General features: G+C 72.2%; 84 protein-coding genes and 3 pseudogenes (2 of these 87 cut by a window edge). 51 read left to right on the top strand and 36 right to left on the bottom strand.

The features are described 5' to 3' along the window. Positions 1 to 275, bottom strand: the start of a protein-coding gene (locus tag AC07AW_RS14300; RefSeq protein WP_478815732.1) for a class I adenylate-forming enzyme family protein. Its footprint begins 1,384 nt before the window's first position; 275 of the gene's 1,659 nt are visible here — the first part of the coding sequence; its start codon is at positions 273 to 275; its stop codon lies off the left edge, out of view. Beyond that, entirely contained in the window at positions 272 to 2,038 is a 1,767-nt protein-coding gene (locus tag AC07AW_RS14295; protein ID WP_478815731.1) for a CoA transferase, read from the bottom strand. Before AC07AW_RS14295 ends, AC07AW_RS14300 begins: the two co-directional genes overlap by 4 nt. 142 nt (positions 2,039 to 2,180) lie before the next feature. On the opposite strand from AC07AW_RS14295, the gene AC07AW_RS14290 reads away from it, so the two are divergent. Further along, a complete protein-coding gene (locus tag AC07AW_RS14290) occupies positions 2,181 to 3,362 on the top strand; it encodes an acyl-CoA dehydrogenase family protein (RefSeq protein WP_478815730.1) in 1,182 nt (393 codons plus the stop codon). On the opposite strand, the gene AC07AW_RS14285 is transcribed toward AC07AW_RS14290, so the two are convergent. Further along, positions 3,349 to 4,437 carry a sugar ABC transporter permease gene (locus AC07AW_RS14285; RefSeq protein ID WP_478815729.1) on the bottom strand — a complete coding sequence of 363 codons (1,089 nt, stop codon included), beginning with the start codon at positions 4,435 to 4,437 and terminating at the stop codon, positions 3,349 to 3,351. The genes AC07AW_RS14290 and AC07AW_RS14285 overlap by 14 nt on opposite strands. Further along, positions 4,434 to 5,564 (bottom strand): MFS transporter, encoded by a 1,131-nt coding sequence (locus AC07AW_RS14280; RefSeq protein ID WP_478816242.1) that lies wholly within the window; start codon positions 5,562 to 5,564, stop codon positions 4,434 to 4,436. The genes AC07AW_RS14285 and AC07AW_RS14280 overlap by 4 nt, the downstream gene beginning before the upstream one ends. Positions 5,565 to 5,880: 316 nt before the next feature. On the opposite strand from AC07AW_RS14280, the gene AC07AW_RS14275 reads away from it, so the two are divergent. The 5 genes from AC07AW_RS14275 (at position 5,881) to AC07AW_RS14255 (ending at position 11,060) form a co-directional block, all read left to right on the top strand. Beyond that, on the top strand, positions 5,881 to 6,573 hold the full coding sequence (locus AC07AW_RS14275) for a hypothetical protein (protein ID WP_478815728.1): 693 nt from the start codon (positions 5,881 to 5,883) through the stop codon (positions 6,571 to 6,573). A 148-nt stretch (positions 6,574 to 6,721) separates the two neighbouring features. Beyond that, positions 6,722 to 7,411: a sigma-70 family RNA polymerase sigma factor gene (locus AC07AW_RS14270; protein WP_478815727.1), complete on the top strand. Its 690-nt coding sequence runs from the start codon at positions 6,722 to 6,724 to the stop codon at positions 7,409 to 7,411. Positions 7,412 to 7,977: 566 nt separating this feature from the next. After that, positions 7,978 to 9,018: a permease gene (locus tag AC07AW_RS14265; RefSeq protein WP_478815726.1), complete on the top strand. Its 1,041-nt coding sequence runs from the start codon at positions 7,978 to 7,980 to the stop codon at positions 9,016 to 9,018. Continuing rightward, entirely contained in the window at positions 9,015 to 9,785 is a 771-nt protein-coding gene (locus tag AC07AW_RS14260) for a TIGR03943 family putative permease subunit (RefSeq protein WP_478815725.1), read from the top strand. Before AC07AW_RS14265 ends, AC07AW_RS14260 begins: the two co-directional genes overlap by 4 nt. 180 nt (positions 9,786 to 9,965) lie before the next feature. Next, positions 9,966 to 11,060 (top strand): magnesium and cobalt transport protein CorA, encoded by a 1,095-nt coding sequence (locus tag AC07AW_RS14255; RefSeq protein WP_478815724.1) that lies wholly within the window; start codon positions 9,966 to 9,968, stop codon positions 11,058 to 11,060. A gap of 195 nt (positions 11,061 to 11,255) precedes the next feature. On the opposite strand, the gene AC07AW_RS14250 is transcribed toward AC07AW_RS14255, so the two are convergent. The 4 genes from AC07AW_RS14250 to AC07AW_RS14235 form a co-directional block, all read right to left on the bottom strand. Continuing rightward, positions 11,256 to 12,236: a LacI family DNA-binding transcriptional regulator gene (locus AC07AW_RS14250; RefSeq protein WP_478816241.1), complete on the bottom strand. Its 981-nt coding sequence runs from the start codon at positions 12,234 to 12,236 to the stop codon at positions 11,256 to 11,258. Positions 12,237 to 12,476: 240 nt separating this feature from the next. Then, positions 12,477 to 13,460 carry an acetylxylan esterase gene (locus AC07AW_RS14245; RefSeq protein ID WP_478815723.1) on the bottom strand — a complete coding sequence of 328 codons (984 nt, stop codon included), beginning with the start codon at positions 13,458 to 13,460 and terminating at the stop codon, positions 12,477 to 12,479. 397 nt (positions 13,461 to 13,857) lie between these two features. Further along, positions 13,858 to 14,379, bottom strand: coding sequence for a universal stress protein (locus AC07AW_RS14240; RefSeq protein ID WP_478815722.1), 522 nt, complete (start codon positions 14,377 to 14,379; stop codon positions 13,858 to 13,860). Between the two features lie 3 nt (positions 14,380 to 14,382). Then, positions 14,383 to 15,681: an SLC13 family permease gene (locus AC07AW_RS14235; RefSeq protein WP_478816240.1), complete on the bottom strand. Its 1,299-nt coding sequence runs from the start codon at positions 15,679 to 15,681 to the stop codon at positions 14,383 to 14,385. Positions 15,682 to 15,890: 209 nt separating this feature from the next. Between AC07AW_RS14235 and AC07AW_RS14230 the strand changes: the two genes are divergently transcribed. The 3 genes from AC07AW_RS14230 (at position 15,891) to AC07AW_RS14220 (ending at position 21,840) form a co-directional block, all read left to right on the top strand. Then, positions 15,891 to 17,636: a cellulase family glycosylhydrolase gene (locus AC07AW_RS14230; protein ID WP_478815721.1), complete on the top strand. Its 1,746-nt coding sequence runs from the start codon at positions 15,891 to 15,893 to the stop codon at positions 17,634 to 17,636. Positions 17,637 to 17,887: 251 nt separating this feature from the next. Beyond that, positions 17,888 to 19,642, top strand: a complete 1,755-nt coding sequence (locus AC07AW_RS14225; RefSeq protein WP_478815720.1) for a cellulase family glycosylhydrolase — start codon at positions 17,888 to 17,890, stop codon at positions 19,640 to 19,642. A 71-nt stretch (positions 19,643 to 19,713) separates the two neighbouring features. Further along, positions 19,714 to 21,840 carry a beta-galactosidase gene (locus tag AC07AW_RS14220; protein ID WP_478815719.1) on the top strand — a complete coding sequence of 709 codons (2,127 nt, stop codon included), beginning with the start codon at positions 19,714 to 19,716 and terminating at the stop codon, positions 21,838 to 21,840. A gap of 83 nt (positions 21,841 to 21,923) precedes the next feature. Here the strand turns inward: AC07AW_RS14220 and yicI are convergent, their stop codons facing one another. Beyond that, a complete protein-coding gene (gene yicI / locus AC07AW_RS14215) occupies positions 21,924 to 24,206 on the bottom strand; it encodes an alpha-xylosidase (protein WP_478815718.1) in 2,283 nt (760 codons plus the stop codon). A gap of 224 nt (positions 24,207 to 24,430) precedes the next feature. Further along, positions 24,431 to 27,283, bottom strand: coding sequence for a glycoside hydrolase family 3 C-terminal domain-containing protein (locus AC07AW_RS14210; RefSeq protein ID WP_478816239.1), 2,853 nt, complete (start codon positions 27,281 to 27,283; stop codon positions 24,431 to 24,433). A gap of 249 nt (positions 27,284 to 27,532) precedes the next feature. On the opposite strand from AC07AW_RS14210, the gene AC07AW_RS14205 reads away from it, so the two are divergent. Genes AC07AW_RS14205 through AC07AW_RS14175 form a run of 7 tightly spaced genes read left to right on the top strand, consistent with a single transcriptional unit; the run spans position 27,533 to position 37,900 of the window. After that, positions 27,533 to 29,212: an ABC transporter substrate-binding protein gene (locus AC07AW_RS14205; RefSeq protein ID WP_478815717.1), complete on the top strand. Its 1,680-nt coding sequence runs from the start codon at positions 27,533 to 27,535 to the stop codon at positions 29,210 to 29,212. Beyond that, positions 29,209 to 30,156 carry an ABC transporter permease gene (locus AC07AW_RS14200; protein WP_478815716.1) on the top strand — a complete coding sequence of 316 codons (948 nt, stop codon included), beginning with the start codon at positions 29,209 to 29,211 and terminating at the stop codon, positions 30,154 to 30,156. Before AC07AW_RS14205 ends, AC07AW_RS14200 begins: the two co-directional genes overlap by 4 nt. After that, complete coding sequence (locus AC07AW_RS14195; RefSeq protein WP_478815715.1) at positions 30,153 to 31,124, top strand: carbohydrate ABC transporter permease; 972 nt, start codon at positions 30,153 to 30,155, stop codon at positions 31,122 to 31,124. The genes AC07AW_RS14200 and AC07AW_RS14195 overlap by 4 nt, the downstream gene beginning before the upstream one ends. After that, entirely contained in the window at positions 31,121 to 32,215 is a 1,095-nt protein-coding gene (locus AC07AW_RS14190; RefSeq protein ID WP_478815714.1) for a LacI family DNA-binding transcriptional regulator, read from the top strand. Before AC07AW_RS14195 ends, AC07AW_RS14190 begins: the two co-directional genes overlap by 4 nt. Before the next feature lie 26 nt (positions 32,216 to 32,241). Further along, complete coding sequence (locus tag AC07AW_RS14185) at positions 32,242 to 34,227, top strand: beta-galactosidase (protein ID WP_478815713.1); 1,986 nt, start codon at positions 32,242 to 32,244, stop codon at positions 34,225 to 34,227. A 45-nt stretch (positions 34,228 to 34,272) separates the two neighbouring features. Continuing rightward, positions 34,273 to 36,384, top strand: a complete 2,112-nt coding sequence (locus AC07AW_RS14180; protein ID WP_478816238.1) for an alpha-galactosidase — start codon at positions 34,273 to 34,275, stop codon at positions 36,382 to 36,384. A gap of 22 nt (positions 36,385 to 36,406) precedes the next feature. After that, the gene (locus AC07AW_RS14175; protein ID WP_478815712.1) at positions 36,407 to 37,900 is read left to right on the top strand and encodes a glycoside hydrolase family 43 protein; all 1,494 of its coding nucleotides are present in this window, start codon (positions 36,407 to 36,409) and stop codon (positions 37,898 to 37,900) included. 45 nt (positions 37,901 to 37,945) lie between these two features. Here the strand turns inward: AC07AW_RS14175 and AC07AW_RS14170 are convergent, their stop codons facing one another. Next, positions 37,946 to 38,929 carry a LacI family DNA-binding transcriptional regulator gene (locus tag AC07AW_RS14170; protein WP_478816237.1) on the bottom strand — a complete coding sequence of 328 codons (984 nt, stop codon included), beginning with the start codon at positions 38,927 to 38,929 and terminating at the stop codon, positions 37,946 to 37,948. Positions 38,930 to 39,204: 275 nt separating this feature from the next. Between AC07AW_RS14170 and AC07AW_RS14165 the strand changes: the two genes are divergently transcribed. Next, complete coding sequence (locus AC07AW_RS14165; protein WP_478815711.1) at positions 39,205 to 41,646, top strand: glycoside hydrolase family 9 protein; 2,442 nt, start codon at positions 39,205 to 39,207, stop codon at positions 41,644 to 41,646. A gap of 61 nt (positions 41,647 to 41,707) precedes the next feature. Here AC07AW_RS14165 and AC07AW_RS14160 read toward each other — a convergent pair whose 3' ends face one another. Further along, on the bottom strand, positions 41,708 to 41,986 hold the full coding sequence (locus AC07AW_RS14160; RefSeq protein WP_478816236.1) for a hypothetical protein: 279 nt from the start codon (positions 41,984 to 41,986) through the stop codon (positions 41,708 to 41,710). A 56-nt stretch (positions 41,987 to 42,042) separates the two neighbouring features. Further along, positions 42,043 to 42,858: a phytanoyl-CoA dioxygenase family protein gene (locus AC07AW_RS14155; RefSeq protein WP_478815710.1), complete on the bottom strand. Its 816-nt coding sequence runs from the start codon at positions 42,856 to 42,858 to the stop codon at positions 42,043 to 42,045. 143 nt (positions 42,859 to 43,001) lie between these two features. Between AC07AW_RS14155 and AC07AW_RS14150 the strand changes: the two genes are divergently transcribed. Then, the gene (locus AC07AW_RS14150; RefSeq protein WP_478815709.1) at positions 43,002 to 43,802 is read left to right on the top strand and encodes a helix-turn-helix domain-containing protein; all 801 of its coding nucleotides are present in this window, start codon (positions 43,002 to 43,004) and stop codon (positions 43,800 to 43,802) included. 175 nt (positions 43,803 to 43,977) lie between these two features. Continuing rightward, the gene (locus AC07AW_RS14145) at positions 43,978 to 44,376 is read left to right on the top strand and encodes a TOBE domain-containing protein (protein ID WP_478815708.1); all 399 of its coding nucleotides are present in this window, start codon (positions 43,978 to 43,980) and stop codon (positions 44,374 to 44,376) included. Positions 44,377 to 44,396: 20 nt separating this feature from the next. Here AC07AW_RS14145 and AC07AW_RS14140 read toward each other — a convergent pair whose 3' ends face one another. Then, positions 44,397 to 45,932 carry a PucR family transcriptional regulator gene (locus AC07AW_RS14140; protein ID WP_478815707.1) on the bottom strand — a complete coding sequence of 512 codons (1,536 nt, stop codon included), beginning with the start codon at positions 45,930 to 45,932 and terminating at the stop codon, positions 44,397 to 44,399. A gap of 516 nt (positions 45,933 to 46,448) precedes the next feature. Between AC07AW_RS14140 and AC07AW_RS14135 the strand changes: the two genes are divergently transcribed. From AC07AW_RS14135 to AC07AW_RS14125, 3 genes are all read left to right on the top strand, one after another. Beyond that, positions 46,449 to 47,525 carry a hypothetical protein gene (locus AC07AW_RS14135; RefSeq protein WP_478815706.1) on the top strand — a complete coding sequence of 359 codons (1,077 nt, stop codon included), beginning with the start codon at positions 46,449 to 46,451 and terminating at the stop codon, positions 47,523 to 47,525. Between the two features lie 57 nt (positions 47,526 to 47,582). Next, positions 47,583 to 48,674 (top strand): hypothetical protein, encoded by a 1,092-nt coding sequence (locus tag AC07AW_RS14130; protein ID WP_478815705.1) that lies wholly within the window; start codon positions 47,583 to 47,585, stop codon positions 48,672 to 48,674. A 156-nt stretch (positions 48,675 to 48,830) separates the two neighbouring features. After that, entirely contained in the window at positions 48,831 to 49,829 is a 999-nt protein-coding gene (locus AC07AW_RS14125; protein ID WP_478815704.1) for a 1-aminocyclopropane-1-carboxylate deaminase/D-cysteine desulfhydrase, read from the top strand. A gap of 96 nt (positions 49,830 to 49,925) precedes the next feature. On the opposite strand, the gene AC07AW_RS14120 is transcribed toward AC07AW_RS14125, so the two are convergent. Together AC07AW_RS14120 and AC07AW_RS14115 are read right to left on the bottom strand one after the other, a co-directional pair. Then, positions 49,926 to 50,807, bottom strand: a complete 882-nt coding sequence (locus AC07AW_RS14120; RefSeq protein WP_478815703.1) for a diacylglycerol/lipid kinase family protein — start codon at positions 50,805 to 50,807, stop codon at positions 49,926 to 49,928. Between the two features lie 88 nt (positions 50,808 to 50,895). Then, positions 50,896 to 52,491, bottom strand: coding sequence for an FAD-binding oxidoreductase (locus AC07AW_RS14115; RefSeq protein WP_478815702.1), 1,596 nt, complete (start codon positions 52,489 to 52,491; stop codon positions 50,896 to 50,898). A gap of 74 nt (positions 52,492 to 52,565) precedes the next feature. Here AC07AW_RS14115 and AC07AW_RS14110 point away from each other — a divergent pair, with 74 nt between their 5' ends. Continuing rightward, positions 52,566 to 53,165 carry a TetR/AcrR family transcriptional regulator gene (locus AC07AW_RS14110; RefSeq protein WP_478815701.1) on the top strand — a complete coding sequence of 200 codons (600 nt, stop codon included), beginning with the start codon at positions 52,566 to 52,568 and terminating at the stop codon, positions 53,163 to 53,165. Beyond that, complete coding sequence (locus AC07AW_RS14105; protein ID WP_478815700.1) at positions 53,162 to 54,730, top strand: glycerol-3-phosphate dehydrogenase/oxidase; 1,569 nt, start codon at positions 53,162 to 53,164, stop codon at positions 54,728 to 54,730. Before AC07AW_RS14110 ends, AC07AW_RS14105 begins: the two co-directional genes overlap by 4 nt. An 85-nt stretch (positions 54,731 to 54,815) precedes the next feature. On the opposite strand, the gene AC07AW_RS14100 is transcribed toward AC07AW_RS14105, so the two are convergent. Next, entirely contained in the window at positions 54,816 to 56,765 is a 1,950-nt protein-coding gene (locus tag AC07AW_RS14100; protein WP_478815699.1) for an alkyl/aryl-sulfatase, read from the bottom strand. 187 nt (positions 56,766 to 56,952) lie between these two features. After that, positions 56,953 to 57,588 carry a TetR/AcrR family transcriptional regulator gene (locus AC07AW_RS14095; RefSeq protein WP_478815698.1) on the bottom strand — a complete coding sequence of 212 codons (636 nt, stop codon included), beginning with the start codon at positions 57,586 to 57,588 and terminating at the stop codon, positions 56,953 to 56,955. A gap of 149 nt (positions 57,589 to 57,737) precedes the next feature. On the opposite strand from AC07AW_RS14095, the gene AC07AW_RS14090 reads away from it, so the two are divergent. The 6 genes from AC07AW_RS14090 to AC07AW_RS14065 all read left to right on the top strand — a co-directional run bounded on the left by AC07AW_RS14090 (position 57,738) and on the right by AC07AW_RS14065 (position 67,327). Continuing rightward, a complete protein-coding gene (locus AC07AW_RS14090) occupies positions 57,738 to 58,853 on the top strand; it encodes an AI-2E family transporter (protein ID WP_478815697.1) in 1,116 nt (371 codons plus the stop codon). A 304-nt stretch (positions 58,854 to 59,157) separates the two neighbouring features. Then, positions 59,158 to 60,600, top strand: coding sequence for a hypothetical protein (locus AC07AW_RS14085; RefSeq protein ID WP_478815696.1), 1,443 nt, complete (start codon positions 59,158 to 59,160; stop codon positions 60,598 to 60,600). Positions 60,601 to 60,639: 39 nt separating this feature from the next. Then, a complete protein-coding gene (locus tag AC07AW_RS14080) occupies positions 60,640 to 62,406 on the top strand; it encodes an FHA domain-containing protein (protein ID WP_478815695.1) in 1,767 nt (588 codons plus the stop codon). Continuing rightward, entirely contained in the window at positions 62,403 to 64,022 is a 1,620-nt protein-coding gene (locus tag AC07AW_RS14075) for a serine/threonine-protein kinase (protein ID WP_478815694.1), read from the top strand. The genes AC07AW_RS14080 and AC07AW_RS14075 overlap by 4 nt, the downstream gene beginning before the upstream one ends. Before the next feature lie 38 nt (positions 64,023 to 64,060). Further along, entirely contained in the window at positions 64,061 to 65,494 is a 1,434-nt protein-coding gene (locus tag AC07AW_RS14070; RefSeq protein WP_478815693.1) for a hypothetical protein, read from the top strand. A 108-nt stretch (positions 65,495 to 65,602) separates the two neighbouring features. Next, positions 65,603 to 67,327 (top strand): alpha/beta hydrolase, encoded by a 1,725-nt coding sequence (locus tag AC07AW_RS14065; RefSeq protein ID WP_478815692.1) that lies wholly within the window; start codon positions 65,603 to 65,605, stop codon positions 67,325 to 67,327. Positions 67,328 to 67,369: 42 nt separating this feature from the next. Here AC07AW_RS14065 and AC07AW_RS14060 read toward each other — a convergent pair whose 3' ends face one another. Then, entirely contained in the window at positions 67,370 to 68,041 is a 672-nt protein-coding gene (locus AC07AW_RS14060) for a lysostaphin resistance A-like protein (RefSeq protein WP_478815691.1), read from the bottom strand. Between the two features lie 86 nt (positions 68,042 to 68,127). Beyond that, a complete protein-coding gene (locus AC07AW_RS14055; RefSeq protein WP_478815690.1) occupies positions 68,128 to 68,319 on the bottom strand; it encodes a CsbD family protein in 192 nt (63 codons plus the stop codon). Positions 68,320 to 68,507: 188 nt separating this feature from the next. On the opposite strand from AC07AW_RS14055, the gene AC07AW_RS14050 reads away from it, so the two are divergent. Continuing rightward, entirely contained in the window at positions 68,508 to 69,140 is a 633-nt protein-coding gene (locus AC07AW_RS14050; RefSeq protein WP_478815689.1) for an HdeD family acid-resistance protein, read from the top strand. A gap of 109 nt (positions 69,141 to 69,249) precedes the next feature. After that, positions 69,250 to 69,675, top strand: a complete 426-nt coding sequence (locus AC07AW_RS14045) for a DUF7144 family membrane protein (protein WP_478815688.1) — start codon at positions 69,250 to 69,252, stop codon at positions 69,673 to 69,675. Between the two features lie 6 nt (positions 69,676 to 69,681). Here the strand turns inward: AC07AW_RS14045 and AC07AW_RS14040 are convergent, their stop codons facing one another. The 8 genes from AC07AW_RS14040 to AC07AW_RS14005 all read right to left on the bottom strand — a co-directional run bounded on the left by AC07AW_RS14040 (position 69,682) and on the right by AC07AW_RS14005 (position 81,849). After that, on the bottom strand, positions 69,682 to 70,341 hold the full coding sequence (locus tag AC07AW_RS14040) for an HAD family hydrolase (RefSeq protein WP_478815687.1): 660 nt from the start codon (positions 70,339 to 70,341) through the stop codon (positions 69,682 to 69,684). A 62-nt stretch (positions 70,342 to 70,403) separates the two neighbouring features. Then, a complete protein-coding gene (locus AC07AW_RS14035) occupies positions 70,404 to 73,448 on the bottom strand; it encodes an alpha-mannosidase (RefSeq protein WP_478815686.1) in 3,045 nt (1,014 codons plus the stop codon). A 19-nt stretch (positions 73,449 to 73,467) separates the two neighbouring features. Next, complete coding sequence (locus tag AC07AW_RS14030; protein WP_478815685.1) at positions 73,468 to 75,219, bottom strand: beta-galactosidase; 1,752 nt, start codon at positions 75,217 to 75,219, stop codon at positions 73,468 to 73,470. A 43-nt stretch (positions 75,220 to 75,262) separates the two neighbouring features. Next, positions 75,263 to 77,203 carry a glycoside hydrolase family 5 protein gene (locus tag AC07AW_RS14025; RefSeq protein ID WP_478815684.1) on the bottom strand — a complete coding sequence of 647 codons (1,941 nt, stop codon included), beginning with the start codon at positions 77,201 to 77,203 and terminating at the stop codon, positions 75,263 to 75,265. A gap of 170 nt (positions 77,204 to 77,373) precedes the next feature. Further along, entirely contained in the window at positions 77,374 to 78,219 is an 846-nt protein-coding gene (locus AC07AW_RS14020) for a carbohydrate ABC transporter permease (protein WP_478815683.1), read from the bottom strand. A gap of 7 nt (positions 78,220 to 78,226) precedes the next feature. Next, positions 78,227 to 79,243, bottom strand: coding sequence for a carbohydrate ABC transporter permease (locus tag AC07AW_RS14015; protein WP_478815682.1), 1,017 nt, complete (start codon positions 79,241 to 79,243; stop codon positions 78,227 to 78,229). A gap of 5 nt (positions 79,244 to 79,248) precedes the next feature. Continuing rightward, positions 79,249 to 80,532, bottom strand: a complete 1,284-nt coding sequence (locus AC07AW_RS14010; protein WP_478815681.1) for an ABC transporter substrate-binding protein — start codon at positions 80,530 to 80,532, stop codon at positions 79,249 to 79,251. Positions 80,533 to 80,658: 126 nt separating this feature from the next. After that, positions 80,659 to 81,849 (bottom strand): ROK family protein, encoded by a 1,191-nt coding sequence (locus AC07AW_RS14005; RefSeq protein ID WP_478815680.1) that lies wholly within the window; start codon positions 81,847 to 81,849, stop codon positions 80,659 to 80,661. A 180-nt stretch (positions 81,850 to 82,029) separates the two neighbouring features. Here AC07AW_RS14005 and AC07AW_RS14000 point away from each other — a divergent pair, with 180 nt between their 5' ends. From AC07AW_RS14000 to AC07AW_RS13990, 3 genes are all read left to right on the top strand, one after another. After that, on the top strand, positions 82,030 to 84,258 hold the full coding sequence (locus AC07AW_RS14000; RefSeq protein WP_478815679.1) for an alpha-galactosidase: 2,229 nt from the start codon (positions 82,030 to 82,032) through the stop codon (positions 84,256 to 84,258). Between the two features lie 68 nt (positions 84,259 to 84,326). Continuing rightward, positions 84,327 to 85,193: an alkaline phosphatase family protein gene (locus AC07AW_RS13995; protein ID WP_478815678.1), complete on the top strand. Its 867-nt coding sequence runs from the start codon at positions 84,327 to 84,329 to the stop codon at positions 85,191 to 85,193. 18 nt (positions 85,194 to 85,211) lie between these two features. Beyond that, positions 85,212 to 87,044, top strand: coding sequence for a glycoside hydrolase family 36 protein (locus AC07AW_RS13990; RefSeq protein ID WP_478815677.1), 1,833 nt, complete (start codon positions 85,212 to 85,214; stop codon positions 87,042 to 87,044). A 239-nt stretch (positions 87,045 to 87,283) separates the two neighbouring features. On the opposite strand, the gene AC07AW_RS13985 is transcribed toward AC07AW_RS13990, so the two are convergent. Beyond that, positions 87,284 to 87,847, bottom strand: coding sequence for a GNAT family N-acetyltransferase (locus tag AC07AW_RS13985; protein WP_478815676.1), 564 nt, complete (start codon positions 87,845 to 87,847; stop codon positions 87,284 to 87,286). Positions 87,848 to 87,849: 2 nt separating this feature from the next. Between AC07AW_RS13985 and AC07AW_RS13980 the strand changes: the two are divergent. Next, positions 87,850 to 88,023 (top strand): annotated as a pseudogene (locus AC07AW_RS13980) (transposase); the annotation flags it as partial. Positions 88,024 to 88,291: 268 nt separating this feature from the next. Next, positions 88,292 to 88,537, top strand: a pseudogene (locus AC07AW_RS13975) (transposase); the annotation flags it as partial. A 189-nt stretch (positions 88,538 to 88,726) separates the two neighbouring features. Here the strand turns inward: AC07AW_RS13975 and AC07AW_RS13970 are convergent. Continuing rightward, positions 88,727 to 89,032 carry a hypothetical protein gene (locus AC07AW_RS13970; protein ID WP_478816274.1) on the bottom strand — a complete coding sequence of 102 codons (306 nt, stop codon included), beginning with the start codon at positions 89,030 to 89,032 and terminating at the stop codon, positions 88,727 to 88,729. Between the two features lie 289 nt (positions 89,033 to 89,321). Between AC07AW_RS13970 and AC07AW_RS13965 the strand changes: the two genes are divergently transcribed. The 4 genes from AC07AW_RS13965 to AC07AW_RS13950 all read left to right on the top strand — a co-directional run bounded on the left by AC07AW_RS13965 (position 89,322) and on the right by AC07AW_RS13950 (position 93,316). Beyond that, positions 89,322 to 90,155, top strand: coding sequence for a hypothetical protein (locus tag AC07AW_RS13965; protein ID WP_478815675.1), 834 nt, complete (start codon positions 89,322 to 89,324; stop codon positions 90,153 to 90,155). A 903-nt stretch (positions 90,156 to 91,058) separates the two neighbouring features. After that, positions 91,059 to 91,415, top strand: a complete 357-nt coding sequence (locus tag AC07AW_RS13960) for a SpoIIAA family protein (RefSeq protein ID WP_478815674.1) — start codon at positions 91,059 to 91,061, stop codon at positions 91,413 to 91,415. Positions 91,416 to 91,851: 436 nt separating this feature from the next. Continuing rightward, positions 91,852 to 92,652: an SDR family oxidoreductase gene (locus AC07AW_RS13955; RefSeq protein WP_478815673.1), complete on the top strand. Its 801-nt coding sequence runs from the start codon at positions 91,852 to 91,854 to the stop codon at positions 92,650 to 92,652. Positions 92,653 to 92,776: 124 nt separating this feature from the next. After that, positions 92,777 to 93,316 carry an SMI1/KNR4 family protein gene (locus AC07AW_RS13950; protein ID WP_478815672.1) on the top strand — a complete coding sequence of 180 codons (540 nt, stop codon included), beginning with the start codon at positions 92,777 to 92,779 and terminating at the stop codon, positions 93,314 to 93,316. Between the two features lie 53 nt (positions 93,317 to 93,369). On the opposite strand, the gene AC07AW_RS13945 is transcribed toward AC07AW_RS13950, so the two are convergent. After that, positions 93,370 to 94,656, bottom strand: a complete 1,287-nt coding sequence (locus tag AC07AW_RS13945; RefSeq protein WP_478815671.1) for a PucR family transcriptional regulator — start codon at positions 94,654 to 94,656, stop codon at positions 93,370 to 93,372. A 646-nt stretch (positions 94,657 to 95,302) separates the two neighbouring features. Here AC07AW_RS13945 and AC07AW_RS13940 point away from each other — a divergent pair. Genes AC07AW_RS13940 through AC07AW_RS13930 form a run of 3 tightly spaced genes read left to right on the top strand, consistent with a single transcriptional unit; the run spans position 95,303 to position 99,987 of the window. Then, positions 95,303 to 96,772, top strand: a complete 1,470-nt coding sequence (locus tag AC07AW_RS13940; RefSeq protein WP_478815670.1) for a class I adenylate-forming enzyme family protein — start codon at positions 95,303 to 95,305, stop codon at positions 96,770 to 96,772. A 3-nt stretch (positions 96,773 to 96,775) separates the two neighbouring features. Next, positions 96,776 to 98,581, top strand: coding sequence for a DUF3556 domain-containing protein (locus AC07AW_RS13935; protein ID WP_478815669.1), 1,806 nt, complete (start codon positions 96,776 to 96,778; stop codon positions 98,579 to 98,581). After that, positions 98,578 to 99,987 carry a phytoene desaturase family protein gene (locus AC07AW_RS13930; protein WP_478815668.1) on the top strand — a complete coding sequence of 470 codons (1,410 nt, stop codon included), beginning with the start codon at positions 98,578 to 98,580 and terminating at the stop codon, positions 99,985 to 99,987. Before AC07AW_RS13935 ends, AC07AW_RS13930 begins: the two co-directional genes overlap by 4 nt. Before the next feature lie 28 nt (positions 99,988 to 100,015). Here the strand turns inward: AC07AW_RS13930 and AC07AW_RS13925 are convergent, their stop codons facing one another. The 4 genes from AC07AW_RS13925 to AC07AW_RS13910 all read right to left on the bottom strand — a co-directional run bounded on the left by AC07AW_RS13925 (position 100,016) and on the right by AC07AW_RS13910 (position 106,413). Next, positions 100,016 to 101,569 carry a HAMP domain-containing sensor histidine kinase gene (locus AC07AW_RS13925; RefSeq protein ID WP_478815667.1) on the bottom strand — a complete coding sequence of 518 codons (1,554 nt, stop codon included), beginning with the start codon at positions 101,567 to 101,569 and terminating at the stop codon, positions 100,016 to 100,018. Beyond that, the gene (locus tag AC07AW_RS13920; protein ID WP_478815666.1) at positions 101,566 to 102,312 is read right to left on the bottom strand and encodes a response regulator transcription factor; all 747 of its coding nucleotides are present in this window, start codon (positions 102,310 to 102,312) and stop codon (positions 101,566 to 101,568) included. Before AC07AW_RS13920 ends, AC07AW_RS13925 begins: the two co-directional genes overlap by 4 nt. Before the next feature lie 141 nt (positions 102,313 to 102,453). Further along, complete coding sequence (locus tag AC07AW_RS13915; RefSeq protein WP_478815665.1) at positions 102,454 to 103,974, bottom strand: streptophobe family protein; 1,521 nt, start codon at positions 103,972 to 103,974, stop codon at positions 102,454 to 102,456. 207 nt (positions 103,975 to 104,181) lie between these two features. Further along, on the bottom strand, positions 104,182 to 106,413 hold the full coding sequence (locus tag AC07AW_RS13910; protein ID WP_478815664.1) for an MMPL family transporter: 2,232 nt from the start codon (positions 106,411 to 106,413) through the stop codon (positions 104,182 to 104,184). Positions 106,414 to 106,888: 475 nt separating this feature from the next. Here AC07AW_RS13910 and AC07AW_RS13905 point away from each other — a divergent pair, with 475 nt between their 5' ends. The 5 genes and pseudogenes from AC07AW_RS13905 to AC07AW_RS13885 all read left to right on the top strand — a co-directional run bounded on the left by AC07AW_RS13905 (position 106,889) and on the right by AC07AW_RS13885 (position 112,555). Next, positions 106,889 to 107,500, top strand: coding sequence for a PadR family transcriptional regulator (locus AC07AW_RS13905; RefSeq protein ID WP_478815663.1), 612 nt, complete (start codon positions 106,889 to 106,891; stop codon positions 107,498 to 107,500). Beyond that, entirely contained in the window at positions 107,497 to 109,263 is a 1,767-nt protein-coding gene (locus AC07AW_RS13900) for a sulfatase (protein ID WP_478815662.1), read from the top strand. The genes AC07AW_RS13905 and AC07AW_RS13900 overlap by 4 nt, the downstream gene beginning before the upstream one ends. Before the next feature lie 120 nt (positions 109,264 to 109,383). Beyond that, a complete protein-coding gene (locus AC07AW_RS13895; RefSeq protein WP_478815661.1) occupies positions 109,384 to 110,724 on the top strand; it encodes an MFS transporter in 1,341 nt (446 codons plus the stop codon). Then, a pseudogene (locus tag AC07AW_RS13890) lies at positions 110,721 to 111,680 on the top strand (formylglycine-generating enzyme family protein); the annotation flags it as partial. The gene AC07AW_RS13895 and the pseudogene AC07AW_RS13890, both read left to right, overlap by 4 nt. Before the next feature lie 137 nt (positions 111,681 to 111,817). After that, on the top strand, positions 111,818 to 112,555 hold the full coding sequence (locus AC07AW_RS13885) for an alpha/beta hydrolase (RefSeq protein WP_478815660.1): 738 nt from the start codon (positions 111,818 to 111,820) through the stop codon (positions 112,553 to 112,555). Here AC07AW_RS13885 and AC07AW_RS13880 read toward each other — a convergent pair. Continuing rightward, positions 112,539 to 113,819 carry a TetR/AcrR family transcriptional regulator gene (locus AC07AW_RS13880; RefSeq protein WP_478815659.1) on the bottom strand — a complete coding sequence of 427 codons (1,281 nt, stop codon included), beginning with the start codon at positions 113,817 to 113,819 and terminating at the stop codon, positions 112,539 to 112,541. The two genes, AC07AW_RS13885 and AC07AW_RS13880, sit on opposite strands and share 17 nt — an antisense overlap. A 158-nt stretch (positions 113,820 to 113,977) precedes the next feature. On the opposite strand from AC07AW_RS13880, the gene AC07AW_RS13875 reads away from it, so the two are divergent. Then, complete coding sequence (locus AC07AW_RS13875; RefSeq protein WP_478815658.1) at positions 113,978 to 115,237, top strand: MFS transporter; 1,260 nt, start codon at positions 113,978 to 113,980, stop codon at positions 115,235 to 115,237. Positions 115,238 to 115,299: 62 nt separating this feature from the next. After that, positions 115,300 to 115,343, top strand: the beginning of a protein-coding gene (locus tag AC07AW_RS13870; RefSeq protein ID WP_478815657.1) for a glycoside hydrolase family 2 TIM barrel-domain containing protein. The gene runs 3,022 nt beyond the window's last position; the window shows 44 of its 3,066 coding nt (coding positions 1-44); its start codon is at positions 115,300 to 115,302; the stop codon falls past the right edge of the window.

Raw genomic sequence — 115,343 nt, 5'->3', positions numbered from 1 at the left:
GCGATGACGGCGTTGCGGTGGTTGGGCAGTTGGACGGCCACGACGTCCCCGGCGCGGATGCCGATCCCCCGCAGTCCTTCGGCGAGACAGCGGACCTTGCGGTCGAGTGCCGTGTAGCAGAGGGTGCCCTTGGCGTCGATGACGGCCGTGCGGTGCAGATCAGCGATCTGCCGGGCTCTGAACAGGCTGTAGAGGTCCAGGTCGGGACAGGTGCCGTCCACCGCCCACGAGCGGCGCAGCCGGGCGGGGAGGAGGTCGGTCAGGGCGACGGTCACGCGAAGCTCCAGGGGTCGGGAACGGCGGGGGCGCGGTGCGCGTCCCGGCTGATCGAGCCGGACAGGCGCGGGTCGTGGTGGAGGGCGGACAGGTCGGTGGTGACGGCGGTGGCCGTCAGACCGTGGAACCGCAGCTGATCCAGGGCGTCCTCGGTGCACATGCCCCGCACGTCGTACGCGGCGGCCGCGGCCGCGCAGGCGTCGCTGGGAGCGATCCAGCCGTCGGCGGTCCGCAGGGGGTGCCGGAATCCGGCGGGCGGGCGCGGGTCGAGCCCCTGACGGACCCGGTGGAGAGCGGGGGCGAGCAGGGTGTCGGCCGCGCCGAGGAGGGAGGAGTCGACCCGCACGCCGTGGCCGGTGCGCTCGCGCAGGAGCAGCCCGGCGAGGACCGCCTCGGTGCCGTGCAGGCCGCCGAGGAGGTCGAGGAGCGTCATCAGGGACGGTACGGGCGGTTCGCCGGCGGGGTGGACGGCCTCGCCGACGCCCGTGCGGGCCTGCACCATGAAGTCCGTGCCCATGGGGGCGTCGGCGATCCGGTCGGCCCAGCCGCCGGTGTACGCGTAGACGAGGGAGGGGTTCACGGCGGCCAGGTGCTCGGCGTCGAGTTCCAGCTCGCCGGCCTTCCCCGGGGCCCAGTTGTGCAGGAAGACGTCGGCGGCGGCGGCGAGTTCGCGCAGCCGGTGCCGGTCGGCCGGCGACTTGATGTCGATCTCGACGGCCTCCTTGCCCCGGTTGAGGGCGAGCCAGCGGGCCGAGACCCCGTCGCAGGCGGGCGGCATGCCGCGCAGCGGGTCGCCGCCCGGCGGCTCGACCCGGATCACCCGCGCCCCGAGCAGTCCCAACAGGTGGGCCGCGAGCGGTGCTTGGATGCGGCGGCCCGCTTCGAGGACGGTCAGACCGGCCAGCGGTCGGTCCTGGGCCGGAGGCGTGGCGGTGGCCCCGCCTCGCTGCCCCAGCGCTTCGAGAGTCCACGGGTCGGCGCCGTCGCCCTCACCCGCCCGCTCGGCGAGTGTGCGCAGGCGGCACACCTCCGCGCCGGACAGGCCTGCCGCCTGCCGGATCCGTTCCCAGGTGTGGAGCCGAGTCACCTCGTGCAGGACGACGGGGAAGGGCGCGCAGGCAGTGGCGTAGCGGAACTGGAAGGGCCGCCAGCCCGTCCGTATCGCGTCGGCGGGGGCGCCCAGGGCGCGCCAGAACGCCGCCCACGCCCCCGGGTCGAGCGTCTCCAGCTCGAACAGGACACTTTCGGCGGAGCTGAACGGCGGGCCACCTGGGGCGAGTTCGACGGCCTCGGGCTCGTCGGCCCCGGCGGCCGCGAGGTACTGGGACACGGTGAGGAGGCCGGCGCGGTCGGCGGTCGTGGTGACGCGTGCCGCCGCGCCGCCGCGGGCCTGGCCGATGAGTCCGGCGAGAAGTCCCTGGACGGTGAGCACGCCGGTGGCGGTGGCCAGGTAGTCGACACCGAGGCCGCGCGGCGCTCCGTGGCGGCGGCCGTGCACGGCCATCACGCCGGTGGCGGCCTGGGCGGTGGCCTCGTCCTCGATGCCGGAGCCGGGCGCACCCCAGTCGGTGCGCGCGGAGACGGACTCGAACCCGTCGCCCTCCAGCGTGATCTCCCTGGAGTCCTCCTCGCGGATGCGCGCCCCGAGCCGCCGCAGGTGGTCGGCGACGACCCCGGTCAGGGCCTCGGGCCCGGCGATGTCGCACCGCAGTGCGTCGAGCGGGCGGCGGACCGCGGTGTGCGTGGTCGCTGGTGACGCCATGCCTCTCCTCTCCTGGCGCGGCGGTGGCCGGCGCACGGGACTGTCACGGTGACGGGAACCGACCGGGCTGTGCGCCCGACCACCTCCACGGGCAGGCAGTCGGACGCGTGTTCTGTCGAGTTCCCGAGTCGGAGGAGAAACAGTGACGGATCATGACGTAACGGATGTCGGTCTCCTGCGTAAGCGGGTGTCCGCGTTCGTCCGTGACCACGTCTTTCCGTGCGAGTCCCGCCTCGACAGCGGAGGCCCCCTCACCAGGAAGCTCCGGGAGGGACTGCGGGAGGAGGCTCGCGCGGCCGGGCTGTGGGCGCTGCCGCTGCCCGGCGAACTGGGCGGCGGAGGACTTCCGTTGTCGGTGTACGGGCCGATCGCCGAGGCCGAGGGCGCCAGCGACCACGGTCCGGCGGCGCTCGGTTCGGCCTCGCTGCTGGACGTGACCATGCTGTCGCGGCACGGAACCGCGCGGATCCGTGCCGCGTACCCCCGCGGGCTGGTCGCCGGTGACCTGCGCACGTGCTACGCGATGACGGAGCCGGACACACCCGGCACCGAGCCCCTGCTCACCGCCACCCGGGCGGAACGGCGCACCGGCGGAGGCTGGAGGGTCTCGGGGCGCAAGTGGTTCGTGTCGAACGCCGGGGAAGCGGACCTGGTGACCGTACTGGCCCGCACGAGCGGCACGGCCGGGGACCGCGACGGGCTGTCCCTGCTCCTCGTGCCCACCGGCTCCCCCGGTTTCCGGGTGGTCCGTGAGCTGCCCGTCCTGGGCGCGACCGGGCAGTACGAGATCGAGTTCGACGGCGTCGAGGTCGACGAGGACCATCTCGTCGGCGAGGCCGGACGCGCGCTCACGGTCGCGGGCGAGCGACTCCAACTGGGCCGCACCCTGCGGGCGTTGCGCTGGCTGGGCCAGGCCCAACGGGCCTTCGACCTGATGTGCGAGCGCGCCGTGGAGCGGCGGGGCGCACGAGGACCGCTCGCGGACCGGCAGCTCGTCCAGCAGCACGTCTTCGAGTCGCTGCTCGCGCTGCGGACCACACGGCCGCTCGTGTACGAGGCGATGGCCCTGGTCGCCGAGGGGCGCGACGCCCACGTGGAGGTGGGCCTCGCGAAGACGGCGGCGGCGCGCACGCTCCAGGAGGTCGCGGACCGTGCCGTCCAGGTCTTCGGCGCCGCCGGGCTGGGCCCGGACACCCCCCTTCCCTCGCTGTTCCGCACGGGCCGGACGGCCCGGATCCTCGACGGGCCCGACGAGCAGCACGTCACCTCCGTCGCCCGGCGCGTCCTCGGAAGCCGGCACGGCTCTGCCGTCACACCTGCCTGAGGTCGACGCGGCCGAGGAGCGCGGCAAGGCCGAGGGCCAGGAAGAAGTCGCCCCACACGAGTTCATGACGCACCGCCGTGCCGCTGTGCGCGTCGTAACAGCCGTCGAGGAGCATGCCGGGCGGGCGGGAGCCGCGCGGGCGGGTGAGGTGGGCCTGCGTGAGCCGGTGCAGGACGGCCTCCGCGCGGGCCGCGCACGCGGAAGCCCACGCGGCGCCGGGGACACGTGCGAGCTTGAGCAGGGCGACCGCCGCGATGGCGGCGGCGGAGGTGTCCAGAGGACCGTCGGGGTGTCCGATGCCGGCGGGCGGCACGAGCGGTCCGGTGAGGAACTCCCCGCGGTCGAGGAGCCGTTCGGCGGCATCGGTCAGCCGGTCCGCTTGTTGGGATGCGGTCCTCGCGCGCAGGACGGCGTCCGCGACGGCCAGGAGGAGCCACGCTTCACCCCGGGTCCAGCCGGGTGCCGGGTCCGGTTCGGCCACCCAGCCGCTCGCCTCGTCCCAGCGCCACGCCGGGCGGGGCCGCTGATCGCCCTCGCGCGGCAGGAACAGGTCGAGGCAGCGGTGCAGATGCGCGTCGGCCGTCGTCCGCCCCTTCGGGCCGGCGGCACCGAGGAGCGGCACGAGTCCGGGGACGCCGTCCGCGCGGGCCCGCAGCCGGGGGCCGCCGAGCGCCGCACCCCACGGGATCAGGCCGAGCGCGGGATCCCAGGCGGCGAGGGTGGCCTTCGCCGCACGTGCGCGCAGGGCGTCGGCCGTCGCGTCGCCGGTGGCCAGGGCGGTGCCGTACCAGAGGATGAGCCCGCGGGTCGCGGTGTCCGCCTCGGCCCAGGGCCCCAGCCGGGCGGTGGTGCCCGCAGCCACCGCGCGGTCCGCCTCGCCGCCGGTGTGCCGGGCGCGCAGCCAGAGAAGCCCGGCCCAGAAGCCGCCGGTCCACGACCCGCGTCCCGTCGTCGTCCAGCGGCCGTCCTCCGGCTCGGCGTACAGCGGGAATCGGGCGCCGACCTGCTCGACGGTCGCCCCCACGCGCTGCAACACGAGATCGAGGGCGTCCTCGGCCCAGCCCGGAGCGCTCACGCCGGAGCGCCCGTTCTCGTACGACGGTCCCGCAGCGCCCAGACGACGGCGACCACCCCGGCCACGGCGAACTGGCAGGCGACCAGGCTCCAGCCCTGGCCGTACCGGCCGCGCTCCGCGAGCAGTCCGAACAGCGGCGGCCCCAAGGCGAATCCGGCGAAGAAACCGGCCGCGACCAGCGCCGAGTCCTGCCCGGCCCGGCCGGGCGCGGAGCGTTGCATCACAAGGACCATCGAGACGGCGTTCCCGGACACCGCGAACACGCCCACCGCCACGGCCGCCACCCAGACGAGGGGCTCGACCCGGACAGCCACGGCCAGGAGCACGGCCGCGCCGACAGCACCGCCGGCCAGCATGCCCGGGAGCCACGGGGCCCGGCCGGGCGTGGCGGCCCGGCTCCAGCCGACACGGCCGACGATCCCGGCGACACCGAGGACGGCGACGAGCGCACCGGCCACCGTCGGGCCCATGCCGAGGCGTTGGGCGCCGAACAGCGCGAGGTAGGTGTTGACGGAGGCGATACCGGCCCCCAGGAAGAGCGAGAAGGCGCCGAGCCAGGGCACGGGGCTCGCGTGACCGGCCGGCGGAAGGGAGGTCCCGCCGCCCTTCGGGGGCGCGTCGGCCGGCAGCGCCCGCCACGCCCACAGGGCCGCGAGGAGCGACGCCCCGGCCGCCACCCACACCGCGCCCCGCCAGCCGAGGAGGCCGGCCGCCGTCGCGAGGGGCAGCCCTGCCGCGAACGCGCCCAACTGGACCCCGGACTGCTTGGCGCCAGTGACCGCACCGCGCTTCGGCACCGGAACGGAGGCCAGGATCGCCTTGTTCGTCGCGGGGTTGGCCAGGGCCTGCGGAAGGCCACCCAGCGCGACGGCCACGAGGAGCCATGCGGGACCGGGGGCCGCGCCGATCAGACCGAGCGCCACCGCCGAGACCCCGAGGAGAGCCACCAGCGCCCGGCGGGGTCCGACCCGGTCCACGATCCGCCCGCCGACGGGCGAGAGGACCGCCGCGGTGCCGAACCCGACGGTGGTGGTCAGACCGAGGACCGTCTCCGACACGCCGAGCCCGTCGACGAGGCGCGGACCGAGGGCACCGATCAGGAAGAGCTGCAGCATCGAGAAGGCCATGGCGGTCGTGAGCAGCGCGGTCAGCCCGCGCACCGTGCCCCGGCCGGCCGCTCGGACCGGTGCGGTCGCCGTACTTGGGGTCCCCACCTGGTGCCCCTCCCTTCGTGACCCGCGGGCCGTTCGTCGCCGACATGGAGAAGTCGTCGCGACCGTGCCTGGAGTTCCCGAGGCGCTCTTGTGGGACGCGCCACACTCGCGTAGTCATGACCCGACAGGTCGAGGGGGGCGGCCTCATCCGAGCCGTACCCGCCCTCACGCCTCCGGAGAGGGATGCAAGGATGGGCGCGCCATGACACCAGGCCGATGTTCGCGAGGGATGCGGGCCGCGATATTCGCGGCCGTCTGTGTGCTGCTCGCGGCCGTCGGCCACATCCTCATGTCGGGGCGGGCCGTGCCTGGTTCGGCACTGTCGCTCGCCTTCGCGGGCACGGTCGCCGTCGCGTGGTTCCTCGCGGGCCGCGAGCGCGGCCTGCTCGCCGTCACGGCGGCCACGGTGGCCGTACAGAGCCTGCTGCACACGGTGTTCTCCTGGTCCCAGCCGACCGCCTCCGTGCCCGCGCCCACCGCTCACCCCGCGATGGACCACGCGCACATGGGGCACATGGCATCCACCATGGCATCCATGGGAGATGCGGCCACGGCGCACGCCGCCATGGGGCACGACGTCGTCTCGCGGACCGGCGCGGTGATGGCCGGAGCGCCTGACGTCGCGCATGACATGACGGACATGACCCCGTCCTTCGGCATGCTGTCGGCGCACCTCCTGGCCGCGCTCCTGAGCGGGCTGTGGATGGCGTACGGCGAGCGAGCCGTGTTCCGGCTTCTGCGGGCCCTGCCTCTGGGACTCTTCCGGCCCTTGCGCCTGCTGCTCGCAGCCGTCGTTCCCGTACTGCCGCAGGGGCCCCGCGTCCGGCCGCATCGCGCCGGTGACGAGCACGCTCCGCGGCAGCTGCTCCTCGCCCATTCCGTCATCTCCCGGGGTCCCCCACAGGCACTCGCTGTCCTCTGACAGCCGGCTCCCCGAGCCCGACGGTCCGCTGCACACGCACGCCGTCGCTCGGGCATCGGCCATGCCTTCCGGTTGGCCGTACGACCCCTCACCGGCGCCGCCCGTTCGCGCGCCGCCGGATCCCCTTGCCTCGTAAGGACTTGTGGCGATGACTCCTGCCCACAGCGCCCTCCACCAGGGACCGACGAGATCGTCGCGCCCCGCTCACACACCCGACGCCGCCACCGACGCGACCACGACGTCGCTGGCGCTGGCCGCCCGGGACGGCGACCCCGCAAAGGCCGATCTCTTCGTACGCGCCCTGCACCGTGACGTCTGGCGTTACGTGGCCTACCTCAGCGCCGACCGCCAGGCGGCCGACGATCTCACCCAGGAGGTCTTCCTCCGTGCCCTCGCCGCCCTGCCCCGCTTCCAGGGGCGTTCCTCCGCCCGTACGTGGCTGCTTTCGATAGCGCGCCGAACCGTGGTCGACAGCCTGCGGCACGCCGCCGCCCGTCCGCGTCTCTCCGACCGCGACGACTGGCAGACGGAGGCCGAACACACCCAGCCCCAGGGCCTGCCCGGCTTCGAGGACGGCATCGCCCTGGCCGAACTCCTGGCCTCCCTCCCCACCGAGCGGAAGGACGCCTTCGTCCTCACCCAACTCCTGGGCCTGCCCTACGCCGAGGCAGCGGAGACCATCGGCTGCCCGGTCGGCACGGTCCGTTCGCGCGTCGCGCGGGCCCGCATCTCGCTGATCGCCCTGCTCCGAGGCGAGGAGGAGTCCCGGCCCGGGCCGGCCGTGGACCAGGACGCGGCGGCACACAGAAGGTTCACACGGGCGCCTGCGCTCGCCTGACCTTCGCTTCACCAAGCCGACGAAGGCGGGCCCGCCACGAAACGCGGGCCCGCCTCCTGACCCACCCCCCAGAAGCGGGAACTGGAACGGCCGTCGATCCGACTCCTCCGGGAACGGCCCGATCGAAGCGGCGCCGTACGTATTCCGGAGAGGCGGCCCATGGACAGTCCGCGAGAGCCCTCCTCGCGTGTGGGCGCGGTGCTGCGAAGGATCGCGGGATTCCTTCTGCTCCTCGCGCTGGTCTTCGCGGGGTCCTACGCACTCGGGGTGGCTGTGGGGCCGATCGGACCCGGCGCACGGTCGCCCGCGACGAGCGGAGGCGACAGCGGCGAGCGGGGAGGCACGCAGGGCGGTGAGCACCACCACCAGGGGGCGCACCCGTGACGGCACGGAGCAGGAGTGCGCCCGCCCGGGGCGGCGGGACGCAGAAGCCGCTGTTCGAGGCAGACCCGCCCGCGTTCGGACGGATGTACGAGAGGCGCACTCCCGGGAAGCGCGTGATCACCCGGTTATCGTGAGGCCCTCCCGCAGCCCCCGGAGCGGCCGTGAACGATCAAGACGGACTCGTGAAACGCCTGGCAACCGCCCCCTCCCCGACCTCCCCGCCCTCTCCGACCTCCGCGGCCGGCCGCTCACCCGACGGCCGTTCGCCGGCCTCCCTGCTCCTCACCGGCGCCCTCGCACTTCTCCTTGTCGTCTGGCTGGCCCGGACGACCGAGGCGGGCCAGTGGCTCTCCCATCCCGGCTTCCGGGCCTGGCAGACGGTCTGCGTGGCGATCACCGTGCAGGCCCTGCCGTTCCTGGTCCTGGGAACGCTGATCTCGGGGGCGGTCAACGCGTTCGTCCCCGCTCACGCGTTCAGCAGAGCGCTCCCCCGGAACCCCGTACTCGCGGTACCGGTCGCGAGCGCCGCGGGCATCGTGCTGCCCGGCTGCGAGTGCGCGTCCGTCCCTGTGGCGAGCAGTCTCATCCGACGAGGGGTGACCCCTGCCGCCGCCTTCGCCTTCCTGCTGTCCGCGCCCGCCGTCAATCCGATCGTGCTCGTCGCGACCGCCGTCGCCTTCCCCCAGAGCCCGCAGATGGTCGCCGCACGGCTGATCGCGTCACTGGCCACCTCGGCGGCCATGGGATGGCTGTGGCTCAGGCTCGGGCGGGCGGACTGGCTGCGGATGCCCGCCCGGCACCGTGGCCATCAGGACGGACACAGCCGCTGGGAGGAGTTCCGGCTGGGCTTTCAGCACGACTTCCTCCACGCGGGCGGATTCCTCGTGCTCGGAGCGATGGCGGCGGCCACCTTCAACGTCACCGTGCCGCGCTCCGTACTGGACACGTTCTCCGGCTCGCCCTGGCTGTCGGTGGTGTTCCTCGCCGCCTTGGCCATCGTGCTCGCCGTCTGCTCGGAGGCCGACGCCTTCGTCGCCGCGTCACTGACGGGCTTCTCCCCCACCGCTCGACTCGCCTTCATGGTCATCGGCCCCATGGTCGACCTCAAACTCATCGCCCTGCAGGCCGGCACCTTCGGCCGCGCCTTCGCCCTGCGCTTCTCGACCGCCACGGCCGTGATGGCCGTTCTGTGCAGCGCGGCGACCGGGTGGTGGCTGCTGTGAACCGCGGACGCCAGTCGATGCTCCTCCTCGTCACCGGGATCGCGGTGGTGCGCATCTCGCTGGTCAGCGACCTCTACCTGCGGTACGTCAAGGAAGGACTCCAGCCGCTCCTCATCGCCTCGGGAGCCCTCCTGGTCACTGCGGGGCTGATCGGCGGCCTGCGCGACGTACTTCCCCTCACGTGGGGGCCGCGGTCGGGCCGCACCGTCCCCCGTGCCACCGACGACGACCATCAGGGGCACGAGCACGAGCACGGACACAGCCATGCCCATGGCCCCCGCGTCGCCTGGCTCGTCGCGCTGCCGGTGCTCACCCTGCTCCTCTTCCCGCCCCCGGCTCTCGGCTCCTACAGCGCCGCGCGCGACAACCCGGTGGCCGTCGAGGAGATCTCCCGCTTCGACCCGCTCCCCGCCTCGGATCCGGTGCCGCTGTCCCTGACCGAGTTCATCGGCCGCGCCCAACAGGACCGGAAGGAAAGCCTCAAGGGGCGAACCGTGGTCATGGAGGGCTTCGTCACCCCCGGCCCGCACGGCACCTGGTCCCTGACCCGCCTCCTCCTGTCGTGCTGTGCGGCCGACTCGCAGTCCCTCAAGATCGCCGTACACGGCGCAGCGGCACCACCCGCCGACACCTGGGTGAGAGTGACGGGCACCTGGCACCCGCAAGGCACCCTCGGAACCCCCTCGGCAGCCCTGGCCCTGGACGCGGCCACCCACCGGCGGATTCCTGAACCTCCGGTCCCCTACCGGGACCGCGCACCGAAGTGACCTGAAACGCGCACCGCGCGGCCCCGTCGAGCTCCCCGAGCCGCCCGGCCCGCGGCCTGGGCATTCCCTCCTTCTTCTTACGCATCCACGCAAGTAGGGTCCCCGGTGGTGCGCACAAGGCGCCCCGGCCGGCGGGGTCACTCCCCGGCACCCGGACCGGACCTCCGAAGGAGCAGCAGCATGTCGATGGTCGGGAGCCTGCGCAAAATGGCTCGCCTGGCGCGGCGAACGCGACGCGTGGACCTGAGCCACCCGGCCCGCTCGCCGCTCGGCACCACGGTCGTCAACTGCGTCGCCTACCGCGACGGGCGCCGGCTCACCGGCAGGGACGGCATCGAGGAGTCCCTGCGGCAGGTCCGCAAGCACAAGGACGGCTTCGTGTGGATCGGCCTGCACGAGCCGTCCGAGGAGGAGTTCGCAGGCGTCGCCGAACTGTTCGACCTGCACCCGCTGGCGGTCGAGGACGCCGTGCACGCCCATCAGCGCCCCAAGGTGGAGCGCTTCGGCGACGTGCTGTTCTCCGTGCTCAAGACGGTCACGTACGTGGAACACGAGCAGCTGACGGCGACCAGCGAGGTGGTCGACACCGGCGAGATCATGGTGTTCACCGGTCCCGACTTCGTCGTGACCGTCCGCCATGGCCGTCACGGCTCGCTCGGCCCGCTGCGCGAGGCCCTGGAGGCCCACACGGAGCAGCTCGCCAAGGGGCCGTCGGCGGTGCTGCACGCGATCGCGGACCACGTCGTCGACGACTACCTGGCTGTCGTCGACGCGGTCCAGGGGGACATCGAGCAGGTGGAGACCGAGGTGTTCTCGCCCCACGGCTCCAAGACGGCGGACGCCGGCCGCATCTACCAGCTCAAGCGAGAACTCCTCGAACTGAAGCGGGCCGTGGTCCCCCTCGCCCGCCCGCTCACGGTCCTCGCCACCGAGCCCTGCCCCTCGGTGGACGCCGACATAAGGCCGTACTTCCGCGACGTCGCCGACCACCTCGCTCGCGCCACCGAGCAGATCGGCTCCTTCGACGGCCTGATCGACTCCATCCTCCAGGCCCACCTCGCCCAGGTGACGGTCGCCCAGAACGAGGACATGCGCAAGATCACCGCCTGGGCCGCCATCGTCGCCGTCCCCACGATGGTCTGCGGCATCTACGGCATGAACTTCGACCACATGCCGGAACTCCGCTGGACCTACGGCTATCCGCTGGTCCTCGGCGTCATGGCCACCGCCTGCCTCCTCATCCACCGCGGCTTCAAACGCAACGGCTGGCTGTGACCGCCGGCTCTCGCCTGGGGCGACGCACTCGACCCCGCGGCTCGTACCGCTGCACCATCTGGCGTGGGCAGTTCCCGGCGACGAACACCGCCTGGCGGGCGACAATCGGGGAGTTCAACCGCTGATCTCCGCCCCGTCCGTCCGACCTCGTCCGAGTCCGGTCGCCTCTGGCCCCGTCCGACCCCGGAACGGGGCTCACTGAGCCTTCGGCGGAGCCGTGCTCTCACGGACGATGAGCGTGGTCGCGATCTCCAGTCCCACCTGGGGCACGTCCTCGCCCCGGCCGAGGGCGAGCGCCAGTTCGGTGGCGGCGCTCGCCATCTCGGCCAGCGGCTGATGCACCGTGGTCAGCGGAGGAGTCATCCACGTCACGGCCGGCACATCGTCGAAGCCGACCACGCTCAGGTCGTCCGGGATGCGCAGGCCCAGTTCGCCGGCGGCCTGGTAGACCCCGAGCGCCTGCATGTCGTTCGCCGTGAACACGGCGGTCGGGCGGTCGGGGCGGGACAGCAACTCACGTGCCGCGGCATACCCGTGCTCGCGGGTGAGCTGGGTCTTCACCACGAGGCCGGGCTCCGTCGGCAGACCGGCCTCGGCCAGGGCGGAGACGTATCCGGAAAGCCGGGCGCGGCAGAAGGCGTGGTCGTAGCCGCTGATCATGGCGACGCGCCGGTGCCCCAGGTCCAGCAGATGCCGCGTCGCGGCCTGCCCGCCCCGCCAGTTCGTGGCGCCGACGAACGGCACGCCGTCGGGAAGCTCGTCGATCGGGTCGAAGACGACGAAGGGGATGCCCTTCGTCGTCAGCTGCTCCCGCTCCGCCTCGGAGAGCTGAGCCACCGACAGGACGGCCTGGGGGCGTCGCCCCACCGTGTCGTCGATGGTCCGGTCCTCCGAGTCCGGGAGGCCGAACTGCGACACCAGCACCCCGACCCGGTTCCTGCGGGCCACGCGCTCGACACCGCGGATGATCTCCACGGCCCACATGTGCTCCAGCTCGCGGAACACGAGTTCCACCAGGTTGCTGCGGTTCTTGGGCGGCTTGCGGTATCCGTACTGGTGGATGAGCTGCTCGACACGGGCCCGGGTCTCGTCCGACACCCCGGAGCGGCCGTTGAGGACCTTCGAGACGGTGGGCACCGAGACGCCGGCGGACTCGGCGATGTACGCGACCGTCACCGCCGTCGGCCCAGCCGCCCGCCCAGAGGAGGCCTCCGCCGAAGGTGTTCCCGCTCGGTCGTCCGCCACGGTCGCCCTTCCTCGTCCCCTCGCCTGCTGCCAGCGCCATTCTGACACTTGGAGCGGACCCGAGGGTGGCGGGGGCGGATCACAGCTGCGAGGAACGCGGTCCCGAGCGGCCGTGCCGCACCGACGGCTGCCGCCAGTGCGCGTACGGAGTCGAGTGCGGCCGGGAGTCGGTCAGAGCTCCGGCGTCAGGCCGCGGTCGCGCAGCCAGGAGAGCTGGACCGGCGGGTTGGAGCCGAAGCCGCCGCCGTGGTCCCCGAAGGGCCAGACGGTCATGGTGCGGTCCTGCCCCTGGTAGTGGTTGAAGGCGGCGTAGACCGTCGAGGGCGGGCAGACCGGGTCCATCAGGCCGACGCTGAACAACGCCGGTGCGGTCGCCCGTCGGGCGAAGTGGACGCCGTCGAAGTGGTCGAGGGTGGCGAAGGTCGGCTCGACGCGGCCGCGGCTGTGCCAACGCAGATACTCGGCGATCTCCGGGTACGGTCCCTCCCCGGCGATCTGCACGGCCCGGCGGAAGTGGCACAGGAACGGGACGTCCACCAGCGCCGCCGCCACGCGGTCCCCGGCGAGACCGGCGACGGAGAGGGCCAGGCCGCCGCCCTGGCTGCCTCCGGCCACCACGATCCTGCGGGGGTCGAGGCCGGGCAGTTCCGTGACCGCGTCCACGGCGCGCACGCAGTCGGTGATCAGTCGCCGGTAGTAGTAGTTCTCGGGGGAATCTATGCCGCGGGTCATGAACCCCCCGACCCACTGCGTGCCGTCGCCCTCCGTCCGGTCCGGGGTGTCGTGGCCCTGGCCCCTGCTGTCGACGACGAGCTGGGCGTAGCCGGCGGCGGACCAGAACAGGTGGTCGGTGGGCAGACCGCGGCCGCCGCTGTAGCCGATGTACGTGACGACGACCGGCAGCGGTCCGTCCGCGCCGCGCGGGCGCAGCAGCCAGGCGGCGACCGGTTCACCGTTCCAGCCGGGGAATCGCACGTCGTCGACCTCCACGGTGTGCAGCAGGTGCGCGGACGTGACGCGTTCGGACTTGACGGTCCCGTCGTAGGACCTCGCTTCGGCGAGGGTGTCCCGCCAGAACGTGTCGAAGTCCTTCGGTACGGACAGCTCCGGGCGGTACCCGGTGAGCTCGTCGGACTCGAAGTCGGTGAGCGGCATGCGGTCTCCTGCGGTCGAAGAGTCGAAGAGTCGAAGAGATGACGGGGAGGCGGGGCGGCGGCGTTGAGCGCACGGGGCGGCACGGCTCACGAGTCCGGCGCCGCACCGGGCGCCGGCTGTTTCGGTCCGGCCGGAAGTCCAGCAGTTCGGACGCGGACGCGGCAAAGGAACGCCCCGTGGCCCCTCAGGCGGGTGGCTACGGCGGCGATCGTCGAAGCGCATCGACGGTCCCATTCGCCTCAGTCACCTGTCAATGAAGGCCATGGAGAAAGTTCAGCGCCGTTGACGCTCTTGTTTCGCGCGAAACGAACCCAGGGCCTTGCCCTGCCAAGTCCGATACCCCGACGCCCAGTTCGAGACTGAGGTCCGCACCATGAGCGCGGGCCTTCGTCGCCCGTCAGCTGGTGTGATGCGGTGGCGGCGGTGCCATGGTCGGGAGCCCCGGCGGGGGCTCGGGCCACACGAGCAGGACCGGGCAGGGCGCGTGGTCGACGACGAAGCGTGCGGCGGGGCCGAGGCTGTGCGGTCCGAGGTGGGTACGGTCGCCGTCACGGGCCAGGATCAGCAGGTCGCTGCCCTCGGCCGCGGCGACGACCTCTCGCTCGACGCGGCCGGTGCGCTCGGTACGCGTGCAGGGGCGGCCCAGCCGGTCGGCGGCGTCCTGGAGCAGCTGCTGCGCGGAGGCGGCGGCGAGGTGTTCCAGGCGCGTGCCGGGGTCCCTCCCCCAGCCTTCGGCCGGGCGGTGCCCCGAGGGGTGGCCGCGGCCGAGGAGTCCGGCGAAGGCTCCGTGTGCCGCGCCCGGGACGTCGGCGGGGGTGACGTGCAGGAGGACGATGTCGGCGTCCGCCGGGGTGTACGTGCGGGCGGCGTCCACACAGGCGCGCCAAGTGCCCTCGACGATCCAGACGACCACGGCCATGGGTCAGCCTCCTCCGATGACGGTCAGCGAGAGCCACAGTGCCAGGACGGCGGCGACCAGGCTCGTGGGCACCGTGTACGCGCCGAGCCGGGTGAACTCCTTGAGTTCCACCTCTCTGTCGTGGGCGTGGACGATACGCCGCCACAGCAAGGTGGCCAGCGAGCCGGCGTAGGTGAGGTTGGGGCCGATGTTCACCCCGAGCAGGACGGCGAGGACGGCGCCGGGGCCCAGGGGGGCGGTCAGCGGCAGCAGCACCAGGACCGCGGGCAGGTTGTTGATGACGTTCGCGAGGACGGCGGCCAGCGCGGCGAGGGCGAGCAGTTCCGGCAGCCCGGTGCCGTCCGGGATCAGGCGCCCCAGAGCGTCGTCGAGACCGTTGTCCACCACGGCCAGGACCACGATGCCGAGGGCCAGGACGAAGGCGAGGAAGGGTACGGAGGCGGCGCGGACCAGCGCCCGGGGCGTGGTGCGGCGCCGGATCAGGGCCCGGACGGCGAGGGCCAGCGCTCCCGCCAGGGCGGCCCACGCCGGGTCGATGCCGATCGCCGAGGTCAGCACGAAGCCGACCAGTGTGCACGCCACGGTCACCAGGGCGAACAGGGGCAGCGGCGGCGGTTCGACGGCGGTGGGCGTCTGCGCTCCGGCGTCCAGGTCGGTGGCGAAGAAGCGCCGGAAGACCAGGTACTCGACGCCGATCGCCGCCGTCCACGGCAGGACCATCAGCGCGGCGAACCGGGTGAAGCTGAGCCCGCTGGCGGCGAACGCCAGAAGGTTGGTGAGGTTGGAGACGGGCAGCAGCAAGGAGGCCGTGTTCGACAGGTGGGTGCAGGCGTACACGTGCGGTTTGGGGCGTGCGCCGATGCGGGCGGCGGTGGCGAACACCACCGGGGTGAGGAGCACCACCGTGGCGTCGAGGCTGAGCACCGCCGTGATCACCGACGCGGCCAGGAACACCTGGGCCAGCAGACGACGTGGCCGGCCCGCCGCGGTCCGCGCCATCCACGCCCCGCACGCCTGGAAGAGACCTTCGTCGTCGCAGAGCTGAGCCAGCACCAGTACGGCGGCCAGGAAACCGATCACCGGCCCGAGCCGTTCCGCCTCGGCCAGCGCGTCGTCGAAGGAGACCGCTCCGGTGGCGACCACCAGCGCCGCGGCCGGGACGGCCACGACCGCCTCCGGCCACCCGAAGGGGCGGACGACCGCGCAGACCAGCACGAGAACGAGCAGGGCCGCGGACAGCGTCTCCGCGAGCTGGGCGTCCAGGATCGGATCCTTCCGTAGCGGCGGCCCGGCCGCCTGCACCACCGGACCGAACGCTACCGCTTCGAGCGCCGCGTCCCGCGTGCCGACCCCGGCATGTCCCCGCTCGGTTCCCGGCTCCCCGGGGGCGCTCCGCGTTTCCCTGCCGCAGGCAGTCGACCAGGAAACTTTCCTTGATTCACCGGCAACCCTTCACCCATGGGCAGCAACCAGGGGACGCAAGCAGCTCGCACTTCCAGAACGGATGAGCAATGAACAAGCAGCAGGCCCCCCGGCACCGCCGGCGCAGGCTCGGGCTGACCGTGGGGACGCCGCTGGCACTGATCGCCGCCGGTGTTCTCGCCTACGGCGCGGTCTTCGGGGCGTTCGGCGACGATGTCAGGTCCGAGGCGGACGCGGCCCCGGTCCCCGACAACGCGATGGCCGCCGTGGCCGCGATGCAGCCGGGCTGGAACCTGGGCAACAGCCTGGACGCCAGTCCCGACGAGACCAACTGGGGCCAGCCCCGCACCACCAAGGCCCTCATCGACAAGGTCCGTGCCCAGGGCTTCCGCAGCATCCGTGTCCCCGTGACCTGGAGCGACCACCAGGGGGCGGCGCCGAAGTACGCCATCGATCCGGCGTACATGAGCCGGATCAAGGAGGTGGTCGACTGGGCCATCGCCGACGGCCTCTACGTGATCGTCGACGTCCACCACGACTCGTGGCAGTGGACCAGTGCGATGTCCACCGACCACGACAAGGTGTTGACCCGCTTCAACGCGACCTGGGCGCAGATCGCCACGGCGTTCAAGGACACGCCGGCGAAGCTGGTCTTCGAGAGCATCAACGAGCCCCAGTTCGACAACGCCGACAGCGCCCGGAAAGCCCGGTTGCTCGACGAGCTGAACACCTCGTTCCACACCGTCGTGCGCAAGTCCGGCGGGAACAACAAGAACCGCCTGCTGATGCTGCCCACCCAGGTCTGCACGCCGGACCAGAAGCTGATGGACAACCTGGCCACCACGATCACGTCGCTGCGTGACCCCCGGCTGATCGCCACCGTGCACTACTACGGCTACTGGCCGTTCAGCGTGAACCTCGCCGGCAGCACCCGCTTCGACGCGACGGCCCAGGCGGACCTCACCAGGGTCTTCACCCGCATGCGGGACACGTTCGTCGCCCGCGGCATTCCCGTCGTCCTGGGCGAGTACGGCGTGCTCGGGTACGACCACGGCCCCGGCGGTGTGGAGCGCGGCGAGATGCTGAAGTACTTCGAGATGCTGGGTCACACGGCCCGTACCAGCAAGGTCACCACCGTGCTGTGGGACAACGGCTCCTTCTTCGACCGTGCCAAGGGCCGGTGGAAGGACCCGGGTCTCTTCCGCCAGATCAAGTCGAGCTGGACGACCCGCTCGGCCACCGCCTCCTCGGACCAGGTGTTCGTACCGAAGTCCGGCCCCGTCAAGGACAGTACGCTCACCCTCAACCTGAACGGCGCCACCTTCACGGGCCTCAGGCAGGGCACCACCAAGCTCGTCGGCGGCAGGGACTACGTCCTGTCCGGCAACCGGCTGACCCTGAAGGCCGCCGCGCTCACCCGGCTCGTCGGGAGCCGTTCGTACGGGGTCGACGCGACGCTCCAGGCCGAGTTCTCCCGGGGCGTGCCCTGGCAGATCGAGGTGATCACCTACGACAGGCCGGTGCAGTCGAGCACGACCGGTGCCGCGGGGGCGTTCCGCATACCCACGCAGTTCCGCGGTGACGTCCTCGCGACGATGGAGGCCACGTACACCGACGGCGGCAACGCCGGCCCGCTCGACTGGACCCCGTACCAGCAGTTCAACACCACGTTCGCGCCGGACTACGCCACGAGGACCATCCGTCTCACCCCCGCCTTCCTCGACAAGGTGAAGGACGGCGCGCGAGTCCGGTTGACGTTCCACTTCTGGAGCGGAAACACCGTGACGTACTACGTGACCAAGTCGGGCGGCACGGTCACCGGCTCGACCTCCTGAGCATGGCAGGTGCCCCGCCCGGGAAGCGCCGGGCGGGGCACCGGCCGCACGAGGTCATCGGCCTGAAAGACCGTCAAGTGCCTCGATGAAGAAACTTTCGCACTGTCAGCCCTCTTGTTTCGTACGAAACTTCTCCGTTACGTTCCCGTGCCAGTGAAGCGCTTCGACACTTCTCCTCGTCGCCGCCCGACCACGGTGTGACTCGACCTCGCGAGCGACTCAGAGGCCTGCCCCCACGAAAGGAACGATCCATGAACGTCATACGGCAACCGGCGCACGACCCCGTCCGGGCGCCCGGCCGCCTTGCCGCCCTCCTGCTGGCGCTGCTCGTCATGCTGGGGCTGTCCGGCGGCACCACGTTCGCCGCACCCGACGACACCAGGAAGCCGACGCGGCCGGCGGTGTCGGTCCCGGCCTCCGCCATGGACGCCGTGGCCGCGATGCAGCCGAGCTGGAACCTGGGCAACACCCTGGACGCCATCCCGAACGAGGGCTCCTGGGGCAACGGGCAGACCACCAAGGCGACTTTCGACACCATCGCCGCGGCCGGCTTCCGCAGCGTCCGCATCCCGGTGACCTGGACCGACCACCAGTCCGCCACCGCGCCGTACGCCATCGACGCCACCTACATGGCCCGGGTCAAGCAGATCGTCGACTGGGCGCTGGCCGACGGCCTGTACGTGGTGCTCAACGTCCACCACGACTCGTGGATGTGGGTCGAGAAGATCACGAGTGACCACGACAACGTGATGGCCCGGTTCAACTCGACCTGGACCCAGATCTCCGCGACGTTCCGCGACGCGCCGCGCACCCTGGTCTTCGAGGGCATCAACGAGCCGAGCTTCGCCAACGCCACGGACGCGCAGAAGGTCCAGTACCTCAGGGAGCTGCAGACCTCGTTCCGCTCCGTGGTCCGCGCCTCGGGCGGAGCGAACGCCACCCGCCTGCTCAGTCTCACCACGCCGGCGGGCAGCCCCGACCTGGCCCTCATGGAGAACCTGTACGGCACGATCACCTCGCTGAACGACAGTCAGCTGATCGCCCAGGTCCACTTCTACGGCTGGTTCCCCTTCAGCGTCAACGCGGCGGGCGGCACCCACTACGACGCCACCGCGCAGAAGAACACGGACGACACGTTCGCCAACATGCGCAGCACGTTCGTCACCAAGGGAATCCCGGTCTACGTCGGCGAGTACGGCCTGCTCAGCTACCCGGACCACTTCCACCCGTCCCGAATCGAGCGGGGCGAGGCGCTGAAGTACTACGAGCACGTCAACCACGCGGCGCGCGCCGCCGGCGTCACCACCGCCCTGTGGGACCCGTTCGCCTACCTGAACCGCGACACCCTGCAGTGGCGCGACCCGGCCCTGATGGACTGGATCAAGTCGAGCTGGACCACCCGCTCGGGCACCGCCTCCTTCGACAAGGTCTACGTGCCGAAGTCCAGCCCCATCACGGCCAAGTCGCTCACCCTGAACCGGAACGGCACCTCCTTCCGGGGCCTGTGGCAGGGCAACACCCCGCTGATCTACGGCCGGGACTACACCCTCTCCGGCACCCAGCTCACCTTCACGCCCGACGCTCTGACCCGGCTGGTCGGCAACCGCGCCTACGGCGTCAACACCACGCTCCAGGCCCGCTTCTCCGCCGGGCTGCCCTGGAACATCGACATCGTCACCCAGGACACCCCGGCGCTGACGAACGCCACCGGCACCGACGCGTCGTTCACCGTCCCCACCCAGTACCGGGGTGACCAGCTCGCGACCATGCACTCCACCTACGCCGACGGCACCAACGCCGGCCCGCTCAGCTGGAACCCGTACCAGGAGTTCAACGTGGCCTTCTCGCCGGACTACCCGAACGGCGGGATCGTCCTGACCCCCGCCTTCCTGAGCTCGCTCCGCGAGGGCGAGCCGGCCACGCTGGTCTTCCACTTCTACAGCGGCGCCACCGTCACGTACCGCGTCACGAAGTCCGGCACCTCGGTGACCGGCGCTGTCGCCTGACCGTCCGTCATTCCCACTCCGGCCGCCGGACCTTCCGGCGGCCGGGGTTCCTCACGTCCCGAGGTGCACGCATGTCCCCGCTCCCCCCGCGCGTCCTGTTCGGCGCCGCCTACTACCACGAGTACCAGCCGTACGAGCGGCTCAAGGAAGACCTCGATCTGATGGCGGAGGCGAAGTTCACCGTCATCCGGGTCGGCGAGTCGGTCTGGTCCACCTGGGAGCCCGAGAACGGCCGGTTCGACCTGGACTGGCTGCAGCCGGTCCTGGACGCCGCCCACGACCGGGGGATCTCGGTCGTCCTCGGCACTCCCACGTACGCCGTGCCGCCGTGGCTGGCCCGCCAGTACCCGGAGATCGCCGCCGACCACGCCACCGGACAGAGTGCACGTTGGGGCGGCCGCCAGGAGGTCGACTTCACCCACCCCGCGTTCCGCTTCCACGCCGAGCGCGTGGTCCGGCGCATCCTCGGCCGCTACGCGGACCACCCCGCCGTGATCGGCTACCAGGTGGACAACGAGCCCGGCTGCCGGCTCCCGCACAACCGGGGCGTCTTCGAGCGGTTCGTCGACGACCTGCGCCGGAAGTACGGCGACGTGGAGACGCTCAACCGTGAATGGGGCCTGGTCCATTGGTCGCACCGCCTCTCCACCTGGGCCGACCTGTGGACGCCCGACGGCAACGCCCAGCCGCAGTACGACGTCGCGTGGCGGGCGTTCCTGGCCCGGCAGACCAGCGAGTTCATCGCCTGGCAGGCCGACCTCGTGCGCGAGTACGCCGGACCCGACCGGTTCGTCACCACCTGCCTGCACTACGGCCACCCCGCGCTGGAGGACGACGAGCTGACCGACAGCCTCGACGTCACGGCGGGCAACCCGTACTACGACATGCAGGACGCCCTCGCACTGCCCGACCCCACCCCCGACGACCACACGCAGGGATGGAAAACCACGGGCGTCTGGGGCCTCTACCAGCAGGCCGACCGGATCTTCTCCTCCCGGCAGGAGCCGTTCCTGATCACGGAGACCAACGCCCAGGCCATCGGCGGCACGGAGGACAACCGGCCCGCCTACGACGGCCAGTGGCGTCAGGCCGCCTGGGCGCTCGTCTCCCGGGGCGCACGGATGATCGAGTACTGGCACTGGCACACCCTGCACTTCGGCGCCGAGACGTACTGGGGCGGGATCCTGCCGCACAGCGGCCGGCCCGGCCGGATCTACGCCGAACTCGCCCGTATCGGCTCGGAGTTCGAATCGGCCGGAGCGCTGGTGGCCGGGATCGAGCCCGACGCCGACATCACCCTGGTCTACTCGATGCCCAGCAAGTGGCTGATGCAGAAGTACCCGCCCCTGGCCACGGCGGACGGCGGCGCGGACTCCTCCGCGTACCACCGCATCTTCGACCCCTTCTACCGCGGCGCCTTCGAGGCCGGCCGCCAGGTGCGCATCCTGCACGCCCGCCAGCTGCACGATGCCCGGGGCGAACGCGAGGGCCTGGCACCGGACGTCGCCGCACAGCGGCACCCCGTCCTCGTCGTCCCCGGGCTGTACCTCGCCGAGGACTCCCTGCTCGACTGGTTCGCGGCCTACGCCCACGCCGGCGGCCACCTCGTCCTCGGTCCTCGTACGGGCTACGCCGACCACGAGGCCCGGGCGCGCCACGAGCCGGCCCCCGCCCGTCTCGCGGCGGCGGCGGGGGTGTCGTACGACGAGTTCAGCAACCTGTCGGCGGATCTCCCGCTCCGCGCCGTGCCGGGCAGCCCGCTGACGCTCCCGGCCGGGGCGACCGCGACGCGCTGGGTGGACGGCCTCACCGCCGGCGACGCCACGGTGCTCGCCGAGTACGACCACCCGCACTTCGGCCGCTGGCCGGCCCTCACCACCCACCGCCACGGCGCCGGCCGGGTCACCTGCGTCGGAACCGTCCCGGGACGCGACCTCGCCCGGTCGCTGACCGCCTGGCTGGCGCCGGCGCCCCGCAGTGGCTGGGGGGACCTGCCCGCGTCCGTCACCGCCACGACCGGGACCTCCCCGGACGGGCGTCGCGTGCACGTGGTGCACAACTGGAGCTGGCAGCCCACCGAGGTCCCGGCACCCACGGATCTGACCGACGCGCTGGACGGCACCTCGATCCCCGCCGGCGGACCGGTGAGCCTCGGCGCCTGGGACGTGCGAGTCTTCGCCGCGGGCCAGGACCGATGACGTCGTCCGGGCAGCCGGCGGTGGTGCCGCTGCCCGGACGCGTTCGTCCACCTCGCCCGGCCGCCCCCGTCGACCCGGTGGGTTCAGGCCGGGTAGGGAAGATCCGCCTCCAGGGTGCCTGCGGGCTGGGCGTGGACGGTGCCGTCCGGGCCGCCGACCCGCAGCCCCCACGGCGCCCGGCTGTCGGTGGTCACGCGGAGGCGGTCGCCCCGACGGCGCAGGCGGAAGCGGGCCGCCTCGCCGGGGCCGTCGGCGCGTGGGATCACGACGGTGCGCTCGGCGCCGTCGGCGAAGGCGTGCACCCGCAGCTCGACCCCGTCCGGCCAGGCGGAGACGGGGCGCTGGTCGTCGGCGCCGAGCGGGATCACGGAGTCGGGGCGGGCGAGCAGCGGCAGGGTGTGGAAGTCGTGCTGCTCGCGCACCCAGCGGGGACCGGAGATCCGGGCCCCGGTCAGCACGTTCGTCCACGCGCCCTCGGGGACGTAGTACTCGACCGTGCCGTCGTCGGTGAAGACGGGGGCGACGAGCAGATCGTCGCCGAGCATGTACTGCCGGTCGAGCGTGGCGGCGGCGGGATCGTCGGGGAACTCGAGCACCATGGCCCGCATCACCGGGGTGCCGGTGGCGTGCGCCTGCTGGGCGGCGCGCTGCAGGTAGGGGGCGAGGCGGTGCTTGAGCAGGGTGAACTCGCGGGTGATCTCGACGGCCTCCTCCCCGTAGTCCCACGGGACGCGGTACGACTTGGAGCCGTGCAGACGGCTGTGCGAGGACAGGAGACCGAACTGCACCCAGCGCTTGAAGACGGCCGGGGTCGGGGTGCCCTCGAAGCCGCCGATGTCGTGGCTCCAGAAGCCGAAGCCGGACAGGCCGAGGGAGAGCCCGCCACGCAGTGACTCCGCCATGGCGGTGAAGTGCGACTCGCAGTCGCCGCCCCAGTGCACCGGGTACTGCTGGCCGCCAGCGGTGGCCGAGCGGGCGAAGAGCAGCGCCTCGCCCTCCCCGCGTACCTCACGGAGCAGCTCGAAGACGGCCTGGTTGTACAGGTGGGTGTAGTAGTTGTGCATGCGCTCGGGGTCGGAACCGTCGTGCCAGACCACGTCGGTGGGGATGCGCTCGCCGAAGTCGGTCTTGAAGCAGTCCACGCCCTGGTCGAGGAGGGTGCGCAGCTTTCCGGTGAACCAGTCGCGGGCGGCGGGGTGGGTGAAGTCCACAAGGGCCATCCCGGGCTGCCACAGGTCCCACTGCCATACGCTTCCGTCCGGGCGGCGCACCAGGTACCCCTGGCGCATGCCCTCCTCGAACAGCGCGGACTTCTGCGCGATGTAGGGGTTGATCCAGGCGGAGATCCGCAGTCCCTGCTCCCTGAGCCGGGTCAGCATGCCGGCCGGGTCGGGGAAGGTGTCGGGGTCCCATGCGAAGTCGGACCACTGGTATGCGCGCATCCAGAAGCAGTCGAGGTGGAAGACGCTCAGGGGGATGCCGCGTTCGGTCATGCCACCGACGAAGCGGTTGACGGTGGCCTCGTCGTAGTCGGTGGTGAAGGAGGTGGTCAGCCAGAGTCCGAGTGCCCAGGCCGGGGGGAGGGCGGGGCGGCCGGTGAGCGCGCTGTAGCGCTCCAGGATCTGCTTCGGGGTCGGGCCGTGGACGACGAAGTATTCGAGGGACTGGTCCTCGACGCTGAACTGCACCTGGCCGACGGCCTCGGAGCCGACCTCGTAGCTGACCTTGCCCGGGTGGTTGACGAAGACGCCGTAGCCCCGGTTGGTCAGGTGGAAGGGGACGTTCTTGTAGGCCTGTTCGCTGTTGGTGCCGCCGTCGGCCTGCCAGATGTCGACCGTCTGGCCGTTTCTGATGAACGGGGTGAACCGCTCTCCGAGCCCGTAGACCGACTCGCCGACTCCCAGGGAGAGTTGTCCGAGCATGAAGTGCCTGCCGTCGGCGTCGGTGACGAAGCCGGTGCCGCGCTCCCCCACGGTGGTCAGCACCCGCCCGCCGGCGGAGAACTCGAGCCTCCACGGCCCGGAGGTGTCCACCCTCAGCGTCAGGTCACCGGCGGCGAGCTCGACGACCTCGCCGTCCCGGTGCATCTTTCCTGAGCCCTGCTCGGCGCCGGGCAGGGCGAACTCCGGGCCCCGCGCCACCGCACCGGCGTGGTGGGTGGTGCGCACCCCGATCACGCCCTCGGCCGGCGACCAGCACTCGACGGTGAGCAACGGGCTGTTGAGCGTGTCGCCGCGGCCCCGCACGTGCTTCACCGGCGCGTAGAGCGTCATACGGTGTTCGTCTGCCCGGACGTCCGCGACCTCGGCGGCGTAGCGGGCGGTGACACCTGGGCGCATCAGCCAGTAGCCGTCGGTGAACTTCATCGGGTGGTTTCCTCCGTCCGCGCACGGTGCGCGGTGATCGGGCGCCGGTGGCCGTGGTGAATGCCCCGCGGCGTGCGGTTCGGGATGTCGTGGTCGACGGGGGCTCCGGCGAAGCGCCGGAAGTGGGTGGCGGCCCGCCCCCCTCCTGCGGGCCGCCGTTCTCGTGGGCCTCGGTCGGGCCGCCGGTCTGATCGGCCTCGGTCGGGCCGCCGCTCTTGTCCGCCTCAGTCGGTCGTGACGGACGTGGCGAAGCGGAAGGCCGCCAGGCGGAGGTCCCCGTGCAGCGTCAGCCGCAGGTCATGGACGCCGGTCATCGGTGCGGAGAGCTCGGCCGGGATCGTCGTCCAGGTGTGGCGGTCGCCGGTGACCGGCACGTCGATCTCGACGAGAAGCCGTTCACCGGCATGCATCTCCACCCGCGCCTCCTGCGGCCCCTCGTTCTCGCGGGCGGCCTCGATCTCCACACGCACCGCGCCCGAGAGGTCGGCGTCGCGGAAGAGGAGCGTCGCGGGCCGCGCCGGGTCGGCCGGTGTCACGGCGTCGCCGCTGGTGCGGGTGGCGTCGACGAGGGTGATGTCCGCGTGGTCGTCGAAGTCGCCGGTCAGGGTTCGACGTCCGACGACCACGCGGGGTGCGGGGGCCGCTCCGGTCACCGTGAGCGGTGCGGTGAGGACCTGGTCCTCGGCGGAGCGGGCGATGGTGATCTCGTACGCGCCCGGGTCGACGGTGAAGGCACGGGTGGCGACGTCCCAGTGGGCGAGCTGTTCGGCCGGCAGCCGGAACGTCATTTCCTGGCTCTCCCCCGGTTCCAGGCGGAGCTTCCGGAAGTCGGCAAGGCGCCGCCGGGGGGCCTCGTAGCGGGTTTCGAGGGCCCGGACGTACAGCTGGACGACCTCGCTGCCCGGCCGTGCGCCGCTGTTGACCAGGGTCACCGTGACGTCGACCGTGCCGTCCTGGGCGATCGACTGCCGCGACAGGCGCAGGTCGCGGTGGACGAATTCGGTGTAGGAAAGCCCGTGGCCGAAGGGGTAGAGGGGCACCGCCCGGTGGTACTGGTAGGTCCAGCCGCCCTTGATGATGTCGTAGTCGAGGGGGTCCGGCAGCGGGTCGTCGCCCCGGTACCAGGTCTGCGGCAGGCGGCCGGCGGGCTCGGCCTCCCCGAGCAGCACGGCGGCCAGCGCGTGGCCCGTCTCCTGCCCGCCGTGGGACGTCCACACCACGGCGGGCAGGTGCTCGTCGGCCCAGTCGACGGCGTACGGGTAGCTGCTCATCACGACCAGCGCCGTCTCCGGGCGCACGGCCGCGACGGTGCGCAGCAGCTCCTCCTGCCCCTCGGGCAGTTCGATGCCCGCCCGGTCCTCGGTCTCCCGGCCGTTGATCATCGGATGGTTGCCGAGGACGACGACCGCCGCGTCGGCGGTTTCGGCGGCGGCCCGCGCCTCGGCCGCGCCGTCGCGCAGCAGCTCCCTCTGCCAGCGTTCGGCGGCGTCCGGGTTCTCGGCGGTGACGGTCACCCGGCCGTCCGTGGGGTCCACGGCGGCGTACCGTCCGGTGAGCACGGAGCGCAGGCGTATGTCACCGTCCCCCGCCTGTTCCAGGCGGAAGGTCTCGTGGATCTCCCAGCTCTTGAGGATCTCCTGGTCCGCGGCCAGTGCGGCGTCGTCCTTGAGGCTCAGGTAGCGGCCGGTGTCGGCGGCGCGCAGCGTCACGACGCCGCGGCCCCAGTCGACGACGTCGAACGAGGTCTTGCAGAGGAGTTCGCCGGTCGTGCGGGAGCGCAGCGTGATCCGGTCGGAGCCGTCGACATGGACGACCTCGCCGCCGTGGGCGCGGAGCTCCGCGGCGAGTCCGGCGGCGACGGTGACCTGGTAGGGCAGGGTGCCGCTGTACCAGTCCTCGCACAGCGTGTCGGCGAGCGGGCCGACGACGGCGATCCGGGGTGCCCGGGCCGGGTCGAGCGGGAGCAGGCCGTCGTTCTTGAGCAGGACGACCGACTCGGTCGCGGCGTGCCACGCCAGGGCGCGGTGCTCGGGAGAGTCGATCACCTCGGGGCCGATTCCGGCATACGGGTCGAGGTCCGGGTCGAACTCGCCGAGCCGGAAGCGGAGTTCGAGCTGGCGACGGACCGCGCGGTTCACGTCGGCCTCGTCGATGAGGCCGCGTTCCAGAGCCTCGCGGAGTCGGCCGACGGGCGTCGCGCTGTCCTCGCCGTGGTCGGTGAAGCTGTCGATGCCGGCCTTGAGCGCGGCCGCGTGGGACTCGGCGTGGTCGTCGAAGTAGTGCTCCGGGTCGACGAGGTTGGACGGGGCCTCGGCGTCGCTCACCACGAACAGCTCGTGTCCGGTGGGCTCCGCCCAGCGGCGGAGTTCGTCGTTGATGAGCGGGGTCACATGGCAGGGGCGGCCGTTGACCAGGTTGTACGCGGCCATGGCGCCGGTGGCGACACCGGCGGCGACGACGGGGCGGAAGGCCGCCAGGTCGTACTCGTGCAGGACGCGGGGGCGTACCCCTGAGGAGGTCGTGCAGCGGTCGTCCTCGTTGTTGTAGGCGAGGAAGTGCTTGAGCACCGGGGCCGCGCGCAGGTACGTCGGGTGGTCGCCGGACAGGCCGCGGCAGAAGGCCTCGCCGAGGCGGGCGGTGTGGGCCGGGTCCTCGGAGTAGCCCTCCTCGTTGCGCCCCCAGCGCGGGTCGCGCAGCAGGTTCAGTACGGGGGCCCAGGCCTGGAGGCTGTTGGGGGCGCGGTCGGGGGCGATCACCGGCGGGCGGTGGCGGTGGAAGGCGCGCAGTTCGACCGAGACCGCCTCGCCGACCCGGCGCACCAGGTCCTCGTCCCAGCTGGCGCCGAGGCCCACGGCCTGGGGGAAGACGGTCGCCTCCCCCAGCCAGGAGACGCCGTGCAGGGCCTCGCTTCCGGTACGGAAGGAGTCGATGCCGAGGCGCGGGACGGCCGGCGCGTACTGGTGGAGCATCGCGAGCCGCTCGTCGAGCGTGAGCCGTTCGAGCAGGTCGTCGACGCGCTGGGGCAGCGGGAGCGCGGGATCGCGGAAGGGCGGCAGTTCGGCCGCGGAAGCGGACAGGGAACTCACGTGGACAACCCCTTGGCAGGTTGGGCGGTGTGGCGTTCATCGAAGCGCTTCGACAGTGTCATCGACCTGAAGGGCTGTCAATGAACCCGTCAAGAGAAACTTTCGTAGCGTCAAGGGGGTTGTTTCGCGCGAAACTTGTCCGTTACTTTCACCGCCAGCCAGGCAAGCGCTTCGACTGTCCGGCCAAGCGCTTCGACACCTCACCACTTCGCACACTCGACGAGAAGGGGTTCCTCCGTCATGAGAACCGAGTTGAACCGCAGGACTTTCGTGAACGCCGCCGCCTCGATCGCCGGGGCCGCCGCGCTGTCGCCGCTGCTGACCGCCTGCGGCGGAGGCGGCAACCACAAGAACGGTGCCAACACCGCGAAGGGCCTGAAGGCGGCGCTGCCCGCCTACGTGCCCAACACCACCGTCAAGCCGGACATCCCGTCCGTGGCCGGTGGGCCCGACGCCGCGACCGACCCCGGCTTCCTCTCCTACCCCGCCTCCCCGGCCACCACCGTCTCCGGCGTCCCCGGCAAGGGCGGCTCGTACACGGCGGTCACACCCCTGTGGGGCACCGTCCCGCCGGCCGGCAACTCCTTCTACCAGGCCATGAACAAGGCCCTGGGCGTCGAGCTCACGATGAAGCCGGCGGACGGGAACAACTACCACACCATCGTCCCGACCATGACCGTCGCCCAGAAGCTGCCGGACTGGATCCAGCTGCCCACCTGGTGGAACTCGAACTTCAACGTCGGCGCGCTGGCCGGGACCCAGCTCGCGGACCTCACCCCCTACCTGTCCGGCGACAAGATCAAGAAGTACCCCAACCTGGCAGCCATACCCTCGGGCGCCTGGCAGACCGGTGTGTGGGGCGACAAGCTGTACGGCATCCCCTGCTTCTCCACCAGCTTCGCCATCCCCGGCGTGACCTTCTTCCGCCGGGACATCCTCGAATCGCGCGGCATCACCGCCGGCCAGGTGAAGTCCGCCGACGACCTGATGAGCCTCGGCAAGGAGCTGACCGACGCCAAGCGGGGGGTGTGGGCCTTCGACGACCTGTGGACGTTCCTGTACACCTCCTGGGGCGGGCCCCTGAAGTGGCGGGTCGACAACGGAAAGCTGGTCCACCTGTTCGAGACCCAGGAGTTCCTGGAGGCGCTCGACTGGCACTACCGCCTGGCCAAGTCCGGCTACATGCACCCGGACGCGCTCGCGGGAGACATCGCCAACGGCAACACCCGCTTCTACAGCGGAAAGGTACTGATCCAGGGCGGCGGCACGAGCGGCTTCAACATGGCCGACCACCAGGCAGGCACCGCAGCCGACAAGAACTACCGGCGCGGCGCCTTCGACATCTTCGCCGCCGACGGCAGGAGCAAGCCCGTCGTCTACATGGGCGGCTCCACCTCCATGATGAGCTACCTCAACGCCCGTCTGAAGCCGGCCCAGATCGAGGAGCTGCTCTCGGTCGCGAACTACCTGGCCGCCCCCTTCGGCAGCGCCGAGTACACGATGGCCAACTTCGGCGTCGCAGGCGTCCACCACACCCGCGTGAACGGGGAGCCGACCTACACGGACGACGGCAAGAAGTTCGTCCAGACGCAGACCTTCCCGTTCCTCTCCGCCCCGTCGGCCGTCATCAGCAGCCCGGGTGACGCGGACGTCACCAAGTACGCCGCGGCCTGGCAGGCAGCCAACGTCAAGGCCCTCACCAAGCCGCTCTTCTGGGGCATGAACTACACCATGCCCCAGGCCATGGCCACCGCCGAGGCCTCCCAGGCGGTGTCGGACATCATCAAGGACTGCTACCACGGGAAGAAGAAGGTCTCCGACGTGCAGGCCGCGATCTCGGCCTGGAAGTCCGGGAGCGGCGACCGGCTCAAGCAGTGGATGACCGAGAACGTCCTCGAGAAGTACGGCACGGGCCAGTGAGCACCGCGCGAGCGGAGCATCCGGCGGGGCCGGTGCGGTCGAACTGGCGGATCAGACTGCGGCGCGACCGGTCGCTGCTCCTGATGACCGCGCCCGCGGTCGTCCTGCTCCTCTTGTTCAGCTACGTCCCGCTGTTCGGCGTGATCACCGCCTTCCAGGAGTACGACCCGCTGGTCGGGGTCAGGCAGAGCCAGTGGGTCGGCCTCGACCAGTTCGACCGGCTCCTCGGCGACCCGTTGTTCTGGGACGCGATGCAGAACACCGTGTACCTGAGCTTCGTCCAGCTGATCCTCTTCTTCCCGGTGCCGATCGCGCTCGCCCTGATGCTCAACTCGGTGCTCAGCGAGCGGCTGCGCAACTTCATCCAGTCCGTCGTCTACCTGCCGCACTTCTTCTCGTGGGTGCTCGCCATCACGATCTTCCAGCAGATGCTGGGCGGCGCGGGCGCGCTCAACCACTTCCTGCGGCAGCACGACATCGGCACCTGGGACATCATGTCCAACCCGGACACCTTCGCCCTGCTCGTCACCTCCCAGGCGATCTGGAAGGAGGCCGGCTGGGGGATCATCGTCTTCCTCGCGGCCCTCAGCGCGATCAACAGCGAGCTGTACGAGGCGGCGGCCGCGGACGGCGCGGGGCGCATGCGGCGGATGTGGCACATCACGCTGCCGGGCCTGCGCGGAGTCATCGTGCTGATGCTGGTGCTGCGCCTGGGCAACGCGCTGTCGGTCGGCTTCGAACAGTTCCTCATCCAGCGCGAGGCGGTCGGCCGCGACGCCGCGGACGTGCTGGACACCTTCTCCTTCTACTACGGCATCGCCACCGGCGACTACAGCTACGGCGCGGCGGCGGGCCTCTTCAAGAGCGTGCTCTCACTGCTGCTCATCTGGGGCGCCAACCGGCTGGCGCACGCCTTCGGCGAGGACGGGTTGTACCGGAAATGACCGAGACACTCACGATCAGGTCCAGCGGCCGCACACGCGGCGACGCGAAGGTCTCCCGCGGCAGGGCCCGAAGTACCCGCCCGGCGTGGGAGGAACCGCCGACCGCCGTCGGCCGGGCGGCCAAGGGGCTCACCATCGGGGGAACGCTCGCCGTCGTCCTGGTGCCCCTGTGGATCGTCGTACTGACCAGCTTCTCCACCCCCGGGGCGATCAACCGGGCCGGCGGCCTGGTGATCTGGCCGGACGGCCTGACCACGGTGGCGTACCGCCAGATGCTGGAGGACTCGACGGTCCTCACCGCACTCCTGGTGAGTCTCGGCATCACGGTGGTCGGCACGGCGGTGTCCATGGTCGTCTCGATCCTGTGCGCCTACGGACTGTCGCGGCCGCGGTCACTGGGACACCGCTTCGTCCTGGTCCTGCTGATCATCACCATGTTCGTCAACGGCGGCCTCATCCCGACGTTCCTGGTGGTCACCGGACTGGGCGGCTACGGCGCGTGGTGGGCGCTGATCCTGCCGGGCGCGGTCTCGGTCTTCAACATCCTCGTTCTGCGCGCGTTCTACTCCGAGACCTCGGGCGAACTGATCGACGCGGCACGGATGGACGGTGCGGGCGAGTGGCGCATCCTGTGGTCCATCGTCCTGCCCACCTCCCGTGCGGTGACGGCGGTGATCGCCCTCTTCTACGCCGTCGGGTACTGGAACTCCTTCTTCAACGTCATGCTCTACATGCCCACGGACAGTGAGAAGTGGCCCCTCCAGTACGTCCTGCTCACCTACGTCAACCGGGCCACCGGGATGCCCGGCTCCTTCAACGGAGGCTTCGGCAACGTGGCGACACAGACCGCGCCGCTGTCGCTGCAGATGGCCGTCGTCGTCCTCACGCTCGTCCCCCTGCTGCTGGTGTACCCGTTCGTGCAGAAGCACCTGCGCACCGGCGTGCTCACCGGCGCGATCAAGGGATGAGCCGCGCGACCGCCCCCGGTGCCGGACCCAGCACCGGGACAAGGAGAGCGGGGCTCGTGACACTCTCCGACGTGGCCCGGCACGCCGGCGTCTCGCCGAGCACCGTCAGCTACGCGCTCAGCGGCAAGCGTCCCGTCTCCGACGAGACCAGGAACCGCATCGAGCGAGCCGTCGCGACACTCGGCTACCACCCCCACGCGGGTGCCCGGGCCCTCGCCGGCAGACGCTCGCACATCATCGCCCTGATGGTGCCGCTGGACACCGACGTGTACGTGCCGACGATGACGGAGATCGCCATCGCGGTCACCGTGCGGGCCCGCGAGCACGGCTACGACGTCCTCCTGCTCACCCATGACGAAGGCCCCGAGGGCGTGCGGCGGGTGGCCGCCAGCGGACTCGCCGACGGCGTGATCCTCATGGACGTCCGACTGGACGACGACCGCGTCGCCGTCCTGCGCGCCCAGGGCACACCGGCCGCGCTCATCGGCCTGCCCGACGACCCGGCCGGAGTCTCCTGCGTCGACATCGACTTCGCCCTGGCGGGCGCGCTCTGCGCGGACCACCTGGCCGGCCTCGGCCACCGCGACGTCGCCTTCGTCGGCTACGGCAGCGGCGTCTACCGGCGGCACGCCGGCTATGCCGAGCGCACCCTGAGCGGCTTCCGCGCCCGCGCCGAAGAGCGCGGCCTGCGCTTCCTGCACCGGCCGTGCGAGGGCACGTACGAGAGCACGGCGGGCACCCTGTCCCGTGTCCTCGCCGACCGTCCGGACACGACCGGGTTCGTGGTGCAGAACGAGGGCGCGATCGGCCCGCTCCTCAGCCTGCTGCGTGCCAGTGGGCGGATCGTGCCGGAGGACGCCTCCGTCGTCGCCATCTGCACCGAGCCGCTCGCGGAGCAGCACTCTCCCCGGCTCACCTCCGTCACCGGTCCCAAGCGGGACCTCGGGCAGGCGGCCGTCGACCAGGTCATGGCCAGGATCACCGCGGTCGCCGAGGGCGAGGAGCCCGAGGACGAACTGCGCGTGATGCCCCCTGAACTGGTGATCCGCGAAAGCACCGCGCCGGCCCCGCCCCGCAGCCCCCGCCCCTGACGACAGCCCAGAGGAGCGTTCCGCACATGACGACACGCCGGCTCACCGACCGCCTCGGCGGCCTCGCCTTCGGCGGGGACTACAACCCGGAGCAGTGGGACGAGGAGGTCTGGAAGGAGGACGACGAGCTGATGCGCCGGGCGCGGGTCAACCTGGCCACCGTCGGCGTCTTCTCCTGGGCCCTGATGGAGCCCGAGGAGGGCCGCTACGACTTCGCCTGGCTCGACGCGCACCTCGACCGTCTGCACGCGGGTGGTGTCGCCGTCGACCTCGCGACCCCGACCGCCTCTCCGCCGCCCTGGTTCACCCTGGCCCACCCCGATGCCCTGCCGGTCTCCCCCGACGGCACCCGGCTGACCCACGGCAGCCGGGACACCTACTGTCTCGCCGCGCCCGCGTACCGCCGGGCCGCCCGCCGCATCGCGTCCGCGCTCGCCGAACGGTACGGGGACCATCCCGCCCTTGCCCTGTGGCACGTGCACAACGAGTACGCGACGCTCTGCTGGTGCGAGCACACCGCGGCCGCCTTCCGGGTCTGGCTGCGCGCCCGCCACGGCTCCCTCGACGCCCTCAACGAGGCATGGGGGACGACGTTCTGGAGCCAGCGGTACACCGCGTGGGAGCAGATCCAGCCGCCCCGGGCCACCCAGTGGCACAAGAACCCCGGCCAGGCCGTGGACTTCCGGCGCTTCTGGTCGGACGAGACCCTCGCCGCCTACCGCGAGCAGCGCGACGCGATTCGCGCCCACAGCGACCGCCCGGTGACGACCAACCTGATGCTGCCCGGGTACCAGAACCTGGACCTGTGGGCCTTCGGCCGCGAGGTCGACCTCGTCGCCGTCGACCACTACCCCACCGCGCCCGGGGTGGACGCCGCCGCCGACACCGCCTTCGGCGCCGACCGGGCCCGCTCCTTCGGGGGCGGCGCCCCCTGGCTGCTGATGGAGCAGGGCACGAACACCGTGTACGCGGGCGACCGTGTCCTCGCCAAGGAACCGGGCGACATCCGCCGCCACAGCCTCGGCCACATCGCCCGTGGCGCGGACGGCACGCTGTTCTTCCAGTGGCGCCAGTCCCGGGCGGGCTCCGAGCAGTGGCACTCGGCGATGGTCCCGCACGCGGGGCCGGACAGCCGTACGTTCCGCGAGGTCACGGCCGTCGGGGAGGAGGTCGCCCGCCTCGGCGAACTCGCCGGCTCCACCGTCCGCGCCGAGGTCGCCGTCCTGCACGACTCCGACGCCTGGTGGGCCCTCGAAGTCGACGGGCTGCCCTCCGCCGGACTCGACTACCACTCCGCGCTGCGCCGCGCCCACCGGGCGCTGTGGGACGCCGGCGTCACGGTCGACTTCGCCCACCCCGAGCACGATCTGAGCCGCTACCGGCTCGTCGTCGCCCCGGCCCTCTTCCTGCTCTCCGACGCGGGCGCGGCGAACCTGAACCGCTACGTCGCCGACGGCGGCACCCTGCTCGTCCAGCCGTTCAGCGGCGCCGTCGACGAGCGGCTCCACGCCCGGCTCGGTGGCTACCCGGCCGCGCCGCTCCGGGAGGCGCTGGGCATCCGGATCGAGGAGTACCGCCCACTGCGCCGCGACGAGGAGACCGTCCTCTCCGACGGCTCGCGCGCCACCGAGTGGAGCGAGTCCCTGCGTACGGAGGGCGCCGAGGCCCTCGTCACGTACACCGACGGCATGCTCGGCGGCCGACCCGCGCTCACCCGCCACGGGTTCGGCGCCGGGCACGGCTGGTACCTCTCCACGCGGCTCGACGACACCGGTTACGCGGCCCTGGTCACCCGCCTCCTCGCGGACGCCGGCGTGGCACCGGACCTGCCCGGCCTCCCGTCCGGCGTCGAAGCCGTCACCCGCCACGCCCCCGACGGCCGCCGCTGGCACATCCTGATCAATCACCGGGCCGACGTCGTGCCCCTCCCGGAGCCGGCCCACGACCTGCTGACGGACGGCCTCCTGCACGAGCTGCCGCCCGGCGGCTGCGCGGTCGTCCACGCCGGCTGACGCCGGTCGCCGAGGGAGGGAAGCACCGTGTCCGACGAACCACGGATGATCCACTGGGGCCATCAGGCCCTCGCGGTGGACATCGCCGTCCACCAGGACGGCACCGCCCGGCTGACGCGCATCGGCGCGCCCGGCTCCGACCCGCGTACGGAAGCGCCGCTGCCGCTCGTGGAGGTGATGGTCGCGGGCCACGGCCGCCACTGGTCCGGCCGCCACCTCATCGACACGGCCGTCGGGGCGCGGCTGCGCCACCGGGCCCACCACGCGACCCGCGAGGGCGACTGGCACGTGCTCACCGTCGAACTCCACGACCCCGAGACCGGCCTGGCCGCGGAGGCGGTCTACCGCTCCCCGGAGGGCCTGCCGGTGCTGCGCGGCGAGGTGGTCCTGCGCAACGAGGGGCCGGTCACGCTGCACCTGGAGTCGGCCGCTTCGCTCGTCGTGGGCTGCCTCACCGGGGGCGACCCGGCGGACCTGGACGCCGCCGACCTGTGGTGGGCGGAGAACGACTGGCTGGCCGAGTGCCGCTGGCAGCACGCCCCGCTGCGGGTGACCTCGCCCGGCCTCAACCGCCGGTTCCGCATCCGCGCCGGCCGGAGCCCGCGCGTCGTGGCCGGGCAGGGCGCCTGGTCCAGCTGCGGCCACCTGCCGATGGGCGGGCTGACCGACCGCCGCTCCGGCCGCACCTGGCTGTGGCAGATCGAGCACAACGGCGGCGGCTGGCGCTGGGAGTGCGGAGAGCGCGACGACTCGGCGTTCGTGGCACTCCTCGGTCCCAACGACCCCGACCACGGCTGGCGCCACGCCCTGGAACCCGGCGCCGAGTTCCGCACGGTGCCGGTGGCCCTGGCGCTCGCCGCGAACGGCGGCCCGGACGACGCCTTCGCCACCCTCACCCGCTACCGCCGGGTCCTGCGCCGCCCGCACCCGGACCTCCAGCGGCTGCCGGTCGTCTTCAACGACTACATGAACTGCCTGATGGGCGACCCCACGACCGGGAAACTGCTGCCGTTGGTCGACGCCGCCGCCGAGGCCGGGGCGGAGTACTTCGTCATCGACGCCGGCTGGTACGACGACGAGGACGGCGGCTGGTGGCCGGCCGTCGGAGCGTGGGAGCCGTCCGCCTCCCGCTTCCCCGGCCCCCGGGGGATCCACGAGGTCCTGGACCGCGTCCGCGAGCGGGGCATGGTGCCCGGCCTGTGGCTGGAGCCGGAGGCGGTCGGCGTCTCCAGCCCGGTCGCGAAGTCCCTGCCGGAGGAGGCCTTCTTCCGCCGCGACGGACAGCGCATCGTCGAGGCCGGGGGCCGCCACCACCTCGACCTGCGCCACCCCGCCGCCCGCGCCCACCTGGACCGGGTGGTGGACCGTCTGGTCGGTGAGTGGGGCGTCGGCTACCTCAAGCTCGACCACAACACCGACCACGGATCCGGCACCAGCGCGCGACCGGGAGAGACCCCGGCCGCCGGCCTGCTCGGCCACAACCGGGCCCATCTCGACTGGCTCGACGGCATCCTGGACCGGCACCCGCACCTGGTGGTGGAGAACTGCGGCTCCGGCGGCATGCGGATGGACTACGCCCTGCTCTCCCGGCTGCAGCTGCAGTCCACCAGCGACCAGCAGGACCTGCTGCTCTACCCCCCGATCGCAGCGGCCGCCCCGACGGCCGTCACCCCCGAACAGGGCGCGGTCTGGGCCTATCCGCAGCCCGAGGACTCCCTCGACGAGGTGGCCTTCACCATGGCCAACGCGCTCCTCGGCCGCATCCACCTCTCCGGGCGCCTCACCGAACTCCGGCCGGAGGCCCTGGTCCACGAGGCCGTCGCCGTGTACAAGTCCCTTCGCGCCGACCTGCCGCAGGCCGTACCCGCCTGGCCGCTCGGCCTGCCGGCCTGGGACGACGCCTGGATCGCCCTCTCCCTGCACACCCCCCACGTCACGTACCTCACGGTCTGGCGCCGCCCCGGAGCGGAGGACACGGTGGCGCTCCCCCTCCCCCACCTGCGCGGCGCCGACATCCGCGCCGAGGTGCTGTACCCCTCCGGCGGGCGGTCCACGTCCACCTGGCGGGCGGACACGGCCGAACTCGCCCTGAGCCTGCCCACGGCTCCCTCGGCGGTCCTGCTCCGCCTCGTCCACAGCCCCGTCCCGAACACCTAGATTCCCGAACGGAACTGCCCCCATGTCAGACGGCACCGTCAGCAACCCCGTGATCCCGGGCTTCCACCCCGACCCCAGCATCTGCCGCGTCGGCGACGACTACTACGTCGTCTGCTCCAGCTTCGAGTACTTTCCCGGCATTCCGGTCTTCCACAGCCGGGACCTGGTGCACTGGGCCCAGATCGGCAACGCCCTGGACCGGCCCAGCCAGCTGCGCCTGTACCCCGACACCGCGTCGTCGGGTGGGATCTACGCGCCGACGCTGCGCCACCACGACGGCCGCTTCTGGCTGATCGTCACGAACGTGGCCGAGGGAGAGGGCAACCTGCTCTTCACCGCCACCGACCCCGCCGGGCCCTGGTCCGACCCGGTCGGACTCCCCGGAGTCCCCGGCATCGACCCGGATCTCAGCTGGGACGAGGACGGCACCTGCTGGTGCACCGTCGCGGGCGTCTCGCAGGTCCGTCTCGACCCGTACACCGGCGAGACGTCCGGCGAGCCGCGGCAGCTGTGGTCCGGCACCGGCGGCGCGGCCCCCGAGGCGCCGCACCTCTACCGGATCGGCGACTACTGGTACTTGATGATCGCGGAAGGCGGCACCGAGCGCGGTCACGGCGTGTCCGTCGCCCGCGGCCGGACGCCCGCCGGCCCCTTCGAGCCGTGCCCGGCCAATCCCATCCTCACCCACCGGAGCACCGATCACCCCATCCAGAACACCGGCCACGCGGACCTCGTCCAGGGCCCCGACGGCTCGTGGTGGATGGTGCTGCTCGGCGTGCGGCCGCGCGGCGGGACCCCCGGCTGGCACGTACTCGGACGCGAGACCTTCCTCGCCCCGGTGGAATGGGTGGACGGCTGGCCGGTCGTCGGCGAGCTCACCACCCGTATGCCCGCGCCGCCTTGGCCGCTCCACCCCGTCCCCGGCATACCGGTCCGGGACGACTTCGACCAGGCCGCACTGCAGCCCTGCTGGGTGTCGCTGCGCGAGCGCCCCGCGCGGCTGTGCACGACGAAGGAACGGCCCGGCTGGCTGACGCTCCACGCCGCCGGCGACTCCCTCGACGAGCCCGACGTGGTGTTCGTCGGCCGCCGCCAGCAGCACCTGTCCTGCGGGGTACGCACACTGGTCGACCCCGCGGAGGGACGCGGCGGCCTGGCCGTCCGCCTGGACGAACGGCACCACTACGAGATCGAGGCGGCTGCCGGAGAGGTGAAGGTGTTCGCCCGCGTCGGCCCGCTGCGCACGGAGGTGGCGTCCCGACCCGTACCCGCCGGACCGGTGGTTCTCGGCCTCGAGATCGCTCCTCACCCGCCGGAGGGCCCCCGGACCGGACCCGACCTGCTCTCCTTCGGTGTCGAGGAGCCGGACGGAACGTTCACCGTGCTCGGCACACTCGACGGGCGCTATCTGTCGACCGAGGTGGCAGGCGGCTTCACCGGCCGTGTCATCGGCATGTACGCCTCGGCCGGCACCGTCCACTTCGACTGGTTCGACTACGAGCCGCGATCGGCCTGATGACCGCGGCTCGGGCCGCGGGCCTCCGCGGCCCGACGACCGGGGTCAGGAGGCGGCCTTCGGCGGAGCCGTGCTCCCCCGGACGGTGAGGGTGGTCGCGATCTCCAGTCCCACCTGAGGAACCTCCTCACCCCGGCCGAGCGCCAGGGCGAGCTCGGTGGCGGCCGACGCCATCTCGGCGAGCGGCTGATGGACCGTGGTCAGCGGGGGATCCACCCACGCCACGGTCGGCACGTCGTCGAAGCCCACCACGCTGAGGTCGTCCGGGATGCGCAGGCCCAACTCGCGCGCAGCCTGGTAGACCCCGAGGGCCTGCATGTCGTTCGCGGTGAACACGGCGGTGGGGCGGACGGGGCGGGACAGCAGCTCACGCGCCGCGGCGTACCCGTGTTCGCGCGTGAGCTGGGTCTTGACCACCAGTTCCGGTTCCAGGGGCAGGCCGGCCTCGGCGAGGGCGGAGACGTAACCGGAGAGCCGGGCGCGGCAGAAGGAGTGGTCCGGCCCACTGATCATGGCGATGCGCCGGTGCCCCAGGTCGAGCAGGTGCCGGGTGGCCGTCTGACCGCCGCGCCAGTTCGTGGCGCCCACGAACGGCACGCCGTCGGGCAGTTCGTCGACGGGGTCGAAGACGACGTACGGGATCCCCTTCGCCGCCAGCTGGTCCCGCTCCGCCTCGGACAGCTGCGCCACCGACAGCACGCACCGGGGGCGCCGCTCCACGGTGTCGTCGAAGGTCCTGCACACCGGTTCACGGAGCCCGAACTCCGACACCAGCACCCCGACGCGGTTCCTGCGGGCCACCCGCTCCACACCACGGATGATCTCCACGGCCCACATGTTCTCCAGCTCGCGGAACACGAGTTCGACGAGGTTGCTGCGGTTCTTGGGAGGCTTGCGGTAGCCGTGCTGGTGGATCAGCCGCTCGACGCGGGCCCGGGTCTCGTCCGAGACCCCGGTGCGGCCGTTGAGCACCTTCGACACCGTGGGCACCGAGACGCCCGCCGACTCGGCGATGAACGCGATCGTCACCGACACGGGACCGCTGCCGCGCTGCCGCGCGTCCTCGGCCGAAGGCTCTCCCGCTCGCTCGTCCGCCACGGTCCTGCTCCCCTCCGCTGCTGCCGCCCGCCATTCTGGCATCTCCGGGCTCGGTGCGGTGGTGATCGCGGACGCTTCCAGGAACACCTGACGGACATCTTGACGGGACACCTACAACGCTGGCTTGATGAGACGTGGGAGCGCTCCCATCCTCGTCCCCGTTCGCGGAAGGCCCCCCACCCTTGTCTCCTCTCACCCTCCGCGGTGTGTCACGTCGCACCGCCGCCTTACTCACCGGTCTCGCGCTGGCCGCGGCCACCCTGACCACCACCGCGTCAGCGGCGGACTCGGCCCTCACGGCGTCGGCCGATCCCCCCGTCCGGATCAACCAGCTCGGCTATCTCCCCGACGGCCCGAAACGGGCCACCGTCGTCAGCTCCGCGACCGCTCCGCTCGCCTGGCAGCTGCGCGATGCCTCCGGTACGCAGGTCGCGTCGGGCGCCACCACGGTGCGCGGCGCCGATCAGGCGTCCGGCCAGTCGACGCACCTGGTGGACTTCGGCGGCTACACCGGCACCGGCACGGGTTTCACCCTGGTGGTCAGCGGTCAGGCCAGCCACCCGTTCGACATCTCCGCGTCGCTGTACGACGGACTGCGCGCCGACAGCATGTCGTTCTTCTACCAGCAGCGCAGCGGCATCGCGATCGACGCGGGCCTGACGGGCGGCGCGTACGCCCGCCCCGCCGGGCACCTGGGTGTTGCCCCGAACAAGGGCGACACCAGCGTGCCCTGCCAGGCCGGGGTGTGCGATTACCGGATGGACGTCCGCGGCGGCTGGTACGACGCCGGCGACCAGGGCAAGTACGTGGTCAACGGCGGCATCGCGACCTGGCAGATCGTCAACTCCTTCGAGCGGGCCCGCCGCTCCGGCGGCGACGCCGCGCTCGGCGACGCGACGCTGAGGGTGCCCGAGCGCGGCAACGGGGTGCCGGACGTGCTGGACGAGGCGCGCTGGGAGCTGGATTTCCTGATGCGGATGCAGGTCCCGGAGGGCCGGCCGTCGGCCGGGATGGCCTTCCACAAGATGCACGACGCCGAGTGGACCGCCCTGCCGACCCGCCCCGAACTCGACGACAAGATACGTGAGTTGCACCGTCCGTCCACGGCGGCCACGCTGAACCTGGCGGCCACCGCCGCGCAGTGCGCCCGGGTGTACGCGCCGTACGACACCGCCTTCGCCACCCGCTGCCTGGACGCGGCCCGCCGCGCCTGGACGGCCGCCAAGGCCAACCCGAACGTGCTCGCTCCGGCGACCGACAACACCGGCGGCGGCGCGTACGAGGACGCCGACGTCTCGGACGAGTTCTACTGGGCCGCGGCCGAACTGCTCGCCACCACCGGCGAGGCGCAGTACCGGGACGCCGTGACCTCCTCCCCGCATCACTCCGGGCCCGCGGACGGATTCTGGTGGGGCGGTACGGCGACACTCGGCCGGATCACCCTCGCCACCGTCCCCGGCGTGGCCCTGCCCGCCGACGACGTGGCCCGGGTGCGCGGTCTGCTGACGGCGACGGCCGACGGATATCTCTCCACCATGGCCGGCCAGGCGTACGGGGTGCCGATCCCGGCCACCGGCTACGTGTGGGGATCCAACAGCGCTGTCTCCAACAACGCGATGATGCTGGCCGTCGCGTTCGAGCTCACCGGTGCGCAGCGCTACCGTGCGGGCGCGCTGGAGTCGCTGGACTACCTGCTGGGCCGCAACGCCCTGGACCGCTCGTACGTCACGGGCTACGGCGAACGCGCCTCGGAGAACCAGCATCACCGCTTCTGGGCGCATCAGAACGACGCCTCGCTGCCGCATCCGCCAGCGGGTTCCTTCGCCGGTGGGCCGAACGCGGGCCTCGAGGACCCGGTGGCGAAGGAGAAGCTGAGCGGTTGCGCCCCGGCGGCCTGCTATGTGGACGACATCGGTTCGTACTCCACGAACGAGGTGGCGATCAACTGGAACTCGTCGCTGGCGTGGCTGGCGGCCTTCGCCGCGGAGCGGCGCGCTGCCCCGGCAGAGCCCTCCGTGCAGGTGGCGCCCACGGCGGTGACGGTACCGGAGGGCGGCTCGACGCCGGTGGGGGTGCGGCTGTCGGCCGCGCCCGCGCAGAACGTCACGGTGACGGTGGCCCGGTCGGCGGGCGACCAGGACCTGTCCGCGACGGCGGGTGCCACGCTCGTGTTCACCCCCGCCAACTGGGCCACGACGCAGGAGGTTTCGGTGTCCGCCGCGCAGGACGCGGACGCGGTGGCCGGCAGCGCGACATTCACCGTCGGCGGGAGCGGGGTGCGGGCGGCGACCTTCACGGCGACCGAGGTGGACGACGAGACGGCGCCGCCCGCGGCGTCCTGTGCGGTGACGTACCGGGTGGACAGCTCGTGGGGGAACGGTTTCACGGCGACCGTGACCGTGCGGAACACCGGGACGTCGCCGGTCTCCGGCTGGAACCTCGGGTGGAGCTTCGCGGGCGACCAGCGGATCAGCAGAGCCTGGAACGCGACGGTGAGCCAGTCGGGCAGCGCGGTGAGCTCCCGGGACGCCGGGTGGAACGGCACGCTGGCGCCCGGTGGCAGCGCCGACTTCGGGTTCCAGGCCACGTACTCGGGTGCGAATGCGGTACCGACGCGGTTCACGCTGAACGGCGCTGTCTGCTCCTGAGCGTCACGAACGTCCGGCCCGACGTACCGGTTCGGTACGTCGGGCCGGACGGGGCCGCGCGCTACGACGCCGCCCGCACGTCGACGATCCGTTCGAAGAAGAACTCGTGCTTGAGGAAGGAGACGTCGTACTCGTGGCCCGGGTACGGCGGAATCAGCTGGGCCGCCTGGAACAGCCGCCAGCCGTCCCGGAGCGCGGCCACCCCCGACTCGTACGGCGGCTCGTCGCTGTCGCCCGTGGTGGGCGAGGTGCAGCCGGTGCCGTCGTAGCGGGACCAGCCGACGACGTGGGAGTCCAGCGCCGAGCCCGCCAGGTACAGCACGAGCACCTCCTGTCGCAGCACCGGGGTGGTGGTGTCCTGGCCGTTCGCTCGCGCGGGCAGGATCGTTTCCGTCGTCATGCCACCGTCTCCTTGGGGCGGTTGGAGACCCTGGTCACCCAGTGGTCGAGGTCGAAGCCGGCATCGCCCGTCAGTTCCCGCCACAGCAGGATGCGGTTGTACCGCTCCAGGCGGCCGGTCGCCCACTCGTACCAGGGGAACATCGTGTCCAGCTCCGCGTTCACCTGCGGGTCGTCGAGATCCGAGGTGTCCCACAGGCGCTGTTGACGCACCCGCGGATTGAACCGGATCTTGAACATGTAGCGCAGGATGTCGCTGTCGTTGCGCCGGCCCCCGTGCCAGATGCCATGGTGCAGAAACACCACGGTCCCGGCCGGGCAGACCAACCGGTCCTGACCGCGCAGGTTCTGGTAGCGACCGGTGTCCGACTCGTTGATCCGCCGCAGATGGCTGCCCGGCACGCTGAGCGTTCCGCCCATCTCCAGCGTCACGGCCTGCGGGTAGTACATCAACTGCACGTCGAAGGCGTCAGGTCGGACGTCGATGATGGCGTCCCCGTGCAACGGCTGCGCTTCGCCGCCGCGGGGCTCGCGCGTGTGGACGAAGTGGTGGTCCACCCACGGCTCCGGTCCGACCAGGCTGTACAGGGCCCCGGCCACCTGGGGCAGTTCCAGAAGCCTGCGGACGAAGGAGCCCTCCGTGTAGGCCTCGGAAAGAGGTGTCCCGTACGGCACCGGCGGTACCCCGTCCGCCAGTACGGCGAGGCCCTCGGCGTTCAGATCCGGCGGCACCACGCCGTCGAGACGCAGTGATCCGCGTGCCACGAAGCGCGCCATCCGCACGGAGCTCAGCAGTTCTTTCCTGTTGTCCATGACCGCCACGCTAGGTCCGGCCCGCCGTCCACCGCGTGGGCCGCGTTCACCCTCCACTGGTCGATTCTCACCCCCTGGCCCGGCGCGCGCGTCGAAGATCACGCCCTGGTGCGGGCCGCGTACGCCGTGGTAGACACCTGGCCATGCAGACGGTCCTCGCCCCGCTCGACGAGCCGCCCACTCTCGCCGCCGTCGGCATCGGCGTGCACGGGCCGGCCGGGCATGTGGACGTCTTCTCGCTGCCGGACCTGTGGCAGCTCCACTTGTACGGCTACGAAGCGGACTTGACGGTCGACGGCACCGAGCACGCGATCCGCCCCGGACGGGTCAGCCTCGTACCGCCCGGAAGCGAGGTGCGCTTCCGCTACCGGGGCCGCTCGGAACATCTCTACGTCCACTTCCGCCTGGGCTCGGCGGGCCCGCCCCACAGCATCCCCGTGATCCAGCCCGCGGGCCCCGAGCTCGGTCCGCTCACCTCACAGGTGCGGCAGGCCCTGGATGCCTGGCCGAACACCCCTGCCCGGGCCGCCGCCGAAGTATGGGCGGCCCTGTGGCGGATCGCCCAGCTCCCTTCGCCGCGGGAGCAGAACGCGCGGGCCGTTCATCCGACGGTGGCGGCCGCGACGGCCCTGATCGAGGCGCGGCTGGCGGAATCCCTGACGGTGCCGGAGATCGCGAAGGCCGCCGGTGTCTCGCACAATCACCTGACCCGGCTGTTCCGCGCCGCCACCGGGAAGACCGTGGTCGGATACATCCGGGCCCGCCGGATGGAACGCGCGGGCCACTTCCTGCGGGCCACCACACTCTCCATCCCCGCCGTCGCCGCCTCGGTCGGCATTCCCGACCTGCAGGCGTTCAACAAGGCCTGCCGCCGCGAGCTCGGCGCGTCACCGCGCGGTGTCCGGAGCGCCGGGCCCGCACCACGCGACAGCACGGCGCCGTAGACACGGACCACCTCAGCCCGCCCGACGGGGTGGAACGGGCCCGCATCCCGGGGCCTGTGTGGTGCGGCGAGGGACCTTCAGGCGGTGCTGCAGGGGGTGCCGTCGAGGGTCGCGTTCCAGCTGCTGGTGTCCTCCTCCGTGCCGCGTGGTTCCGGGCGTGGCCTAGAGTGCGATGGTGCCGTCATACAGCATTGGGCAGGCAGCGCAGCTGCTCGGAGTGAGTTCGGAGACCGTTCGCCGGTGGGCGGACGGTGGCAAGCTGGCCATGGAGCGGGACGGGGCCGGCAAGCGGGTGATCGAAGGGACGGCCCTGGCCCGTTTCGCGCAGGAGCGGGGCGCCGGGCTGCACGCGGTTCCGGAGGACGACGTGTCGACCTCCGTCCGGAACTCCTTCGTGGGCATCGTCACGGGGGTACGGATGGACGATGTGGCCGCGCAGGTGGAGGTCCAGTCCGGCCCGCACCGGCTGGTCTCGCTGGTGACGCGGGAGGCCGTGGAGGAGCTGGGGCTCGATGTCGGCGTCACGGTGACGGCCCGGGTGAAGTCGACGAGCGTGCACATCGACCTGTCCTGACCGCTCCGGCGCACGGACTGTCAGTGGCAGAGCAGTGCCGCGCGCAGGTCCACCTTGTGCTCGAGCCGCGACAGGTCCCGGCCGGTGAGGGCCTCGATGCGTTCGACGCGGTAGTGGACCGTGTTGACGTGGACGTGGAGGGCCTCGGCGGTTCTCGCCCACGAGCAGTCGTGTGCCAGGAAGACCTCCAAGGTCTCCAGGAGCATCGTGCTCGACCCGCGGCCGGCGCCGAGGAGCGGTCCGAGGACGGTCTCGCGGTACACGTTCCGTACGTCGACAGGAATGCCGGCCATCAGCTTGCCCAACCCGTCGAGGTCACCGAGTCCGGCGACGCCAGGTGACGACGGTGCTGCGGTGCGGGCCGCCGCCAGGGCGTAACGGGCTTGAGTCAGTGCGGTGTTCAAGCCCGCAGGGGTGGCGGCGGGCCCACTGACCCCCGCGTGCAGAGCGATGTCCGGGCTGCATCCGTGGACCAACGGCCATGCGTCGGCCAGCCGAGCCCGTACACCCGACGCCGCCTCCCTCTCGTGCGCGACCACCGCCATCGCCTCTCCACCGGGACCGTCGGCGACGGCGAACGCGACGGCGGGAACGTGACGCAGCGCCTCCGTGAGTGCGGCGACGCCGAGAGCACCGGCGTCCCCGGGCGTGTCCGAGGCCGCGACGACCACGGTGTACGCGTCACTGTCGGCGAGGCCGCACGAGGCCAACGCGCCGCGCACACGGTGGCTGTCGAAGCGCGGCGCACCCACCGCGTCGACGAGTTCCGCGAAGGCCGCACTGCTCGCCGCCCGGTTCCGGTCCTCCCGGCGCCGGTGACGACCGAGGAGTTCGGCTATCTCCTGGAGGACCCGCGGGGGCACCTGGCCCGCCTCGGGCAGGTGGAGGTGCCAGGTGTCGTAGACCGTGCCGTCGGCCTCGACACGTACCGTCGTACCGTCCCCGCCACGCACGAGCTCAGCGGCCCGCCGGGCCGGCAGTTCCGCCCGGGCGGCACCGGTCCGGGCGACCGTACGGCCGCTGCTGGTCAGCAAGTGGCAGGCGGGCATGCCGAGATGAGCGAACGCCCGGCCCAGCAGCTCACCCGCCGTCGCACCGTTCTCCAGCGCGCGGTCCAGGTCCAGGCGGACGTTCTCCGGCAAGGCGAAGTGGTCCGTGGGCCGGCGGCTCAGCTCACTCCATTGCCGGAGGTAGACCGCCTCGGTGATCGCCCGGAACGTCGTATGCGCGGGCACGGCGATCAGGGCGATGCGGTGCTTCCGGCACGCCTCGGCCAGCTGCCGCGGCACCTCTCCGTGGGCCTCCTCCCCGGCGAGCAGAGCCACCGCGCCCGCCTCGCGCAGAGCGGAGACGAAGCGCTCGGTCTTGCCCGGACCACCGCCCCGGCTCCACCACACCAGTCCGCTGAGGACGATCTCCCCCGGCTGCAGAAACCGCCCCGGATCCTCCAGATCCGTGGCCGTCACGCCGCCGATCTCCTGGCCGAGCAGCGCCTCGTCGCCCCAGACGAGGGAGAGGTCCAGACGGTCGAGACGGAGGAGATGGCCGACGTGCATAAGAGACTCCTAGCGCGGTCGCGGGAGTGCCCCGCGCTCACATTCACGAGGCGAATGCGAGACGAGACATCGTAAATGCCAAAGCCAGGACGCAAAACAGCTCTTGGTTGATCCTCCAGGCCAGGGCAGTGCGAGGCGCGGAAGCGGGCGCGAAGGTGCTCGATTCGGCGCTGAGGTCGGAGTCGGAGTCGGGGTCGGTCACGCCGCCGGCCGTGACCTGCGCGCACCCCGCATCCGCCAGGTCGACGACACACGAATGCGAGGATAATCGCCAGTGGAGCGTGTAGATGTTGCTGCGGTCTACTGCTACAGTCCGCATTTGCGTACGCATGAGTGACCCTCGATGTCGCAGCGCACGGGCTCCCGTCCTCCCCGGCAGTCCGACCCCACCCTCACTCCAGAGTCAGCCAGGACCCCGTCCACACGTCCGGGCCCTCCTTCTTCGCGGCACTGCGGTCGAACCGCTCTTCGGTCCCCAGTCGCCGTCCATGCCGACCATCAGAGAGATGGAATCCGATGACAAGAAACCTGTCGCCGCGCCCTGCTGTGAGCAAGGTGCTGGTCCTCGGCGCTGTGCTGGCCCTGGCCGTGCCGGGAACCGCCTACGCCAACTCCGTGAGCGTGACGGTGAAGACCCCCGGGGCCACCAACGGTCCCGCCTCCGCCGACTCCGAGATATCGACCCACGCCGACTGTTCCAGCGGACTCGTCTCCGGTGGCGGGATCAACCAGGCCATCGGCACCGGGGCGAGCGTGAACGGCAACCACGTCAACGGCACCGCGCCCAGCTCCGACGGCTCCACCGAGTACACCGGCTCCACCGGTGTCGTCGGCACCGACGTGACGCACTGGCTCGGCATCGGCGGAAGCGGGGGCCAGGTCAATGCCTCCTTCTCCACCACCCCTTACGCCATGTGCTTCACGAGCAGCCTGATCAACCACACCCAGGTCGTCATGAGCAAGGCCAACACCCCCACCTCCGGGGCGACCGCAGGCCTCGTCACGGCGACCTGCCCGGCCGACACCCGCCTGCTCGGCGGCGGCGCCCGCACCACCCCGGGCAACACAGGCAGCTTCAAGACGATCGCGAGCTTCCCCACCTTCAACAACTCCGCGCACGCCTACGGCGCGAAGGCCGCAGCGGACGGAGAGACGAACCCCGACTCCTGGACGGCGGTCGGCTGGGACTCCGGCGCCAACAGCGCCAACTACACCTACGCGTACGCGATCTGCAGCGGAAGCGGCATCAACATCAGTGGCGCCACGGTGAAGGTCCGCTCCACCGAGGTGAGCGGCCCGACCACCGGGAGCACCGGCCGGACGGCGACCGTGGGCTGCGGCCAGGGCGACGGGAACCTGGTCAGCGGCGGCGCCGCGATCAGCGGCGGCAACGTGACCTCCACGAACTTCACCGGTCCGGGTTCGGGCGGTGACCACCTCAACGGCAGCTTCCCCAGCACCTCCGGGGGCGCCGTGGTCGGCGACGGGACCACCACGGCGGCGTACTGGACGGCCTCCGCCCACACCGGCGGCCAGTCCTCTCCCGGCACGTACACCGACGCCTGGGCGCTGTGCGCCAACGACGGTGTCTGAGGCAGCCGTTCCCGACAGCCGGCCGGCCATCCGCATGAACACACGAGAGAGAGTCCGATGAGCACGACAATCCGGCGGGGCTCCGCCACGGGCAAGGCCCTGATCCTGACCGCCCTGCTGACCGTCGCGGTGCCGGGAGCCGCGTACGCCAAGACCGTCGACGTCACCGTCGTCACCCCCGGGGCCACCATGGGCCCCGCGACTCCCTTCACCGGGGTCTCCTCGCACGCCGACTGCCCCGACGGCCTCGTCTCCGGCGGCGGGGCCGACCAGGCCATCGGCAACGACGAGATGTCCAACGGCAACCACGTGATGGGCATGGTGCCCAGTGCCGACGGAGCCACCGAGTACACCGACGTGCCCGGGATCGTCGGCACCGATGCCACGCACTGGATGGCGTTCGGCGGAAGCGGGAGCCGCAGCAGCGACGCCTTCTCCACCACCCCGTACGCGATCTGCCTCGACAGCAACCTGATCAGGCACACCCAGGTGGTCATGAACAAGGCCCAGGGGCCGTCCGTCGGGCTTTCGTCCAAGCTCGTCACGGCGACCTGCCCGGCCGACACCGTCCTGATCGGCGGCGGAGCCCGCACCACCCCGGCCAGTGTCGGCAGCCTCAAGCCGATCGCAAGCTTCCCCACCTTCAACGACGCCGCACACCACTTCGGCTCGATCGCGGCGGGTGACGGCGAGCGCGACCCCGACTCCTGGACGGCGGTCGGCGGGATCGGCGGCGGACGCGGCGAGGACAACATGACCTATGCCTACGCGATCTGCAGCGCGGACGGCATCGACCTCAAGCACGTCTCCACGACGGTCCGCTTCACCGAGGTCAGCGGCCCGAACACGGCCTCCACGGGACAGACGGCGACGGCCGGCTGCTCCCGCGAGGAAGGGCAGCTGGTCAGCGGCGGCGCCGCGATCAGCGGCGGCAACGTGACCACGACCGACTTCAGCAAGGCGACCTCGGGCGGTCCCCACCTCAACGGCAGCTTCCCGAGCGACGCCGCCGGCACCCCGGTCGGCGACGGGGGCGCCAACCCGTCGTACTGGACGGCTGCCACCCACAGCGGGGGTTCGCCCTCCCAGGGCAGCTACTCCGACGTCTGGGCGCTCTGCCTGGACGTGCGGCACGGGCACAAGCGGTAACTCCCCCCCGAGCACCTGGCTCCGAGCGGCCCCTCCTGCTCCAGGAGAGGCCGCTCGTCCGCCGTGCGGGGAACGCCCAGGCAACTCGCAGGTTGTTCACAGCAGTTGGCACCCGATCCGGTCCGTTCGGCGGCCGGGGGATCTACCCTCTCCCCCATGCCACCTCCACTGCTGCACCGGCGCTGTCCCGAACTGGCCGACTCGCTGCCCTTCCTCCGGCTGGGTGAGGCCCCCACGCCGGTTCGGCGCCTGCCCGGCCTGGGCACGCACTCCGAGCTGTGGATCAAGGACGAGAGCGGATACGGCGACGGCGGCTGGGGCGGCAACAAGGTCCGCAAGCTGGAGTGGCTTCTGCCGGAAGCCCGGCGGCGCGGCGCGAGGACCATCCTCTCGGTCGGCGGGCTCGGCACCAACTGGGGCCTCGCCGCTGCCTGGTACGCACGGGAGCTGGGGATCGAGGTGGCCCTGGGCCTGATCGACCACCCGGTCGACCAGCACGTGCGGGCCCAGCTGGAGCGGCTGCGCGCCTCCGGCGCGACGCTGCACTTCCTGCGCACCAAGACGAGGCTGATCCTGGCCGCGCCCTGGCTCTTCGTCCGACACACCCACGGCCGCACTCCGCCGTACTACCTGCCGGCGGGCGGCTCCTCGCCGCTCGGCACGCTCGGCGCCGTCGAGATCGCACTGGAGTTGGGCGCACAGGTCGCGGCCGGGGAGCTGCCGGAGCCGACGTGGCTCGTCACCCCGGTGGGATCCGGCGGTACGGCTGCGGGGCTGGCCCTCGGACTGCGGCTCGCCGGGCTGCGCACCCGCGTCCTCGGCGTCGTCGTCAACAGCACTCTGCGACTGGACTCCGCGACCCTCCTCGGCCTGGCCCGCCGCTCCACGGCCCTGCTCCGGGCCCGGGGTGCAGACCTGGACGACGCGGGGCCCGCCCCCGACGCGATCCGCACCGAGACGGCCTGGCTGGGAAACGGCTACGCGCACCCCACCACCGCCGGCGACCGCGCTCTCGCCCTCGCTTCGGCGGAGGCCGGCCTGACCCTGGAACGCACGTACACCGCCAAGGCGCTCGCGGCTCTGCTCGACCTGGACGCGGCGGACCGGCTGGGCGGCGGCCCGGTGGTCTTCCTGCAGACCCACGGACCACGATGAGGGCGAGGCCCGGTCGCACGAGCAGCGGAGACGGGTAGGCCGGCCCCGCCCCGTTCGCGCCCTCGGCAGCGACGGAGCGGGAGGTCCGCGCCATGGTCAGGCCAGTACGCGGAGAGCCGCGGGCCTCGTCCTCAGGGTCACCGGCAGGGTCGCGTCGACCTCGCCGTCCGCACCGTACGGGAGGGGCCGGTCGGCCTCGATGCGGACCTCCTTGCCGCGCAGGATCTCGACCTGAGGACGCTTCACGTGCACGCCCGTCTTCAGTTCGTTCATCATGGCGAAGAAGAGGTGCTTGGGCGCCTCCTTGATCACCACGACGTCGAGGAGGCCGTCGTCGACCCGCGCGCCCGGGGCGATGTTCCTCCCGAATCCGTAGAACCCGGAGTTGGCCGCGACCACGGTGTAGCCGGTGCGCTCGTGCCGGATCCCGTCGATCGTGATGCGGTACGCGGCGGGCTTCCAGGTGAGGACCGCCCGGAGGCCTCCGGCGTAGTAGGAGGCCGCGCCGCGCAGCAGACGGGAGGCGTTGGCGTGGCGGTTGGCCACCGCGTCGACACCCGCGTACACGCTGCCGAGGACGCAGACCCCGGCGTGCTGGGCGGACTCCACCTCGATGGTGTCGACGGCCCGCGGCTCGCCGTCGAGCAGTACCTTGGCGAGGCCCGGGGCGTCGGTGGGAAGCCCCAGAGCGCGCGCGAAGTCGTTGCCGCGGCCCGCGGGGACCAGGCCGAAGACCGTGTCCGTGCCGCTGAGCGCGCCGCCGACGGTGCCGGCCATGCCGTCACCGCCGACGGCCAGCACGACGTGCCCCTTCGCTCCGGCCTCCCGGGCGAGTTCCTGTGCGTGTTCCAGGCTGCGGCTGTAGACGGTGTCGAGCCGCGCGCCCGCCTCCCGCAGCAGCCGGGCCAGCGGGAGCAGGCTCGCCGTGCCGCTGGATCCCCCTGCGGTGGGGTTGACGACGGCGGTGAACTGTCGCATGGATCTGGCCTCCGGGCGGCAGAAGGAGAGGTACGGGAGGGAGGTGTTCAGGGGACGTGCTCAGGGGGAGGGGTTCAGGTGGCGGTGCTCAGCGGACGGGGATCAGGACCCCGGGGCTCAGCACGCCGGACGGGTCCACCTCGGCCTTGACCGCCTGGAGCATGCGGATGCCGAGCGGTCCGACCTCGCGGGCGTACCAGTCGCGGTGGTCGGTGCCGACGCCGTGGTGGTGGCTGATGGTGCCGCCCGCCGCCAGGATCGCGTCGTTCGCCGCCCGCTTCACCGGCGCCCAGTGCGCGACGGCGTCCTCGCCCTGCGCGGAGACGACGGTGAAGTACAGCGAGGCGCCGTTCTCGTACGTGTGCGAGATGTGGCACATGACGAGCGGCGGGGTCCCGGCCTCGGTGAGGGTGCTGGTCAGCGCGTCGCGTACCGCCGTGTACAGTCCCGGGATCGCGGACCAGAACGCGGCCGTCTCCAGCGTCTCGGCGAACGCGCCCGCGTCGAGCAGCGCGTCACGCAGGTAGGGCGCGTTGTAGCGGCCGTGCTCCCACTTGTCGCCGGGCTCCTCGCCGATGAACTCGCCGTCGCAGGCCAGGAGGACCTCACGCGCGGCCGCGCGGCGGGCGGCCGTGTCCGCCTCCGTGCCTTCGAAGCCGACGATGGCCATGCAGCCGGGGTTCTCCGGGAGTTCGGCGCTGCCGATGGCATCCGGCTGCGCCAGCCCGATGAAGGTCTCGGACTCGTCCGACAGCCGCAGCACCGTGGGCCGCGGGCCGTCCTGGGCGAGCCGGCGCAGCGCGGCCGTGCCGGCCTCGAAGGAGGCGAAGCGCCAGCCCTCGTAGATCCGCTTCTGCGGCAGCGGGCGGATGCGTACGGTCACCGACGTGATCACACCGAGGGCGCCCTCGGAGCCGAGGATCAGCTGGCGCAGGTCGGGACCGGCGGCGGAGCGCGGGGCGCGACCGCTCCACAGGGTGCCCTCGGGGGTGGCGACCTTCAGGCCGACGACCATCTCGTCGAAGCGGCCGTAGCCGGCCGAGGCCTGGCCGCTGGAGCGGGCCGCGGCGAATCCGCCGACGGACGCCCATTCGAAGGACTGCGGGAAGTGGCCGAGCGTCCAGCCCTGCTCGTTGAGCAGCGCCTCGCACTGCGGGCCGCGCAGCCCGGGCTGCAGGGTCGCGGTGCGCGACACCTCGTCGACGGCGAGGAGCTGGTCGAGGCGGCGGAGGTCGAGGGCGACGAAGGGCCGCTTCGTGGTGGGCGCGAGGCCGCCGACGACGGAGGTGCCGCCGCCGAACGGGACGGCGGAGAGGCCGTGGTCCGCGCAGGCGCGCAGGACGGCGAGAACCTCGTCGTGACTGCCGGGGAGTACGACGGCGGCCGGGATGTCGTCGACCTCGCCGGCGCGGATGCGCAGGAGGTCGGGGGTCGACTTGCCCCGGGTGTGCCGGATGCGGCTCTCGGCGTCGTCCCGCAGGCCGTCGGGGGCGGCGACGGCGGCGCGCAGCGCGCTCATGGCCTCGCCGGTCAGCGCCGGGGCGGGCACGTCGATGTCGGCGAGGACGGACGGGCCGCTCTCTCGCGGGGTGACGCCGAGCAGGTCCCGCAGCAGGCCGGTGACCGATTCGGGCAGGGGTGCCGCCTTGGCCGGGTCGCCCCAGCCGCTCCACAACATGTCCACTTCGAGAGGTTCCTCACGGTCTGTTTCACGGACGGCGCTGCCGCTCGGCCCGCACTGGCATTACACTGTGACAGATGACGCCCATTCGTCACAACCATGCGGACGCGGATCCCGTCCTCGACGCAGCACGCGACTGCGTGCTCGCCGTCGGCGTGCGGCGAACCACCCTCACCGACGTCGCCCGGCGGGCCGGCGTGTCCCGGATGACGCTCTACCGACGCTGGCCCGACGTGCGGACCCTCGTCGGCGACCTGATGACCCGTGAATGGATCGCCGTCGCCGCCGACGCCATGCCGCCCTTCAGCGACGACCGGCCCGAACGGGCCCGGATCGTCGAGGGGTTGGTGGCGGGAGTCGCCGCGTTCCGAGCCCATCCGCTGTTCCAGAAGATCCTCGACGTCGACCCCGAGCTGCTGCTGCCGTACGTCCTCGACCGGCGGGGCGCCAGCCAGGACGCCCTGCTCGGGCTCCTCGTCACCGCACTGGACGAAGGGCACGAGGACGGTTCCGTACGCCGCGCCCACCCCGACCTGCAAGCCCGGTCCCTGCTGCTCGTCGTCCAGTCCTTCACGCTCTCGCTGCGCACCATGGCCGACGAGAACGATCCCGACCTGAGCGAAGCCGCCTTCCTCGAAGAGCTGCGCACCCTGCTGGAGAGGACCCTCGCCCCATGAACCCCACGACCAGCACCGCCCTGCCCGGCTCCTCGCTCGATGCCGAGCGGCGCCGACGCGAACTGGACCGGCTCGCCGACGGCGACATCGTCGACGTACTCGTCGTCGGGCTCGGCGCCACCGGAGCCGGAGCCGCCCTCGACGCGGCCACCCGAGGGCTCACCGTCGCCGCGATCGACGCCCACGACCTCGCGTTCGGCACCTCTCGCTGGAGCTCCAAGCTGATCCACGGCGGACTGCGCTACCTCGCGTCCGGCCAGCTCGACGTCGCCCACGAGAGCGCCGTCGAACGCGGCATCCTCATGGAGCGCACCGCCCCCCACCTGGTGCGCGCCCAGCCCTTCGTCCTCCCCCTCACCCCGCTCGTCAGCCGCGGCCAGGCCGCCCTCGCCCGCGCCGGATTCGTCGCGGGCGACCTGCTGCGCGTCGGCGCCCGCACCTCGCGCCGCACGCTGCCGCAGCCGCGCACGCTGTCGGCCGTCGAGACCCGCCACCTCGCCCCGGCCCTGCGGCCCGTCGGCCTGCGCGGCGGACTGCTGTCCTGGGACGGACGGCTCACCGACGACGCACGCCTGGTGACCGCGATCGCCCGCACCGCGGCCGCCTACGGTGCCCGCGTCCTCACCCGCACCCGGGCCCTGGAACTCCACGGCGACGGCGCGCTGGTGCGCGACGAGACCACCGGCCAGGAGCTGCGCATCCGCGCCCGCACCGTCGTCAACGCGGCCGGGGTCTGGGCGGGCGGCCTCATCGACGACGTACGTCTCCGGCCCTCGCGCGGCACCCATCTCGTCCTGCGGTCGGAAACCCTCGGCCGGCTCTCCGCCGGACTGCACATCCCGATCCCCGGCGAGACGAACCGCTTCGTCCTGGTCCTGCCCCAGGGCGACGGGCGCGTGTACGTCGGCCTCACCGACGAGCCCGTCGACGGCGACATCCCCGACGTGCCGGAGGTCCCCGAGACCGACATCGGCTTCCTCCTCGACGTTCTCGGCTCCGCCCTCGACGTCACCGTCCACCGCTCCGACGTGGTCGGGGCCTTCGCCGGGCTGAGGCCCCTGCTCGACACCCAGGACTCGGAGGGCCGCACCGCCGACATCTCGCGCAAGCATGCCGTGCTCACCTCGCCCGACGGCATCGTCACCGTCGTCGGCGGCAAGCTGACCACCTACCGCCGCATGGCCCAGGACGCCGTCGACGCGGCCGTCGCCGTCCGCGGCCTGACGGCCGGCGCATGCCGGACCGCCTCCGTCCCCCTCGTCGGCGCGGCCCGCCCGCAGACCCTCGCCGGTCTCGACGTCCCGCCCCGCCTCGTACAGCGCTACGGCTCCGAAGCCGCGGCCGTCCACGCCCTCGGTCTCGAAGACCCCGCCCTGGCCGAGCCCGTCGTACCCGGCCACCCCGTCACGGGCGCCGAACTGGTGTGGGCGGTCCGCCACGAAGGCGCCCTCGACACCTCCGACCTCCTCGACCGCCGCACCCGCATCGGCGTGGTCCCGGAGGACCGCGCCGTCGCCGAGGAAGCGGCCCGGGACGCCCTAGCCCGTACGGCCCAGGCAGGGTGAACGGACACGGTGCCCCTGCCCCGGATCGAGGCAAGGGGCACCGTCGCCCTCTCTGCGGGTGAAGTCCTTGTCCTCTGCCCGGGGTTCAGGGCGTGACGATCGGGAAGTCCGGGTCGGGGGTGTCCAGGACCGACAGGAGGCGGGGCAGCAGTGCGGGATCACCGGTCATGGCGATGCCGGTGGTTCCCTTGCCGGCGAGCAGGGCGAGGAGTTGGGGCTTGGTCATCGTCATGGTCAGACCCGCGTCCGGGGCGGGGCCGGTGTCGGTGGTCCAGGTGAGCAGGCCGTTGGCGAGGCGGAGGTGCCAGTAGGTGCCGCCGATGTGCCAGTCGACGGCGAGGCGCAGTGACCATGCCTTGGGTCCGTCGACGCGGACGGCGAGGCCGTCGATGAGCTGCCCGACGGTGAGGGCCAGATACATGTCGGGGCCGAGGGTGGCGCTGGTGCTGGGCGTGACGCCGTGGGTGAGCTCCTGGGCCCCGGTGAGGTAGAAGTTGCGCCAGACGGCGTTCTCGGCTGCCTGGCCGAGGCGCGTGTAGAGGGCGGCGAGCTGACGCTTGGCCTTGGTGTCCTCCGGGTCGTTGAAGACGGCGTGGTTGAGCAGGGTGACGGCGAAGCGCAGGTCGCCTCTGTCGGCGTAGTGCCGGGCTCGGGCGCGTACGGCGGCCTGCCCGCCGAGGGACTCGACCCAGCGGCGGGCCTCCTCCGCCGGCGGGTGCTCCCACAGGTGCGCGGGGTTGGCGTCGAACCAGCCCATGTAGCGCTGGTAGATCGCCTTGACGTTGTGGCTGACCGAGCCGTAGTAGCCCCGGTTGGCCCACACACGGTCCAGCTGGGGCGGGAGCGTGAAGCTCTCCGCGATCTCCGCGCCGTTGAGGCCCTTGTTGATCAGGCGGACCGTCTGGTCGTGCATGTAGCCGTAGAGGTCCCGCTGGTGCGTCAGCAGCGCGACGATGTTCTCGGCACCCCACGTGGGCCAGTGGTGGGAGGCGAAGGCCACGTCGGCGGCGCCGGTGTACAGGCCGATGGACTCGGTCAGGTATCCGGCCCAGGCGTGGGCGTCGCGGACCTGCGCGCCGCGCAGGGTGAGGATGTTGTGCATGGTGTGCGTGGCGTTCTCCGCCATGCAGACCGCGCGGAGGTCGGGGAAGAGGAAGTTCATCTCCTCCTGGCACTCGGTCCCGGGAGTCATCTGGAACCGGATGCGGACCCCGTCGAGGGTGACCTCCTGCCCAGTGGCCCCGATGTACTGGGTGGGGGCGATGAGACCGACGGTGCCGAGCGAGACGTTCAGCCCGAGCCCGCAGCCCACCTGGGCGGCGGCACCGGTGGGCAGCTTGGCGCCGTACATGTAGGCGGCGCGGCGGGCCATGGCGGGCCCGGCGTAGACGTTCTCGCTGACCGCGTGCTCCATGAAGCCCTGCGGGGCGAGCACCGGTATGTCACCCGCGCCGTCCGGCAGGACGCCGCGGCAGCCGCCGAAGTGGTCGACGTGGGGGTGGGTGTAGATCATGGCCTTGACCGGGCGGTCTCCGCGGTGGTCCCGGTAGAGCCGGAGCGCGGCGGCCGCGGTCTCGGCGGAGATCAGCGGGTCGATGACGATGATGCCGGTGTCGCCCTCGACGACGGTCATGTTGGACAGGTCGAGGCCGCGGACCTGGTAGATCCGGTCGGTGACCTCGTAGAGCCCCTGACGGGACAGGAGCCGGGCCTGCCGCCACAGGCTCGGGTCGACACCGCCGGGCGGGCCTGCGGCATCGGCATCCGTCAGGAAGCGGTACGCACCCGGGTCCCAGGCGGTCTTCCCGGCGGCGGTGGTGATCGGCCCGCCGGTGAACGCGGCGATGAATCCCCGGTCGGCGTCGGCGAAGTCGGCCTCGTCGTCGTAGGGCAGCCCGTCGGTCCGTGTGGGCGAGGGCGTCGTGGCGCGGTGACCTCCGGAGAGCGCCTCGGCGGTCTGCGGGTTCAGCGACACGGCTGCCGCCGCGGCGCCCACCGCGGCGGCGACGAACCCGCGCCGATCCATGGGAGTCATGCCGGTACACACCCTTCTCGTAGGTCGCGGGGCGGCGGAGAAACCGTCGGCGCCGGCACCGGGCAGGCACGCCGACGCGTTCGACGGCCGTGTCCGCGGCCCGCCAGGCAGGGTCACTATTGCAGTGTGACTGCAATAGGAGTCAAGGGGTGTCCACTGAAACGGACGTCCCGGCGCCCGGCCGGGTTCAGTCCGCCACGGCGTCCAGCAGCGCGCACACGGTCCGGCGAACCGCCGAGCCCGCAGCCGCCACGTCCAATCCACGCCGGGTACGCAGGTGGTCCCAGGCCGCCCAGGAAGAAGCGGCCTCCAGCGCGTCCAGCAGCCCTCCCGGCCGTCGCGCCCGCGGCACCCGCCGCAGCTCCGGGGCGAAGATCTCGGCCAGATCCTCACGCAGCCAGGTATCACCCCGCGCCATCACGAGACGAAGGCCCGGGGAGACCGGCTCAAGCCCGAGACCCACCTTGCGGATCGGCGTCATCACCTCGTACATCCGGGCGCGCTGAGCCATCAACGCCCGCGCCTTGCGTACGGTCGCCCACTCGGGCGGCACCGGTTCGGTCAGGGCCCGCCACCGTTCCGCCTGCCGTTCGGCGGCGGCGACGTACAGCGCCTCACGGTCGGCGAAATGCACGAACACCGTCCGCTCCGACACCCCGGCCCGCTCGGCGACCGCCTTCCGCGTAGGTTCCGGCTGTCCCTCGGCCATCAACTCCAGAAGAGCGTCCACCAGCACCGCGTGGGTGCGCTCCGGATCACGCCTCCACCGACGCTCCTGCCCCGCTGAAGTTCCCTTGCCGTCCCGTTCACCCTGTGCGCTCACGGAACCCATCGTGACAGTCCCGGTCGATCGACCGTCCGGCCGCTCGCCACGCTCCCCGCCGCTGAAGGATTCTCGTGGGCCGGGCGGGAACGGCCCCTGCGGCAGGGGCGGGTCCGGAGTGCGGACCGGCGGGTCCATAGGGTGGTCCCATGTCCGCCACGTTGAGTTCCACGAAAGCCGCCGCCGCACTGCGTACAGCGGCTCGCGTGTCCGCCGAGTCGTTGTTGGTCCTGCTGATGGCCGGAGTGGCCCTGTGGATCGTGGGTCGCATGTGGTCGGTCGTCTGGCCGCTCGTCGTCGGGCTGTTCCTCACCACCCTGACCTGGCCGCTCACACGCTTCCTACGGCGGCACAGCTGGCCGCCCGCCTTGGCGGCAGCGGTCGTCACGCTCTCGTTCATGCTGGTCGTCGCCGGCATCGTCGCGCTCATCGCGGTGCCGGTCGCATCCCAGTCCGGGGAGCTTTCCAAAGGTGTCGTCGAGGGAATCCAGCGACTGCGTGAGTGGGCGGCCGGGCCGCCGCTGAACATCGGCGACGACGAGATCTCCGGCGCTCTCGACGCGGCGATGGCCCGCGTCCAGGACGGCATCGGCAGCATGGTCACCACGGTCGCCACCGGCGTGGGCACGGTGTTCAACGGCGTGGTCACGGCCTTCCTCGCCCTGTTCCTGATGTTCTTCTTCCTGAAGGACGGCCCCCGGTTCGTCCCGTGGCTCGCGCGCCAGCTCCCCGGGCGGCTCGCCGTCGACGTCCCGATCGTGGCGGAGCGGAGCTGGGACACCCTGGGGGCGTTCGTACGCAGCCAGGCGTTCGTCGGCCTCCTCGACGCCGTGCTCATCGGCCTGGGCCTGTGGATACTCGACGTCCCCCTGGTCCTCCCCCTCGCCGTGCTGACCTTCGTCTCCGCGTTCGTGCCCATCGTGGGCGCCCTGTTCGCCGGCTTGGTCGCGGTTCTCATCGCGCTCGTGTCGAACGGCGTCACCGACGCGCTGATCGTCCTGGCGATCATCGTCGTGGTGCAGCAGTTGGAGGGAAACGTCTTCCAGCCCATGATCCAGAGCCGCGGACTGGGCCTGCACGGGGCCGTCGTCCTGCTTGCGGTGACCCTCGGCGGCAGCCTGGCCGGAATCGTGGGCAGCCTGCTCGCCGTCCCGTCGGCCGCGCTCCTCGCGGTCTTCTGGAACTACCTGCGTGAGCAGCTCAGCGACGAGAGCCCGGAACCGGAACCCGCCGAGGCGCATCCTCCTGTTCCCGTCACGTCGTGACCCGACGACGGGCCGCTCGCTCGTCATCGGCGAAGGCGACCGGCCGGCGAGCCCATCGACGGTTCCTCCGAGCCGCCCGTCGTCTGGCTGAAACCCGATTGCCGGACCGATGTCCGGCAGGCGGTTCGTCCCTTCCTGGGCCCTCCTGAACCCTTGCGCCGGGGGGTCGAAAGCCTCTATAAGGTTCCCTGTAGGCATCGGTTGGGATGGCCGGAATGGCATCCATGCCGCCGACCAGGGGGACCCTCCACTTTCCCGCCGGAAGCACCGTGCGCGCACGCGTACCGACGGAGAACGTGAGGCCATGACCGACAACGACGCCTTTCGCGATGCCATGACCCGTCTCGCGATCGATCCCGCGTTCGCGGAGCAACTCGACGGCAGCCTCGACGAGGTGGCACGAAGACTCGGTCTGACGCCCGAGCAGGTCACCGAGCTGCGGCGGCTCCGCGTGGAGTCGGGTACGACCGAGGGGCCGGCCACCCTCGACGCGCGGCTGTCCAAGTCGTCGCTGTTCTTCGGCAACGCGGCCCACTCCCTGGCCGCCCACGACGTGCCCGTCGACACGGGTGCGCAGGACACGGTGGAGGCCCTGGGCGACTCCCGTGACCTGGCGGGCCAGCTCGACGCGACGGCGTCCGACCTCGCCGGCCTGATCGGCGACGCCCTCACCGACACGCCTGTCGACGACGGCGGCTCCCTCCTCGGCGACCTCGGAGAGCTCGGCAACCCGGCCGAGATGGGAGACATGGGCGGCCTGGGCGATTCCGGTGGCTTCGGCGACTTCGGGGACGTCGGGGACTTCGGCTCCTTCGGGGACGGTGATACGGGCTTCGGCGAGGACGGACTCGGCGGCCACGACGGCGGGTTCGGCAACGGGCTCGACGGTGGGTTCGGCGGCGGGCTCGAAGGCGGAGGCGACGGCGGTTTCGGCGGCGGATTCGAGGGCGGCCACGGCGGCGGAGGCGGCGACGGCTTCGGCAGCGGATTCGAGGGCGGCCACGACGGCGGAGGCGGCGACGGCTTCGGCAGCGGATTCGAGGGCGGCCACGACGGCGGAGGCGGCGACGGCTTCGGCAGCGGATTCGGGGGCGGCCACGACGGCGGAGGCGGCGGTGGGTTCGGCGACGGCGCCGGCGGCCACGACGGCGGCTTCCACGGGGGCGGTGCCGAGGGGTTCGGGCACGGAGGCATCTACGAGGAAGGTGACGACGGCGGAGGCTCTGGAGGCGGGGAAGGCGGCGGCGACTCCGGCGGAGGCGGCGGCGAAGGCAGCAGCAGCGAGAACGGACGCCGACCCGGCGGCGGCTCCGGAGGCGGCGACGGCGGCGACGGAGGGGAAGGCGGCGGCGACGGCGGAGGCGGCGGCGAAGGAAGCAGCAGCGAAAACGGACGCCGACCCGGCAGCGGCGGCTCCGGAGGCGGCGAAGGCGGCGGCGGCGGCGGCGGGGAAGGCGGCGGCGAGGGCAGCAGCAGCGAGAACGGACGCCGGCCCGGCAGCGGCGGATCCGGAGGCGGCGAAGGCGGCGGCGGCGGAGGTGGCGACGGCGGCAGCAGTGAGAACGGGCGTCGGCCCAGCGGTGGCGGCGGGCGCTCCGAGACTCCCGGTCCCGACTCCGACAGCGCGGGCGGCGGGCTGATCCGTCCCGGCCTCGACCGGCTCGGCGGCAGCCACCTGCACACCACCGGGCCCGGTCACGACGCGCTCGGCGGCCCGGCCGGCGGTTCCTTCGCCACCGGTTCCTGAGGCGTCGGGCCCACCACCATGCTCTGCCATGCCTGTCGCGTGCACGTTCGGCGCGACTTCCCGTACTGCCTGCGCTGCGGCACCCTTCGCCGCGGCGCGGCACCCACGTCGTTCGCCGCGCCCCGGCTGCGCGGCCTCGACGACCCCGACCTCCTCGTACCGCTGACCGGCGAGACCACCACGCTGGGCCGTGGCGGGGACAGCGACGTCGTCCTGGCGGACGGCAGTGTGTCGCGCCGTCATGCCCGGATCGTCCGTGACACGTCGGGCTTCCGGGTCGAGGACCTGGATTCGTTCAACGGCACCGTGGTGGCCGGGGCGACCCTGCACGGCGGTTCGGCGCGCCTGGACGACGGCGCCGAACTGTCCGTCGGCGACGTGCGGATGGTGTTCGAGCAGCCGCGTGACGCGCGGATCGGCTCCCGGACCGTCATGGTCGGCACGCAGCTCACCGAGCTGCCGGCCGGTGCCGTTCCCGAGCCGGACGCGCCGGAGGCGCACGGCCCGCTCACCGCGCGGCCGCGCCGCCGCGGCGGGTGGGCGCTCAAGCAGGTGCCCACGAGCGGCCGCGCGGAGCCGCACTGGGTGCTGAGCAACACGCGGACCGGCGGTTACCTCCGGCTCGAGGAGCGCGAGGTGTTCCTGTGGAACGCCCTCGACGGCGACGCCACCGTGCGGGACCTGCTCTTCGCGTACGCGGACCGCTTCGGCGAGCTGGCGCTGCCGCGGATCGAGGCCGCGCTCACGGCGTTCGCGGGAGCCGGGCTCCTGAGCGGTCTGCCGGGGCAGCAGGAGGAGAAGGAGGTCTCCGGGCCGCGCCGGATAGGGCGGGCGGTGTACCGGGCGCTGCTGAAGCTGGAGGTGTCCGTACCGGGCCTCGACGGGGTCGTGACCCGGCTGTACGCCGGCGGCGGCTGGCGGTTCTTCACCCGTACCGGAGTGGCGCTGACCTGGCTGTCGCTGCTCGGCGGTCTGGTGGTGTTCTTCGCGGTGGCGCAGGGCCGGCAGCACCTCCTCGACTTCGGCGGGTCCGGCGTCTGGGGCCCGGTGGCACTGGCCGTCGGCTATGTCTCGGCGCTGGTGGTGCACGAACTCGCGCACGCCCTCGCGGTGAAGTCTTACGGCCGCAAGGTCAGGCGGGGCGGCTTCATGCTGATGATGGGGATGCCGTTCGCGTTCGTGGACACGAGCGACATGTGGTTCGGCACCCGCTGGTCGCGGGTCGTGGTGGCGCTGTCCGGGCCGGTGTCCACGGCCGCCCTGGCGGGCTGGTGCGCCGTGGGCGCGGCGTACCTGCCGGTGGGTCCGGTCTCTGCCGTGCTGTTCCACCTGGCCTTCGGTCTCTATCTGAACACCCTGTACAACTTCAATCCGCTGATGCCGCTGGACGGTTACCAGGCGCTCACCGACGCACTGCGCGTACCGCGGCTGCGCGAGGAGGCGAGCGCGTACTTCCGCAAGGGGCTGTGGCGGGACCTGCGGGCGGGCCGCCGGCCGGGGGCGCGGCAGACCGGCATGGCCGCGTACGGCCTTGCGGTGGTCGTCGGGACGTACGGCTTCCTGGTCCTCGCCCTGCTGGCCTGGCGGTCCCGGCTCGGGGAGTGGCTGGAGGGGCGGGTGCCCGCGCCGTGGGACACGGTGATCGTGGCGGTGGTCGTGGCCCTGGTGGCGTTCCCGGTGTGGGCCGCGCCGGTGCGGTGGCTGGTGCGGGTGGTGAAGCGGCGTCGCGCGGCGGCGGGTGGCGGCCGGGCGCGCTCGGCGGACGGGGCGGCCGTAGACGGCGCGCCCCTGGAGGGGACGGCATGAGCGACACACGCGGGGCGGATGCCGGTTGGGCGGTTCCCGGCTACGAGGCCGTGCGGACGCTCGGCCGGGGCGCCGGCGGGCGGGTCGTCCTGGCGCGGCACGAGGCGACGGGCGTGCCCGTGGCCGTCAAGTACCTGAGCGAACGGCTGCACGGCGACCGGGACTTCCTGGCCCGGTTCCGCGCCGAGGCGCGGCTGCTCGGCGAGCTGCGGCACCCCTGCGTGGTGCGCCTCTACGAGTACGTGGAGGCGCGGCTGGGTGCGGCGATCGTCATGGAGGCGGTCGACGGGGTGGCCCTGCGCGAGCTGCTGCGCGAGCACGGGGCGACCGGCCCTGAGGCGGCGCTCGTGCTGCTCAAGGGCTCGCTGCTCGGGCTCGGCGCGGCTCACGCGGCCGGGGTGGTGCACCGCGACTACAAGCCGGAGAACGTCCTTGTGCGCGCCGACGGTTCGAGCGCCCTGGCCGACTTCGGCATCGCCGTGCGCGCGGGCCGCGAGGCGGAGGCCGCCGGCACGCCCGCGTACATGGCGCCCGAGCAGTGGGACGGCGAGCCGGCGGGCCCGGCGGGCGACGTGTACGCGGCGACGGCCGTGTTCTACGAGTGCCTCACCGGTCGGCAGCCGTTCGTCGCCGACGATCTGATCGCCCTGCGGCTCCAGCACCTCCGTGCACCGGTCGAGGTGGCCGACGTCCCCGAGCCGGTGCGCGATCTGGTGCGGAAGGGCCTGGCGAAGGACCCGGCGGACCGGCCCGGCGTCGACGCGTTGCTCGCCGGACTCGAACGCGCTGCCACGGACGGCTACGGAGCCGACTGGGAGGAGCGCGGACGCCGCGGGCTCGGACGGCTCGCCGCCCTGCTCGCCCTGCTGTTCCCGTTCGCGACGACGGGGGCGGTGTACGAGGCGACGCCGGCGCTCACGATCCTGGGCCGCCTCAGGGGTGTCCTCGGAAAGACGCTGGTCGGGGCGGCCGTCCTGGCCGTGGTCGCGGCCGGTGCGGCGACGGTCGCGACGGCCGGAACGGCCGACGACACGACGACGACCGCGGCGAACTCCGTCCCCTCGGGGACTCCCGCCTCCGGTGCGCCGGCTCCGTCCTCGTCGTCCCTCCCGCCTTCGGACACGCCGACGCCGAGCGAGTCGCCGTCCGACAGCGCCTCGACCGAACCGACACCGAGCGACACGACGACGGCACCGCCCACGGACGGCCCTCCGACCACGGACGCACCCGGACCAGGGCCCGCTGCCTCCACCGACCCGACCCCGACCACGCCGGCTCCGCCCACCACGACCGCGGCGGCGCCGACGCCCGGCACGATCACCATCGTCATCGGCTCCCTGCGCCGCGGGGCGGGCAGCACGCTGATCGCCGACGTCACCGTCGACACCACCGGCACCGGCCCGCTGACGCTCACCGCGGACTTCTATGTCGACTCGCCCGCCGAGTCGTACGGTTCGCAGTCCCGGACGCTGTCGGGGAGCACGCAGTACTCCGTGACCTTCCAGGGCGACTTCGCGAACCACCCGTGCCGGGGCACCTGGACCATCGCCGTCAGCAGCAGCCCGCAGTCCCCGGGCGGAACCCGGACGGCCTCCGCCGACGCACCGCCGTGCTGAGCCACCACCGAGGAGAACGAGGCAGGATGAGGCCCCCCTTGACTCCACCGACGCCGCCGACGCCCCCGGCACCCGCCACGGTCGCCGGGCGTGCCCTGTCGGACTGGTCGCGGGACGGCCGGTTCGGCATCTGGTACGCGCTGGGGACCGCCGACGCGGACGAACCGCCCCTCGGCGTCCTGCGGATCCACCGCGCCCTGCTCGCGCCGAGCGGTACGCAGGAGCGGCTCACGGCCGCGGTCCGTTCCGTGGCGAAGCTACGGCTGCCGGGCGTGCCGGCCACCGTCGACCTGGTGCGGGAGGCGGGGGACGTCTGGCTGATCGTCGCGCGCCCGCCGGCCCGTACGGTCGCCGACCTGCTCGTCGCGGGCGCGCCCGGGCTCGACGAGGGCAGCGCGGCGAGCGTGCTCAACGAGACCGCGCAGACGCTGCTCGCCCTCCACGCGGCCGGCCTCGCCCACGGTTCGCTCACCCCCGACCACGTGGTCCTCGCCCCGGACGGCACCGCGCAGCTCACCGAGGCGTCGCTGGCCGCCGCGCTGGCCGGGGACGACGCCTCCGCGGCCTCCCCGCGGGACGCCGACATCACGGCGTGGGCGGGGCTCGCCCGTACCCTCGGCACCGCCTGGGCAGCGCCCGGCACACCGGCGGCCGAGCTGCTCACCCGCTGCTCCGCCACGGCCGAGTCCGACGGCCTCGCCGCCGCCCGCACGACACTCACCTCCGGGCGCACGGCGCTGCCCCGGGACTTCCTGCGCCGGACGGCCCTGCGGACGGCGGCGGCCGCCGCCCTGGCGGAACTGGCCGAGCCACCGGCAGCGGTGGAGGACGCGGGGGCGGTGGAGGACACCGCCGCCGACGCCCCCGGCGGCGCCGCTCCTGACCAGCAGGACACCGTCCTCGGCAAGCGCCATGGGAGCACCCCCGCCACGCCCCTCACGCCCCTGCTCGGTGGCGAGGACGACGGCGAGATCGTGCTGCGTTTCGGCCCGGGCGTCCCGCGCTCCGAGGAGGAGGCCCTGCGCGCTCTGTGGGCCGCCCCCGCACCCGTACCCACCCCCGTACGCCGACGGCGGCGCCGGGCCGGCCTGCTCGGTGCCGGCGCCGCGCTGGCGGCGGTGGCGGTGGTGCTGTGGCTGCTGCTGCGACCGACGACGGGCCCGGCGGTGACGGCGGTCCGGGTCACGGCCCCTCAGCAGTTGGCGTGCGGTGGGACCGCCGAGGTGACCGGGGTGGTGACGACGGACGGCCAGGCCGGCCCGTTCAGGTACCGCTGGCTGCGCAGTGACGGGCAGCGGTCCGAGGTGCTGACCCGTACGGCACGCGGCGGCGAGCACGAGGTGCCGGTGCACCTTCGCTGGACCGTCCGCGGCCCCGGCCGGTTCCACGGCACCGCCCACCTGCAGGTCCTGCGCCCGGACCGTCCCCCGCTGGACGCCGAGGCCGCCTTCACGTACGCGTGTGCCGGGTGACGGCCGAGAGGTGGCGGCGCGTGGGGAAGGCCGGCCGCCGGCGCTGAGTCCGAATGGCGGGCCCTGTCAGGCCTTGGGATGATGTCCCCCGAAAGCCGGAGGACAGCCATGACTCCTGACCCGCACGAGCCGCCGCCGGTCGGCCCCCCGGACCGCGAGGTCGCGGGGACCGCGGACGCCGAGTCGGCCGCCGGCACCGGGAAGCGCCGTCGGTCGCTCCACCTGACGGTGCCCGGCTGCTGGGGGGCGCTGCTCCTCGCCTGCCTTTCCTTCACCCCGTCGCTGCTGCCCCGCGGCGGCATCCTCCAGGGGCTGATCGCCGGAATCAGCGCGGCCATCGGGTACGGACTGGGCGTGATCGCGGCCTATATCTGGCGCGCGTTCGCCGACCGCGAGGCGCGGAGCGCGTCGCGCAGGTCGTGGCAGGTCCTGATCGCGTGCGCGATCGCGCTGTTCGCCCTGGCGTTCGGGTTCGGTCAGTACTGGCAGCATGAGATCCGCGAGCTGATGGGGGTCACCGACTACAACGTCCTCTACACGGTCCTCTGCCCGTTCGTGGCCGCGCTCGTCTTCTTGCTGCTGCTGCTCGCGGGCCGGGGACTCCGGCGCCTGTACCGCTGGTTCGCCCGCCTCCTCCGCCGCTGGATCGGTCCGCGCGCGGCGCGGGTGGTCGGCTGGATCGTGGTGGCGGCCCTCGCGTGGTCCGTGGTCAGCGGGGTGCTGATCGCCGGCTTCGTGAACGCGACCAACGAGGCGTTCTCGCTGCGGGACAACGAGACTCCCGAGGGCGTGCACCAGCCCACGACCACCCTGCGCTCGGGCGGACCCGGCTCGCTGGTGCCGTGGGACACGCTCGGCTACCAGGGCCGGGCCTTCACCGGCAGCGGTCCGTCGGCCCGAGACATCGGCGCGTTCACTCACCGCCCGGCGCAGGAACCCGTCCGGGCCTACGCCGGGCTCCAGACCGCCGACGACACGGAAGCCCGCGCCGAGCGGGCCGTCGCGGACCTCGAACGGGCCGGCGGCTTCGAGCGCGCGAACCTGCTCGTCATGACCACCACCGGAAGCGGCTGGGTGGACCCGGCCGCCGTGGACTCGTTCGAGTACCTCGGCGACGGCGACTCGGCCACCGTGGCGTTGCAGTACTCGTACCTGCCGTCGTGGCTCTCCTATCTCGTGGACCAGTCCAAGGCGCGCGAGGCCGGTCGTGAGCTCTTCGACGCGGTCTACGACGTCTGGTCCAAGCTGCCCCAGGACCAGCGTCCGCGGCTGTTCGTGGCGGGCGAGAGCCTCGGGTCGTTCGGCGGCGAGACGGCTTTCAGCGGCGAGTACGACCTGCGCAACCGCACCGCCGGCACCCTGTTCGCCGGGCCGCCGAACTTCAACACCCTGTTCCGCGAGTTCAGCGACCACCGTGACGCGGGGAGTCCGGAGATCGAGCCCGTCTACAAGCAGGGGCGGACCGTGCGGTTCACCGACGACCCGACCACCGAGACGCCTCCTGCGGACCAGCCGTGGAACGGTACGCGGGTGCTGTACCTCATGCACTCGTCCGACCCGATCGTCTGGTGGAGCCCGCGGCTGGCTCTCTCCGAGCCCGACTGGATCGGCGAAACGCCCGGCAGCGACGTGCTCGAAGGGATGGTCTGGATCCCCTTCGTCACCTTCTGGCAGGTCACCGCCGACCTGCCGTTCGCCACCGGCGTCCCGGACGGCCACGGTCACACCTACAAGGCCGCGTACGTCGACGGCTGGAACGCCGTCATGCGGCCGACGGGCTTCACACCGCAGGACCTGGACCGGCTGAGGGACGTCATCGAGCCGGATCACTGACCCCGTGCGCGCGGGGCGGTCGATCGGTCTTCGGGCGCGCGGTCAGCGCAGCTGGAAGCCGACGACGTAGCCGAGGGCGTTGACCGCCCAGTGCAGCCCCATCGGGGCCAGCAGACTGCCGCTGCGGCGTCGCAGCTCGCAGAGCAGGACGCCCGACAGCGCCGTGAACAGTACGGCGCCCGTGACCGCGAGGACGGAGCCGAGTACGGAGCCGCCGAAGGCCGAGGTCAGCACGGGCTTCGCGGTCGCCAGGTGCAGGGACGGCAGGACGTGCCACAGGCCGAACAGCACACTCGACACGGCGGTCGCCCAGACCGCCCCACGGGCCCGGTACACCAGTCCGTACAGCACTCCGCGGAACGCGATCTCCTCCACCAGGACCGTGCCGACGGGCACCACCACGAGGACACGCGTCACCAGATCGCCCCCGGTCATCCCGTCGTACCGCCGGTCCTCGAACAGCGACCGGGTGGCCGGAAGCAGTGCCCCGACGGCGTAGACGACTCCGACCAGCCCTGTCAGGGCCAGCGCCCATCGGGCTCCCCGGGCCAGTGTCCCGCGCGCCAGGCCCGCGTCCGCCAGGGTGCCGCCCGCCCAACGGAGGACACCGAGCAGCAGGACGCTCACCGCGACGGCCGTCGCCAGGCGGAGCGGCCCGGTCCACCGGTGCAGGAGCAGATTGGCCGTGACGAGTACGGCGACCACGAGCACCACGGCCGGCCAGGTGCCGATCGGCCCGCGCCATCGGCTCCGCGGCCGACCGTCCCCGTTCCTCCCCCGCTGACGCGACACCGCGGACGTCACGAACGGTCGTGCTTGAGCGAGTCCTTGAAGCCTTCGGCTCGGTGGCGGATGCTCTGCATCTTCTGACGGATCTTGACCTTCGCCTGGTCCGTTCTGCCCTCGGACTCGAGGCGCTCGTCGCCGGTGATCTTTCCGGCGATCTCCTTGAATCGGGCCTTGGCCATGTCCATGGCCCTGTGCTTGTCCATCGTCCCTCCGTGGGATCGTTCCCAAGGTCCACGGTAGGTTCCGGCGCGGCAGAGCGCTTGTCCTGCGGCGACGGAAGGCGACGGGAGGCGACAGGAGGCGACGGCCGGACGATGGACGCACACTGAGGGGGAACCACCTGCCGCCCGGATGCTCTCCGCGATCCACCGGGCGACCGGGAGGAGGACACATGGCCACGTCACAAGGCCCCACACCCGCTTCCGCTGCCGACGCGGTGGACCCGGCGGACCAGCTGGCGCGCCTCGGCGGCTCCTGGGTCTGGCTCCTGGGTGCGGCGATGGCGACGCTCGTGCCGGGCATCCTGGCGCTCGTCTGGCCGGATGTGACCCTGCACGTCCTGGCCGTGATCATCGGGTTGTACCTTCTGGCGGCCGGTGTGTTCCGTTTCGTGGCCGTGTTCGGCCGGGGCGCCGCCGGGGAGCGGGTGCCCGGGCTGATCGTGGCCGTCCTGTACGTCCTGGGCGGGGTGCTGTGCCTGCGGAACCCCCTGCAGACGATCGCCGCGCTGTCGCTCATCGTCGGTGCCGTCTGGCTCGTGACCGGCATCTTCACCCTGTACAGCGCCATCGCCACCAAGAACATGCCGCACCGTGGCGTCGTCATGGCGATCGCCGCGCTGGGCATCGTCGCGGGAATCGTGGTCCTGGCTCTGCCGACCGAGTCCGCCAGGGCCCTCACCAGACTCCTCGGCCTGTGGCTCGTCCTCATGGGCCTGGCCGAGACGGCGGTCGCCCTGGCCTGGCGGTCGGCCCTGCGCCGGGCCGGCATCACAGGCCACGACACATCGGACCCGGTCGGCTGACGCCCCGCCACGCGCACGCTTGAGGTCACGGCGAGCCATGAGCCCGCCCGCCTCCACCCCCGGACGACGATCCCGCGCCCGAGGAACCGACAGGAAACGAGGCATCCCCATGGCCGCCACGCACTCCTCACACCCGGTCGACACGACGAAACAGGCATGGGCAGGCGGACTCACCGTCTTCGCCGCCGTCATGCTCGGCCTCACCGGCCTCGTCGGAATCTTCCGGGGCATCATGGCGATCGCCGAGGACGAGGTCTTCGTCACGACGCCCAACTACGTCTACAAGTTCGACCTGACGTCCTGGGGCTGGATCCACCTGGTCCTCGGTGTCATCGCCGTCCTCGTGAGTTTCGGCATGTACCGGGCGTCCACGTGGGCACGTGTGGCCGGCGTGGCCATCGCCGCTCTCCTCATCATCGCGAACTTCATGTCCCTGCCGAACTACCCGGCCTGGTCGATCATCGTGATCGCCATGTCCGTGGTCGTCATCTGGGCGCTGTGCGCGGTGCGGCGCGAGGACGAGGCACCGCGGTAGACCCGCTCACCGCCGCGCGGTGAGGCCTCGGAGCAGGGCGAGGTCCACGTCCAGCAGGCTGTCGACCACCGTCCTCCCCGGTGCCGTGGGGACGGGGATCAGGGAGGGGACGGCCAGGACCGTGCACTCCGCGGCCTCCGCGGAGGCGACGCCCGCGAGGCTGTCCTCGATCGCCACACAGCCGGCCGGAACGGCACCCAGGGCCGTCAGCGCCGCCAGGTACGGGTCCGGGAAGGGTTTCGTGCGCGGGGTCTCGCCGGCGGCGACGGTCGTGCCGAATCGGTGCCGCCCCAGCGCGTCGAGGACGGTGTCCACCACGGAGCGGGGCGAGGCCGAGACCAGGGCGGTGGGCACGCCGGCCGCGCCCAGTGCCGCCAGCAGGTGTTCGGCCCCCGGGAGGGGGACCACCTCGGCGCGCACGAGCCGGGTGAAGCGGCGTTCCAGGGCCGCGGCCAGCCGGGAGGGGTCGGCGTGGCCGGGCGTGCGGGAGACGAGGTGGGCCGCGGTGTCCTCGATCGCGCGGCCGACGACGTACGGGAGGTCCGCGTCCGTGAGCGCGAGGCCGAGGTCCGCGCACTCCTCCTCCACCGCCTGCCGCCAGAGGCGCTCGGTGTCGACGAGCGTGCCGTCCATGTCGAAGAGGACGGCCTGAAGTTCGGTGGGCACGGATGCTCCCTGTCGTGTCGGGCGTACGCGTGTCGGGCGTATACATGTCGGGCGTACGCGTGTCACGAGTCCGCCCGGAGGGCGATCCGGAGGGTGCGGATCTCGAACGGGCGGAGTGTGAGCTGGACCGATGTCGTGTCCGGTGTCGTCGGCCGGGTGGGCTCCAAGCCGGCCATGGGGCGTTCCAGGAGGTCCGTCTCGGTGACGGTGTCCCACGGGGCGGAGAGCTCCAGAGCGGTCCGCGCGCGACCGCCGTGGGCTTCGTAGAGGCGGACGACGATGTCGCCGGAGCGGTCGTCGGCGAGTTTCACGGCCTCGATCACGACGGCGTCGTCGTCCGCGGTGACGAGCGGGACCACCCCCGCCGCGGCCCCGGTCACCGCGCGCTCGGGGAGGTTGAAGGCGTAGCCCTCGCGGACCGCGTCGGCGATGTCGGCGCCCAGGACGAGGCCGTACCGCAGGCGGTGGCTTCCCTGGTCGGCGTCCGGGTCGGGGAAACGGGGGGCGCGGAGCAGGGAGAGGCGAACGGTCGTGGTCGTGCCGCCGTCCCGGCGTACGTCCCGGGTGATGTCGTGGCCGTAGGTCGAGTCGTTGACCAGGGCGGCGCCCCAGTCGTTCTCGCCGACGTGCAGATAGCGGTGGGCGCAGATCTCGAACTTCGCCGCGTCCCAGCTGGTGTTGGTGTGGGTGGGGCGTTTGACGTGTCCGAACGGGATCTCGGCGCTGGAGTGGTCGGCGCGCAGGTCCAGTGGGAAGGCGGCCTTGAGGAGCTTCTCCTTCTCGTGCCAGTCGATCCCGGTGTCGATGTCGAGCCGCCGGGAGTTCTCTCGCAGCGAGAGGAGCTGTTCGATCCGGGAGTCGCCGAAGGTCCTGACGATCCGGACGCCGTCCGGTTCGGCGCGCAGGTCGTCGGCGTCGGTGAGGTCGTGGACGGTGTTGCGGTAGAACTCGTCGACGTCCCAGGCGTCGTACTCGTTGGGGAAGTCCTGGTGCAGTTGGAGGAGGTTGGCCACGGCGTCCGGGGCGAGCGCCTCGCGGCCGGCGGTCAGGTCGATCGCCGAGGTGACCAGGCCGCGGGCGTCGATCACGATCCTCACCAGACCGTTGTCGAGGACGAAGCCGTCTCCGGAGCGCACCGGCTCGACCGGCCGGTCGACCGAGGTGGTGCGTACGGCAGCGCCGAGGGCCGGGGCGCCGCCACGGGCGTGCGGTGCGGAGTTGAAGACGACGGTCCGCTCTCCCTCGCCGGCCAGCGCGCGCTGCGCCGCGGAGACGATCCCGTCCAGCTCGCCGAGGACCCCGGCGTAGGTCTGCTCGGCCTCGCGATGCACCCAGGCGATGGAGGAGCCGGGCAGGATGTCGTGGAACTGGTGCAGGAGGACGGTCTTCCAGAGCCGGTCGAGTTGTTCGTACGGATACGGGAAACCGCTGCGCACGGCCGCCGTCGCCGCCCAGAGTTCGGCTTCGCGCAGCAGGTGCTCGCTGCGCCGGTTGCCCTGTTTGGTGCGCAGCTGGCTGGTGAGCGTGCCGCGGTGGAACTCCAGGTAGAGCTCGCCGACCCAGACGGGGGCGTCGGGGTACTCGGCCTCGGCGCGGGTGAAGAACGCGGCGGGCGTCTCGACGACCACCCGGGGCGAGCCCTCCAGGTTTCCCAGGCGCGCGGCGCGGGCGAGCATCTCGCGGGTGGGACCGCCGCCGCCGTCCCCGTATCCGAAGGGGAGGAGTGAGCTGTTGGCCGCTCCCTTGTCCTGGAAGTTGCGCACGGCGTGGGCGAGTTCGGCGCCAGTGATCTCGGCGTTGTAGGTGTCGACGGGTGGGAAGTGGCTGAAGATCCGGCTGCCGTCGATGCCCTCCCAGCGGAAGGTGTGGTGCGGGAACTTGTTGGTGGTGTTCCAGGAGATCTTCTGGGTGAGGAACCAGCGCACGCCCGCCAGCTTCATCAGCTGGGGCATGGCCGCGTTGTAGCCGAAGGTGTCGGGCAGCCACATCTCCTCGGTCTCGACGCCGAACTCGTCGAGGTAGAAGCGCTTGCCGTGGATCAGCTGACGGGCGAACGCCTCGCCTCCGGTGATGTTGGTGTCGGGTTCCACCCACAGACTGCCGACGGGCAGGAACTGGCCGCTCTTCGCCTTCTCCCGGACGCGGGCGTACACCCCGGGGCGCTTCTCCTTCAGCCAGGCCAGCTGCTGGGCCTGGGACATGGCGAAGCGGAAGTCCGGATGGCCGTCCATGAGGTGGGTGACGTTGGAGAGCGTGCGGGCGACCTTGCGGACGGTCTCGCGCAGCGGCCACAGCCACGCGGTGTCGATGTGGGCGTGTCCGACGGCGGAGATGCGGTGGGCGCTCGGCACGGCCGGGGCCGACAGGGCCGGCCGGAGGATCTCGCGGGCGGCGGGAGCACTGGCGGAGACCGCCTGGAGGTCGACGGCGTCCAGGGCCTTGTCGATGGTCGCCAGGAGCTGCCAGCGGCGGGGGTCGGCCTCCGGGAGTGCCAGCATCAGCTGGCCGAGGACGTCCAGGTCCTGGGCGAGTTCCCAGACCTGGGTGTCGAAGACGGCGAGGTCCAGGCGGAGCAGCCGGTACAGCGGATCGCCGGGGTGCCCGCCGCCGGTCGTCCACGGGGGCGGTCCGCCGAGCACGGTCGGCATGTGGCTGTCGCAGAGGGCCGGGTTGGCGGCGGCCTCGATGTAGTACGTGAACTCCTCGCCGCCCTGTGCAGGGTCGGCGACCGGAACCCAGGCGTTGCGGGGGTTGAGTGCTTTGAGCACGGTTCCGTCGGGCCGGTACACCAGGCCCTCGGTGGAGAACCCGGCGCCGGTGACGTCGAACCCGAGGTCGAGGACGGCCTCGACGCGCTGCCCGGCCCACTCCTCGGGAACCCGGCCGGTGATCTTGAACCAGCTCGTCGACCAGGCCGGTCCCCACCGGTGTCCGACCTCGACCGGCCGGTACGGCGCGGCCAGGCCTGCGGCGACCGTCACCGGTTCACCGGGGGCGTTCCAGATCTCGACCTGGAGGGGGGCGGTCCGGGCGTGCACGGTCGGTCGGATGCGCTCGTCGAGCACCCGCTTGAGGCGTTGCTCGATCAGGCGTCGCTTGCTGTGCATGGGGTTCTCCGGGCGGGTGTCAGTCCTCGACGATGCCGAGGTCGGGCCGGTCCCGCAGCTCGACGGTACGGGACGCGGTGGCGTGGAGCTCGAGGACGGTGATCTCGTTGCGGCCCGGGCGCAGGGCCGGCGCGGGTACGTACAGGGTGGTCTGCGGGCCCCGGGACCAGTAGCGGCCCAGCGGGAAGCCGTTGACCCAGGCGTGTCCCTTGGTCCAGCCGGCCAGGGCGAGGTAGCCGTCGGCGGGCCGACCGACCTCGAAGGAGCCGCGGTGGAAGGCCGGGCCCGCGACGGGTGCGGCAGGGGTGAGGGTGAGGGTGAGGGCGTCGAGGCTGTCCAGCGGCAGCGGGCTGCTGCTCCACCGCGCGAGTGCCGCGCCGTTGACGGTGACCTGGCCGAGCAGGCCCTTGCGGTCGTGGATGCCGGGTCCGTAGTTGACCCGGCCCTGGTTCTCCACCAGGACCGCGAGGCGGGCGCCGCTCCGGGGCGAGACGAAGCCGAGGGCGTGCTCGTGGTTCTCCCGTTCCAGTACGCCGACGGGCTGGCCGTCGACGAAGACCTGGGCCCGGTCGCGGACCTCGCCCACCCGCAGCAGGGCCGGCCCGGCGGTCGGCAGCTCCGTCTCGTACAGCACGAAGCCGAAGGGCTGCCCGAGGCGTTCCATGGTGAGCGGGTGGTCGGCGAGGGCGGGCTGCCCGAACAGGTGGGTCTGGTCGAACAGGCCGCCGGATGCGTCCAGCTCGACGACGGTCGGGGGGAGCTTCGGGGCGGGTGCCGGGACCGGCTCGTCCGGGACGGGGGCGTACCGCGCGATGACCTCGCGGAACGCCTCGTACTTGGGGGTGGGGTCGCCGGCTTCGTCGAGGAGGGCGTCGTAGTCGTAGGAGGTGCCGGTGGGGCGGTAGGTGCCCTTGTCGTTGGCTCCGTTGGTGAATCCGAAGTTGGTGCCGCCGTGGAACATGTAGATGTTGACGGAGGCGCCGGCGGCGAGCAGCCGGTCGAGGTCGGCCGCCGCGTCGGCGGCGTCGCGGGTGGTGTGGACGCCGCCCCAGCGATCGAACCAGCCGATCCAGAACTCGGAGCACATCAGTGGCCCGGAGGGCTGGAGCCGGCGCAGCTCGGCGAGCCCCGTGTCGACGCGGCTCCCGAAGTTCACGGTGCGCAGCACGCCGTCCAGGCCGCCGCGGGCGAGGTCGCCGGGCTGGTCGCAGGTGAAGAGGGGGACGTCGACGCCGTGCGTGCGGAGCAGGCCGGCGAGGTCGGAGAGGTAGCCGGCGTCGTCGCCGTAGGCCCCGTACTCGTTCTCCAGCTGCACCGCGATGACCGGCCCGCCGACGGACGACAGGTACGTCTTCAGCGGCGGGAGGAGCGCGGCGAGGTAGCCGTCGACGGCGGCCAGGAAACGCGGGTCGCTGCTGCGCAGCTCGATGCCGTCCTCGGCGAGCAGCCACGAGGGCAGGCCGCCGCCCTCCCATTCGGCGCAGATGTACGGGCCGGGCCGCAGGAGGACGTGCAGGCCCTCCGCTGCGGCGAGGTCGAGGAAGCGGGGCAGGTCGAGACCTCCGTCCAGCCGGAACTCACCGGGCCGGGGGGCGTGGAGGTTCCAGGGGACGTAGGTCTCGACCGTGTTGAGACCCAGCAGCCTCGCCTTGTGGAGCCTGTCGGCCCACTGTTCCGGGTGGACGCGGAAGTAGTGCAGTCCGCCCGAGATGATGCGGAACGGGTGGTCGTCGAGACGGAATCCGTTCTCGGCGATCTCCAGTCGAGGCATGCCGGGATGCTCCTAGGTGTGCGTACGGGTGCGGAGGTGAGGGTCAGGCGAGGGGGCGGCAGAGCACGGCGTCCGGGACGCCGTAGTGCAGCCACTTCCAGGTGTAGGCGACGCCGGCGAGGTACTCGTTGTCGGCGCACTGGCCCTTGTAGTAGCCGGGGGCCCAGTCGCTGGCGTTCGAGCCTCCGGTGGCAGGCCGGTTGTCGCCGTGGTCGAACCAGAGCACGCGGTTGGACGTGGGCAGGGAGGCCGCCGCGGGGGCGCAGAGGAGTGCGGACATCGCGTTGCCGTTCACGCTGTAGCCGACGGCGAACGTGTTCCTGGGGCACTCCAGCTTGTTGTAGCCGGAAGCCCAGTCGCCGTTCGTCACGTACCGCTCGTCGGTGACGACGGTCCAGGATCCGCTGCCCTTCGCCGGCCGGCCGGCGTCGGTGCACAGGCCGCGGCTGTCACTGCGGCCGAGGCCGACCAGGCGCTGGCTGTCGGGGCAGTTGCCCTTGCGGTTGCCCGGCGACCAGTCCGGCTTCGCCAGCATGGTGGCGGAGACGTTGTAGTCGGCGTAGTCCAGGTTCAGCATGTTCCAGCGGGGGGTCTGCGCGACCTGGCCGGTCTTGCCGGGGGCGTTGACCAGCTTGTTCCAGGCGGTGGTCCGCCAGTCACCGGAGTCCATGACGCCGAGCCGGGTCCCGTCCGCGGCGTAGTTGACCATGGCCCAGTTGTCCTGCGGCTTGCCGCTCGCGTCGGTCCAGCCGACGAGCGGCCAGATGGCGAAGTCGCTGTCGTTGTTCACCATGATGTCGGTGAAGCGGGCGAACCAGTCCTGTTCCAGGGCGTCGGTCGATCCCCGGCCGCCGACGCCGAACTCGCTGATCCACACGGGCGCGGTGAAGTGCTGGCCGGACCGGGTGACGAACAGGGCCTCGTCGTCGACGGCCCGGACGAGCTCCTCGGGCGTGAGGTCGTGGTAGCGCGGGTCGTGGGTCTCACCCGTGCCCGTGGCGCCGGTGTGGTTCGGGCCGGTGTAGCCGTAGAAGTGGGCCGCGTAGACGAGTTTGTCGGAGCGGATCAGCGTGTTGGACAGGGTGGCGACCGGGGTCAGCATCGGCCGGCCGTGGCTGGTCAGGTCGGTCGGGATGCCCTGCCAGTTGATGCCCTCCATGACGACCAGGAGGTCGGGGTCGGCCTGGAGGATCTTGTTCCCGGCCTCTTCCAGGGCCTTGTTCAGGTCGTGGTCGTCGCCCCAGCCCCAGTTGGAGTCGTTCCAGGTGTCGCGGCGGACCTCGTTGCGCAGGTCGGCGCCGACGACCCGCTTGTTGTTCTGGTAGCGCTTCGCCAGGAACACCCAGTCGTCGATCCACTGCTGGGTCGACTGGCCGCTGTTCCAGCGCTCGTTGCCGTCCAGGCCGCAGCAGAAGCGGTAGCTGGTGGTGTGGTTGTTGAGGATGACGGCGAAGCCGTCGGCGGTGAGACCGTCGATCACGGAGTCGAGGACCTGGAGCGGGGTCTTGCCCCTGAGCTGCGGGTTGGCCGTGACGGCCGCGTCGGGGACCGGGGTCGTGTCGTGCACCAGGGCGTTGGCGAACGGCAGGCGGATGCTGTTCAGGCCCATGGCGTGGAAGTCGCTCAGGATCTGGGCCATCGGCTTCCGGTCCAGGCCGAGCGGGATGTTGTACGACATCTGGTCGGCCTGGTGGTTCGTCACGTCGTTGACGTCGCCGCTGCCCTCCCAGGTGCCCTGGGCGCCGGCCCAGTTGCCGGACTTGAGTTTGAACCGGTCGCCGTTCGCATCGACGACGTACCGGCCCCGGGTGGACAGGGGGGCGGTCCACGAGGCGGCGAGCTGCGCGCCGGTGAGGACCTGGGGCGGCACGGCCTCTGCCTCCGCCGCGGTGGCGGCGGTGGAGGCGAGGGTGCCGAGGAGGAGCGCGGACGACAGGGCGAGGGCCGCTGTCGCGTGCCGGAGCACGGTGGTGCGAGGTGTCACGGGGACTCCTTGCGGATGGGGGGACGTGTACCTGCCTTGGACGTGGTGCGGTGAGGTGCGGTGGTGCGGTGAGGTGCGGTCGTGCTGTGCGCAGTGGTGCCGTGCGCAGTGATGCCGCGTGCGGTCGTGCCGTGCTCAGTAGTGCTGTGTGCGGTGGTGCGATCGGGGGGTCAGCCCTTCAGGCCGCTGGTGGCGATGCCTTCGACGATGTAGCGCTGGGCGACGACGAACATGACGACCAGGGGCGTGATGGTGACGACGGCGCCGGCGAACAGGCCGGGCAGGTTGATGGTCTGCGAGGTGAGGAAGGTGGACAGTGCGATCTGCGCGGTCCAGGCGGACGGGTCCTGTCCGATCACCAGCGGCCACAGGAAGGAGTTCCAGCTGTCGATGAAGGACAGCGCACCGAGGGAGGCCAGCATCGCTCCGGAGCTCGGCAGGGCGATCCGGCGGTACAGACCCAGCCAGCCGAGGCCGTCGAGCCGTCCGGCGTCTTCGATCTCGCTCGGGAACTGCAGGTAGAAGTTGCGGAACAGCAGCACCGCGAACGGATTGAAGAGGCCGGGCACGATGATGCCCCACAGCGTGTTGACGCCGCCCATGGAGCCGACGACGACGAAGGTCGGTACGAAGGTGACCGAGCCGGGGATCATCAGCGTGGCCACGATCAGAGCGAGCACCACACCGCGTCCCGGGACCGGGATCCGTGCCAGGGCGTAGCCGGCGGCGGACGCGAGGAGCGTGGACACCGGTGCGGTGACGGCGGCGATGAGCAGCGAGTTGCCGAGGGCCGGGCCCATGGAGACGGCGGGGTCGTCGAAGAGGGCGGTGAAGTTCTCGAAGTGCATCGTCGAGGGCCACCACGTCCACTCGGGCGATGTCAGCCCCGGGGAGTCCATGAGGGCGTTGCGGAGCATCAGGTAGAAGGGCGCGAGGAAGACCGCGGTGAGCAGGCCGACGAGCAGGCCGCGCGCGCCGAGGCGCAGGGATCGGGTCAGTACGGGCAGGGTGGTCATGCGCTTCTCATTCTCCGCTCCTGCCGAAGCCGGTGAATCGGCCCTGGATCAGGGTCACTCCGACGATGAGGGCGGTGAGCACGAACGCTCCGGCGGAGCCGAGGCCGTAGTTCTGGCTGCCCATGGCGGTGTCGTAGAGGTGGACCAGCGGGGTCCGCACGGGGGCGGTCCCGGTTCCCGAGAGCCCGCTGTTGAACAGGTTGTAGAACTCGTCGAAGGCCTGGAAGGCGGCGATGAACAGCAGCATCAGCACGGCGACGGAGGTGTTGCGCAGCATCGGCAGGGTGATGCCGGTCAGCAGTCGCCGGCCCTTGGCACCGTCGAGTGCGGCCGCCTCGTACACCTCCGTGGGGATGGCCTGGAGTCCGGCGAGGAAGAGCACCATGTAGAAGCCGACCTGGAGCCACAGCCGCAGGGTGACGAGCGCGACCCAGTACAGCGGCGGTGAGGTGGTCTGCAGCCAGGCCACCGGCTCTGCTCCGAACCATCCTCCGATGGTGTTGGCGATGCCCGCGGGGAGGCCGTTGAACAGGGACATCTTCCACAGCAGCGAGGCGGCGACGTACGAGACGGCCGCCGGGATGAGGAAGGTGGTACGGAACAGGGCCCGGCCCCGCCTGATCCGGTGCACCAGCAGGGCGAGTCCGAGTGAGGCGGCGAAGGTGAGCGGCACGATGAAGGCGGTGAACAGCAGGATCTGGACCAGCGAGGTGCGGAAGGACTGGTCGGTCAGGAGAGTCCGGTAGTTGTCGAGTCCGGCCCAGTGGCCGAGGGCGATCGTGCCGCGTGCGTCGCTGAGGCTGAGCAGGAAGCTCCAGCCGATCGCGACGTACTTGAAGATGCCGAGCCCGATCAGCGTCGGCGCGGTGAGCAGGATGAACGCGATCCAGCCGGACCGGCCGACGCGGGGCCTGTCGGCGCGGGCCCGGTCGGCGCGGGCCCGGCGGGGGCGGGCGCCCCGCGGGGTGACCGCGGGGCGCCCGGTGTTCTCGGGCTGGAAGGTGGTGTCGGTCGCCGAGTTCATCGGTGTCACCGGCCGAGCTGCTTGTCGATCTCGCTCTGGGCCTTCTTCACCGCGTCGGCGAGGAGGGTGGCCGGATCGCCGTCTCCGCCGACGATCTTCGCCGCGGCCGCGTTGAAGGTGCTGCTCACGGCGGAGTCCCAGGTGCCCGGGTTGTGCTTGCCGTGCTTCGCGGCCAGGTCCACGGTCTCCTTGGCGGTGCCGGTGGACAGCTTCTTCGCGGTCGCCGCCACGGAGGTGCGCGGCGGCACGTGGAAGCCGTAGCTCTCGGCGAAGTCCTTCTGCAGGTCGGCCTGCTCGACCCACAGCCACTGGACGAACTTCTTGGCCGCGGCCACGTTCCTGCCCTTGGCGTTGACGCAGCTCGTCCAGCCGCCGACGCGGACGACGGGAGCACCGCCGGCCTTGAAGGCGGGCCACGGCAGGACACCGAAGTCGTCGCCGAGCGCGTCCGCGATCGCGGGCATGGCCCACAGGCCGCACCACTGCATCGGCACGACGCCCTGGGTGAAGGCGGCCGGGTCCCACCAGTCGGTGGTGAAGCCGAGGAGCAGCGACTTGTCGTCGTGCAGGCGCTTCAGGGCGGTGATCGCCTCCAGCGACTGGGCCGATCCGAACGCCACCTTGCCGTCGGGGGTCACGAGGTCGCCGCCGCTGGACCAGACGGCGTTGCTCGGGGAGTCGCCGATGCCGTCGTTGCCGAGGAACAGGCCCTTGTTCTTCTTCGTGGTCAGGGCCTTCGCCGCGGAGACGAGGCCGTCGAAGGTGGTGGGCGGGGTGATGCCGGCCTTGGCGAGGACGCTCTTGCGGTAGTAGAGCATGATGACGTCGTCGATCATCTTGACGCCGTAGAGCTTGCCGTCGACGGTGACCGAGCTGATGGCGTTGGTGTTGAAGTCGCTCTTGGCGCTGCCGTACACGTCGTCGAGGGCGGCGATCTGGCCGCCGCGGGCCATCCTCTCGCTGAAGTCGCCGATCTCGAAGACGTCGGGGGCCCCGTCGGTCAGCAGGGTGGCGTTGAGCTTGCCCGCGTAGTCGCCGGGCACCCAGGTCACCTTGACGGCTATGTCGGGGTTGGCCTTCGTGAAGGCGGTGGCGTAGCGGAGCACGGCCTGCTGCGTGCCGGCCTCGCCGTAGGCGTGGTACCAGACGTTGAGGGTGGTCTTGGCGCCCGAGGAGGAGGCGCCCGTGGGGTCGGTGCTGCAGGCGGTCGACAGGACCGATCCCGCGGCGACGAGCAGCGATCCGGTGAGGAATCCGCGTCGGCTAAGCTCTGGTCTGCGTGCGCTCATGTCGCAAATCCTTCTGTGAGGGTGTGTGTGCGGGGCGGATGTGCTCCCTGGTCGGCGCCTTCGTACGTGCTTGCCGGCAGTGGAGGGCGACGGCCAGGGAGTGGTACGCGACGGCTGCGGGGATGCTCAGCCGGCGCCGATCGTGGTGGTGGCCGCGGGCTGCGGGAAGAGAGCCTGGATGGCCACGGCGGCTCCGCCGCGGGCCCACTCCTCCCAGGGCAGCGGGCGGAGCGACAGCGGGCACCGGGACGCCGCTCCGAAGGCGTGTGCGGCGTACGCCTCCTGGATGTGGCGGCTGAACAGGTCGTAGGCGTCGACGCCTTCGCCGCTGACGACGACACGCTCCGGTCCGACGAGGTTCACCAGCGTGGAGATGCCGACGCCGATGGCCCGTCCGGCGCGGGCGAAGGCCTCGCGTGCTTCGGGACGGCCCTCTCGGGCCATCTCGACGACCTCGTGGAAGGTGAGGCGGGGGTTCGCGGCGGCCTCGCGGACCGTCGCGAGGATCACGTCGGTCGAGGCGATCGCCTCGACACAGCCGCGCGCCCCGCAGCGGCAGCGCGGTCCGGTCGGATCGACGCAGATGTGCCCGACCTCGCCCGCGACGCCGTAGGCCCCGCGGAGCAGGTGTCCGTTGACGACGAGGGCGGAGCCGATGCCCGAGCCGATGGTGACCAGCGCGAAGTAGCCGGTTCCGATGCCTTCGCCGAACCAGTGCTCGGCGACGGTCAGGGCCCTGACGTCGTTCTCGACGGTGACGGCCAGGCCGGTGGCGGCGCCGAGCAGTTCGGCGAGCGGGACGTCGCGCCAGCCGAGGAGCCCGGAGTGACGGAGCCGGCCGCTGTCGCGGTCCACGTCCCCGTTCACGGCGACGCCCAGGTGGCGCGTGCGGTCCCGGAACGCGGGCTCGGCGTCGAGCAGTTCGTCGACCAGCTCGGCCACCAGGGCGGCGACGGCCTCGGGCGTGCACACGTCGAGCGGGCGGGCGGCGGTGGCCCGGATCCCGGCCCGCAGATCGCACACGGCACCGAAGACCTGGTCGGAGCTGATCTTCAGACCGATGAAGAACTCACGGTCGGGAGCGACCGCGAGCGGGTTGACCGGCCGGCCGGCACCGGGTGCGGTGCGCTCCGGCGGGAGTTCGTACAGATAGCCGTCGTCGATGAGTGGCCTGGCCGCCTTGGTGACCGCGGTCGAGGAGAGCCCGGTGCGCCGGGCCAGTTCCACTCTGCTGAGCGGTCCCTCCGCGAGGAGCAGGGCGAGGACCGCGGTCTCGGCGGGCGCACTGACCAGTGGCTGGGTGTGATGTCGAAACACGGGTGCAACATAGAGCAAATAAATAACTTCTTCCAGTATTGATTTGGGAGTTGGGGCCGCCCTACGCTCGGGCCCGCCTCCGTGTCCAAGTCCTGGCGCCGGACGGCGACTTCATCGGCGCTCTGTCCATGTCGCCCTGGACACGGCCCTGTTCCTCTCCGCACGACAGGGGATCCATCCGTGCTCGCCACGCTCCCGCCCATCACCTTCGATCCCGACCTCGGCCTCGCGGTCCTGCGCACACCGAACAGCGTGTACGCGCTGCGCGTCGGCTCCGACGGCAGCCCCCGGCACCTGTACTGGGGCGCGCCGCTCGACACCGACACCCTGGCCGCGCTGCCGGAGGCGGCCTCCCCCGCCGCGAGCAGCTTCGAGGCCGACGCCGCCGCCGACGAACTCGCGCCGCAGACCGGGGCACGCTTCGGACCGGCCGGCCTTCAGGTCCGCTTCGCCGACGGCACCCGTGGCGCCCAGTGGCACTTCGCCGGTCACACCGTCGACGGCGGCGAACTACGACTGCGCCTGGAGGACCGACGCCGGCCCCTGCGGGCGGAACTCTGCTACCGCGTCCGGCCCGGGACCGACGTCATCGAGCGCTGGACGGAGCTCACCCATCTCGGGGCCGCGGACGACACGAACCTCGCGAACGATCCGGACGACCCGAGCCTTCGGAACGATCCGGACGACCCGAGCTTTCGGAACGATCCGGACGACCCGAGCCTTCGGAACAGTCCCGACGCTCCGATCACCGTCGACCGGCTCGACTCGGCGTCCTGGACCGCCCCCGCGCTGGCCGACTACCGCCTCAGCCATCTGGTGGGCGGCTGGAACAGCGAGTTCCAGCTCCAGCGCGACCGACTTCCCGTCGCCGAGACCGTGCTGACGAGCCGTCGGGGCATCACCGGACACCACGCGAGCCCCTGGCTGGCCCTCGACGACGGCACCGCCGGCGAGGAGCGGGGCGAGGTGTGGAGCACCGCGCTCGCCTGGAGCGGGAGCTGGCGCGTCACCGTCCACCGTGATCCCGTCGGCCGCATCACCTGGACGGGCGGGTTCGGCCACGAGGGGACCAGCTGGACCCTCCGGTCCGGCGAGAGCCTTCGCACGCCCGTGTACGCGGGCCTCTACACCCCGCACGGCTTCGGCACGGCCAGTCGCGCCTGGCACGACTACGTCCGCCGGCACGTCCTGCCGGCGCCCGAGCGGGACCGGCCGGTGCTCTACAACTCCTGGGAGGCCACCGGATTCGACGTCGACGAGGCCGGTCAGATCCGCCTCGCGCACCTGGCCGCCCGGATCGGCGCGGAGCTCTTCGTCCTGGACGACGGCTGGTTCGGCACGCGTCGCGACGACCGGTCAGGACTCGGCGACTGGACCCCCCGCCCGGAGGCGTTCCCCCGCGGTCTGCGCCCGCTGGCCGACGAGGTGCACCGACTGGGCATGGAGTTCGGGCTGTGGGTCGAGCCGGAGATGGTCAACCCCGACAGCGAGTTGTACCGCGCCCACCCGGACTGGGTCGTCCACTCCCCCCACCTCGACGCGACCGAACTCCGCAACCAGCTCGTGCTGAACTTCGCCCGGCATGAGGTCGAGGCCTGGGCCCGGCGGACCCTCGACCGCCTGGTCCGCGAGAACGGCGTCGACTGGCTCAAGTGGGACGCCAACCGGGCCTTCACCGAGGCGGGTTGGGACGGCCACCCCGACCCCGACCGCCTCTGGATCGACCACACGCGGGCCGTCCACCGCGTCATGGACCGGCTCCGCGCCGACCACCCCGGTCTGCGTATCGAGGCCTGCGCGGGCGGCGGCGGACGCGTCGACCTCGGCATGCTCGCCCGCACCGATCAGGCCTGGACCTCGGACAACACCGACCCGGTCGACCGGATCGGCATCCAGCACGGCTTCTCCCAGCTCTTCCCCGCCCAGGCCATGGCCGCCTGGGTCACCGACAGCCCAAACACCGCCACCGGCCGGCACACTCCCCTGCGTTTCCGCTTTCACGTCGCCATGGCCGGTGCGCTGGGGCTCGGCGGAGACCTGACGTCCTGGTCCGAGGAGGAGCTCGCGGAAGCCGCCGAGCTCGTGGCCGCGTACCAGCAGATCCGCCCGCTCGTACAGCGGGGACACCAGCACCGGGTCACCCCGGACGGCGGTCCCGTGACCGCCGTCCACTACGCGGCACCGGACGACAGCGAGCACGTGCTCCTCGTCTGGCGCCCCGCGACCCGCTTCGGCCACGCCCCCGCCCCGGTACGGCTGCCCAGCCTCGACCCCGGGGCCCGTTACCTGGACCCGGACCGGAAGCGTGAGTACAGCGGGGCCGTCCTCGTCCACCGGGGCATCGACCCGGACCTTCCCGCGGGAGACCACGCCAGCGCCCTCATCCGGCTGCGCCGCGTCCCGTCCTGAGCGTACGGGCCGAGGCCCCGCCGCCGCGCACGCGCTCCCCGCCCACCCACGACACCTCTGGACCACTCATGAACACCGCCCAGGACAACGCCCGCGTACTGGTGGTCGGCATCGACGGCGTACGCCTCGACCTCCTCCCCGAACTCGACACCCCCCACCTCGACGGGGTCGCCCGCGCGGGCTTCCTGGCCCCCGTCGAGGTGGACGCCGAGACCCCGACGATGTCCGGACCGTGCTGGACCACGATCGTCACCGGCGTCGGCGTCGCCAAGCACGGGGTGTGGGCCAACCGCTTCGACGGCAACCGGCTCGACGTCTTCCCCGACTTCACGACCCGCCTCGCCGCCGAGTGCGGACGGCGGACCTTCGCCGTCGGCGGCTGGGCACCGCTCTTCCTCGCCCAGCAGGGCGGCCCCCTCTTCGTCGCCCCCACCAGGCTCCGCTACATCGCTCCCCGCGAGGACACCCCCGAGGCATGGGAGGAGGTCGACGACCGGGTGACCGTCGACGCGGAACACCTCCTGAGCCTGGACGAGGACCTCCACGCCGGCTTCGTCTATCTGGGCGCCGTCGACGAGACCGCTCACTTCCTCGGCTGCGGCCCGGAATACCGTGCCTCGATCGAGTCCGCGGACCGGCGCCTGGGCCGGCTCCTGGCAGCGGTGCGACGCCGTCCGGAGCACGAGCGGTGGACGATCATCGTGGTCACGGACCACGGCCACCGCGACGAAGGCGGCCACGGGGGACGCAGCCCGCTGGAGCGCACCGCGTGGATCGCCGCGTGCGGTCCGGACGTGACCGCGGGAAGGGCTCCGTCGGCCCTCCACCACGCCGATGTCGCCGCCCAGGTCTACACGTCCCTCGGCATCACCCCCGACCTCCACTGGACGCTGGACGGCACCCCATTCAGCACGTCCGCCGCGCTCACCGCCTGATCCGGCCGAAGGACTTCCGTGCACACCGATCTCCCTCCGTCCTCCCCGACGGACTCCATGGCCGCCTCGCCCTTCGCCGATGACCAGTGGTGGCAGGATCCCGCCGCCCTGCGCGTCGACGGCGCGGCACTCGGCGTCCATGCCACCGGTGGCACCCTCGCCGCCGTCACGGACACCGTCCCGGGGCAGCCGGCGCTCGTGCGCGTCACGGCGAACGCGACGGGCGAGGTGACCGTCCGTCTCGACGTCCCGCTCGGCGACGCCGTCGGCTTCTGGCACCCCGACGCGGGGTGGGAGCGGACACTGCCCGCGGACTGGTCCGCCTGGCGCCCCCTGTCGCTCGTCCGCTCCGCGCCGGTCGGATGCCTGTACGACGCTACGGGGCGCAGCATGCTGGCCTTCGCCACCGACCGTCTGGTCCGGCAGAGCCTGATCCGCTTCGGGGTGTCGGAGGAGCGCAAGCGCTTCGGCGTGTGGCTGCGCTTCCCGCTCACGGCCGGCGAGAACTGTCTCCTGCGCCTCGCCGCCCCCGGCCTCACCGTCGCCGCGGCGCTGCGGGAGCTGCGCGACTGGCTGGCCGGACTCCCGGCCGTCACCCCGTTGCCGGTACCGGACTTCGCCCGCACCCCGGTGTACTCGACCTGGTACGCCTTCACCCAGGACGTCAACGCGGCCGACGTCGAGGCCGAGGCCGCGATCGCGGCGGATCTCGGCTGCGGACAGCTCTTCCTCGACGACGGCTGGCAACTGCACGGCACCGGGCGCGGGTACGCGGGCTGCGGCGACTGGCTGCCCGATCCCGCGAAGTTCCCCGACCTCCCCGGCCACGTCGGGAAGGTCCGGGCCCTCGGACTGCGCCATGTCCTGTGGGTCGCGCCCCTGCTGCTCGGGGGCCACTCGGAGGCCTACAGGGCATGGGCCGGACATGCGCCCCTGTACGTTCCGCATCTGTCCTGCCACGTCCTCGACCCGCGCCACCGCGCCGTACGCGACCACGTCGTCGCCCTCTGCCGCCGCCTCGTCGACGAGAACCGGCTCGACGGGCTCAAGCTCGACTTCCTGGACGAGGCCATGGCGTACGCGGACGCTCCGCCGTCCGGAGCCGGGGAGGCGGGCTACATCGCCGATGTCGGGGACGCCGTGGCCGAGCTGCTGACCGAACTGCGCGACGGCCTGCGGTCCTTGCGCGGGAACGACCTGGTGCTCGAACTGCGCCAGCCGTACACGGGACCGGCCATGACCACGTTCGGCAACGCCCTGCGCGCGTCGGACTGTCCGGCCGACGCGGTCGCCAACCGGGTACGGATCCTGGACGCCGCTCTCCTCGCGCCGGGCGGCGTCGTGCACTCCGACATGCTGATGTGGGCACCCGAGGCGACGCCCGAGACCGTGGCCCGGCACCTCCACGGCGCACTGCACGCCGTCCCCCAGATCTCCACCCGTCTCTCCCGTCTCTCCCCGGCCCACCGGGACACCCTCGCCTTCTGGCTCGCGCACTGGCGCCGGCTACGGCCCGCACTCACCGGCGGCATGTACGAGACGGGGCGGCCGGACGAGCTCTATCCCCACGTCACCGCCCACTCCCCCGCCGAGACGGTGATCACCGCCTACGCCGACAGGGTCCTCAGCCTGCCGCGGGAGCCGTGGCGCGCGCTCACTCTGGTCAACGCGACCCCCCTGTCCCGGCTCCTCGTCGAAGTCCCCGAGCCGGCCGAGCCGGCCGCCGTCCGCGTCCATTCCTTCGGCGCCGACGGCCATCCCCTGCCGCCCACCACGCTACGACTCACCGGCGGAGTCCACAGACTCGACGTACCCCCCTCCGGTCTGTGCCGGCTGACGACGTCCGACTAGGGCCTGTGGTGCGAAAGCGCGGGTCACGGCCATGCGTCGACAGCGGTGATCGGTACCTTCTCCGCAGATTCCTACGCTTGCGGGGTCGGGGGCAGCCGGGCGGCGCCCGAGACGGCGGCGCGCGCTCTCGCCGACAGCCACGTCCCCCGGGTGAGCGTGGGCGAGCTGATCGCCTCGCAGGAGGAGGCCGAGGGCAAGCACCGTCCCGAGCCTCCGAAGGGCTTCAAACGCTTCTTCGGCTAAGGCGTGTCCGGCCGATCACAAAGAGTCGCCGTCGGCAGGTTCTTCATGAGGACCGTGCTGTCGTAGTTGGTGACGTCCCACTGCCAAGTGCCTATCGGCGTGTAGCCATGTCGGCAGTACCAGTCGACGAGCTCTGTTGCTTGTGAGGAGGTATCGATGACGACCTGCGTCGATCCGAGAGCAGCGATGCGTGACTCTGCCAGCGCGAGCAATCGGTGTCCGAGTCCAGTGCCTCGTTGCGGCGGGTCGACCGCCAATTGCCAGAACGAGCCAGCGCCGGCGGGCGCTGGGTATCCAGCCGGAGTGGTGTGAGGAGCTGACACTGTGACGGTGCCGAGCAGTGTGTTCCCGTTCGTCGCGACCCAGCACTCGCCTTTGCTCAGCCGGTGTTGTGTGTCCTGCGGAGTTTGGTAGGAGGCGAAGAAGACCCGTCCAGCGGCAGCGTGGTCTGCGTAGGCGCGGTGGAGCAGGTGCGTCAGGTGCTCCACCGAATCACCTTTGAGGAAGCGCCTGACCTGCACGGTTGCTGACGGACTCGCTTCCGTCGAGTTGATGTTCATCCATGCAGTCAAGCGCACTTCCGGGTTCTGTCCGGCTCGGGCATGTGAGTTGTCTCCGGGTTCGGGCGTTGCTCCGGGCGGTGCGGACCGGCGTTCAATGGTGCGACCTGCCCGAGCGGTTCGGGCCGTGGAAGACGCTCTACGAGCGCGACCGACTGTGGTCGGCCGACGGAACCTGGGAGCGGCTGCTCCAGCAGGTCCAGGCTGCGGCGGACACGGCCGGCGACGTCGACTGGGACGTCTCGGTGGACTCCACGATCGTGCGGGCCCACCAGCACGAGGCCGGAGCCCGCAACGATCCGCCACCTCTCGCGCCGAAGGGGGCCGGGCCGGGAGAACACCAGGGCGAGACGCCGTGGCCAAGCCTCGTCACCCGCCTGGTGGAGGTGGTGCGGGAGGTGAGGGCCTGGGCCGCTCGCGGGGCGGGTTCCCCAGCAAGAACCACTGAGTGCGGACGGCCGCTGCCGCCCGCTGTCCCTGATCGTCACGCCGGGACAGCGGGCGGACTGCACCCACTTCATCCCGGTGCTGGAGAAGATCCGGATTCCCCGGCCCGGACCTGGCCGGCCCCGGAAGAAGCCCGAGTGCCTGGCCGCCGACAAGGCCTACAGCAACGGGCCGTGCCGCGACTACCTGCGCAGACGCGGTATCCGGCACACCATCCCGAAGAAGGCCGACAGCCGGGCCGCCCACCTACGCAAAGGCTCACGTGGCGGACGGCCGCCCGGACAAGCCCTAACTGGGGTCGTTGCGGACCACGCTGGCCGGGCTCCCCGGTCCGAGTCCGCCACTGTACGCCGTCGATCAACTGCCGGCAGGTCCAGGTCCGCGGGCTGCCCGGCTTCTTGTCCACCGGCACGACCGGGACGACAAGGCCGGTCACCTCTCCCAGGAGAGCGCCTCAACCGATGCGATGTCACCCGCCGCCAGCAGTCCGAAGAGCCGGAGAATCTCCTCCCGGGCGACATCGCGCATCTCCCCCGGGGCTACTGCATCCTCGTCAGGGTTCTCCCAGACCAGCAGACCGCCGCCGAAAGCGCTGAGGCACCACCCGCTCTCATGGGTGAGCGAGACGTCGGGGTGCTCGTCATCGGCCTGCGCCAGACCGTCGACCACTCGCCCCATCCTCTCCGGATCAGGCTCGTCGACCGTCCCGCCCATGACGTCGTACATGAAGTAGCTCATTGAGCAATTACCTCAGGCGGTGATCCAAGGGAAAGTACCCCGTGCCACACCCCGGCGGGGCCGGCCCGGAGCGGATACCGCGCCGCGTGCCCTTGCCCTTGCCCTTGCCCTTGCCCTTGCCGGATGTGATGCCAGGGCGAAGCCCTCCGCCATGTGGCTGGTGAGGGCAGGTGCGGTCTGGACGGAACACGGGTGTCCACCCACCATGATCTCAGGGTGTACGCCGACTCCGTTCGGCGGTCATGCACCACGGCGGTCTCGGACGCAGATGGCAGAAGGGGTACTTTTCGTGGCCGACTCCGAAGAGCGTGGTGACGCCCCCGAAGCCGTGGGCAAGACGCGGTTCGACGACATCTACGATCGCCCCGATCCCCGGGCGTACTTCACTCGGCTGGCTCCGCTGGAGTACGAGATCCCGCACCACGCCCAGGCCGTGTTCCGGCGTACGGCCGCCGAGCGCGAGGCCTTGGCGGACGGCGGCGCCGAAAGGCCGACGGTACTGGACGTGTGCTGCTCGTACGGAATCACCGCGGCCCTGCTGAACCACGACGTGACACTGGCCGAGCTCTCCACGCGATACACCAGCCCACGCGCACGGGCGATGTCGACGGACGAGCTCGCCGACTGGGACCGGCAGTTCTACGCCGCGCGACGCCGGACCGACGCGTACCCCGTGTACGGCCTCGACGTAGCGCCTCGTGCGGTCGCCTACGCGCACCGGGTGGGCCTCCTCGACGCAGGGTTCACCGACGACCTCGAACAGTCGAAGCCAGGGCCGGGGCTGAACCACGCACTGGCCCAGGTCGGACTCGTCACCATCAGCGGCGGCGGAAGCTACGTCACCGACCGGACGTTCACCGCGATCCTGGCGGGTGTGCGCCGTCCTCTGTGGGTGAGCGCGTTCGTCCTGCGGACGGTCTCCTACGCGCCGATCGCCGAGGTCCTGACCACACACGGGCTGCACACGAGGAGCGATCCCATGCGGACCTGGCCACAGCGGCTGTTCACCGACGACCGCGAGCAGCAGTACGCGATCGAGACCCTGCGCCGGCAGGGCATCGACCCGACGGGAAGGGAAGACGAGGGCCGCTTCCATGCGGTGCTCTACGAATCCCGTCCCTGAGCAGGCCGCACACCACGAGACCTCGGTAGGCCGGACGGACGCCGGGTGTCGTACGACGGCAGGGTCAGGTGGCGGCGCAGTCGAGGGGGCCTCCCCCGGGTGAAGGCTCCTGTAAACAGCGCTCGTCCGATGACCGCACCGCCGATTCCGTCCCGTCGCCGGACGGCCCGCAGGTCATCGAGACCGGCGGCGATGACGGTCGCGTCGCTACGGCTGGCGACTTCTTCGAGCGCCGCACGGTGGGGGCCACGCGAACGGCTCCGCCACCGAGGTCGGGCGCGCCCTGTACTGCCACGCCAACACCGTGCGCTACCGCAGCTCATCGGCGGCGCGTTCTCCACGCCGCTCGTTGCCCTCGCCCAGGCCGCCGCGATCGCGCCCCCGATGCCGAACCCGGACGACTCACGGTCAGAGGTCGACGGCGACCTCCGCTCCCAGCGGGTACGCCAACCTCCTCGGCGACCTGTTCCAGCCTCTGCCGTCCGGCGGATCCCTGTCCCGCACGGGCGTCGCCGTCTCGGCCGGGACCCGTTACGCGCTGGGTGGCCGGCTGATCCTGCGCGACGTACAGCCCTCGCTCGTACGACTCCTGGAACGCTCCGGACTGACTCGACGCCTCGGCGACGGCGGGGTCGTACCGGCGACGCCGGAAGTGTTGTCGGTGGACGGCCGCCCGGACAGAAGACGTCGGTGTTGCGAGTCGCAGGTCGTCCGCCCCTCACCTAGTCTCATGTGCGAAGTCTGGCCTGTTGCCCGACACGACCGGCGTAACCACTACACGTCTGCTCACTGGCCGGTATCGCGCACGAGGGCGACACCGGCGTCCCGACACGCCTCCTGGACGAGCCCGAACCGTTTTCCCCGTCGTCACCCCGTGACGGAACACGACAAGAGGAGCGCACTGTGATCGAGAAGCTTGAGGACATGCCCACCGGCGTCATCGGATTCGAGGTCTCCGGAAAGATCTCCGCCGAGGACTACCGGGACACCGTCCTGCCCGCGGTCACCGAAGCCGCGCAGGCCGGCGACGTCCGGTTCCTGCTGGTCGTGAAGGACTTCGACGGCATGTCCGGCGGGGCCCTCTGGCAGGACCTCAAGCTCGGCGTCGAGCACCTGCGTGCCTGGAAGCGCATCGCGCTGGTCACCGACCTGGAGTGGATGACTCACCTCACCTCCCTCTTCGGCTGGATGACGCCGGGCGAGACGAAGACCTTCCCCCTCGCCGCCCGAGACGAGGCGCTCGCCTGGGTCGCTGGCTGATCCCCGCCGATCGCTCCCCGTGCCGGACGACGGCGCGGGGACCCGCTGGTTTCGGCGGGCGCATGCCCTGGCGGTGCTCCTAGCAGGGAACGCGGCTGCGGTCTGCGCGGCGGTCGCGACGTGGCCGATCGCGCACCATGACCTGGTTGGTCAGGCTCCAGGAGACGGGCGAGCCCTTCTCGCGGCTGGTGCGCTCGACGCGGCGGCAACGGCCCCGTCCGCGTCCTCCGGGGCGGCGTGCGGGGCGTGGTCGGTCGCCTGTCCGTCGTGCGGCGACGCGGCCTCGATGACGTCCTGACCTGCTTCTCCCCCCGGTAAAAGGGGTGCGGTACTCCCGGACCTATGGCACCGCGTCCGGGCGCCGTCATGCCGGTGGGCCGGACCGGTGAGACAGTGGAGCGGAGGACTGCTCGCTCGATCCGGAGGTGCGCTGCCGATGGACACCGTTCTCGTCACGGGCGGCACCGGGCACCTGGGGCGGGACGTGGTCGCCAGGCTGAAGCCGTCGCACCGCGTGCGCGTGCTCGCCCGTTCACCGGGATCGGATCCCGATGTGGAGTGGTTCCGGGGAGACCTCGCCACCGGCGAGGGGATCGCGGCGGCGGTGTCCGGGGCGCACGTCGTCGTGCACGCGGCAACACTCTCCCCGGCCGCCCGGCGCGGATTCCTCCTGCCGGTCGACTTCTGGCGCAGCCCCCCGGAGGTCGACGTCTACGGCACCCGCCGCCTGCTCGACGCGGCCGCGCGGGCCGGGGTGGCCCACTTCGCCTATGTGTCCATCGTCGGCGTCGACCGGGCCCGCATCCCGTACATGCGTGTCAAGTACACCGCCGAGGAGCTGGTACGCACCGGACCGGTGCCGTGGTCGATCCTGCGGGCCACCCAGTTCCACTGGCTGACCGACCGGATGCTGGGCAAGGCGGCCCGGCTGCCCGTCGTGGCGTTGCCCACCGATCTGCAGACCCAGCCGGCGGACTCGCGCGACTTCGCGGACCACCTCGCCGAACGCGTCACCGAAGGCCCGGGCGGGCGGTGCGTGGACTTCGGAGGGCCGGAGGTGCTCACGCTCGGCGACGTCCTCGCGTCGTGGCAGCGGATTCGCGGCAGGAAGCGACGGCTGCTGCGTCTCCCGGTACCGTCCGCGGTCGAGCGTGCGGCCCGCGACCTCACGTGCCCCGAGGGCGAGCGGGGCACCACCACCTGGTCCGAGTGGCTCCGCACCCACCCGCCGGAGTGAGCCACTTGAAGGGGATCCCGTTCACTCCCTACGACGGCGCGTCGCCGACCGACCGACCGCATCACTATCCTGGGCATCCCCCAGCCTTGAGCCCTCTCCCGGAGACTCCCCGATGCACCCTGACGTGGAACGACTCACCCACGTCGTCCCGCCGCCTGCGGAGCGTCACCCGCAGGACTGGCCCGAGGTCGAGGCCCGCCTGAACCGGGCCCTGCCGGAGGACTTCAAAGACCTCGTCGACACCTACGGCGGGGGTGTCTTCGACGAGACGATCTGGATCCTGGAACCCGACTGCGCCGACTCCGCCTACGACCTCCTGGCCATGAAGGAGGAGCGCGCCGAGGTGCTGGCCCGGCTGTGGGAGCTCGGTCCCGAGCCCCGTCCCGAGCAGCTGGAGGCCGAGGGAGCGGGGCTGCTCCCCTTCGCGTACATCGAGGGGACCGGCGCCTGTCTCTACTGGCTCACCGGTGAGGACGTGCGCCCCGAGGACTGGACCGTCCTGGCGAACGCGGGCCGTGGACCGGAGTGGGAGTACCACCCGGTGCCCGGCACCCGGTTCATCCTGTCCGTGCTCACCGGCGCGATCCGCTCCGACATCCTCGACAACCTGCCGGTCGACGACCACACCTTCGATCCGAACGACGAGATCCTGGGCGGCGACTGACGGGCCGTCGACCGTCACCGGCCGTCACCCCCGGCCGTCGCGGAGCAGGGGGCTCAGCCCTGGGGCAGGGCGGCGTCACCGAGCCAGTACGCCGCGACCAGGGCGAGTTCGAGTTCGAGCCGGTCGTCTTCCAGAGGGCGGCCTCGCTGTTCGACGGCCCGGGCGACGCGGTACTTCACGGTGTTCTTGTGGATGTGCAAGCGGTCGGCCGCGGCGGCGAGGCTGCCGCGTTCCTGCAGCAGGGCGAGCAACGTCTCGCGCAGCCGGGCCGCGCTCTCGGTCCGTGCGGCCAGGTCGCCCAGCGCGTCGGTGACCAGGCGGCGGGTGCGGGGCAGGTCGGCGGCGAGCATCGCCGCCGCGCGGACGGCCGCGTCGGTGTAGCCGACGACGGCGGCCGGTTCGCCGCTGCCGATCGTGGCCACGCGGAAGGCCTGGAGGGCGTCCTCGTGGGTGTGCCGGAAGCCGGCCAGTCCGGTGGCCGGGACACCGAAGGCGGCGTGGACGCGCGGTGTCGTCCGTTCGAGGGCCGCGGCGGCGGCATCCAGATCGACCTCGGTATCGGCGTCGGCCCTGGTCGCCGGGCCGAGCGGGAACCAGACCCAGGCCGTGGCACGGTCCTTCGGCCAGAAGACCGGAGTGCCGGCAGTGCCGAAGGCCTGCGCCAGCCGACCGGCGGCGGTCTCCAGCTGGGGCAGGTCGCCGGGGTCGTCGTGTCCGCTCGCGGTCCACAGCACGGCGCCCAGGTGCTGCCGGCGCAGCCGGATGCCCAGGGCGGTCTCGACGGTGGCCTCCTCGACGGTCTCGCCGGCGAGGATGCGTTGGAGGATCTCGGCGCGGACGGTGCCGCGGTGGGAGAGCCAGCGCTCGCGCTCCGCCTGGTACTCGTCGATGACCTGCTCGGAGACCGTGTCGATGTAGACGTAGTGCAGCCCGAGCAGCGAGCGGACGCCGGCCAGTGCGCGGGCCGGGGAAGGGTACTGCCGGGTGAGTTCCTCGACGCACCAGCGGAAGTGCAGGTACTGGCCGAGCCGGTAGGCCCGTACCAGCGCGGTGACCGCGACGCCGCGCTGGGCGAGCCGACGCGCGTACTCCCGTGCCTCCGCGGGGGCCGCGAGCCCGGTGAGATCCAGGTCGCCGTGGTAGAGGGGTACTACCGCACGCAGGTTGCTCTCCACGCTGCGCGAGAGGAGAACCGCCGTCATGCGGTCGTCCGGCAGCTCCGGGATCTCTTCCTTGATGGCCGCGACCAAGGCCGCGGTGAGCTCCGACAGCTGTGCGTCGATGGCGGTGCCGATCACGCCGACGTCGGCCGGCACCTCGACGTCGTGTGGCCCTGTCATCGTGGCACCTCCATGGCTGCTGTCCTGAGTTCGCGGCGGCTGCGTAGTACGTCTCCACGTCTCCACGTCTCCCGCCTCCGGTGGCCTGCGGGGAGACGATCACCGGAGGCGGGAGAGCTTACGCCCCGGCCTTCAGCAGCGCGGTCATGAGTGACGTGTCGACGGCCCGGCCGTTCCCTTCCGCGGACGCCCACCTTGTGGTGGCGGCGGTCACGGCGGGAGTCCTTCATGAGGAGCGCCGACACGGCCAGGGGTACGCCGGTCGCGGCGGCCGTCGAGAACCCGGGGATCTGCGCCGGCGCCGTGGCCGCCCGCCCGCCGGCCCCGGCGGGTACCGGCGCCGTGGACACCGTGCCCGGCCGGCCCTGGCGGGTGCCGCCGCAGTGGCCACCGTGCCCCGCCGGCCCCCGGCCGGCGCCGGTGGCGGCTGCGAAGAGCGACTGGCTCTCGACTCAGCCATGCGCTCGGCCGGGGCCCGTCCCGCGGCACGGGGGAACCGCTCGCCCATCATCACCGCAGGAGCCGCCCCGCGAATCGTTCCGCCGGCACCAGATCGGCCCGATTCCTTGTCCCCCCGGGCCAGTGTCGCCGGTCACAAGGCTTCCTACCTTCGACCCATCAGCCCCTCGAAGGACAGGAGCCTCCCATGACGTCCCTGGCGTATCTGCCCTGGTACGCGGACCCGGCCCATGCCGACCGCCCATGTGTCCGCGACGACCGGCACGAGCTCACGTACGCGGAGTTCGCCGCCTGGGTCGAGGCGGCGGCCGAGCAGTTCGCCGAACGCGGCATCGGCCCCGGGTCGGTCGTGGCGGTGATGCTCCCCAACCGCGTCGAGCTGCTGGTCGCGATGGCCGCCGCCTGGCGGCTCGGCGCGGCCGCCACCCCGATCAACCCGGCCTTCACCGCCGATGAGGCCGCCTACCAGATCACGGACGCCGACACCGCCCTGGTCGTGAACCTCGGTCCCGACGCCCCCGACGGCGACAGGCCCTCCCTCACCGCCGACGAGCTGCGGCGCACTCCCACGGGCACACCGCTGCCCCCGGCACGGACGTCACCGGACGAGCTGGCGCTGCTGGTCTACACGAGCGGGTCGACGGGCCGGCCCAAGGGCGTGATGCTCGACCACGCCAACCTCGACGCCATGACGGCGATGATGGTGGACGCCATGCGGACCACCGCCGACGACCACTGCCTGCTGTTCCTGCCGCTCTTCCACGTCAACGCGATCTGCGCGAGCTTCCTGTCGCCCTTGCGCTGCGGCGCCCGGCTCACGGTGATGGGCCGGTTCACCGTCGACGCCTTCCTCGACGCCGTCGAGCGCCACCGCCCCACGTACTTCTCGGGCGTGCCCACCGTCTACGCGATGCTGCTCGCCCAGCCGCGCGACGCCGACTTCTCCTCGGTGCGCTTCGCCGTCTGCGGTGCCGCGCCGGCCTCCAAGGAGCTGTTGGACGCGGTCGAGAAGCGCTTCGGGTTCGCGCTGGCCGAGGGCTACGGGCTGACGGAGTGCACGTGTGCCGCGACCACCAACCTGTGGTGGGACGAGCGCAGGGCCGGCACGGTCGGCCCCGCCTTCCCCGGCGTTCGGGTGGAGGTCGTGGACTCCGACGGCACGATCCTGCCGCGCGGTGAACGCGGCGAGGTGGTCGTCGAAGGACCGAACGTGATGCGCGGATATCTGAACCGTCCGGAGGAGACCGCCGCGGCCCTGCGCGGCGGCCGGCTGCACACCGGCGACGTCGGCGTCATCGACGACGACGGCTACCTGCGCATCGTCGACCGCATCAAGGACCTCATCATCCGCGGCGGCGAGAACATCTACCCCAAGGAGATCGAGGCGGTCCTGCTCGCGGTGGACGGCGTGTACGAGGCCGCCGTCATCGGGCAGAGCGACGAGCGGTTCGGTGAGGTCCCCGTCGCCTACGTGGCCCTCCTCCCCGGCGCCGCCGTCACCCCCGAGGCGCTGCTCGAGGCCTGCGCCGCGAAGCTCGCCCGTTACAAGGTGCCGGTCGGCGTGCGCGTCCTGGAGGCCGTCCCCAAGAACCCCGTCGGCAAGATCGACAAGCCCGCGCTGCGCCGCCGGCACCGGACCGTCACCACGGGAGCGTGACTCATGCCTTTCAAGACGCCCGTCTTCCCCGCCGTGGACCCCGAGGAGTTCCTGCGGCGCCCGTTCCTGGAACGGATCAAGGTCCTGACGACGTTCTGGGCAGGCCACGGCTTCGGCAGCCCCTGGGCCCTGCACCTGCTCTACGTCCTCAAGCTGGTCGGCCTCTCCGCCATCGGCGGCCTGCTGATCGTGACCACCACCTCCGACGTCGGCGGCCTGCTCGACGTGGGGCGCTGGTGGGACGAGCCGGTCGTCTACCAGAAGCTGGTGCTGTGGGTGGCCCTCCTGGAGGTGATCGGACTCGGCGGCGCCTGGGGCCCGCTGACCGGCCACTTCAAGCCCATGTACGGCGGGGCGCGCTACTGGCTGCGGCCCGGCACGATCCGGCTGCCACCGTGGCCGCGCGTCGTCCCGTTCACCCGGGGTGACCGGCGCGGGATCGTCGACACCCTGCTGTACGCCGCGATCCTGCTCAGCCTGGCCGTGGCACTCGCGCTCCCCGGCGTGGACACGGCATCGCTGTCCGCGGCCCGCCCGGAGGTGACCGGCGGCCTGGTCGACCCGGTGCTGTTCGCCGTCCCGGCCGCTCTCCTCGTCCTCCTCGGCCTGCGGGACAAGCTGGTCTTCCTGGCGGCGCGGGGCGAGCAGTACGTGCCGGTGATGCTCGCCTGCTCCCTGCTCGACTTCACCGACATGATCATCGCGGCGAAGCTGATCATCGTCATCGTGTGGGTGGGCGCCGCCGTCTCGAAGTTCACCCGCCACTTCTCCTTCGTCGTTCCCCCGATGGTGTCGAACGCCCCGTTCATGCCGAAGTCGGTCCGGCTCAAGCACTACCGCAACGCTCCCGAGGATCTGCGCCCTTCGCGTCTGGCCCACTTCATGGCCCATGTCATGGGCACCCTCGCCGAGTTCGTCGTCCCGCTCGTGCTGCTGTTCAGCACCCATCGGACGGTCACCCTCATCGCCGTCGCCGGCATGGTGGCCTTCCACCTGTTCATCACGTCCACGTTCCCGCTGGCGGTGCCGCTGGAGTGGAACGTCCTCTTCGCCTACATCGGGATCTTCCTGTTCGCCGGCCACCCCAACCAGGACGGTTACGGCGTGCTCGACTTCAGCGAGCCGTGGATGCTGCCGGTGATCGCGGGCGCCCTGCTCTTCTTCCCCGTCCTCGGCAACCTCCGCCCCGACCTGGTGTCCTTCCTGCCGTCGATGAGGCAGTACGCGGGCAACTGGGCGTCGGCGGTCTGGGCGCTGGCGCCGGGGGCCGAGGAGCGCCTCGGCGAACTACCCGTCCCCGTCGGGCCCCACAGCAAGCAGCTGCAGGCCCTCGGCTACACCGCCGAGCAGGCCGAGATGGCCATGACCATGTTCATCGCCTGGCGCTCGATGCACACCCAGGGCAAGGGCCTGCTGTCGGTGGCGCAGACCTACCTCGGGGACGCTCTCGACACGTACACCGTGCGCGAGGGCGAGATGGGCGCCAATCTGATCCTCGGCTGGAACTTCGGTGACGGGCACCTCCACGACGACCAGCTGATCGAGGCGGTCCAGCGGCGGGTGCACTTCGCGCCGGGCGATCTTGTGGTCTTCTGGGTGGAGTCCCAGCCGATCCACCGGCCCTGGCAGGAGTACTTCGTGATGGACGCCGCCCTGGGCATCGTCGAAAGAGGCCGCTGGGAGGTGCGCGACCTCGTCGACCAGCAGCCCTGGCTGCCGAACGGGCCCATCCCGCTCCAGGTCACCTGGCGTCACCCCGAGCACCACCCGGCCCACCGGGCCGCGAACGGGAAGGAGGCCGTCGCATGACGACGGCAGTCGTGGTCGGCAGCGGGCCCAACGGGCTCGCCGCCGCCCTCACCCTCGCCGCCGAAGGCGTCCACGTCCGGGTCATCGAGGCCTCGGACGTCCTCGGCGGCGGCACCCGCTCCAGCGAACTGACCCTGCCCGGCCTCATCCACGACGAATGCTCCGGCATGCACCCCCTGGGTCCCGGCTCGGCCTTCGCCCAGCGGTTCGACCTGGCCGGGGCCGGCCTGACCTGGCGCTGGGCACCCACCGAGTTCTCCCACCCCCTCGACGGCGGACGCGGCGCGGTGGCCGTCCGCTCCGTCACCGGGACGGCGGCCGGGCTCGGGGCGGGCGGCTCCGGCTGGAAGGCCGTCTTCGGCCCCCTCACCGAGCGGTTCGGGACGATCAGCCAGGAGTTCCTCCAGCCGGTTCTCCACATCCCGCGCCACCCGTTCCACCTGGCCCGGCTCGGCGCGTACGGCGGCCTGCCCGCCACGCTGCTCGCCCGCCGCTTCGGCTCGCCCGAGGCCCAGGCCCTGTGGAGCGGCACGGCGGCGCACAGCTTCCGGCCGCTGAACACGCTGTTCTCCTCCGCCATCGGGGTCGCGCTGACCACGGCCGCGCACGCCTACGGCTGGCCGGTCGCCGAGGGCGGTTCGGCCGGCATCCGGGACGCGATCGTCCGCCGCGCGACCGAGTACGGAGTGCGGTTCGAGACCGGCCGCCGGGTGACCTCGCTGGACGAACTGGAGGGCCCGGACCTCGTCATGCTGGACACCTCGCCGTCCGCCGCCGCCCGGATCGCGGGCGACCGGCTGCCGCCCGGGGTGCGCCGGGCGTACACCAGGTACCGGCACGGGCCCGGCGCGTTCAAGGTCGACTACGCCGTCGAGGGCGGCGTGCCCTGGACGCACGAGGGCTCGCGCTCCGCCGGCACCGTGCACCTGGGCGGCAGCGTCGCGGAGATCGCCGCCGCCGAGAAGGACGTGGCGGCCGGCCGGATGCCCGAGCGGCCGTTCGTACTCGTCGGCCAGCAGTACCTGGCCGACAAGACCCGCTCGGCGGGCGATGTGCACCCGCTCTACGCGTACGCCCACGTGCCCGCCGGCTTCACCGGCGACGCCACCGGGGCGATCACCGCGCAGATCGAGCGGTACGCCCCCGGCTTCCGCGACCGCATCCGGGCCGTGCACGTGCGCAGCACCAGGGACATGAGCCGACACAACGAGAACTACGTCGGCGGCGACATCGTGACCGGCGCCAACGACCCCCTGCAGCTGGTCTTCCGGCCGCGCGTGGCGCTCGACCCGTACGCCACGGGCATCCCCGGCGTCTACCTGTGCTCGGCCGCGACTCCGCCCGGAGCCGGCGCGCACGGCATGTGCGGCTACAACGCCGCCCGCCGCGCACTGGCACGCCTCTGACCCACCGGGGCCGTCGCCAAGGTCTCGATCACCATGGCCTGCCGCCGCTTCCGTGGCGCGGCAGGCCGGGCAGCGGGAGTTCGATGCGGAAGATGCAGCCCTCGTCCGGGGCGGTGGTGAGGGTGAGGTGGCCGTCGTGGGCGGTGACGAGGGCATGGGCGATGGCGAGGCCGAGGCCGGAGCCGCCGGTGGTGCGGGCGCGGGAGTCGTCGGTGCGGTAGAAGCGGTCGAAGACACGGTCGCGTTCGGCCGGGGTGAGACCCGGACCCTCGTCGGCGACTTCGAGGACGGCTCGGTCGTCGACGGTGCCGACGCCGATGCGGATCGGTGTGCCGGGCGGTGTGTGGGCGACGGCGTTGCCGATGAGGTTGGTGACGACCTGGCGGAGGCGGGCCTCGTCGGCGACGGCGGGAGCGGTGACGGGCTTTCCACCGCCGGGGCCGGTGAGGGTGACGGGGCGGGTGGCGTCCAGGGCGCGTACGTCGTGGAGGGCGTCGGCGGCCAGGGTACGCAGGTCCATGGGGGCGAGATCGAGAGCGAGGGCCGGTTCCTGGCCGGGGGCCGCGTGCTCGGCGTCCTCGTCGAGGCGGGCCAGGAGGAACATCTCCTCCACCAGCCGGGTGAGGCGTTCGGACTCGGCGGCGATCCGGGTCATGGTCTGGTCGACGTCCTCGCGGGTCGGCAGGGCGCCCATCCGGTAGAGGTCGGTGTAGCCCTTGATGCCGACGAGCGGCGTGCGGAGTTCGTGTCCGGCGTCGGCGAAGAAGCGGCGGGTGCGGGCCTCGGCTTCCGCGCGGGCCTGGAAGGCGGTGTCGATCCGGTCGAGCATCTGGTTGAGACAGGCGGTCAGGTGGCCCACCTCGGTGTGGGGGGCGGCCAGTTCGGGGACGCGATGGGAGTAGTCGCCGGCGGTGATGGAGGTCGCGGTCTCCTCGATGCGGGTCAGGGGACGCAGTCCGGAGCGGACGGCGAACCAGCCGGCGGCGGTGAGGAGCGCGAGCAGGGCGGCGCCGACCGTCAGGGAGAGGTTGCGGGTCTTGACGACGGTGCGTTCGACCTCGTCGAGGGAGGTCGCCACGACGACGCTGCCCCGCGTGTCGGAGCGCTCGGGCGGGAAGACCTGGGCGGGCTGGGCGAAGGCGATGACGCGCCACTCGTGGTCGCCGTCCTTGGCGGGGACGGTGAAGGGACGGCCCTGGTGGGCGAGGACGGCCGTGCGGTCGAGGGCCGGGAGTTCCGGTCCGCCGCCCGGGGGCGCGGTGCTCGCGTCGAAGGCCCTGCGGGTCGCTCCGTCGTCGTCGAGGTAGGTCACGGTGGTGTCGCCGAGGACGCTCAGGGCCCGCACGCTCGGCGGGGTGTCGGTGCCGGCGGGCGGGGCGAGACGGGCGGCGATCTGGCCGGTGAGGACGAGCCGGTCGTCGACGCGGTCCTGGAGGTAACCGCGCAGGGCCGTGGTGACGATGACGCCGGTACCGAGGAGGCCGACCGCGACAAGGGCGATGGAGAGGCACAGCAGGCGGGTGCGGAGGGACAGCCTGCTGGGCCGCCGGCGCCCGGTCCGCCACGAGGCGGGGCGCTTCACGGCCGGGGCTCGCGGATCACATAGCCGACGCCCCGGACGGTGTGGATCAGCTTGGGCTCGACCCGGTCGACCTTGCGGCGCAGGTAGCTGATGTACGTGTCGACGATGCTGGGGTCGCCGCCGAAGTCGTACTCCCAGACACGGTCCAGGATCTGGCTCTTCGTCACGGTCCGTTCGGCGTTGGCGACGAGGAAGTGCAGGAGGCGGAACTCGGTCGGGGACAGGCGCACGGTCCGTCCGGCGCGGGTGACGTGGTGGCTGTCGGGTTCCAGTGCCAGATCCCCGACAGTGAGCCGGGCGGGCTGCTCTCCCCGGGTGCGGCGCAGGACGGCCTGGATGCGGGCGATGAGTTCTTCGAGGTCGAAGGGTTTGGTGACGTAGTCGTCGCCGCCGAGGCGCAGGCCGTGCAGGCGGTCCTGGCGGTCGTCTCGGGCGGTGACGAAGAGGACGGGCACGTCGCCGCCCTGTCCGGGCAGGGGGGAGCGGGGCCGCTCCCGCAGTCGGCGGATCACCTCGAAGCCGTCCATGTCCGGGAGCATGACGTCGAGCAGGACGAGGTCGGGGGTGCGGGCGGCGGCCAGGTCGAGTGCCTCCCGGCCGGTGGCAGCGGCGTCGACGTCGAAGCCCGCGTAGCGCAGCGCGGTGCGCAGCAGTTCCCGGACCGTGGGTTCGTCGTCGACGACGAGCAGGTGGTGCCGGTCGGGGCGACCCGCCGAGCGGGCTGGGGGTGTCGGTGCCGCCATGGTGTGGGGATCGCCGCCTTCTTGGACTGGGCACTGGGGCTGGGCTGACAGGCTCCTGTGCTGACCGGTTCCTGTCCTGACTGGTTCCTGGGCTAACCGGTTCCTGTGCTGACTGGTTCTTCTCAGGAGATCACGGGGAGCTCACGAGGCCGCGTCCGACGGGACCCGGGACACCGGCCGGCGGCCGGTCGGTCCTCGGCCGGTGCCGACGGGCGGCTGCGGCACAGGACGGGGGCGCCGCCGGGCCCGCCGGCCGTGCAGGCGGCTGCCAGCGTACGAGGCGAGGGCGGCGAGGACAAAGCCGGTCAGTGCGGACAGTCCGGCGTCGCCGTTCAGGCCCGCCGTCATGCCACCCATCTCGTTGCCCATGAGGCTGATGCCGATCCGTACCGACCCCTGGGCGAGCAAGGGGAGCAGCAAGGCGGAAGCGCCCACCGCGATGCCGGTCCGCAGGGCGGTGTCCGCGTGGCGGTCGAGCAGGGCCTCGGAGTCCTCACGCGGGGTACGGGCCGGAGTGCGGGCGGCAGCCACGTACCCGGCGATCAGCAGAAGGAGGAACATCAGGACCATCGCGATCAGCCACAGCGGCAGCCCCGCGCCCGACCAGCCTCCGACGTCGACGGACTTGTCCGTGCCCGCGCCACCGCCCCGGGCTGCGCCGCCGAGCATGCCGAGCATCCCGCCGCCTTCGGTCTCGAGGCGCCGCATGCCCGCCTCCCAGGAGGCGCCGAGGCCGGTGGTGACCAGTACGGCGAGGGCGTTGGGCGCGAGAAGCAGCAGCAGGCCCGCCGCCTTGGCCGCCTGCTCGCGGCCGGTCAGGGCCGCCGCCCCGGCCAGGAGAGCGACGGCCACGGCCGAACAGCACAGCACGGCCGCGATGCCGGTGAGGGCGGAGGCGACCGCGTTCCACTTCAGGCGCGCACGGCCGAGGGCGAGGGGCCGCGGCAGGGTCGTACGGCGGGCGGCCAGACAGCCGAGGGCGAGGACGGCGCCGACCCACAGCAGACCGAAGAAGACGGTCGCCGCGGTGTCGGTCTCGAACATCACCGACGACAGACCCTTGGTGAGACCTCCGCCCCCGCCGCCTCCGAACCGGCTGAACGCTCCGGACGAGGCGCCCTTGCCGAAGCGGTCCGTCACGCTCTCCGGCAGCCGGGCCGTGCCCTGGGCCATGCCGGCCAGTATCGGGAGAACCGCGGCCGAGGTCACCAGCGCACCGCCGCACCGGGCCCACAGCAGCGCCGGGGCCGGCCGCTGCCGTCGGCGCAGGGGCCGGAAGAAGCCGAGCGCCAGGACAGCCGTTCCGAGGAACGTCAGCATCAGCGGCGTCACCGCCGCCTCACCGGTCAGGCCGAGGCTCAGGCCGCCCCCGCCGCCCAGGCCGCCGAACAGTCCGCCGAGGCCGCCGCCCGCCCCGCCGTCGTCGGCGGGTTCGGGAGCGGGCGCCGACTCGACAGTGACGCCTCCGCCGACGGCCATGCTCACCAGGGTGGGTACGAGGCGGGTGACCGGGGCGACTGCGTCGGCGCCGAGGACGGTCAGGGCCGCCCACGCGGCGGCGGTCATCGCGAGGACGGCGGCCGCGGCCGCGAGGGATCCTTCGAGGGCGTGGCGCCAGGGCGAGCCGGCGGGACGGGCGGGCGGCGGTGCGGCGGAGGACACGGGGCAGGCTCCTGTGGACGGGTTACGGGGTGGAGCACGGGGCGGCGGGAGGGGGACGCCGCCCCGTGAACTGGGGTGCGGGACCGGGGCTGTCGGAGCCCGGTTCACCGGAGCGGGACGGCTCCGGGCCGCCGGTTCAGCGGCGCGGGACGGGTCTCCGCGGCCTCTGTTCACCGGGAGCCCCGGGCCCCGGCCGGGGACGTGGGCTCAGTCGCCGGTGCCGGTTCCGACGGTTTCGGTGACCCTGTCGGGACCGTGCTGCGGCGTCTCGGCAGTGGCGGCCGTGGGATCGCCCTGGCTCCGTTCGAGCCGCTCGCCCTCGACGTCGAGGTCGGGCACGAGGCGGTCGAGCCATCGGGGCAGGCGCCAGGCGGCACGGCCGAGCAGGGCCAGGACGGCGGGGACGAGCGCCATGCGGACGGCGAACGCGTCGAAGAGGACGGCGGCGGCGAGGCCGAAGCCGATGGTCTTGAGCATCTGTTCGTCGCTGCCCATGAACGAGGCGAACACCGCGATCATGATCAGCGCGGCGGCGGTCACCACTCGCCCGCTGTGCTCGAAACCGCTGACCACGGCGTCCTTCGGCGACTGCCCGTGGACGTACGCCTCGCGCATCCGGGTGACGAGGAAGACCTCGTAGTCCATGGCGAGGCCGAAGACGACGCCCACCATGAAGATCGGCATCATCGACATCACGGGCCCGGGTTCGGCGACCCCGAAGAGGGAGGCCAGCCAGCCCCACTGGAAGACGGCGACCACCGCGCCGAGGCCGGCGAGGACGGACAGCAGGAAGCCCAGGGCGGCCTTGAGGGGCACGAGGAGGGACCGGAAGACAGCGATGAGCAGCAGGAACGCCAGGCCGACCACGAGTGCCAGGTAGGGCAGCAGCGCGTCGGACAACTTCTGGGAGACGTCGACGTTCATCGCCGTCGATCCGCCGACCAGAACACGGGCGTCGTGGTCGTCGACGAGCCGCGGGTCGCGCAGCGCGTGGACCAGGTCGGCCGTCCCGGTGCTCGCCGGTGCGGCCGCCGGGACGACGTTGAGGACGGCGGTGTCACCGGACGCGCTGAGCCGGGGCTGCCCGACGGCGGCGACGTCCTTCCGCTCGCGGATCTCCTCGGCGACGTCCTGGGCGGCGGTCCGGGCGCTGCCGCCGTCCTCGTTCCGTACCACCACGGTCAGCGGGCCGTTGAAGCCCGGCCCGAAGCCCTCGGCAAGGAGGTCGTAGGCCCGGCGCTGGGTCGTCGAGGTGGGCTTGCTCTCGTCACCCGGCAGCCCCATCTCCAGCGACGCGGCGGGCACGGCGATCGCGCCGAGCAGCGCGACCCCGCCGAGAAGGACGGCGACCGGCCGCCGGACGGTGAACCGGGCCCAGCGCACGCCGAGGCCGGGCTTCGGCCGGTCGCCCTCGCCACGGCGGCGCCGTGCGCGGGCCGGACCGATCCGGCGGCCGCAGATCCCGAGCAGGGCGGGGATCAGGGTGACGGCGATGAGGACCGCGATGACGACGGTGCCGGCCGCGGCGAGACCCATCTGGGCCAGCAGCGGGATGCCGACCACCCACAGTCCGGCCAGGGCGATGACGACGGTCAGGCCGGCGAACACGACCGCCGAGCCGGCGGTGCCCACCGCGTGGGCGGCCGCGTCCTCGCGCTCCCTGCCCCGGGCGAGTTCGGTGCGGTAGCGGGAGACGACGAACAGGGCGTAGTCGATGCCGACGGCGAGGCCGATCATGGTGGCGAGGCTGCTGGTGGTCGAACCGAGGCCGAGGGGCTCCGCGAGCACCTTGATCGCGAGACCGCCGATGCCGACGCCGAGGATCGCGGTGAGCAGCGGAAGGCCGGCGGCGAGCAGCGAGCCGAAGGTGAGGGCGAGCACGACGGCGGCCACGGCGAGGCCCAGGGCCTCGGAGGAGTGCCCGCCGGCCATCGCGGTGACGGCGTTGCCGCCGACCTCGACGGTCAGCTCCGGCGAGCGCGCGTGCTCGACGGTGTCCTGGAGTGCGGTGCGCGAGCTCTCCGCCAGTTCCGGGGCGGACACCTTGTAGGAGACCTGCGCGTAGGCGGTGGAGCCGTCCGCGCTCACCGATCGGGTGGCGTAGGGGTCGGTGACCCGGACGACCTGCGGGTCGGCGCCGAGTCCCCGTACCGTCTCCTGGACGGCCTTCTTCGTCCTGGGGTCGGTGACCTTGCCGTCCTCGGCCCGGAAGACCACCCGGGCCGTCGCGCCGTCGGCGTTCAGCTCCGGGAAGCTCTCCTCCAGCAGGTCGTACGCCTGCTGTGCCTCGGTGCCGGGCATGGAGAAGTCGTTCGGCGGCGCGGCGGGGGCTCTGCCCGCCAGTACCCCCGCCCCCACGAGCAGTACCACCCACAGCAGCGCGACCGGCCGGCGCCTCCGGAAGGAGAACCGGCCCAGCCGGGAAAGGATTGTGGCCACAGCAAAGGCTCCACGTCAGGTCGGGGCTCATCGGAACGGCCCTGACGCTGTCAGCCCACCCTGATCGCCCCCGGAGAGATCCTGGGAACTTTCTGAGAGTTCCGGGCACCGGGGCAGGGCCGATGCCCCGGATACCCGGCCTGTCCGCTGCCACCGCGTCCTGATTCACAGGAAGTTCACCGGGTCGGCGGGCGTGGACGCCGCCAGTCACCGACGCCGCGAACCGGGCCGCCCTCGCGGCCACCCTGCGGGACCTGACCGACCCGCGCCGGGGGGCCGTGCACACTCGGGCCGGCCCGGTCGCCGACCTGGTGCCGCCCATCCGCCGTGCCACTCCATCCGGTTGAAACCATCCGTCGGATGGTGAAGGGCGCCTTGCAGGCGGGATAAACCCGCGCCGGAACCCTTGACTCCGCACGTCTGCCGACCTACAACACTTGTCACATAGGTGAAAGTGCACATAGCGAGGTCGGTCATGGTCAAGTTCGAATACGTCCTGCTCGCCCTGCTCGCCGGACGCCCGCGCAGCGGCTTCGACCTGGGCAGGTGGATGGAGACCGAGGGACAGTTCCTGCGCTCCCGGTCCCACCACAGCCAGATCTACCGTCTGTTGGGGCGCCTGGAGGGCGACGGCTGGGTCGTCCACGAGGTCGATCCGCGCGACGGCCGGCCGGACGCGAAGGTGTACCGGCTGACGCCGTCCGGGCGGGACGCCCTGCTGGCATGGGTGCGCTCGCCGTACGAGCCGTCCAGCCGCTTCCAGGACCCGGACTTCCTGGCCCGGTTCGCCTTCGCCGCCCCGCTGGACGAGGAGGCGGCGATCGGGCTCGTACGGACCGAACTCGCCTTCCGCCGCGAGCAGGTGGCCGTCAACCGCCATCGCGACCGCACGCTCACCTTCGAGGATCCGCTGCCCGAGCTGGACACGGCCTTCGCCCAGGAGGTCTTCGACTCGCTGCACGACCACGGGTCGGCCGCCGTCGACACCTGGATCGCCTGGCTGGAGCGGATGCTGCACCGCCTCGAAGCCCGCCTCGAAACCCACATGGAAGACCGCTTGAACCAGAGAGGGGACTCCCCCGCGTGAAAGCCATCATGGTCATGTTCGACAGCCTCAACCGGCACATGCTGCCGCCGTACGGAGCGGACTGGACCCACGCCCCGAACTTCGCCCGCCTCGCCGAGCGGGCGGTCACGTTCGACAACGCCTACGCCGGTTCGCTGCCGTGCATGCCGGCCCGCCGGGAACTGCACACCGGCCGGTACAACTTCCTGCACCGCAGCTGGGGCCCGCTGGAGCCGTTCGACGACTCGACCCCCGAACTCCTCAAGCAGAACGGCGTCTACACCCACCTGTCGAGCGACCACCCGCACTACTGGGAGGACGGCGGCTCGACCTACCACGGCCGCTACAACACCTGGGAGTTCTCGCGCGGGCAGGAGGGCGACGCCTGGAAGGGGCACGTCACCGACCCCGAGCTGCCCGACACCCTGAAGCGCATGCGCAGCGAGGGCTTCCGGCAGGACTGGGTCAACCGCCAGTACATGGCGACGGAGGACCGGCACCCGCAGACGCTCACCTTCGACGCGGGCCTGGAGTTCATCCGTACGAACAAGGACGCCGACCGCTGGTTCGTCCAGATCGAGACCTTCGACCCGCACGAGCCGTTCTTCACCCACCAGCGCTACAAGGACCTGTACCCGCACGAGTACGACGGCCCGCACTTCGACTGGCCCGACTACAAGCGCGTCACCGAGACCGACGACCAGGTGGCGCACGCCCGCTACGAGTACGCGGCGCTGCTCTCCATGTGCGACCGCTCCCTCGGCCGGGTCCTCGACGCCATGGACGAGCACGGGCTGTGGGACGACACCCTGCTGATCGTCAACACCGACCACGGTTTCCTGCTGGGCGAGAAGGGCTGGTGGGCCAAGTGGGTCCAGCCCTGGTTCAACGAACTCGTCCACCTGCCGCTCTTCGTCTGGGACCCCCGTCACCCCGGCACCGCCGGGGAACGGCGCGACTCCCTGGTGCAGACGATCGACATCGCACCGACCCTGCTCGACTGGTTCGGCGTCGACCGCCCGGCCGACATGCAGGGCTCCCCGCTGCCCGTCGCCGACGACACGCCCGTGCGCGAGGCCGGCCTCTTCGGCGCCCACGGCGGACACGTCAACGTCACCGACGGACGGTACGTGTACATGCGCGCCCCCGTCTCCGAGGAGAACGGGCCGCTGTACGAGCACACCCTGATGCCGACGCACATGCGCGGCCGGTTCACCCCGGCCGAACTGGCTGACGCCGACCTCGCCGCCCCCTTCGGCTTCACCAAGGGCGTGAAGACGCTCCGTACGCCCGCCCGTTCCTTCCTCAACCCCTACTACCAGGGCACCCTCCTCTTCGACCTGGAGACCGACCCCGAGCAGCTGGCCCCGATCGTCGACGACGAGGCCGAGCTGCGCATGGCGACGCTCCTGGTCGAGGCGATGCGCGCCTCCGAGGCACCGCCGAGCCAGTACGAGCGGCTCGGGCTGCCCGAGACCGGGCCGGTCACCGAGAAGCACCTGCTGGTCCGCGCCCAGCACGGCCAGGCGGAGGAGTTCGCCCGGCCGCTCCCGCGCCCCGAGGACTATCCGGGCGGGCGGCTGTCCCTGCGCAGCCCGGTGAAGACGCTGATCGCCGACCCGGTCGCCGTCGAGGTGCTCCGCCGGCACCTGCCCGAACTCCTCGCCTCCGAGTTCCTGCAGTTCCTGGCCGGTACGTCGCTGATCGACGTGGCCGGGATCGCGGGCGGCCGGGTCCCGGCCACCGCCCTGCGGTCGATCGCGGACGAACTCGCCGCGCTCTGACCCTGCCGTCACACCTTCGGTTCGGCCGGTGACGGGGTTGCCGCCCCGTCACCGGCCCGTGCACCTGCCCCTCCCCCGCACAGTTCCCGCCAAGAAACGACACGGCGAAAGGACGGCGCGATGCCCGAGCTTATCGGCGGCTCCGCGACCACGAGCACCCTGGATCCCCCGGCGGTCCGGGGCCGCTGGCGGCAGCTCTCCCTCCTCGGCGGCTCCCAGCTCGTCGACAACACCGAGTCGGGCATCATCGCCGGACTCTTCCCCGTCATCCGGCAGGCCCTCGACCTCTCGCTCGGCGCCCTCGGCATCCTGACGGCAGCGGGCAAGCTCATCGGCGTGGTCACCACGCCGCTGTGGGTCTGGGCGGCCCACCGCTGGTCCCGCAAGGGCGTCCTGGTGATCTGCGCGGGCCTGTGGGGCGTCTGGGGCGTGGCCATGGGCCTCGCGCAGAACTTCGCCCAGCTGCTCGTCTTCTCGACGATCCTCTCCGCCGGATACGCCGGTGCCGGGCCGATCGTCACCGAACTCATCGGCGACCTCTTCGACACCCGCGCCCGGGGGCGGGCGGTCGGCCTCTTCTACGGTCTGATCGCGCTCGCCTCGTCCGCGGTCGCCGCGCTGAAGGGCCAGCTCGCGGGCGTCGAGGACGGCTGGCGCTGGGGCCTGTGGGTGCTGGGCGTCCTCGGCGTCGGGTACGGCCTCGTCCTGTGGCGGTGGCTGCGCGACCCGGGGCGCGGCGCCTCCGAGCCCGAGCTCGCCGGACTCGACCGGGCCGAGCGCGAGGCGGCGTCCCGGGTGACCTGGCGGCAGGCCGTGGCGCTGATGAGGATCCCGAGCCTGCGGGTGCTGCTGTTCTCCCGGCTCCTCTCGGGGCACCTGCTGGTGCTGTCCTTCGGCGTCGTGTACCTGGTGGACGTCTACGGCTTCACCACGCAGACCGCCTCAGTGGTGCTGCTGCCTCTCGGCATGGGCTTCTTCACCGGAAACCTCCTGGGCGGCATCCTCGGCGACCGTGCCAACCGGCGCAGCCCGGCGCACGGGCTGCCCGCGCTGCTCCAGGGCGCGCAGTTCGTCTTCGCGGCCCTCGCCTTCTTCGCCACCCAGTTCGACTACGACGGGATCGGCATGTACGCCCTGCTCTTCGGGCTCATGGGCATCGCGCAGGGCGTCAATCCGTCCCTCAACCGGCCGATGGTCATGGCCGTGGTGCCGCCGGGGCTGCGGGCCGCCGCCTTCACGATCTACGTGGCCTTCTTCGAGTCGGTCGCCTGGGCCGCGTTCGGCCTCGGCGCGGGCTTCGCCGGTGACGCGATCGGGCTGCGCCCGGTCTTCCTCGTGGTCCTGGTGGGGCTGACGCTGGCCAACGGCGTCCTCCTGACCCTGCTGCACCGCACCTACGGGCGGGACGCGGAGCGCATGAAGCAGGAACTGGATTCCCGGCGCGAGGAGTTGAGCCGATGACCCGGACGTCCGCCCCGCCGGCCCCGTGCTGCCTGCCGCCCGGCGCGGGGGCCGCCGGAGCGCCCCTGCTCGCGCCGGCCTCGCCGCCGCGACGGAGAACCGGGGGCACGGAGGGGATGGTGGCCCTGCCCGGCGGGGAGTTCCTGATGGGGACGGAGGACGCCGAGGGCTTTCCGGCCGACGGCGAGGGACCGGTCCGGCCGGTGCGGCTGAAGCCGTTCCTGATCGACGCGTGCGCGGTGAGCAACGACGCCTTCGCCCGGTTCGTCGAGGCCACCGGCCACGTCACCGAGGCCGAACGGTTCGGCTGGTCCTACGTGTTCGCCGGTTTCCTGCCCGCAGCGCTGCGCCGGGGCGCCCGGCGTCCGGAGCGCACCCCGTGGTGGTGCGGAGTGCCCGGCGCCGCCTGGAACCGTCCGGAAGGTCCCGGCAGCACGCTCGACGGCCGCGGCGACCACCCGGTGGTGCACGTCTCGTGGAACGACGCCGCCGCCTACGCGGCCTGGGCCGGCAAGCGGCTGCCGACCGAGGCCGAGTGGGAGTACGCGGCCCGCGGCGGCCTGGAGGGGAAGCGGTACCCCTGGGGGGACGAGCTGGACCCGGAGGGCGCGTACCGCTGCAACATCTGGCGCGGCACGTTCCCGTCGCGGAACACCGCCGCCGACGGCCACCGGGGCACCGCGCCGGTCGACGCCTTCGAGCCCAACGGGTACGGCCTCTACAACACCTCCGGCAACGTGTGGGAGTGGTGCGCCGACTGGTGGACCACCGCCCACCCGACGGGCGCCGGGCTCATCGACCCGAGGGGGCCCGACACCGGCGCCGCCAAGGTGATCCGCGGCGGCTCCCACATGTGCCACCGCTCGTACTGCAACCGCTACCGCGTCGCCGCCCGCACCGCCAACACCCCCGACAGCACCAGCGGCCACGCCGGCTTCCGCTGCGCCCGCGACGCGGAGCCCCGTACCGCCGGAGAGAACCGCCACGCCGGACAGACCCGCACCGAAGGCGAAGACCGCACCGCCGGACAGACCCGCGCCGCAGGCGAAGACCGCGCCGCCGGACAGACCCGTACCGCCGGAGAGGAACGCGCATGAGCCGTCCGACCGAGCAGCGCGCCACGTACGACAGCCCCGCTCGCGGGGCTCGGGCGCTGCTGCTGTACCGGCCCGTCGGGCCGCCGTCCGCCGCCGTCGTCCTCTTCCACGGCGGTGGCTGGCGCACCGGCTCCCCCGACCAGTTCGCGCCCCAGTGCCGTCGCCTCGCCGCCGACGGCGTCCTCGCGGTGAGCGCGGGGTACGGGCTGATCGGGCACGACTCCGACGACCTCGGGGACTGCCTGGCCGACGCCCGCGCCGCCGTCGACCACGTGCGTCACCTCGCCCCCGGCGTTCCGCTGTTCGTGGGCGGCGGCTCGGCGGGCTGTCAACTCGCCCTGACCGCCGCACTGGAGAGCGATCGGCCGCTCGCCGGGCTCCTGCTGTTCAACCCCGCCGTCGACCTCTGCGCACCCGGCCCCGCGGGCGAACTGCTGCGGGAGGTGAGCGGCCTGGAAGCCGACCGGGCAGCGGCCGTCTCACCCCTGCGCCTGGTACGTCCCGGGGCGCCGCCCGCGATCGTCTTCCACGGCACGGCGGACACCCTGGTGCCGGTCGCCGACGCCCGCCGTTTCCGCGACGCGATGAGGGCGGCGGGGAACGCGTGCGAGCTCGTCGAGTACGAGGGCGCGCCGCATGGTTTCTTCAACCCCGGTGCGGGCGAGCCGCGTTGGCACGAGGAGCCGATGGAGCTGGCCGCGGGCTTCGTGCGGCGGGTCACGAAGGCCGGGTGAGCAGGCGCGTCCGTGCGTCGGCGGTCAGGGTCTCGGCCAGCAGGCCGTCGAGGTGCTGGAGCAGGCGTTCGGGGATACGACTGTCGGTCGCGTCGTAGGGTTGGTGGATCTGGAGGCCGTCCCACAGGGCGATGAACCAGGCGGCCTCCTGGTCCACGTCGACGTCCGGCCGGACCAGCTCCTGGTCCCGGAGCGAGCGGAGTTCGCCGGCGAAGGTGTCGAGGACGCGGGTGAACCGGGCCGCGAAGTGGGCGTGGGCGGGGTGGTCGGGGGCGGTGGCCTCGCAGACCAAGGCCGTGTAGAGCGCGGTCCGCTCGCGGTGGCCCTCGTTGTGCACGGCCCGGCGGTGCACGTTGTACGCCTTGTCGTAGACGGTCACCGGCGTGATGTACGCGGTGTCGGCGTCGCGGTCGCGGCGGCCGATGACGGCTTCCAGGAGGGCTTCCTTGGTGGGGAAGTAGTAGAGCAGTGCGCCGTGGCTCAGCTCCAGGCGGGCGGCGATGGCGCGCAGGCTCGTGCCGAGGTAGCCGTGGAGGGCGAACTCCCGCGCGGCCGCCTCGATGATCTCGGCCTCCCGGTCCGGAGCGGTCTGCCCGGCCGCGGGAGGCGCGGCGGCCGGGATGTCGGCGGGCTCGATCCGCTCGCCCGCGTCCGTCCCGCCGCGCGCGAGCCGGGCGGCCAGTGCGTCCGCCGGTGACACCCGGTCGGGCAGGTAGAGGTGGAGCAACTGGAGGCCGTCCCAGGCGGCGAGGACGTCCTGGGCACCTTCCGGGCCGAAGGACGGGGTGAGGCGTCGCCGCGCCTCCGCCAGGCGGGATTCCACGGCCGAGCGAGCGGGGTGGCCGGGGGCGGCGGCCTCGCCGAGGAGGGTGATCAGCAGTTCCGTACAAATACGGGCTGCGGCGGCTTCGGCGGCGAGGCGTACGAGGGCGGGGCCCGGGTCGGCGTCGGGTGCGAGCCGCGCGAGGTCGGGGTGGGGGCCGTTCTCCTGGCGGGCGAGGAGAGCGGTGAGGAGGTCGTCCTTCGAGGCGTAGTGGCGGAGCAGTCCCGCGTGGGTGATGCCCGCCCGCTTGGCGAGGGACCGCAGGGAGGTGGCCGTGTAGCCGGCCGTTCCGAAGAGCTCCCCGGCGGCGTCCAGGAGCTGCTCGCGGCGTGCGCTGCCCCGCCGGGAGGGACGGCGGGCGGCGGGCGCGGAACCGGAGGCGGGGGCAGGGACGGGGACCTCCGTGCCGTCGGTGTCCGACCGGTCCTCGGCCAGGGGCATCAGGCGACTCCTCCGTGTGACGCGTACGCCCGAGGTTATCAGCGCACCTTGTTTGTAACCACTTGGTCAACACTTGTTACCACCCGGTCAAATCCATGCTACAAATCGCGGTGTCAGGCAGCCGCCCGCGGCTTCCTCCTCCTCGAAGGAGTGGACCCATGACCGAGCAGTCGACGATCGACGCTCCCGGCAAGCCGCCGGAAACCCCCGCCCGACAAGGGCTCACCGCCCTCCTGGGACTGGGCAACTTCGGTGTCTTCCTCACCTGGGGAGCGGTCCCCGGCGTCCTGCTCGGCCTCCAGTTGCAGGCCATGGATCCCGGCGCCAAGGAACGGAACCTCGGGATCGTCATCGCCGTCGGCGCCGCCGTCGCGACCCTGGCCCAGCCGGTGTGGGGCATGCTCTCCGACCGCACCCGCAGCCGGTACGGCAAGCGCAGCCCGTACCTGATCGGCTGTGCCGTCCTCGGCGCGGCCTCCCTCGTCGGGATGGCCCTCTCCGAGTCCGTCCTCACGCTGGCCACGTGGTGGTGCCTCGTCCAGGCCCTCGCCACCGGCGTCCAGGGCACCCTCTCCGCCGTCCTGCCCGACCGTGTGCCCGTCGCCCGGCGGGCGACGGCCGCCGCCGCGCTCGGCTTCGGCGGCACGGCCGGCAACATGTGCGGCCAGGTCCTGGCCTCCACCCTCGGCGGGCAGAGCTATCTGCTCCCGTACGGGATTCTCGCGGCCGCTCTCGTGGTCACGACCGTCGGCTTCGTCGCCCTCCAGCCCGACCGGCCCAGCGCCGCCGAACCCCGCGCGCCGTTCTCCCCGCGCCTGCTGCTCGGCACCGTCTGGGTGAGCCCCCGCCGGCACCCCGACTTCGCCTGGGCGGTCCTCGGGCGGCTGCTGCTGATGCTCGCCTACTTCGTGATCAGCGGCTATCTCTTCTACATCCTCCAGGACTACCTGGGGCTCGGCCGCGACGGCGCCCTGTCCGTCATCTCCCTCGTCGCGCTCTGCGCCCTCGCGGGCATGGTGACCTCGATCTTCGTCTCCGGGCGTCTGTCCGACCGCTACGGGCGGCGCAAGCCCTTCGTCTTCGCCGCATCGGCGCTGATGGGAGTCGGCATGTTCGTCCCCTTCTTCGTCCCCACTCTGGGCGGACTGATCGCCTTCGCCCTGATCGCCGGCCTCGGCTACGGCTGCTACCAGGCCGTCGACACCGCCCTGTTCACCGAGGTGCTGCCGTCCGCCCAGGACGCGGCGAAGGACCTGGGCATCGCCAACATCGCCGCCCACCTCCCCCAGATCGTGGCCCCGGTCGTCTCCGGCTTCGTCATCCTCCACGCCGGTGGCTACCGCTCGCTCTTCGCCATCGCCTTCGTCCTGGCGGTGCTCGGCGCCCTGTGCGTCCTGCCCATCAAGTCCGTCCGCTGACCACCGACCCGACGCACCCGCCCCGCACCCCCGCGAACATCCCCGCGAAGGAAGCACCATCCATGCGCCAGCGAGCACACACGAGCCTGTGGAGCACCCCCGAGGT

This window comes from Streptomyces sp. NPDC044003 (assembly GCF_056435185.1).
The sequence above is the reverse complement of the archived record's forward strand: the minus strand, read 5'-3'. Positions and strand labels throughout refer to the sequence as shown.

Coding starts and splice junctions, on each gene's coding strand:
- AC07AW_RS14295 (WP_478815731.1), bottom strand. CDS start 2,038: ATGGCGTCACCAGCGACCACGCACACCGCGGTCCGCCGCCCGCTCGAC.
- AC07AW_RS14280 (WP_478816242.1), bottom strand. CDS start 5,564: ATGGCCTTCTCGATGCTGCAGCTCTTCCTGATCGGTGCCCTCGGTCCG.
- AC07AW_RS14275 (WP_478815728.1), top strand. CDS start 5,881: ATGCGGGCCGCGATATTCGCGGCCGTCTGTGTGCTGCTCGCGGCCGTC.
- AC07AW_RS14270 (WP_478815727.1), top strand. CDS start 6,722: ATGACTCCTGCCCACAGCGCCCTCCACCAGGGACCGACGAGATCGTCG.
- AC07AW_RS14255 (WP_478815724.1), top strand. CDS start 9,966: ATGTCGATGGTCGGGAGCCTGCGCAAAATGGCTCGCCTGGCGCGGCGA.
- AC07AW_RS14245 (WP_478815723.1), bottom strand. CDS start 13,460: ATGCCGCTCACCGACTTCGAGTCCGACGAGCTCACCGGGTACCGCCCG.
- AC07AW_RS14240 (WP_478815722.1), bottom strand. CDS start 14,379: ATGGCCGTGGTCGTCTGGATCGTCGAGGGCACTTGGCGCGCCTGTGTG.
- AC07AW_RS14230 (WP_478815721.1), top strand. CDS start 15,891: ATGAACAAGCAGCAGGCCCCCCGGCACCGCCGGCGCAGGCTCGGGCTG.
- AC07AW_RS14225 (WP_478815720.1), top strand. CDS start 17,888: ATGAACGTCATACGGCAACCGGCGCACGACCCCGTCCGGGCGCCCGGC.
- AC07AW_RS14220 (WP_478815719.1), top strand. CDS start 19,714: ATGTCCCCGCTCCCCCCGCGCGTCCTGTTCGGCGCCGCCTACTACCAC.
- yicI (WP_478815718.1), bottom strand. CDS start 24,206: ATGAAGTTCACCGACGGCTACTGGCTGATGCGCCCAGGTGTCACCGCC.
- AC07AW_RS14205 (WP_478815717.1), top strand. CDS start 27,533: ATGAGAACCGAGTTGAACCGCAGGACTTTCGTGAACGCCGCCGCCTCG.
- AC07AW_RS14195 (WP_478815715.1), top strand. CDS start 30,153: ATGACCGAGACACTCACGATCAGGTCCAGCGGCCGCACACGCGGCGAC.
- AC07AW_RS14190 (WP_478815714.1), top strand. CDS start 31,121: ATGAGCCGCGCGACCGCCCCCGGTGCCGGACCCAGCACCGGGACAAGG.
- AC07AW_RS14185 (WP_478815713.1), top strand. CDS start 32,242: ATGACGACACGCCGGCTCACCGACCGCCTCGGCGGCCTCGCCTTCGGC.
- AC07AW_RS14180 (WP_478816238.1), top strand. CDS start 34,273: ATGATCCACTGGGGCCATCAGGCCCTCGCGGTGGACATCGCCGTCCAC.
- AC07AW_RS14175 (WP_478815712.1), top strand. CDS start 36,407: ATGTCAGACGGCACCGTCAGCAACCCCGTGATCCCGGGCTTCCACCCC.
- AC07AW_RS14155 (WP_478815710.1), bottom strand. CDS start 42,858: ATGGACAACAGGAAAGAACTGCTGAGCTCCGTGCGGATGGCGCGCTTC.
- AC07AW_RS14150 (WP_478815709.1), top strand. CDS start 43,002: ATGCAGACGGTCCTCGCCCCGCTCGACGAGCCGCCCACTCTCGCCGCC.
- AC07AW_RS14140 (WP_478815707.1), bottom strand. CDS start 45,932: ATGCACGTCGGCCATCTCCTCCGTCTCGACCGTCTGGACCTCTCCCTC.
- AC07AW_RS14135 (WP_478815706.1), top strand. CDS start 46,449: ATGACAAGAAACCTGTCGCCGCGCCCTGCTGTGAGCAAGGTGCTGGTC.
- AC07AW_RS14130 (WP_478815705.1), top strand. CDS start 47,583: ATGAGCACGACAATCCGGCGGGGCTCCGCCACGGGCAAGGCCCTGATC.
- AC07AW_RS14125 (WP_478815704.1), top strand. CDS start 48,831: ATGCCACCTCCACTGCTGCACCGGCGCTGTCCCGAACTGGCCGACTCG.
- AC07AW_RS14120 (WP_478815703.1), bottom strand. CDS start 50,807: ATGCGACAGTTCACCGCCGTCGTCAACCCCACCGCAGGGGGATCCAGC.
- AC07AW_RS14110 (WP_478815701.1), top strand. CDS start 52,566: ATGACGCCCATTCGTCACAACCATGCGGACGCGGATCCCGTCCTCGAC.
- AC07AW_RS14105 (WP_478815700.1), top strand. CDS start 53,162: ATGAACCCCACGACCAGCACCGCCCTGCCCGGCTCCTCGCTCGATGCC.
- AC07AW_RS14100 (WP_478815699.1), bottom strand. CDS start 56,765: ATGACTCCCATGGATCGGCGCGGGTTCGTCGCCGCCGCGGTGGGCGCC.
- AC07AW_RS14090 (WP_478815697.1), top strand. CDS start 57,738: ATGTCCGCCACGTTGAGTTCCACGAAAGCCGCCGCCGCACTGCGTACA.
- AC07AW_RS14085 (WP_478815696.1), top strand. CDS start 59,158: ATGACCGACAACGACGCCTTTCGCGATGCCATGACCCGTCTCGCGATC.
- AC07AW_RS14075 (WP_478815694.1), top strand. CDS start 62,403: ATGAGCGACACACGCGGGGCGGATGCCGGTTGGGCGGTTCCCGGCTAC.
- AC07AW_RS14065 (WP_478815692.1), top strand. CDS start 65,603: ATGACTCCTGACCCGCACGAGCCGCCGCCGGTCGGCCCCCCGGACCGC.
- AC07AW_RS14055 (WP_478815690.1), bottom strand. CDS start 68,319: ATGGACAAGCACAGGGCCATGGACATGGCCAAGGCCCGATTCAAGGAG.
- AC07AW_RS14050 (WP_478815689.1), top strand. CDS start 68,508: ATGGCCACGTCACAAGGCCCCACACCCGCTTCCGCTGCCGACGCGGTG.
- AC07AW_RS14045 (WP_478815688.1), top strand. CDS start 69,250: ATGGCCGCCACGCACTCCTCACACCCGGTCGACACGACGAAACAGGCA.
- AC07AW_RS14035 (WP_478815686.1), bottom strand. CDS start 73,448: ATGCACAGCAAGCGACGCCTGATCGAGCAACGCCTCAAGCGGGTGCTC.
- AC07AW_RS14030 (WP_478815685.1), bottom strand. CDS start 75,219: ATGCCTCGACTGGAGATCGCCGAGAACGGATTCCGTCTCGACGACCAC.
- AC07AW_RS14020 (WP_478815683.1), bottom strand. CDS start 78,219: ATGACCACCCTGCCCGTACTGACCCGATCCCTGCGCCTCGGCGCGCGC.
- AC07AW_RS14015 (WP_478815682.1), bottom strand. CDS start 79,243: ATGAACTCGGCGACCGACACCACCTTCCAGCCCGAGAACACCGGGCGC.
- AC07AW_RS14010 (WP_478815681.1), bottom strand. CDS start 80,532: ATGAGCGCACGCAGACCAGAGCTTAGCCGACGCGGATTCCTCACCGGA.
- AC07AW_RS13995 (WP_478815678.1), top strand. CDS start 84,327: ATGAACACCGCCCAGGACAACGCCCGCGTACTGGTGGTCGGCATCGAC.
- AC07AW_RS13985 (WP_478815676.1), bottom strand. CDS start 87,847: ATGAACATCAACTCGACGGAAGCGAGTCCGTCAGCAACCGTGCAGGTC.
- AC07AW_RS13970 (WP_478816274.1), bottom strand. CDS start 89,032: ATGAGCTACTTCATGTACGACGTCATGGGCGGGACGGTCGACGAGCCT.
- AC07AW_RS13955 (WP_478815673.1), top strand. CDS start 91,852: ATGGACACCGTTCTCGTCACGGGCGGCACCGGGCACCTGGGGCGGGAC.
- AC07AW_RS13945 (WP_478815671.1), bottom strand. CDS start 94,656: ATGACAGGGCCACACGACGTCGAGGTGCCGGCCGACGTCGGCGTGATC.
- AC07AW_RS13940 (WP_478815670.1), top strand. CDS start 95,303: ATGACGTCCCTGGCGTATCTGCCCTGGTACGCGGACCCGGCCCATGCC.
- AC07AW_RS13935 (WP_478815669.1), top strand. CDS start 96,776: ATGCCTTTCAAGACGCCCGTCTTCCCCGCCGTGGACCCCGAGGAGTTC.
- AC07AW_RS13930 (WP_478815668.1), top strand. CDS start 98,578: ATGACGACGGCAGTCGTGGTCGGCAGCGGGCCCAACGGGCTCGCCGCC.
- AC07AW_RS13920 (WP_478815666.1), bottom strand. CDS start 102,312: ATGGCGGCACCGACACCCCCAGCCCGCTCGGCGGGTCGCCCCGACCGG.
- AC07AW_RS13905 (WP_478815663.1), top strand. CDS start 106,889: ATGGTCAAGTTCGAATACGTCCTGCTCGCCCTGCTCGCCGGACGCCCG.
- AC07AW_RS13895 (WP_478815661.1), top strand. CDS start 109,384: ATGCCCGAGCTTATCGGCGGCTCCGCGACCACGAGCACCCTGGATCCC.
- AC07AW_RS13885 (WP_478815660.1), top strand. CDS start 111,818: ATGAGCCGTCCGACCGAGCAGCGCGCCACGTACGACAGCCCCGCTCGC.
- AC07AW_RS13880 (WP_478815659.1), bottom strand. CDS start 113,819: ATGCCCCTGGCCGAGGACCGGTCGGACACCGACGGCACGGAGGTCCCC.
- AC07AW_RS13875 (WP_478815658.1), top strand. CDS start 113,978: ATGACCGAGCAGTCGACGATCGACGCTCCCGGCAAGCCGCCGGAAACC.